A 115343-nucleotide genomic window follows, 5' to 3' on the forward strand; every position below is an offset into this window, starting at 1 on the left:
CCGCAACGCTCCAGCTGGCGTTCCCGCCCGGCAACACGACGTTCGCCGCCGAAGTGCTCAGCAATACGCGCGTCAGCGTGTTGTCTGGAACGATGACGCAGCTCATCACGTCCGACGTCCTCAGTCTCATCCTCAAAGTCACCGCGACACATCCGATTCTGCTCGTCGCTCCCGATACGGCGAAGACGAACACGATCACGACAACGCAGTTCTCCGTGTACAATGCGGGAATTGGATCGCTCGATTGGAGCATCGCGAGCGTCGATACCGCGTTCACGCGCTGTGGCGCGCAATGCACGATCAGTCCGACGTCAGGCTCGGTGGCCGCCGGTGCAACCGGCACCTTGCGTCTCACGGTACCAACGAATTTCCCGAGTCGTGTGTTCGCGTTCGTGATCAAATCCGCCGAGGGGCCGGTGACTGTGAACTGGCAGTACTCGGCGTCTCCGGTCACCGGTGTGGCGCTGCAGCCGACGGCCAGCCTTCACAACTTGGGTCAGGCGTTCACGCTCACGCCGACGATTCAGCCGGCCGGAACGAGTTCGTCGACAGTCGGGTGGGTTTCGTCGAACGCCGCAGTCGCGACCGTGAGCAATGCGGGCGTCGTGACTGGTGTGTCGCGCGGTTTTGCCACGGTTACGGCAACGTCGACCGCTGATACATCCAAACGCGCGACTGCTGACGTTCGAGTGTACGACTCGACCTCGACGAACGCGTCGTGGGCGCTCGTGCAATCGGCCGTGCCCGACACGATTCGTCGCGATGACACGTCGCAAGGTTCGAGGTCGACGTTGGTGCTCACGGCGCAAGCATTGGGCACACTCGCGGCCGGTGGATCGCCGTTTACCGCAGTGGAGTTCTGGGTGCGTGCTGGATCGATCGGGCCGTGGCGCCGCGTCGGGCAAGCAACCGCCGGAACTCAGTCGACCGATCAGGCCGGAGGTGCCGTATGGTCTTGGTCCTACTCGTGGAATCCTGACGCAACCGACGCACCGTTCATCAACCCGTCCACGACCGGCATGAGCGTTCTCGCACTCGGTATTGCGCCATCTGGACAGACGATGGCAACGCCGGTGAATCACGACGTATTCGTGCGAGTGCCGTAGTCCGTAGCTCATAACCGCGGCGCTCGATAATCGGGCGCTCGCGGGCCGAGGCGGGCGCCGGTAACTTCCGCGCATGTCTGCCTCGAAGCTGAACGTCGGCCAGCGCGCCGAACGGAGTTTGACGCTCACCGCGGCGCACGTCGCGACGTTTGCCCAGTTGACGGGCGACTACAATCCGCTGCACTTCGACGAAGCTTTCACCGCCGGGACGAAGTTCGGGCGACTCGTCGTACAGGGCGGACTGACGACCGGCTTGCTTCACGCGCTCGTCGCCATGGACATGCCTGGGCCGGGCACGGTTTTTCTCAGTCAGAACTGGAAGTTCACCGCGCCCGTGTACATCGACGACACGATTACTGCAGCGGCAGAGGTGATGAGCGTGCATGCGACGAAGCCGGTGACACAGCTCGCGATTCGCGTGACGCGTCAGACCGGCGAGGTCGTGCTCGAGGGAGAGGCGTGGTGCTACACCTTTTCGTCTGAGCCGATAGCGACTTGACGACAGTCGCCCGCCGGCGAGGCTGAATTAGACAATGCTCGGCCTCGGATACTTCCGCCGGTGGGCCCATGACGCGCGTGCCGCATCCGCGGTGGCACACGTTCGTCCCGCATACGCCGCTGGCTTTCGCGCCGCGATCGCGACGATCACGCCGTTGATTTTTGCCGCGTGGATTCCTGGCGGCGGCGCGTCGTGGGTGAGTCTCGCCGGTTTCAATGGCGCGTTGCTCGATCGCGTTGGCCCGTATCGAACGCGCACGCGGATGATGGTCGCGCTTGCATTCTCCGGCGCGATCGCCGCAGGGGTCGGGTCACTCGTGTCGGGGCACATCGTACTCAGCGTGATCGCCACGTTCATCATCGCGATGCTGTGCGGTCTGGCCCGGGCGTGGACGGATGTTGGACCCGGCTTTGGCGTGACGATTCTCGTGACGTTCGCGGTCGCCATCGCCGTCCCCGTGACGAGTGTGGAAGCAGCGCTGCTTCGATCGGCGTACGTAGTCGCGGGCGGATTGTGGGCGATGCTCCTCGCGATTCTGCTCTGGCCCATCCGACCATATCGGCCGCTCCGACTCCACGTGGCGGAGTGCTATCGGGCCATTGCGCGCTATCTCGAAGCGGCCATCGAGCTTCTCGAGCGCGATGGCTCAATCGACACCTGGAAGCTCAAGTCGCACATTGTTGCGGTCCGTGCGGCCATCGATGCGGCACGAACGTCGCTGGCGATCACCCGTCGGCCCCGCTCGGGAGAAACCGCTCGCGGCGAGCGTCTGCTCGTGCTACACGAAGTCGCCGATCAGCTGTTCGCACACGTGAACGCACTGCTCGATGAAGCCGACTCGGTGCTTCGTGGTCCGTCGCCGTCGGACGCCACAAAGCGCGCTGTCGATCAAGTGCTGACTGACATCGCGCGGACGTCGCGCGCGATTGCCGTCGCCGTACAATCGGAAATCGATGCACCACGTCCAGCGATCGTCGTGAGCGGCGCTACCCTCGTTACTCACGGTGCAGCACTCGCCGAGGTGCTCGATCGCATCGCCGACTATCTGACGTCGGCAGCGGCGCTCGCTGCATCGCTGAATAGCGGCGACGCAGTCGAGGGCGCTGGCGACAACATCGATGTCGCTGAGCCACCGCCGGAGCCGGTGCTGTTCTCGCTCGACGCGGTGCTTCATCCGCCGCGCGCAATCGTGCACCACGCCCTACGCGTCGCGTTTGCGGCCACGGCAGCCGTATTGATCTCGGCAGCGTTGCACCTCAAGCATTCGTCGTGGGTCATTCTCACGGTGATCGTGATTCTCCAACCGTTCAGCGCCACGACGCGCCAGAAGGCGCTGCAGAGAATCTTTGGGACGATCGTCGGCGGAATCGTCGCGGCTGGGTTGAGTGCACAGCTCGCGCATCCCGTCACGACGCTGTTGCTAATCGGCGCATTCACGGCGCTGTGCGTCGCACTTCTGCCGCTCAACTACGGCGCGTACGCAGTGTTCGGCACGCCCGCGTTTGTACTGCTCGCCGAATCTGGATCCCGCGATCCAAACTTGGCGAGCCTGCGCATCGCCAACACGTTGGTTGGTGGCGCGATTGCTTTGATTGCTGCGCGCCTGTTATGGCCTGGCGACGAGCGAGAGCGGTTGCCCGAGTTAGCGGCCGCAGCGCTTCGCGCCAACGATGACTTTCTGCAGCGCGCCATCGGGCTCGTGGCACAAGAGGGGAAAGTTGACGTCGGAGCGTTGCGCGACGCGCGGCGCAACGTCGGAAGTGCGGCACTTGGCGCGGAAGATTCCTTTCAGCGGCTCCTGAGCGATCATCGCGGTGCGCCAGAGGTTCTCGAGCCGATCATGGCATTCCTCGTCTACACCAGGCGCATCGCGGGCTCGACGACGGCACTCGCGGTCGCGGCCAATTCGCCGACGCGGCCGACGGCCGACGAACTCCGACCATTCGCGGAAGCCGCACACGCGATGTTGGTCGACCTCGCCGACGCCGTGCTACACGGTCGACCGCCGGCACCGGCGCCAGCGATCGGTACCGTTCCGCTTCCCGACGCAGCATCAGGCCCGGTGGTTCGACAACGCCTCACTCGGCTCGCGCGTCAACTCAAGCTGCTGCATGACGCCGTTGCGCGATGGATGGTGCCTGGCGAAACGCCGCACGTCGAGTCGGCGACAAAGCAATGACGGAGTTCTTCGTTCCCGGGCGAATCGAATTCCTCGGCAAGCACACCGACTACGCGGGCGGTCGAAGTCTTCTCTGTCCGATCGACCGCGGCGTTCGCATCGCCGCCTCGGCTCGCAACGACAGCGTCGTTCGCATTCGTGACGCGCGACTGAACGAGACGGTCGAGTGCACGTTCGATCCCAACCTCGCTCGCCCTCGCGGGCATTGGGCGAACTATCCGTTCACCGTGGTTCGCCGTCTCGCCCGCGACTTTCCGGATGCGCGAATCGGCGCCGACCTCGTCTTCGAGTCCGATCTTCCTGTCGCAGCTGGCATGAGCAGCTCGAGCGCTCTGGTCGTCGCGGTGTACATGGCAATCGCCGCGGTGAACACGCTCGAGGAGCGCGCGTCGTATCGTGCGAGCATCCAATCTGTTGAAGATCTGGCCGAGTATGTCGGCTGCATCGAGAATGGCGCGACGTTCAAATCGTTTTCGGGCGACGAAGGTGTGGGCACGCTGAACGGCTGCGAGGATCAGACCGCGATGATTTGCGGTCGCGTGGGCCAACTCGTTCAGTACGCGTTCTGCCCTGTGCGCTTTGAAGGATCCTGCGCACTGCCGACCAATCATCGCCTTGTTGTTGCGGCCAGCGGCGTGGTGGCCGACAAGACAGGCAGCGCGTTAGAGAAATACAATGCTGTGTCGCGCCGCGCGCGGGCTACACTCAATGCGTGGCGCGAGGTGACTGGTGGATCCGCGCGCACACTCGCCGACGCTATCGCAGCTGCAGGCGCCGATTCAGCCCGAGCCGCCATCGCGCGATCGAAGGCCGGAGAATTCACGACACGAGAGATGCTCGATCGCTTCGATCACTTTCACCTGGAAAGCAACGTGCTGATTCCTGGGGTCGCCGCGGCGCTGATTGGCAACGACATGTCCGAGGTCGGTGCGCTCGTCGATCGATCGCAGGACGCAGCGGAGCGATTGCTCGGGAATCAGATTCCAGAGATGATCGAGCTGGCGCGCTCGGCGCGCGCGCTCGGTGCAGTAGCAGCGTCCGCGTTTGGCGCCGGCTTCGGCGGAAGCGTCTGGGCGCTAGTTCACGAGTCAGCGACCGAGCCGTTCACTGAACACTGGCGCGCAAACTATCTGAGTCGCTTTCCAAACCACGCGTCGTCGGCACAATTCCTTGTCACGCGCGCTGGGACGCCAGCGAGACGCGTTGGCTGAGCGAACCCGTGTACGTTTAATTCGTACACGCGTCGCGCCGGCCTCCGACAGACATCACCCGTAGCGCGCCGTAATCTGCTCGCCTCCTAGACCGATTTCGCGAGGAGGAACGAGCATGACCGAAGCAACCGCGGCGGCCGCCAGAGAGCCGCGCGCGCCAGACGATGCGCCACTCGGCGCACGACTCCGCTACTTCCTAAGTCCGTTCGACGCGCGTTACGAAGACTTGAAGCGCGGCAATTGGCGCCTGAACGTGATGCGCGACTTTGCTGCCGGTCTCATTGTGGCCGCCGTAGCGATTCCGTTGGCGATGGGTTTCGCGATGGCGTCAGGCCTTCGCCCCGAACAGGGAATCGTGGGCGGCGCAGTGGCGGGCCTCGTCGGCGCGCTATTCGGCGGATCGAAGTATCAGGTGTACGGACCGACGGCCGCGTTCATCCCCGTAATTGGCGCGCTGATGGCCAAATACAACGACCATCGCATTCTGGTGCTCGCGAGTATTCTCGCCGGCGTCGTGCTGATGGTGCTCGGCATCTCACGACTCGGACGCGTCGTAGCAAAGGTGCCACACTCGATCATCGTCGGATTCACGATTGGTATCGCCATAACGATCGCCCTATCACAGATCGGTGAAGTCCTCGGCATCAAGGCGGCGATGGGCTACGCGTTCATCGATAAGGCGAAGACGATCGCCGCCAATCTGTCGCACATCAACGGCTACGCGATCGCGCTCGGACTCGGTACGTTCGCGCTGACGAAAGTTCTACTCCGGGTGTCGGTGTTCATTCCCGCGCCGTTGATCGCGCTCGGTACAACGTCCGTCATTGCCGCGACCGTGTGGGCGGACAAAGGCTTGTCACGCGTGGTCGATAAGTTCGGAAAGATCCCGACGGACTTCTGGGTGTTCACCACTCCAGCGTCCGTTCCGCTCACTCCGACGATGCTCTTCGACCTCGGCTACTTCGTAGCTGCGATCGTGTTCGTGAGCGCGGTCGAGAGTCTGCTCTGTTCGCGCATGGCCGATCGTTTGGCCGAGAACAAGGGAACGCCGTACAACCCGAACAAAGAGCTGTGGGGTCAGGGGCTGGTGCAGATCATCGTGCCGCTGCTCAATGGCTTTCCGCACACGGGAGCGCTGGCACGAACGGCGACCAACATCAAGGTCGGGGCACTCTCGCCGCTCGCAGGGATCTTCAAGTGCGTGCTCAAGCTCGCGCTCGCTTTGTATCTCGCGAAGTATCTCGAGCTCGTACCCATGGCCTGCATTGGCGGTATTCTGCTCTACGTGGCCACCGTCATGGTGAAGCCGGCCGAAGTACGCGAAGTGCTGGCCCAGAACAAGTTGCAGATCGTGCTCATGGCTTATACGGCCGTCATGGTCGTGCTCACCGACTTCCTGACGGGCGTGCTGACCGCCCTCCTGCTCTGGGCGATTGGCTCCCGACTGTGGAACCGTGGCACGACAGCGCTGTACGCCAATATCGTACACACGTCGCGCCCGGCTCCGACAGACACGTCGAGAGCCGAGTCCTAGCCTTCCGATCGTGAACCATCAACGACGAAACGGGGGGACAGAAGCGACATGAACATTCAACGACTGCTCGACGGGAATCGCGCTTGGGCGCGCGAACGACTACAGCGTGACCCGGAATACTTTCGCCGGCGCGCCGAACGACACGCGCCGAGTTGTCTGTTCATCGGTTGCTCGGACGCACGCGTTCCGGTCGATCTGATCACACAGCCAGACGTCGGCGAGATCTTCGTCCACCGCAACATCGCGAACCAGGTGGTGGCAACAGACAACAACTTGCAAGCGGTGTTGCAGTACGCCGTGGAAGTATTGGGTGTTGCGAGCATCGTGGTGTGCGGACACGATGACTGTGGCGGCGTGAAGGCAGCGCTGGGGCCGCAGGCGCCGACGCACGTAGACCACTGGATTGCGCACGTGCGCAACGTCGCACGCTTGCACGCCGACGAATTGAGAACGTTCGACGATTTGCATTCACGCTGTCGAAGGTTGGTCGAGCTGAACGTTGCTGAGCAGGTCTACAACTTGAGCCGTGTCCCGGTCGTGCAGTCAGCGCGCGACGCGGGACGGCCGCTGGAGTTATACGGATGGGTGTACGGACTGCACGACGGACTGCTGCGGGATCTGGAAGTCAGCGAGCGTTTGCGGAAGAGCGCGTGACGTCGGTCGCTGTTCCCGTTCCCGAACTGACGCGAGGCGTGAATCGCGCGAAAGCGTGGACACGACCGGCGTGGATGCGACAGCTCGCATCCACGCCGCTCCTCGCCAAGCTCGTGATCGCCGATGTGACGATCAATATCGCGGCGTTGTGGGTCGTGGGCCGTTCGCCGCCGGATGCGAACGTCGAGATCATCTTCACGTCGCTGCTCGTTACGCTCGCCCTCAACGCGGGGCTCGTCTACTGGGCGCTGCTGCCGCTGCGCGCGCTCGAGGCGACCACGATACGTGTGTCGCGCGGTGATCTCGGGGCGCGCTTCACGGCGCCCACGCTCGCCGACCGCAACATTGCACGCATCGGCCTCACTTTGAACGAGTTGCTGGACCATCTCACTGCCGATCGCGCGCACGCTCGACAGCTCGCGGCACAGGTGATCAACGCCGGTGACGCCGAGCGAGCGCGAATTGCGCGTGAGCTGCATGACTCCACTGCGCAGTCGTTGAGCGCGTTGGAAATGATGCTCACCGCAGCGCTCAACGAGCCGGCCGGTGCTTCGCGGTCGAGACTGCACACGATGCACGACATCACCAAACAGGCGTTGGCCGAAGTGCGCACGCTGTCGCACACCATGCATCCGCGTGTGCTCGAAGATCTCGGACTCGTCGCGGCGATCGAGCACCTCGCTCGGCGCACGCGCGAGCAGGCGGGGGTGCGCGTCTGGGTGACGTCGACCGAGAAGACACCGGTCCCGCGCGCCGCGGCGAGCGTGTTGTATCGCGTCGCGCAGGAGGCAATCGGCAACGCCGTACGTCACGCGCGATCGTCAGATCTGCATGTCGCGCTCGACGCCAACGAGAACGAAGTCACGTTGCATGTTCGCGACAATGGCTCGGGCTTCGATGTTGCGGCTGCCGAGTCGTCGATTCGCGGACTGGGACTCTTCTCGATGCGGGAACGACTCGGCCTCGTGGACGGAAGCCTGTCGATCACGAGCTCGATCGGCATTGGTACGACTGTGCACGCGGTCGTGCCGCTGCGCGCGCGCCTTACCCCTCAGGATGGAGCATCGGAATGACCGTGGCAGTCGCAACCCCGATTCGAGTGTTGCTTGTCGACGACCACGCTGTGGTGCGCCTTGGCTTGCGAACGCTACTCACGTCGCATGCCGATATGCAGGTCGTTGGTGAGGCAAGCGACGGTCAGGAAGCGCTCGATTTCTGCGCGAAGGATGAACCGGATGTCGTGGTGCTCGATCTCTCAATGACCGGCATGGATGGGCTCACGGCAACGAAGGAGATCGCGCGTCGCCATCCATCGATTCGCGTGCTCGTGCTGACGATGCACGACGAAGAGGATTATCTAATTCCGTTACTCGAGGCCGGCGCCGCCGGCTACATGGTGAAAGACTCGGCGAGCTCGGAGCTCATCGAGGCGATTCGCGCCGCGGCGTCAGGACGTGTGTTTGTGCGCGCGGCTGCGGCGGAGGTGCTCGCTGCGGGATGGACGCGCCGAGCGGCGCAGGATCCGGCGCGTGCGGCGTATGCGACGCTCAGCGATCGGGAGCGCGAAGTGTTTCGGCTGATGGCGCAGGGCTTCACGAGCACCGAGATCGGAGAGCGTCTCTTCATCAGTGCAAAGACCGTCGATACATACCGCCGGCGGATCAACGAGAAGATGGGATTCGCGGCGCGGTCGGACTACATCCGGCTTGCGCTCGACCTCGGACTGCTGGTCAACAATTCAAACCCGGAATGACAATGTTTCGTATACGTCGTCTCACCGCGGCTGCCGCGGTGATGCTCGCCGGAGGTTCGCACGCCCTGTTGGCGTGCGCTAGGCCAGCGGTCGAATCCGCGCCCGATCCGCGAGCGTGGGCGCCGATCGCTTGCGCGAGCTGCGTCAAAGCAGGAGTAACCGTAGAAGTCCGTCGGTCCGTCGACGAAGAGGGGCGTGCGGGACGATATGTCTTCGCGCGGGTCTCGAATCAGAATGCGCACGCCGTAGTGTTCGACTTCAACCTGCTCTCACACCGAGCGGCCATGGGCGATCCGGACTTTCTCATTCCGGGATGGCGCCTGACGCTATCTGCCGCCGGCGACGCATCGGCGGCAGCGACAGTCGTCGTCGACCGCACCGATTTCGCCACTGCGGCAGTCTCCGCCGTCGAGCGCTTTTGAACACAGGCCGCGAGGTTGGCGAAAGCGTAGCTCAACCTCGCGGTTCTTCGCGCTAAGGTCTGACTGGCTGCTTTCCGGCGAGCGTTGGCGGTGCAACCGCAGCCTTCACCTGTCGCGACCAGGGCTTCTTCGCGACCCGCTGATAGGCGCCTGGAATACCTGCGTTCACCAGGTAGTTGAGCTCCACGATCGCTTTCTGACCGTCCTCGATTCCGTAGCCAAGTGCTCTGCGCTGGTCCGCCGTTGGCAGTCCGCTCCAGGCTTCGATCGGCGCTCGCTGTGCATTCACGGCGGTGAATGCACGATCGACATCGGCCGATAGGCGTGCGATCCGCGCGTTGAGCGAATCCGCTTGGGCACGTGCGTCGCTCGCGCCGCCCGCAATGAGGTCGGCAACGATGGAGTCATGTTGAGCGATCAGAGTGCGAGCCGAGACACGTGCCTCGCCGAGCGCTCTGGTCCATTCATAAATTCTCATCAGTACGGCCTGACGCGCTGCACGATCGGCGGGGCTGAACTTCGGCAGTGGGTCGCCGTCGATCACCACGGTGCCGGTGAGTGGCTTTGTTATGCCCGGGACAGTCACGCGGACCGAGTACGTTCCCGGAAGTACCAGAGGACCGAGTGGTGCGCCTCCACGGCCGCCGCCTTCGCCACCTGCCGGGAATCCAACAGGCGTCGCGGCGGGCGGACCACCGCGTCCGCCGCCGCCGCGTCCACCGGCCGATGGCAAGCTCGCCGAATCAACCGGTGGCGCGTAGCGAAGATCCCAAACCACGCGATTCACTCCCTTTGCTCCAGGGCCCTTGAGTGTTCTGATAACCTTGCCAGATTGGTCCGCGATGCTGATCGTCGTTTGTCCGGCTGTTACGTCGCGAAGGTTGTACGTGATCGCAGCGTTCCAATCGGGATTCGGCGCGAAAAACTCGCCATGCCCGTACCAGGCCTGCGGCGTGAAGGTGCTCATCAATCGCGCACGCCCGATCGGAAGGAGCACGGCGTCGGTGGCCAGCGACGCGGGCGTCAGCGCCTCGAGCGGGCCGACGTCATCCAATACCCAGATGCCGCGCCCATGCGTGCCGACAACGAGAGCGTTGTCACGCTCCTGAAACACGGCATCGTCGACGGGCGTGGTCGGCATGTTCGTGGCGAGCGATGTCCACGTGGCGCCGCCGTCATTCGAGTAGTGCACGCCGCGTTCGTGAGCCAAAACAAGAAGGTGCGGGTTCGTTGGGTGTTCGCGAATTCTGTTGATCGACGTTTCGGGCAGTCCTGATGCAATTGAGCGCCAGGTTGCGCCGAAGTCTTCGCTCACGAAGACGTAGGGCTTGTAGTCATCAGAGTAGTGTCCGTCGAACGTCACGTACACACGACCCGCTTTGTACTTCGATGGCAAAACGGTGCTGACGTACGTCTGCGATGGCACACCGGGAATCTTGCTCGTGATGTTGGTCCAGCTCTTTCCGCCGTCCTTGGTGAGTTGTACCTGGCCGTCGTCGGTTCCCGTATAGATGACCATCGCGTTCACCGCCGATTCGCCGATCGACGTGAGCGCGCCGTAGTTCGATTGTCCGTCGTGGCGCGACAGCGCATCGGGTCCGACGACGCTGCCCATCATCTTCAACGTGTCGCGATCGATATCGAGCGAGAGATCGCCGCTGATTTTCTGCCAGCTCGATCCGCGATCGGTGCTCTTGAAGAGAAACTGCGCGCCCATGTACCACGTCTTTGCGTCGTGGTGTGAGACAATGAACGGCGTATTCCAATTCCAGCGGTAAGCGCCGGCGCGACCACCGCCCGCTGGAGCCGCTTCGCCACCCTCGCCCCCAGCCAGAACGACGTTGCCGCCACGCCCTCCGCGTCCACCTGCCGCGGCCGGAGCCGGACGATCGCCCGTTCCTGGTCGAACGCCCTGTCGCTCCAACGTCTCGATGTTCACCCACGCGGCGTTGCCGTTCTGCGACGATTGCAGAACCATCGACGGATTCGCGGGATCGAAAACGGCGTGGAAACCATCGCCGCCGCCGATGTTCCACCCATCACGATCGGCGATGCCATTCCGATTTCGTACCGCGCTCGGCACGCACCACACACCGTTGTCCTGAAGCCCACCGCAGATGCGGAATGGCACGCTGTTGTCGACGTCCACCTCGTAGAACTGGCCAAGCGGCATGTTCCGTCGGAAGTCCCAGGTTTTACCGCGATCCCACGAGATCGACACTCCGCCGTCGCCACCGATCACCAGATGATTGCCGTTGTCCGGATCGAGCCAGAGCGCGTGATCCTCGCCATGGACGTTGCTGAACAGCTCGATGAACGTCTTGCCGCTGTCGTTAGAGATATAGAAACCACGATTCGAGCCGAGTGTGTAGATGTGGCTCACGTCGCGCGGGTCGATGCGGATCTGCGAGAAGTAGTTGGGCCGTGTGTTGAGCGACGACGTCTTTGTCCACGTCGTGCCGCCGTCGAGCGTGCGATAGATCCCAGCATTCGGTGCGCGCGCTTCGATCGTCGCGTAGACCACTTTCGGATCGCTTGCCGACAGCGCGAGCGCGATGCGTCCCTTGTCGCCCGCCGGCAATCCTGCGCTGAGCTTTGTCCACGTCGCGCCGCCGTCGGACGTCTTGTAGATGCCCGAGCCCGGCCCGCCGCCGTTGAAGCCCCAACCGGTGCGCTGTCGCTGATAGGTCGCCGCGTAGAGCACGAGCGGGTTTGCCGGATCGATGACGAGGTCTGTCGCGCCGGTGTTATCGTCGACGAATAGCACCTTCTTCCACGTCCGTCCGCCGTCCGTCGTCTTGAACACGCCACGCTCGGGGTTCGGCCCCCAGAGGTGACCACCGGCGGCGACGTAGACCACGTTCGCGTCGATCGGGTCGATGACGACGCGTCCAACGGACCGCGTCTCCTTGAGTCCCATATTCGCCCACGTCTTTCCGCCATCCGTTGACTTATAGACGCCGTCTCCCCAACTCGAGCTTTGGCGCGTATTTGCCTCGCCCGTCCCGACCCACACGGTGAGTGGGGCCGACGGTGCCACAGCCACGGCCCCGATCGACATCATCGCGTCGACGCCATCGAATACAGGCGACCACGACACGCCATTGTTCGCGCTCTTCCAGAGTCCGCCGCTCGCGGCCGCGACGTAAAGAGCGTCAGCCTCGCCTCGGACTCGTGCCACGGCGATATCGTCGACACGGCCGCTGGTGTTTACCGGGCCGATCGATCGCCATTTGACAAATGACACCGGCGACTGTGCGGCAACGTATGATGGGGAAAGGACGGCAAGCGCCAGCGTGAACGATTGAACGCGGCGAGAAACTGGGCGAAACACGGCTGCTCCTTGGACGGGTAACAGCGAGAACTTACCGCTCAGCGGGGCGAGGCGCCCGCCTTCCGCGACGCGGCATTCGGTGCGAACATCCGCATCCAGGGGGGAGCGTATGAAGAAAGAAGATGCCGTCGAGAGCCTCGAACGGGCTGGCAACACGATCAATGACCTGTACACGCGCGCGTGGGGCACGGCGCTCTACCCAACCCAGAACGGTTGGGGACCGGCCATCGCCTGCGTCGCGGCCATTCCAGTGCTGAGCCTGGCATCGCTTGGCCACACGATCGGCACGGCCGTCGTGAATCAGTTGCCGCCTGAGCTGTTCGACAAGCTACCCGATACGGGGAAGAAGCCCGGCGAGCCGTAACAGACTCCAATCAGCCTTGCGACTCCGGTTGACCCGGCCTGCGTGAGGGGTATTCTATCCGAGGGGGCCAGACGAGCAGGCTTCGTCCCCCTCGCGGTGCCCTTCCTACCTACGCGGCAAAACGGCCCACCAACGGAGCAACGTCATGGCTCGCAAGGACCTTTCCCGACGCGATTTTGTCGCTGACGCCGGCAAACTTGCCCTTGGCGCTGCGGTCGCGCCGGGCTTTCCGACGATCGTTCCGCGTCACGTGCTTGGTGGGCCAGGATATCGCGCGCCGAGCGACGTCGTGAACTTCGCGGTCGTCGGGTTTGGCGGCATGGGTTCCGGCAACGCGCAGGAACTGTCGAAGACCGAACAGCTCGTCGCCGTGTGCGACGTCGACCAGCCATTTGCACAGAGCAACGTCGACGGCAAGCTGCGTCCAAACCGCGACGGTGTGGTGAATCCCGCGGCGATCAAGCTCAAAGAGCAGTTCGACCGCGCGCCGAAGTTCACCGACTTCCGCGAAATGCTGTCCAAGCAGAAGGACATCGACGCAGTCATCGTTGCGACGCCCGATCACAACCACGCTGTCGTAGCCAAAGCCGCGATGGACCTCGGCAAGCACGTCTACGTGCAAAAGCCGCTGACGTGGTCAGTGCACGAGGCGCGGATCCTTCGCGAGACCGCGATGAAGAACCCCAAGCTCATCACGCAGATGGGCAATCAGGGTCACTCGAGCGAAGGCGCGCGACAGATCAATGAGTGGATTCAGGCCGGCGTGATTGGACCGGTGCGTCAGGTGCACGTGTGGACCAACCGCCCGCTGGGATACTGGCCGCAAGGCATTCCGCGTCCGCTGCCGGGCGCTGCGCAGCAGCAGGGAGCGACGTCGTTCGGCACGTCGTGGAATCAGGGTCGCGTCAATCGTACGCTCGCGGAGGGAATGGGTTCAGTGCCGCTCCCGGCGGGTTTGCGATGGGACATGTATCTCGGACCGGTCTCCGAAGACATCGTTTATCACCCGATCTATCACCCGTTCAACTGGCGCGGTTGGATCGAATTTGGCGCCGGCGCACTAGGCGACATGGGCGCGCACCTGATCGACCATCCGTTCTGGGCGTTGGGACTCACGCATCCCACAAGCATCGAAGCGACGTCTACGCCGTGGGGCAGCACGCCGATTCCTGCCGATCCGAATGCGCCCGCAGGATCGCCGGCGTCGCGCAATCGCAGCAAGCCGGTGTCCTTCCCGATGGCGACGACCGTGCATTACGAGTTCGGCGCGCGCGGCTCGATGCCGCCGGTGAAGCTGTCGTGGACCGACGGCGGTCTGTATCCGCCGCGTCCTGACGTGTTGCCCGACGACGTCGTGCTCGAAGCAGAAGGCGGCGTGATCTTCGTGGGCGAGAAGGGAATTCTCATCAACGACACGTATGGTGCGAAGCCGCGCTGCTATCCACAGGGTCTCATGGAAGATGCGGCGCGTGTGCCAAAGTCGATGCCGCGTATCACGTGGAGCCACGAGCTGAATTTCGCGAAGTCGATTCGCGGAGAAGCCAAGGCGAGCTCGCCGTTCGAATACTCGGCGCAGCTGACCGAGACGATGTTGCTCGGCGTCGCAGCGCTGCGCGCCGGCCAGGGCAAGAAGCTCGTCTACGACGCGCAGAAGATGGAGTTCAGCAACGCGCCGGACGCGAACCAATATCTCACGCGCGAGTATCGCGCAGGATGGGCGATTTGACGATGAAGATCACGGCGTCGCTCGCGGCTGTACTTATGGCTGCGAGCGCGTGTCACCGAAACGCGGTCGTCATGCAATCAGGATCAGTCGCCGGTGCGGCGAATGGCCAACAGGCCTGGCGCTCGCTGTCTGATGCAAGCGCATGGCGCGGCTACAAGACCGAGACGATTCCGGCGGCGTGGACGTTCACCGACGGCGTGTTGAGCAAGACGCGTCCGGTCGCCGACATCGTATCGAAGAACGAGTATGCCAACTTCGAGCTCGAGCTCGAGTGGAAAATCGGCGACGCCGGCAACAGCGGAATCTTCTATCGCGGTACGGAGGAGTACGACCACATCTATTGGAGTGGTCCAGAGTACCAGCTGCTCGACAACATCAAAGCGGACGACAACAAGACGCCGCTCACGCGTGCTGGTGCAGCGTACGGTCTCTATCCGGCGCCGGACGGCCACGTGAAGCCGATTGGCGAGTGGAACCAGACGCGCATCATCGTGAACGGCAATCACGTCGAGCATTGGCTGAACGGCTTCAAGCTCGTTGAGTACGATCTCCAAAGCGCTGATTGGAAAACGAAGGTTGCGGCCAGCAAGTTCGGGAAGTGGCCGAATTATGGTCTCGCGAAGAAGGGGCACATCGCGTTGCAGGGTGACCACAACGGCGCCCTCGCGTTCCGCAACATCCGTATTCGGGAGCTGCCATGAACGCTCGCGCCAAGCTGTCGACCATGATGTTCCTCCAGTACTTCATCTGGGGCGTCTGGTTCGTGACGATGGGTACGTATCTCGGTCAAACGCTGCACTTCACCGATACGCAAATCGGAGCGGCGTACGGGGCGACGGCAATCGCTGCGCTCGTGTCGCCGTTCTTCATCGGCATCGTCGCCGATCGATTCTTCGCGAGCGAAAAATTGCTTGCGGTGCTGCATCTCGTCGGCGGCGTGTTGATGTGGGCAGTGTCGATGCAGACGACATTCGCGACGTTCTACCCGCTGCTGATTCTGTACGCGCTGTGCTACATGCCGACGTTGTCGCTCACGAACTCGGTGTCGTTCACGCACGTGAGTGATTCGGCGCGCGACTTCCCGGTCATTCGTGTGCTCGGAACGATCGGCTGGATCGTGGCGGGTGTCATCGTTGGTAAGGTTCTCCATGCCGACGCGCTCGTGTTGCCGATGCAGATTGCCGCAGGCGCGTCGATCGTGATGGCAGTGTATTCGTTGACACTACCCCACACACCGCCGCGCGCCGCTGGCGCCGCGTTCAGTGTGCGCGACGCACTTGGCCTCGATGCGCTTCAACTCTTGAAGAGCTCCGACTTCCTGATCTTCGTCGTCGGATCGTTTCTCCTCTGCATTCCGCTGCAGTTCTACTACTCGTTCGCCAATCCCTTCCTGAACGAGATCAAGGTTCCAGAGCCAGCGTTCATCCAGACCTTCGGACAGATGTCCGAGGTCGGCTTCATGCTGTTGTTGCCGTTCGTGCTGCGCCGCTTTGGCATCAAGATCATCATGCTCGGCGGCATGCTTGCGTGGTCGCTGCGATATCTCGCGTTTGCCAACGGGAACGCTGGTAGCGGCATGTGGCTGATCTACACCGGCATTCTGCTTCACGGCGTATGCTACGACTTCTTCTTTGTGGGTGGCCAGATCTACACCGACCAGCGCGCCGGCTTGAAGGTTCGCGCTGCCGCACAAGGATTCATCAACTTCGTCACCAACGGCCTTGGCTACTTCGTGGGCGCCTTTGTGTCCGGCGCAGTCGTCAATCGGTACGCGACACCGAATTCAGCATGCACCAATGCGGCCGCGGCTGCTCGTGAGTGTTTGCAGGTAACTCACGACTGGCGGCAGATTTGGATGGTCCCGGCCGCGGGTGCCGCGGTGGTGTTCATCCTCTTTGCACTCGCTTTCCGTCCTGGCCGCACCGCCAGTGACGCGACAGCAACGACAGGCGCCGCAGCAATGGCTTGAATCTTGGCGCCTGCTGGCATCGTAACGGATGCCAGTACATTCTCATTATGAATCTCTACGTCTGGAGTCTGTTGCTCGGCGCCGTTGGTCTTGGCGCGATGGCGCTAATGGGCCTCGACGGTAGTGGCCATCACGCCGGTAGCTCGCATGGCCACGGTCATGGTGGCCACGGCCATTCGCACGGGCACGGGCAAACGCACGGACACTCGCACAGCGGTCACTCGCACAACATCGCGAGCCGTTCGTTCTGGACGATCACGTCACCACGGTATCTGTTCAGTCTCGCGCTCGGCTTCGGCACGGCGGGGGAACTACTACGTCCGGTGCTAGGCGGCGGACCGCTACTGATCGCCGCCGCGGTTGCCGGCGCGATCGTGTTCGAGCGGGCCATTGTCTCTCCGCTTTGGAATCTCGCGATGCGCTTTGCATCGGAACCGGCAACCACGCTCGAGAGTTCGGTGACCGACGAGGCGACGGCGGTGACGTCGTTCGACCAGAACGGACAGGGCATCGTCTCGCTCGAGGTCGACGGACAGATCGTCCAGATTCTCGCCACGCTGCGACCGGACGATCGCGTGCTCCCCACGCGCGTGCGCGTCGGTCAGCGCGTTCGTATTGAAGATGTGAACGTCGCAAAGAACAGTTGTACAGTTTCTCTCATCTGATTCGAACACTCCCTCCCTTCAGGAGCGTTGGTATGTCCGGCATGTTTTCGGGTGGCGTTTTGATTGCCCTCGTCGTTGGCTTTGTTCTCGTCGTTGTTCCAATGATCGTCGCAAGCCTGTTGCGAAACGTCGAAGCAGGCACGATTCGGCTCGTGAGCTGGCTCGCCGGCGGCACCGTGATCTATCGCGGTCCGGGCAAGTCGAAGGAGATCCCGTTGCTCACGACGGGCACGACGATCTCGAGCAAAGTCATCAACATCGACCTCGACATCACCGATCAAACGGCCGACATCGACGACAGCGGCACGCCACGCCCGATCAAGGTGCGCGTGCTCGCCAGCGCCATCGTATCGGTTGGTGATTCCGATGCGTTGATCAAGACGGCGGCGAACCGGTTCTTCTCGAAGAGCGACGCCGATCAATTGAGCACGTTGACCGATCTGCTCTCGAGCTCCGGTCGTCGCGCGATGAACTTGCTCACGCACGATCAGCTGTTCTCCGCCAAGGCCACGCCGAGTGCACGTTTGCTCGCCGCCGGCGCATCGGCCGCGAACCTTCCGGTCCGAGTTGGCGCGGCGCCGGTCGCGCTCACGCCCGCTGAAGCAACCGCCCTCGAAGATGAAGACGATCCGCTCGCAGTGATCATCCGCAAAGCTTGCTCACGTGAGCTGACGGACCTCGGATTGATCTTCAATTCGCTCAACATCAAGGTCGTGCAGTCGGAAGTCGCCGAAGCCCGTCGTCGTCAGTCTGCCGCAGAAGCGCAGGCGAACGCCGACATCGTATCGGCGAATCAGTCGCGTCGCGCCAAGGAAGCGCAGCTCGAAGCTGAACGCGCTATTTCAGACAAGCAGCGAGAGCTCGAACAGACTCGCGCGTCGAACGCCGCGCTCGTCGCGCAGGCCGAGGCGAAGCGTCAGGAAGCCACGGGTCTCATGCGCATCGCGGAACTCGATGCGACGCAGATTGCGCAGGCGAAAGCCGACGCCGCGCGCGTCCGTCTCGAAGCCGAAGCGTCTGCCGACGCCGAAGCGATTCGCATTCGCAGAATCGCCGATGCGACCGCCGAGAGCATCCAGAAGGTGAATCAGGCGATCCAGGCCGGTGGCGAGTCGTACTTCCGCTACCGCCAGATCGAAATGCTGCCGCAGATCGCGCCGGCGATTGCCGAAGCACTCGCGCAGTCGAAGCTCGTCACGATCTCGAATGGCGAAACAGGTGCGCCTGAGACGACGACGAACAACATCACGAGCGTCATTCAGACCGTCCTCGCGGCGCAGCTCGTGTCGAAGGGCTTGCTCGACGGCAACGCGCCCGCCGTCTCAGGTGCGCGCGCCGAGCTGCCGTCCACGCTGACGCCGGCGGCGCCGAAGAAATAGGTCACAGGTCTCTGGTCTCAGGTCTCGGGGTTTAACCCAGAGACCTTGGACCAGAGACCTGTGACCTCCTAAGGACCTGTGACCTCCTAGGGTGTCGGGTCGCCCACCTTCGGCAGCACGTACGTCTTCTTGAGCGCCTCGACGTACTCGCCATGCAATCCGCGGATCGTCTCGAACTCGCGTTTCACCACCGCGCGATATTCGGGGCGAGTCGCGAAATCGAAAAGCAGCGCAGACATCGCCTGTGCGTCGACGAGGAAACCAGAGTGGCCGACAGCCGTGAGCGCGTCCTGCTCCATCTCGTAGGTGTGATTCGGTGAGTTCGACGTCTTTGCGCTGAAGCCGATTCCTGGAATTGCACTCGAGACGCTGCCCGTCTCCTCGTATCCCTGCGGCTTGCCAGGTTCAGCAACCGCACCAACGCCGCCGAACTTCTTCATGTAGGCAAAGGCCACTTCATTCAGCGATCCCACGCCGATGCCATCGCGGTCGGCGCCGTAGTGATCGATCTTCACCTTGGTGCCCGTCGCGAGTGCCGCTGCGCGGGCTGCGTCATCGACCATCTGCGACACCTGCTTCAGATACACTTCGTCAGGATAGCGGATGTAAAAGTCGGCCTGCGTGCGATCGGGCACGACGTTCGGCGCGGCCCCGCCTTCGGTGATCACGCCCTGAATGCGCGCCTCGGGGCGGATGTTGCTGCGCATCGCGTCCACGTTGTTGAAGAGATGGATCACCGCGGTGAGCGCGTTGCGCCCGTTCCACGCCGTGAGCTGATGCGCGGGCGCGCCCGTGAACGTGTACTTCACGCCGTCGATGTTCATACAGCACGTGCCGAACCCGGCTGCTGGGCGCGTCGTTGCGCTCGACGAATGACTGCGCACGAGAACATCCATTCCGTCGAACACTTTCGACTCGTGCATCACGGTCTTGGCATTCGGCGGCATCATCTCCTCGCCCGGCGCGCCAAACACCGTGACGGTCCCCGGCGTCTTCGTCTTCGCGAGATACTCGGCTATTGCAACCGCTGCGGCGATTCCGATCGGTCCCTGCGTGCTATGCTGGTCGCCGTGGAACGCGCCCTTGGTCCCACGCAACGCATCGTATTCCACGATGATGCCCAGATTGGGCGCACCGCTGCTCTTTGTATATCGAGCGACGAACGCGGTCGACAGACCGGGCGTCCCCATTTGCACGGTGAAGTCGTGTTTCTTGAGGTACTCGACGAGAAGCTGCACTGATCGCTTCTCTTCGAAACCAATCTCTGGATGCTTGGTGATGTCGTCGCCAATCGCGAGGAGCTCGGTGTCCATCAGCTCCTTGGCGCGCGCCGCCACCTGATCGCGCGCCGCATTCGGAGCAGTGAGCTTGGCAACGAGCGCCGGAAGGTCGAGCGACTTTTGGAGTGAATCGAGTCGGCGGACGACGTCACGCGCCGATTCACGTTCAGTCGGCGTTTCCTGGGCCGCGAGCACGAATGGCACGACGAGCGGAAGAATGCAAAGAGCGCGCATGATGACGTTTGGTGTGGATGGTCAATAATCCACACCAGCGCTGCATGTCGCCAGATACGCCGGTCAGTTGGATCGCAGCGCGGTGAGCGGATCGATGCGCGTAGCGCGGCGCGCCGGCAGATAGCTGGCGACGAAGGCCACCGCGCAGAGCACGAGCGTGACGCCCACGAAGGTGATCGGATCCGATGGCGCGACGCCGTACAACAGGCGACCCATCAGTCGCGTCAGCAGCAGCGCACCCACGAGACCGACGCTGGCTCCAGTTGCCGCGAGCCACATTCCCTGGCCGACAACCAGTCGGCGGACGGCGCCTGGTTCCGCGCCGAGGGCGATGCGGATTCCGATTTCGTGCGTGCGCCGCGAGACCGAGTAGCTCATCACGCCATAGATGCCCACGGCTGCAAGCGCCAAGGCCACGACGGCAAATGCAACGAGCAACAACAGATAGAAGCGCGACTCTGACGTCGCTTGCTCGACGATGCCCGTCATCGTTCGTACCTGTGAGATGGGCATGCTGCCGTCCATCGACCGCAGCAGGTTGACGATCGGCGCGGCGATCACGGTCGCGTCGCATTCGGAGCGACCCGCGCACGATGCGCGCGCCACGAGAGTGAGGTCGGCCAAATGCGTCGACGTGCTCGTCAGGTAGCTGTGCTCCTGAAGGAACGGAACGAACACTTCCTCTTCCGCTGGCCCTGCCCATTCCCCGCGAACGAGGTTCTTCGCCACGCCGACGATCGTGACCCATGATGAATCCGAGAACGCAATGCGTTTGCCAATCGGATCCTCGCCGGGCCAGTACTTCTTCGCCATGAATTCATTGATCACGACGACATCTTGCGCGCCAACACGATCGCTCTGCGCGACATCTCGGCCGCGAAGCATTGGAATTCCCATCGTCTGGAAGTATCCAGGAAATACAACGCGATACGTCGTGTTCGGCGAATCACCGCGCGCCGGCTTCGGACGCCCTTCGATGCGAAAGCCGTAGCCCCATTGATCTCCAGTGATCGGGAGATGATTCACGAAGCTGGCCGACGCGACGCCAGGAATCGCTCGCACACGAGCCAACGCCTCGGCGTAGAAGCTTGCACGCACATTGGGATCGCCTTCTTTCGTACCAGATGTGGAAATGCTGAGCGTGACGACGTTGCGCGGATCGAACCCCGGATCGACACGCCGCAATGCGATCACGCTGCGAATCATCAGCCCAGCGCCAACGAGCAGCATGAGCGCCAGCGAGAACTCGGATGCTACCAGCGTGCTTCGCAAGCGGCTGCGTGCGTGTCCTTCCGTTGATGCACGGTCGCCGTCGCGGAACGTGCCGCTGAGATCGACGCGTGCCGCGCGCAAGGCGGGGAGAAGTCCGAACACGATCGCTGTGAGCGCCGTGATCGCAAGCGTCATGAGCAGCACGCGACCGTCGATCGTCACGGACGAGACGTGTGGGATGATTGCCGGGTCTGCACTCACGAGCGCCGATATACCGAGCCGCGCGATGAGCATACCGACGGCCGCTCCGCCAAGCGCGAGCAATGAACTCTCGACAAAGAGCTGTGTGATCAGGCGCGCGCGAGTTGCGCCAAGCGCGGCGCGTACGGCGAGCTCCTTCTGCCGAGCAGATGCGCGAGCGAGCAGCATGTGCGCGACGTTCGCACACGCGATCAGCAGCACGAACATCACAGCGACGAGCAGGACGAGCAACGGTGTCTGAATGTCGCCAACGACCTTGTCCTTGAGCGGCTGAATAGTGACGACTCGATTCGTGCCGGGATTTTCACGCTCGAGGCGCGCCGCAACCGTCGTGAGATCCGCCCGCGCTTGCGCGAACGTGACGCCCGGCCGCAGGCGAGCAAACACACGCAGGCTGTTGCCGCCGCGCGCGCTGGCGCGAGCGCCGAACGTGAGTGGCGCCCAAAGTTCGGCGCGGGTCGCCCAGAATGGTGCGAAGCGAAATGTCTGCGGCATCACGCCGATTACCGTGTACGGATCGCCATCGAGTGTGATGCTGCGACCAACGATGTTCCGATCACCGGCGAAGCGGCGCTGCCACAGTCCGTATCCAATCACCACTACACGATCGTTGCCTTCGGCGCCCTCGGATCGGCTGAACGCGCGACCGAGAAAGGTCGGAACGCCGAGCAGCTCGAACATTCCTGGCGTGACGTGAAGTGCGAAGAGATGTTCGGGATCGCCGCCGCTGTTGAGATTCGGCGTCCAGTACTCTGCGGCTGCCATGTCCGCAAAGCTCCGAGTCTGGCGGCCCCAGTCGAGAAAGTTCGCCGGCGCGACTGGATTGTGATTGTCGTGGAGAATGACAGCGAGTCGGTCGGCGTTGGCGTACGGCAGAGGACGAAGCAGCACGGCGTTCACCACGCTCAGGATCGCGGTGTTCGCACCTATTCCCAACGCGAGTGCGAGCACAGCCGCGAAGGTGAAACTCGGCGACTTTCGGAGGCTGCGTAGCGCGTACCGACAGTCGCGAAGCAACACGTCGAGCGTTGCGCCGGTCCGCACGTCGCGAACCTGTTCGCTCACCTGGGACACGCCACCGATTTCGATGCGCGCCGCTCGCTCGGCGTTTGCGCGCGTCATTCCCGTGCGCTCCTTCTCGGCCGCAAGGAGTTCGACGTACCCGCTCAGCTCACGATCGAGCTCACGATCGAGGCGAGGACGACCGAACAGATTCCGCGCGAAGGCGGTGAGGCGGGACGCGAGCGACATGGGAGAGCGATCCGGGTAGAGGCGAGGTGCCGACTACCCGTATAGACACTCGATATGAGCAGAGGGTTGGCTCTTCATATCGAATGTCTGTATGTCGCTGCGGTCGGGCGAGTTACGACCGCTCGAGCACCACGTTGCCCGACATGCTGCGCCAGACGGCCTTGTTTTCGGCGCGCTTTTTCGCCGTTCCGATCTTGGCCAGGAGGCGCCAGAACCACATGCCTGGCATCTCGCGCTTGAGCCGACGCGCTTCGTCCATCGAGGCGCGATACTCCTTCTCGCGCCAACCGAATGGCGCGAAGAACTTGGTGCCTTCGGCAGGCCCGAACTGAAAGGGCGCGTTGCCCTCTTCGAGCCGCTTGCCCCATGTGCGCGCGAGAAGCTTGAGCAGGTGCGGGCTCGCAAGATCGAAGAGCCACGTTTGAAAGTGTGGCTCGGCGTGTAGGTCGCGCGCGAGATCTGCCACGTTATCTGGCGTGAGATAGATGAGCAAACCCTCGGTCACGATGAACACGCGCTTCGCTTCGGCGTTGATTTGCGAGAATAGCGCGCGACGCTTAGGACCGTCGCGCAGATCGAGACGCACAGCCTCGTACTGACAGACAGGCTTCTCGTTCTCCAACATCTTCACCTTGTAATCGAGAATTCCCGGCAGGTCGACATCGACCCAGCGTAGCGACGACGGCAGTGGCAGACGCCACGGACGCGCGTCGAGTCCCGCAGCAAGATTCAGCACGAGGTCGACGCCGTTGTTCTTGATCGCGTTGAGAATGATCTCGTCGAACACAGCCGTGCGGACGATCATTGCCCACGCGCTGGCGCGGCCGCGCTTCATCGAGTCGACGATCTCCTGACCCTGCGCTCCGGCTAGCCGCTCGGCAAACGGGTCGCGAAAGATTGCGTCGGGGCGCTTGGTCTCCATCGCGCGATACACCGCCACCCAGCGGGCGGTGTCGGAGACGTTCTCGATTGGCATGGTACAACTCCTCGTGGCGGCGTTCCGTGCTTTCTACTTGAACGCCAATACTAACGCCGCTGTCGTTGACACCGCGGCCACGAGCCAGGGAATCCACGTCGGGATTCGCGACATCGGCGATCTCGACACGACAACTGGCGTCGTGAGCACGCGTGCGATGTCTGCCGCGCTCTGCGGTCGATCTGCCGGATTCTTCGCGAGTGCCTTCATCACAACCCGCGAAAGCTCCACGGGCACATCCTGACGCTTGTTCCCGACGGGCTCGGCGACCTCGCGAGCATGGGCGGCCATGATCGCCTGCGGAGTGCGCCCGTGAAACGGCGGATGCCCCGTGATCATTTCGTAAGCAACGACGCCCAGCGCATAGATGTCGGCGCGATGGTCGAGCGACGGATCGCCGCTGGCCTGCTCGGGCGCGATGTACGTCGGCGTACCCAAGCTCACACCAGCCTGTGTGATTCGTCCTTCGCCCTCGCCGCGCTGCGCGGCCGTGAGCGCCTTGCCGATGCCAAAGTCGAGCACGACAGCGCGGCCGTGGAAGAACATCACGTTCTCCGGCTTCATGTCGCGGTGCACGATCCCTTCGCCATGCGCGTACGCGAGTGCGCTCGAGACTTCCTCGAGGATCCGGCTGACGTTGGTAAACGCCATGGGCCGCTCGCGATCGATTCGTTCGCGCAGCGACTCGCCGTCCACGAGGGGCATGGTGTAGTAGAGCGACGCTCCCGCCTGACCGGCGGCGAGTAGCGGGACGATGTTCGGATGCTGGAGCCTGGCCGCGAGCATGATCTCGCGCTTGAACCGCTCGGCGCTGAGCGACGCGGTGAGCTCGGGCGCCAGAACCTTGATCACCACGTGGCGGTCGAGTGCGCTTTCGAGCGCGACAAACACTCGGGACATGCCGCCCCGAGGCAGCTCACGCTCAATGCGGTACTCGTCGCCCAGCGCCTCTTGCAGGCGCTCACGCAGTTCCTGCATGCCGCTAACGTATCAGTTCTTGGGTTGGACGTCTACGATTTCTTTATACCCTAGCCGAACCGGCTGCCAGGAGCAATTTGTAGGGGACCGCGGCCGTCCCGACCGCTCTGGAGTCCGTGTAACCCCGTCCCCACGTCCGATGTCACGTTACCGCCTGGTCCCGCTGGCCGCGCTGGTCGCGGTCCCCATCGTCGCGAATGCGCAAACTCGAATGCTTCGCTCGCCAACGGTGAGCAAGACGCAGATCGCGTTCGCCTACGCCAACAACATCTGGACGGTCGACAAAGCCGGCGGCTCAGCGCGGCGAGTGACGAGCTTCCAGGGCACCACGGAGAATCCAAAGTTCTCCCCCGACGGCAAGCTGCTCGCGTTCAGCGCGCAGTACGGCGGCAACGTCGACGTATACGTCGTCGCGGCTGACGGCGGTGAGCCCAAACGACTCACCTGGCATCCCGGTGCAGACATCGTGCAGGGTTGGACGCCCGATGGAAAATCGATCGTCTTCAACTCCACGCGCGCGAGCGAAGCGCCGAGTGGCGCGCCGCGCTTCTGGACGGTGCCGGTCGAAGGCGGTGTCGAGACGCCAATGCCGCTACCGCGCGCCTATCAGGGCAAGATCTCGCCCGACGGCAAGCGCGTAGCGTATCGCATGAACAACTCGTGGGACGAAGAGCGTCGTAACTATCGCGGCGGACAGAATCGTCCCATCTGGATCGTCGACCTCAAGACGTTTGATCTCGAGACGACGCCGAACGGAACGACCGATCTCGTCGTCGCCCAGGCCGGCGCACCGCGCGGTTCCTCGCACTTCTCGGCGCCAACGACTCCCGAGTCCAAGAACATGGACCCGGTGTGGGTCAACAGCGACGTCATCGACTTCGTTTCGGATCGTGACGGCGTTGCCAACGTCTGGACCTACGACACCAAGTCCAAGAAGATCTCGCAGGTCACGAGCTTCAGCGACTACGACGTGAAGACGATCGACGCGGCGTTCGATGGAAGCGCCGTGGTGTTCGAACAGGCCGGCAATATTCACCTGCTCGATCCGAAGACAGGCAAGGAGCATGTCGTCAACATCACCGCGGCGGGCGACTTCCCGTGGATGATGCCGACGTGGAAGGACGTCAGCGCCAGCATGACGAACCTCGCGCTGTCGCCCACGGGCAAGCGTGTTGCCGTCGAAGCACGCGGTGACATCTTCACGATCCCCGCCGACAAGGGCGACATTCGCAATCTCTCGAACACGAGTGCGAGCGCGGAGCATGAGCCAGCATGGTCGCCCGACGGAAAGTCGCTGTCGTACTTCAGCGATCGTTCTGGCGAGTACGCGCTCTACATCCAGCAGGCCGACGGCCTAGCCGCGCCGCGCGAGATCAAGATTCCGACGACGGGTCACTTCTATACCGCATCGTGGGCGCCGGACGGCAAGCGCATCCTGTTTCATGATACGAATCTGAGGCTGTGGGTCGTGGACGTCGCCGCCGGAACCGCAAAGGTAATGGGCAGCGATCCGTGGATGGTGCCGACCCGCACGATGAATCCCGTGTGGTCGCCCGACGGAAAGTGGATCGCCTATTCAAAGCATTTGAATTCTCTATATCACGCGATCGAAGTCGTGAACGTGGAGACCGGCGTATCGAAACAGATTACCGACGGACTCGCCGATGCTGTGTCGCCGGCTTGGGATGCGAGCGGCAAGTATCTCTGGTTCCTCGCCTCGACGGACTTCGGTCTCAAGTCGCAGTGGTTGGACATGACCAACTACGACCACACGGAAACCTTCGGTCTGTACGCGGCCATTCTGCGTAAGGCAGATCCGTCGCCCTTCCTTCCAGAGAGCGATGAAGAAGGTGCAGCACCGGCAGCGGGTGGCGGCGGTGGACGTGGACGAGGCGGCGCCGGCACGCCCGCGGATGACGCAGCTGGTGGCGAAGCTCGACCGCAGGCCGCCGCGCGCGCACCGATGCCGACCGTCACGATCGACTTCGACGGTCTCGAACATCGCATCCTGTCTGTGCCAGGTGTTGCTGATCGGCAGTACTCGAACGTGAAGGCCGGCGCAGCCGGTATGGTCTACTACATCGAAGCTGGTGCCGGCGGCGGTGGTCGCGGTGGTGCGGGCGGTGGCGGAACGCTCCACCGGTATTCGCTGCGCGATCGTCGGGACGCGGCATTCGTGACTGGCGTGTCCGACTACGACGTGAGCGCTGACGGACACAAACTCCTCTATCGCGGTGCCGGTGGTGGCGGCGGACGCGGTGGTCGTGGCGGCGGAGCTGCGGCCGGTCCTGCCCTCTTCCTCGTCGATGCGGATCGCAATCCGCCGCAGGCGGGCGCGGGTCGCATCGAGAGCGATCTGCGCGCGTACGTCGATCCGAAGGCCGAGTACAAGCAGATCTTCGACGAAGCGTGGCGCAATCAGCGCGACTATCTGTATGTGCAGAACGAGCACGGCGCCGATTGGCCGAAGGTCAAGCAGCTCTACGGCGCGCTGCTTCCGTACGTCAACCACCGCGCGGATTTGAATTATCTCATCGATCAGATGGGCGCTGAGGTGGCAATCGGTCACTCATACGTGCGCGGTGGCGACATGCCGGATGTTCCGGCGGCGGTACCAGGCGGTTTGCTCGGTGCCGACTTCGTCATCGACGGCGGCCGATACAAGATCACGAAGATCTACGACGACGAGATGTGGAACCCCGATCTTCGCGCGCCGCTTGCGTCGCCAGGTGTCGACGTTCGCGTTGGCGACTACATCATCGCGATCAATGGTCAGGATCTCAAAGCACCGGACAACATCTATCGCTTGCTCGATGGAACGGCGAATAAGCAGGTCAGTTTGACGGTGAACACCACGCCAACGGCCGAGGGTGCGCGCCGCGTCACCGTGGTGCCAGTGGCAAACGAACAGACGCTGCGTACGCGCGCGTGGATCGAGCACGCTCGTCATGTCGTGGATTCGTTGTCACAGGGTCAGCTCGCGTACGTGTACCTGCCGAACACCGGACAGCCGGGATACACGAGCTTCAACCGTTACTACTTTGCTCAACAAGATCGGAAGGGTGCGATCATCGACGAGCGGTACAACGGTGGCGGACAGGCGGCCGACTACATCATCGACGTTCTCCAGCGCAGCTTCGACGGCTACTTCAACAACGTGGCTGGCGATCGCATGCCGTTCACGAGCCCGGCGGCAGGCATCTGGGGTCCGAAGGTGATGATCATCAATGAAATGGCAGGATCTGGCGGCGACCTCATGCCGTACATGTTCCGCTACCGCAAGATCGGCACGCTCGTCGGCAAGCGAACGTGGGGTGGGTTGGTGCACACCGCCGACACACCGCCGTTCGTGGATGGTGGATCGGCCATTGCGCCGCGCGGTGGCTTCGTCGCTCGCGACGGAAAATGGGCGGTCGAGAACGAAGGCACGGCGCCGGATATCGACGTCGAGAACACGCCAAAGGAAGCGATCGCCGGTCACGACTTGCAACTCGAGCGTGCCGTCGCGGAAGCCATGAAGCAGTTGAAGGAGCATCCGGTCGAGCGTGCGACGAAGGAACCGCCCGCGCCGATCTGGGGCAAGCGAGCCAAGCCCCCGCTCTGATCGCGGGCGGGCGTGGAAGCTGGTTGATGTGAAGTGCGCGCACGATCGATGCGAATGGTACGTTCTCATGTTGCTACTCGGTCGTTGGTCGTGCGCGCTCGCGCTCGCCGAAATCGGCGGGCGCCCCGAGTCTGTATCGTGAGTTCCAATGTGGGATGCGAATCAAGTACACCGACTCGCTGAGCTAGACCGTCTTGGCGAAGGCTGGTATATCGCCAAGCGCACCGCCGTGATCACGATGACGGTCGAGAGCGCAGTGATGTTGTGGTCGGTTGGCGAGAGTGTTTCCTTTCTCGCATTCTTCTTCTGCGGCATCGCATCCGTCGTTGCCGGCGCCATCGCGGGAAGCCGCGACGTGGCGAATCTTCGCCAGACGTTCGGAGAAGTCGAAGAAGTCTGACTCTCTCCGCCCCGCTCGCATGGCGCTCACCGCCACGATCTACAACTTCGACATTCGGTTGTCCGACGTCGACCGGAACGTCTACGAAACGCTGTCACTGCGCGTCGCGCAGCAGCCGTCGGAGACCACTGAGTACCTCGTCACGCGCGTGCTCGCCTACTGTCTCGAGTACGCAGAAGGCATTGCGTTCACGAAGGGACTCGCCGAGCCGGATACGCCGGCGATCACTATACGTGATCTCACCGGTACACTGCGCGGATGGATTGAAGTTGGATCGCCCGACGCGGATCGACTACACAAAGCGAGCAAAGCGTCTCCGCGCGTCGCCGTGTACACGTACAAAGACCCGCGTGGGCTGCTCCAATCGCTCGAAGGTCAGCGAATCCATCGAGCCGAGAGTATCGAGATCTACACGATCGATCGCGCGCTGATCGACGGACTCGTTGCAAAGCTGGATCGACGAACCGACATCGATCTCGCGGTCACGGAGCGACATCTGTACGTGACCATCGGCGGTGAAACGCTCGACGGTGTCGTCGAGCGCCACCACATCGGTTAGGATCGATCAGCCGCGATTCACGTCGCTGGCTTGGAGTGAACGGCGAACAATGCGCCCTGTGGATCGATCAGGTTTGCGATTCGATCTCCGCCCGGAACTTCCATCGGAGGCATCAACACCCGAGCACCTGCCTTCGTCGCGCGTTCCGCGGCCGCGTCTGCGCTGTCGACCGTGATGTAGTGCAGCCACATTGATGGATAGCCCATGTCATCTGGCTTCTTCATCACGCCACCGTACGTGAACCGGTCGCGCCCGAACATCTTGTACGCGCCTTTGTTTTCGTCGAGCTGGAACTCACCCTTCGACTCCCAGCCAAAGAGTTTGTCGTAGAACTCGATGGCAGCCGCGGGATCAGTCGTCAGCAACTCGTGCCACGAAAACTCGCGCGGCTGCGGGTCGGTTTCTTCGGCGGGCGGCGTCGCGCTGGTGATGATGGCGAACGTTGCACCCTGCGGATCGGCGAGAATCGCAAACCGGCCCACGCCGGGCGCGCTGTGCGGTCCCACTAGAGCCTTGGCGCCGAGATCCTTCGCGGTGGCGACCGTGGCGTCGGCGTCGGGCACCTCGATATACGCGAGCCAATTGGGAGTCGCACCCATCGCTTTGGCCTCAGCGACAAGCTCCATCACGCCACCGAGCGGGGCGTTGCCATTCATCCACATGGTGTAATCGTGGCCGCCGCCCTCGAACTTGTTCGTTCCCCAGCCAACGACCGCCTTGTAGAACTCCTGGGCCGCTGCGGGATCGGTGGTCGCCAGTTCGTGCCAGACAAATCGCCCGCGCAGTGCATTGGTCGTCAGCATGATTTCCTCGCCGCAGTCGTCGTGTTCAGGGGCGAGCAAATTGAAACGCCTCGTCGGTTCCAGCAATGGCGTTAGCAAAACCGTTGCATTTAGCCACCCGGTCGTCCTTCTTGGCGAGGCCATGCTTGGCGGCCAATCGAAACCTGCCGGGCTCGCCATGCGTCTTTTGTATATAGAACTCACCTCCGGACCGGAGCGGGCGTGCAGCTTTCCATTCTTGCCTTGAACCTGGTGTACGCGGCGCTCGGCGTCGTGCTGATGTACGTGAGCTATCGGATCATCGATCGGCTCACGCCGCAGGTCGATTTTCCGGCCGAGCTCAAGCGCGGCAACGTTGCCGTTGCGATCTTCATCGCCGCACTCTTCCTCTCCATCGCGCTGATCGTCGGCCGCGCAATCGGGTGAGGCCTTTCGTGCGCCGCGTGTTGGGTGTCGCCCTGGCCATCGCCGCGATCGCGCGCGTTTCGAACGCGCAAACGTCGTCGCCGACGGTCAACGCGGTCGAACGCGTCGCACAGGCGCGCGCACAGAAGAAGGTCATCAGCCAATACGACCCGACGTTCCGCAAATACGCCAAGCGCTACTTTGGCCCCGCATTCGACTGGCGGTATTTCAAGGCGCAGGGCTACGCCGAGAGCGGCCTCAAAGCAACGGCGACGAGTTGGGTCGGCGCGCGCGGCATCATGCAGCTCATGCCGTCGACCTATCAGGAAATCGCGTCGCATCGTCCCGAGTTCGGACCGATCGATCAGCCCGAGTGGAACATCGCCGCGGGCATCATGCACGATCGCTATCTCTGGGATCTCTGGCGCAAGGACATCGGTGACGACGAGCGTCACCACTTCATGTTCGCCAGCTACAACGCCGGTGAGGGCACGATCACGCGCGCACTCGCGGCGGCGAAAAACAACGGTGGCGCTCCGGAGTGGGCCAGCGTGGCACTTGTCGCACCGACGGTGCAACGCTGGCGGTACTCCGAGACGCTCGGGTACGTCCGCAGAATCGATTCGACGTACGCCAAGCTGACGGGAATTCCTTAGACTGGCTTTTCGATCGACGGACTCTGCGGCGTGAAGAATTTCGGACCTGACTCCGTGATGTGCAGACAATCCTCGAGGCGAATTCCAAACTCGCCGTAGCTCACGATCGTCGGCTCGTCGCTAAAGCACATGCCTGGCGCAATCTTCGTCATGTTGCCGCGAACGAAGTTCGTCCACTCGTGGCCGTCCATCCCAATACCGTGTCCAGTGCGATGCGGTAGGCCCGGCACCTTGTAGTCGGGACCAAAACCGGCAGCCGTGATCACCTTGCGCGCCGCGTCGTCCACCGAGCCGCACGGCGCACCGATCTTCGCTGCGGCGAAAGCAGCACTCTGCGCCTTCTTCTCGACGTCCCACACGTCGCGCATACGCTGCGTCGGTTTGCCGAACACTGTCGTGCGCGTGATGTCGGAGACGTAGCCTTCCACCGTGCATCCGGCGTCGATCAGCACGACGTCGCCCTGCTGCAGTTTCTGCGGCTGCACGCTCCCGTGCGGGAACGCGGTGTATTTCCCAAAGATCACGAGCGCGCCATCGGCGTTACCGCCGAGTTTCTTCGTCGCCGCTCCGACGATGGAGGACAGCTCCTGATTCGTCATGCCTTCTTTCAAGATCTTGAACGAAGCACCGATCGCCGCGAGCGTGATGTCGTTTGCACGCTGCATCAGCGCAATCTCGGCCGGCGATTTGATCATGCGGCAGCCGGCGGTGACCGGCGTCGCGTTGACGAACGTCGCGTTCGGAAGTTCCTGTCGAACGCCGTCGAAGATGAAGAAGCGCACGCGTTCTTCGAAGCCGATCTTGCCCGTGGCCGCGCCGCGATCCTTGATGATCTGCGCAATGACCTTGTACGGACTCTCGTCTTCCTGCCAGACGCGGACGTCGTTCGAGCCCTTGATCAGCTCACGAGCGCGCGCTTCCTCGAAGCCGGGCGTCACCCATGCGAGTTCGCCCTTGGCAGGAATCACCACGCCGAAGGTTCGTTCGCTATTTCCCCAGCGCACGCCGGTGAAGTAGACCATGCTCGTGCCACCCTCGAGGAAAATCGCGCCAATGCCATTCTCCGACATCAAGCGCTGCGCCTTGGCGACTCGCGCGCGACGTTCATCGTCGGTGATCGGAACGGCTGCGCCGGGCAGCGGCTTGAGCGACGCGATTGCATCGGGCACGCCCTGTTGAAGGTGCGCCTCGATTGCCATGCCCGGCGCGAGAGCTGCTGCACCAACGGTGCCCGCCGATCGCGTCACGAAAGTTCGTCTGTTCATTGATGTCGTTGTCTCGTGGGGAGGAGTTGTACTACCGCTGTCCGCTACGTCCAGCCTGCACCGCACCGGCGGCATTTCTCGCCGGAGGTTCAACATTCAGCAAATGATGCACGAAGAAGTCGTCGCGCTTCCGTTGGCCGTACGGACCGCCGTCAGTGTGGTCAGCACCAGGAATGACGAGCAGATCGAACGCCTTGTTCGCTTTGATCAGTGCGTTCACCACCTGCATTGTCGACGACGGATCCACGTTCGTATCGAGCTCACCGACAACGAGCAGCAAATCGCCCTGCAGTTTCGACGCGTTATCGACATTCGACGACGCAGCGTACTGCGGACCGAGCGGCCAGCCCATCCACTGCTCGTTCCACCAGATCTTGTCCATCCGGTTGTCGTGACACCCAGCGGCGGATACGGCAACCTTGTAGAACTCCGGATGAAAGAGCATTGCGCCGAGTGAGTTCTGGCCGCCCGCTGATGTGCCGTAGACGCCGACGCGTGAAATGTCGTAGTACGGGTACTTCGCCGCGACCGCCTTGTGCCACAGAATGCGATCGGGGAATCCGGCGTCGCCAAGGTTCTGCCACGCAACGTCGTGAAAAGCTTTCGACCGATTCGACGTCCCCATCCCGTCGATCTGCACGACGATGAAGCCCAACTCGGCCAGGTTGCGCATGCCGCTGTTCACGGAGAACGTCTTTGGTACGAACGAGCCTTGAGGTCCGGCATAGATGTACTCGATCACCGGATACTTCTTGCTCGGATCGAAGTTCGTCGGACGAAAAATCACGCCCCAGATATCCGTCGTGCCGTCGCGACCCTTTGAAACGAACACCTCCGGCGCCTGCCAACCGGCGGCACTCAACCCCGTCATATCGGCGCGATCGACGTCCATGAGTGTTTTATGATCGCTGGTGCGTCGAAGCGTCAGCACGGGCGCAAGGTCGACGCGGGACCACGTATCGAGATAGTAGGTGCTGTCACCCGACCAGGTGATCGCATGCGTGCCGTCAGCGTCAGTCAACGGCGTGAGACCAGAGCCGTCAAAGTTGATGCGGTAGTACTGCGTGAAGTACGGGTCCTGCTTGGGATTCACTCCGCCGGCGAGAAACACGATTTGTCGACGCGCCGTGTCGACCCTCTCCACGGCACGCACCACCCACTGGCCTTTCGTGATCTGATTCTTCACTCGGCCGGTGGCGCCGTCATAGAGATAGAGGTGATTCCAGCCATCACGCTCCGACATCCAGATGATCTCGCTGCCATCGCCGATGTCGAAACGAAAGCGCTTTCCTGAATCGGACAGGCCGCCTGTCGCCGTTCGATAGTTGAAGAACGTTTTCGGTTCTTCTGAGATCACCGTGCGCGTCGTCCCGCGCATCGCATCGACCTCGATCACACGATAGATCTGATGACCGCGCTGATTGTATTCGAACGTGAACGCGTGACTGTCGTGTCGCCACGTGAACGGCAACATCTGATACGCGTTCGGGAACGTCGCACGATCCACGCGAACGGTCTGCTTCGTTTCGACATTCACTAGAACCGGCTCGCGAACGTCGAGCACGTCACCTGGCTTTGCGTACGTTCGCTCCATGTACTTCGGCTGCAGTTGATCGGCCGGCGACGACTCGACGTACCGCACGAGTCGCTTGTACCCCGGCGTCACGCGATACACGGCAATCTTCTTCGAGTCGGGCGACCAGGCCACCGACTGCAGGGTGTAGGCGCCGCCCTCCGATCCGTCGGTCGTCAACGCCGTTCCCGCTCGTGAACCAACCGCGCGAACGTACAGGTTGTAGTTCTGGACGTACGCCTCCTGCTGCCCGTCCGGCGCTCGACGCGTCATCGTGTCGGTCGCTTGCTGCGCGCCGCGCTGTTGCTGAGCGCGTTGCGCCAACACCTCGGCGACCAGTCCATCGTCTTCGTCCCACGGACCCTCGTACGGAAGCTGGTCCGCCTGATCGTCGACCGCGGGACCGCCCCCTCGACCACCGCGCCCGCCCGTCGCGGCCGGACCGAGCTTGGCGCACGTGTAGTCGGCTACCTGGCAGCGCCAGTTGAAGTTGGCCGCGGCGAACTGGATCGCCTTTTCGTCCTCGGTGAATGACAGCTCAACAAACGGCAGTGTGACGGCGGTGAACTGCGCGTTCGCCGCCGCGTTGAGCGCCGTAGCCAGCTTGGCGTGGTCGAACGCCAGGCGTTTCTCCTGGGTCGCCGCATCGACGACCATGAATTCGAAGCCGCCCTTTACCGTGCGGCGATACCAGAAGCGCGACGTCCTGCCAATCCAGGTGGCACGGTCGGGGACATTGAGGGCAAGGCCCTGGAAGCGCGTATTGAGCTGCGCCGCGCGCGCGTAGTCGGCCGCGGTGCCCTGCGCTCCGAGCGCGCCGACCAGGCCAAGGGCCAGTGCACCATACACCAGTGAATTCCGCATCCTATTTCCTCGGTCCGCCGAGTTTGGTATGCCAACGATTGGGGCCCTGTCGAACGGCGTCGAACATAGCGCGCCCGCTCGCGACTCACCATGTTAGAGGCTGACGCCCCACTCTCGGAGACATCGGTGATTCGCCAGACCTTCGTCGCGCTTCTCGCCGCCGGATCGCTCGGCGCGCAGCAGCGCCCAATGACCTTCCTCGACGTTCAGAACATGCGGCAGGCCGCAGGTCCAGACCTGAGCCCCGATGGTCGCATGATGCTGTACACCATCAGCACTCCTGATTGGAATCAGGCCAAGCGGCAGTCCGACATTTACCTCGTGTCCACTGACCGAGGTCTGTCGAGCACGCGCCAGCTCACGTTCACCAAGGACAAGAACGAAACGAATCCGCGTTGGTCGAAGGACGGATCGTTCGTCGCGTTCCTCTCCGATCGCGACGCGACCGGTGCAGCGCCAGCTGGTGCTGCTGCCGGTGGACGTGGCGGCGCAGCTGGCGGTGGCGGTGGCGGACGCAATCAGGTTTTCGTCATGCGCCTCGATGGCGGCGAAGCCAAGCGCGTGACCGATGCGCGCGACGGCGTGTCGCAATTCAACTTTACGAAAGACGGCAAGTCGATCGTCTACACCAGCGGACGCAGCGACAACGAGCAGCTCTACGCGCTCAGTGTCGCCGACCTCTGGTCTGGCGACCTTCCACACGCCGCACAGTGGACGCGTCACGCGACCGGCATTGGCACGTGGCAGTGGTCGCCCGACGGCTCCAAAGTCTACTTCGTCACGCCCGACTCGATCGACCGCGACGAACGCGCGCGCAACGACAAGCAGTTCACGGTGAAGCCACGCAATCCCGCGTCGTCTCTGTCCAGCCTCTGGTCATTCGACGTCGCGTCGAAGCAGGAAACGAAGCTGGTCAGCGATCCGGCGTACAGCGTTTCCGATGTCACCATCTCGCCTGACGGCAAGTACATCGGCTACCACGGTATGTCGGCCAGCCGATACGAGCGCGGCATTCTCGAGCAGAACGATTACGCCGATCTCTATCTCCTCGAGATCGCGAGCGGCAAGATCGAACGTCTGACCAAGAACACGGACATCGCCGAGGGCTCGGTGAGCTTCTCGCCGGACAGCAAGATGGTGGCGTTCTCCGCGCCGGACGATTTCAAGTTCATGCATCTCGAGAAGATCTACGTTCGTCCGATCGCCAACCCAACGGCGCCGTGGAAAAAGCTCGGCGGCACGTTCGACTACGACGTACGCATTGGTCGCGGCGGCGGCGACGGCGTTGAAAACGGCTTCTGGTCGGCGAAGGGCGACACGATCTATTTCAACACGGGCTTTCACGCCACGACGCAGCTCTTTGCGGTGTCCGTTGCGAACGGCGACGTGAAGCAACTCACCGATCTCAAGGCTGCCGCGACGATCGGTCGCGACGCTGAGACGGGCAAGATCATCATCAACTACAGCGATCCGAAGACGCCGCCGTCGATGTACACCGTCGGCTCACTCCGCGACGTTGGCGACAAGTCGAAGTGGACTCGCCTCACCGATCCGAATCCGTGGGTCAACGGTGAAGTCGCGCTCGGCGACGAAGAAGAAGTCACTTGGAAGTCGACCGACGGACGCATGGTCAGCGGTGTGCTCGTGAAGCCGGTTGGCTACAAGCCGGGCACGCGTTATCCGCTCATCGTCGCGATCCATGGCGGACCGGCCGCTGCTGACATTCTCAGCTTCAACGGCGGCTACAGCGCGCAGGTCTACGCGGGCGCCGGCTACATGGTGCTGCAGCCGAACTATCGTCAGTCGACGAACTACGGCGAGAAGTTCAAGATCGAAGCGCAGGGCGACTACTTCACGAAGGGCACGCAAGACATCATGACCGGCGTCGATTACCTGATCGCGCAGGGCATGGTCGACAGCACGAAGATGGGCGCGCTCGGCTGGAGCGCTGGCGGTCACTACTCGAATTGGCTCGAGGGACACACGACGCGCTTCAAGGCGATCAGCTCGGGAGCCGGCGTCGCGAACTGGGTGTCGATGTGGAGTCAGAGCGACACGCAGCGCCTGCGTCAGTGGTACCTCGGCGACAAGATGTACTGGGACACGCCGACCGAGTATCAGAACTGGTGGAAGCAGTCACCGATCGCGTACATCAAGAACGCCAAGACGCCGATGTTCATTCACGTCGTCGATGGCGATCCGCGTGTGCCGCGTCCGCAGAGCGAAGAGATGCACATGGCGCTCTCCAAGCTCGGCGTTCCGAATGAATTCTGGGTGTACCCGGGTTCGACGCACGGCATTCCCGACGCCCGCAATCAGTACGTGAAGGCTGTGGCCGAGATGTCGTGGATGGACTTCTACGTGCGCGGCAGCGGCAAGAAGTTCGCGTGGCGCGACGTGCTGACTTCTGTCGGTGGAAACGGTCCGCAGATGGCCGGCGAAGCAACGCCCCAGCCCTGATCGCACTGCAGGAAATTAGGGTTCGACAATTTAGAGCTCGGAGAAGGGAGGTTAACTCCCGACTCCGAGCTCGTTTCTTTCTAAAACCCTAAACCTCTACTTACCGCGCCAGCCAGCTCCCCGAACGACTCGACCTGGTTTGGCACCAGTATGCTTTCCGTCGCGAACGACCTCGACGCCATTTACGAACACCGTTTGCACGCCCGTCGATAACTGGTGCGGCTTCTCGTACGTGCTGAGTTCCTGAACGGTGGCGGGGTCGAACACCACTACGTCGGCGTACATTCCCTCCTGAAGCAGACCGCGATCGGAAATGAGCAGACGCTTGGCGACGGCGCCGCTCATCTTGCGAACCGCGTCTTCCAACGAGATGACATGCTCGTCTCGCACATACTTGCCGAGGATGCGGCTGTATGTGCCGTAGGCGCGCGGGTGTGCTCCGCCTCGTGCGCTGTCGGGATCCATTCCGCCGGCGTCGGTTCCAATGATGATCCAAGGCTGCTTGAGGATCGTTTTCACATCATTCTCATTCATCAGGAAGTAGATGGTGCCGATGTTGCCCTTCTCGGAGAGCAACAGGTCCATCACTGCGTCCAGCCAATCCTTCTTGGTGCCCGCGACCACTGCAGAGAGGCGCTTGTTGGCCCACTGCTGATTCTCCGGGTTGCGCATTCCGGTGAGTAGCACGCCATCTGGCGACGCGTACTCGCACAAGCTCTCCCAGTAGCTCGTTGGGTGGGCCACTTCGGCGCGTATTCGCGCGCGCGCCGCAGGATCGGCGAGGTTCTGCATCAGCTTGCCGTCGGCCGACGCAAAGGGAGGCAGACATGCGGCGAGTCCAGTGCCGCCGGCGGTGTACGGATACATCGTCGCCTGCACATCGAGGCCGGCAGTCCGTGCCGAATCGATCTTTGCGATCATGGCCGGAAGCTTCACCCAATTCTTGATGCCGGCCGCCTTGAGGTGGTAGATGTCCACCGGCACGCCGGCTTCACGGCCGATACGCAACGCTTCATCGATGCCTTCGAGGACCTGATCAGCCTCGGAGCGCATATGCGTGATGTACAGACCGCCGTATGGGGCCATGGCCTTTGCTACTTCGATCAACTCCTCGGTGCTGGCGAAATTGCCCGGCGGATAGATCAAGGCCGAGCCGAGACCGAAGGCACCGTCTTCCATTGCGTTGCGCAGCGCGACGCGCATCGAGTCGAGTGGCGCGCCGCTCGCAGCGCCCATCCGCAGGCCCATTCCGTATTCGCGCAGCGTGCTCGCTCCAACAAACGCACCAACGTTCGGTGACACACCGTGCGCTTCCATGGCGCGGAGCCACGCATCGAAGCCATGCGGTCCCTGAAACCGCTTCGCCGATGCCACGGCCGCAGGTCCCGACGCGGCGAGATCGGCGAGGGATAGGTCGCTGATCGGCGCCGAGGTGTAACCCTCGCCCATGATCTCCGTCGTGACGCCCTGTACGAGTTTACTAACGCTTCGACCGTCGCCGGCGAGGTACGGTCCGCCCGCCTGAACATCGATGAACCCAGGCGCGACGACTTTGCCCGTAGCATCGATGCGGCGACGCGCAGGCGCGTTGCCCAACATGCCCCGGCGTACGACGCGCACGACACGGTCACCGCGAATCGCGACATCGCCGAAGAACCATGGATTTCCGGTTCCATCGACGATCTTGCCGTTTACGATGATGACGTCATACGCCGAATCAGCGTTCGCGGACCGACCCGCCTGCGCGACAACGCTGGGAGCCGGTGCGCCGCCGCAGGCGCTGATGCCACTCAACGCGACGCATAGCGCCGCGCCATTTGAGAGTAGGTGACGACTCAGGACTGCCTTGCCTCGCATGCGATCTCCAGTTTCGGTGGCCCTCCGGCGAACGCGACAGCCAGAGGTCAGTACGCTCGAGCTCCCTCATCCAGTGTACCAGTTTGGTCGACCTGTCGCCAGGATGCCGGGCGCGGCCGCGATCGGCATCCGGTTGACGGACACGATTGGCGCAGACATGCTTAAAGCAGAGCGCTTCTGGGGCGCCTCCTGTCCGCGGCAAGGGAGCTTGCTTCCACCCAGCTGAAGGTTCGTGGTTCGCTCCGAACCTTTCTCCAGCCTGTGTTAAGCGGACTTCAGGCACGCCCTTCGGAGGAAGGTTTCACATGCGTAGGAAACTCACGCCCCAGAGTACCCTCGAGTCGCTCAAGAGGGAGGCGAAGCGGTGGCTGAAAGCGCTTCGCGACAACAACGTCGAAGCGCGCACGCGCTTCGAGGCTGCGTACCCGAAAGCTCCAGTCGAACCAACGCTGCGCGACGTGCAACATGCGCTCGCGCTCGAGCACGAGTTCACGGGCTGGGTCGAGCTGAAGGCTGCGGTCGAATCGAACGCCGCTCCGCCGAGTGAACGCGAGTCGGCGATCGCGTCGCTGCTCGAAGCCGCCGGCAGCGGTGACACTGACCGAGTTGCCGAACTGCTCGAGAAATTTCCGGACATCGTCAGCGAACGTGGGTTGCGGCCCGGGCACTTCGGTCTTCGCACCGCGCTCCACCATGCTGCCGGGTCTGGTCATCTCGCAACGACCAAGCTGTTGCTCGACCGTGGCGCCGATCCGAATATCCGCGATGAAGGCGACAACGCGATGCCGATCCACTTCGTCGCCGAGAATGGTCAGTTAGAGCTTGTGAAGCTGCTTGTCGAGCATGGCTCTGACACGATCGGCGAAGGGGACGATCACGAGCTCGAGGTGCTTGGGTGGGCGACGTGCTTCACAAACGTCCACACCGAGGTTGCCGCGTACCTCCTCGCCCTCGGCGCCCGGCAAACGATCTTCTCCGCCACCGCACTCGGCGACTTGGATGCTATTCGGTCGATTGCCGCAGCGCGGAGCCAGGATCTCGACCGCTCAATGGTCAAACCCAACCTTGGCCGCCGTCCGCTGCATCTCGCAATCCTCAAGAAGCGGCCGGATTCGCTGCGCGTATTGCTGGAACTTGGCGCCGACACCGAGACACTCGACGCCGCCGGTCTAACGCCGCTCGATCAGGCGGCGCTCAATGGCGAAACGGGAATGGTCGTCAGCCTGCTCGAACACGGCGCAAAACTCGGTGTTCCATCAGCGATCGTTCTCGATCGCGACGTCGATCGTGTACTCGCCGAGAATCCAGGCTCGTTGCAACCAGGTGGGCGATGGGGAACGCTGATCATCCGCGCGGCCGAGCAGGCACCGGCGCGCGTAGTCGAGACGCTGATTCAGCACGGCGCGTCAGCCGACGCAACGGACACCGAAGAGACGTCAGTCGATGGTACGATCGGATACACGCCACTTCACGCCGCGGCATTTCGCGGCAACACAGAGGCAGCACGAGTGCTGTTAGCGCACGGTGCGAGCGTTACCGCGCGCGATTCCAGGTACTGCGGCACACCGGCGGGTTGGGCGGACTACGCGCGGCACGCGCAGCTTCGCGATCTGATTCTTCAAGGCCCCATCGACTTTTTCGACGCGATCTCATTCGATCGAGTTGATCGGCTGCGCGGAATTTTCGATCGCGCTCCCGGCGCGATCAATGACACGATGGGTCGCAGTCTGCTCCGCGAGCCCGGCCCGGACGAATGGACCAAGTCGTGGTGGACGCCGCTCGCGTTCGCCGTCGTGAACAACAAGCCGAATGCCGTGCGCGCATTGCTCGAGTTGGGTGCGGACACCCGAGCTCGCGACCCTGAGGGCCGTACGCTCCGCGAGATCGCGGTCGTGCAGGGAACAACCGACATCGTTGCCCTGCTCGACGCGTATGCGCCAACTGAGCCGCCACGTGGAAAGGATCGGGCGACACTCGTTGCGCGCTTCCTCTCGAACGCGTGTCCCGATCACCATGTGCGTGGTCGCCCGGCGCATCAGCTGTCGCTGCACACGGCGGGTCGAATCCTCCAAAAGAACCCCGACATCGCGCACGACAGTATTTATACCGCGGTGGTCTGCGGAGATCTCGCGTACGTCCAGAAGGCGATTGCCGCGCGTCCGGAGCTCGCTCGGCAGAAGGGTGGACCAAAGGGTTCGTATGGCGCCGCGGGGATGACGTATGTCGTCGACGCCACGGGCGCGAGCTTTCCGAAGTGGGAACCGCTGCTGTATCTCTGCTTCACGCGCTTGGAAAACCCGGCATCGAACGACAACGCACTCGCAATGGCGAAGCTGTTGCTCGACAACGGCGCCGATCCGAACTCGTACTTCATGGCGGGCGGAAGCCGTTATTCGCCGCTCACCGGCGTGATCGGTGAAGGCGAGGAGGATCGTCCACCGCATCCGCATCGTGACGAGCTGACGCGACTGCTACTCGAGCGCGGCGCCGATCCGTATGACATGCAGGTGTTCTACAACATTCACTTTCACGGCGAGGTTCTCTGGCTCCTGAAGTTGATTCATGAGCATAGCGTAAAGACTGGCCGACAGGCGGACTGGGACGATCCCTCGTGGTCGATGATCGGCATGGGTGGCTTCGGTGAGGGAGCGCGGTACTTCCTCAAGATCGCCATCGATCACCGCGACCTGGAACTGGCCGAGTGGTGCCTCGCGCACGGCGCCGATCCCAATGCTATGCTCCAGCAACAGAAGCGCGCAAAACGCTCGGCGCAGTCTGGCGACATGCAGCCCTCGAAACCCAAGCCCGTGCCGACACTGCACGAGTTGGCGCTGCGAAGCGGCCAGACGGAGATGGCGGACCTGCTCGTGCGCTTCGGCGCGAAGCCGAGCACGTATCAGGTTTCCGACGAAGATCGGTTTGTCGCAGCCGCACTACGGCTCGATCGGACCGAAGCCCAGCGGCTCGCCGTACAACATCCAGCGTTCATCCGCTCGCCGAGAGCAATGTTCACTGCCGCGTCGCGCGACAACGTCGACGCCATGCGCTTACTGCTCGAGTTGGGAACGTCGATCGAGGTGCAGGACGAATCGGAAGAGCGAGCGATGCACGTTGCCGCGTGGGCCAACTCGCTCAACGCGGTGAAGTTCCTCATCGACCACGGCGCACAGATCGACCCCGTGGAGAAGAATTGGGGCAACTCGCCATTCGATCACGCGCGATGGGGTGGACGTCAGGGCGTCATCGAGCTGCTCGCACCGCACAGTCGTGATGTCTGGAGTCTCACCTTCGCCGGAAAGCTCGACCGCCTTCGCGAGCTGCTCACCGCCGATCCGAGTCTGGCAAGACTGGAGCTGTCCGATGGCGTTACGCCACTCATGCGTCTGCCAGATGATGAAGCAAAGGCATACGAGATCGCGAAACTCTTTCTCGATCGCGGCGCCAATCCGAGTCGTCGCAACAACGAGGGACTGACCGCAATCGAGATGGCGGAAAAGCGAGGTCTCGACGATGTCGCGGCACTACTGCGGTCGAAGTCCGACGCCTGAGCCAAAGAAAGCGCGATCGCGGTCTACTCCACGATCGCGCTTTCAGCCCGTCTCACTGAGCCGGAACGACTCCGCCCGAGACCACCGAACTGACCGTCTTCGGCTTTCGTCCGACGCCAAGCGCCAGCATCGCTGCGGCAAGGCAAAGAAAACCCGACGCCCAGAATGCGTACTGATAGTCGCCGAGCGTCGTGCGAATCCAACCGGCGCCGAACGCAGTGATCGCCGCGCCGAGTTGGTGTCCCGCTGCGATCCAACCGAACATGATTGGCGCGCGCTCTGCGCCGAACGCATTCGTCGCCAGCTTCACCGTTGGCGGAACGGTGGCGATCCAATCGAGTCCGTACCACACGGCAAAAATCAACAGACTCGTCTGCGGACCGCCGAGCGCAAATGGTAGAAAGACCAGACTCAAACCGCGCAGACTGTAGTACCACGCAAGCAGCCAGCGACTATCCCATCGATCCGATAGCCATCCCGATCCCGTCGTGCCGACGAGATCGAAGATTCCCATGAGAGCGAGCAAACTCGCGGCGCGCACCTCGGGAATTCCGTGATCATGCGCCGCGGGAATGAGATGTGTGCCGATCAGCCCATTCGTCGATGCGCCGCAGATGAAGAACGTGGCGAACAGGAGCCAGAAGTCGCGCGACTTCGCGCCGTCCTTGAGCGCGAGTAACGCAACCTTCGCCGGGTTGGCGCGGCTCGCGGAGTTCGCAACGATAGCTTCGGCTCCAAGCGGCGCGAGTCCGACGTCGCGCGGATCATCGCGCATGAACAGCGCGATGATCGGAATCGTCAGCGCTGCCGCGCCCGCAACGATCCATACAGCCCAGCGCCAACCGTGATGCTCGATCACTGACGCGAGCATCGGCAGAAATACCAACTGACCCGTCGCCGTGCTCGCCGTCAGAATTCCCAGCGCCAATCCTCGCCGCTCTGCGAACCAGCGATTCACCACGGTTGCGCCGAGCACGATCGCCGCCATTCCGGTGCCAAGTCCGACGACGATGCCCCAGAGAAGAATGAGCTGCCACGGCTGCGTGACGAACGTCGCAAGCGATACCCCGAGGGCGAGCATCGACATCGCGATCATCGTCGTGCGGCGGACGCCGAGCCGTTGCATCAACGCGCCGGCGAACGGACCCATGAGGCCGTAGAGCAGAATGCTCAGCGAAACCGCCGCCGAGATCGTCGCTCTACTCCAATGGAACTCCTGCTCGAGCGGAATGATCAGAATGCTCGGCGCCGACCGAATTCCGGCCGACGCGAGCAGCGTCAGAAACGTGACGGCGAGAACGATCCACGCGTAGTGCACGCGCGATCGCGTCGCGGTCGTGTTGTTCGGTGCCATACCGTAACATGCGAAGGACTGGGAAGTCCCCCGACATGCGCGACCGATTCGTTGCTAGATGCCCGCTCGCTGCCTTGCCCGCGCGATGATCGCGGCCATGGTGTCGCGATGAGCAGAGAACGTGTCGTCGACGACCTGCAGTGTGGGAATGGCGTTGGGTGATAGCCCGAGCGTCTCCGTATTGAAGCGACCGAAGCCGGACTCGTGCACGCCGCTACTGCCGCGTCCCGGTGCCGGGGCACTCAGGTGCGAGAAGAAGCGGCTGTACTTCCGCCACGCGCCACCGCCGCCAGCGTGATACACCGGGAGGAACTGATGCAGTGCGTCGTACGGCATTTCGCCGACGGCGAGCACGTTCGGGTATTTCGCTTTGAGATTCATCACGAGGCGTTTGGTTCCCTCGTGCATGTCGCCATTAGTGCTGTTGACGTGGCCGCCGGCAATATCGAGGAAATACGCGTCGACCTTGTATCGCTCGATCATGTCGGCGATGCGCCCCTCGAGGTGATTGCGCCACGAGTCGACGCCGAGGTTCATGTAGCCGAGCCAACCGTCCTGGTGCCGATCGTTGTTCCAGTCGACCCAGTTTAGATTGTACTCATCGCCATCGATCTTGTGTGTGAGCGCATCGGCGATCGTCGGCCACATGGGAAGTTTTTTGTTCGCCGAGTTCATGCCGAACATCGGCATGATCTTGAAGCCCATCTTCTGCGCTTCGGTCACCAGCTTCGTGAATCCGGCCGCGCCGCCCATGCGATCGTTCGCGCGGTAGATCGGATAATCCCAGTAGTATCGGCCATCCCACGCCGAGATGAACGCGAGTACGCGCTCGGGCGGAATCTGCGTGGCCATCCAACGCAGTGTCTCGAGCATCTTCGCGTAATCGTTGAACATGTAGCCGGTGTAGTGCTGGCCGTGCAGCGTCGTGACGAGAGCGACGTTTCGCATCCACGCGGGCACGTCGGAGCGCGTCTCCCACGCGGGCAGCGAATACGCGCGCTCGATGTGCGCCATGTGCAGCGCCGTCGCTTCGTCGGCCGACGCCGCGCGCCCGAGTCGCCACGTCGGTATCAGCACGCGCCGATCGTTGCGCCAAGCGGCGTGTTCATAGATCGCCTCGACGCGATAGCTCGTCTCGCCAGGTGCGAGATAGAAGCGCTTGGGCCGCACGAGAGTATCCAACGACGAGATGTAGAACACATCGGTAGGCGACGCCTGGATCATGAGTAGCGGCGTCGTCATCCCCGCGTTGGCGCCCGGTCCGTGCAAATCGCCCGCGCCGAACGTGTAGCCGGCGAGCACTTCACCGTCGCGCATGTCAGTGAATCCACCGCCGCCTGTCGATACCTGGCCGCGTGGCACACCGCGCACAATCGTCGTGACGGTCTTGATGGGCCGCTCCATCTCGACGGCGATGTCCCATTCTATAGTAGAGCCGGTGCGCTTGAGCGTGGCGACGAGCCGACCGGGCGCTTTCTCCTGACCGCCAGCCCAGACGAATCCATCGCAGGTGATGCGCATGGCGTCGCCCGAGCCATCGGCGCGGAGCTTCGTGCGATCGAGTCCGTAGGTGTTCTCTTCGGTGAAGACGAGAAAGCCGAAGCGGTAGTCGCCGAAGACCACGGAGGGTTCAGGAAAGTCGAAACTGAACTTCATGAATGACCGGCCGCGCGGGGGCGTGAAGATCTCGCTGGTCGACGTGAGATCGACGATGTCGCCGGGGGCGGTCCGAGTGAGAATCGAGAGATCGGGCGCGGCGAGTGCGCTAGCGCTGGCGACGCCCATGGTTTTGACCCAGTCGCGGCGGGAGATGTCGGTCATTGGAGGCGGTTGGAGACCCGGGAATTGTACGGCGCGGGCGGGCGGGGCGCAGGGGTCACGGACGCGACGCCTAGCGCGCATAAGGCCGCGATAGAATACTTGCTTCATGTACACTCCACGCTCGTTCGCCGAGAGCGACCTGCCGACGCTCTTCGACTATCTCGACGCACATCCGCTTGGCATTCTCGTCTCGGCGGCGTCCGACGCGCTCTCCGCCACGCACCTACCCCTTCTTCTAAATCGCTCGGCCGGCCCGTTCGGGACACTGTTTGGGCACCTCGCGCGAGCCAATCCGCAAGCGAGAACCGATCCGTCGGCGGCCATCGACGCTCTCGTCATCTTCACCGGTCCCGATGCCTATATCACGCCGCAATGGTATGCGACGAAGCGAGAGACTGGGCGTGTCGTTCCCACGTGGAACTATGTCGCGGTTCACGTCTACGGTACACTGCGTCTTCACGACGATACCGCGTTTCTCCGCGATCATCTCGAACGACTCACGCAGCGGCACGAGGGCGGTCGAGAGAGTCCTTGGCACGTGAGCGATGCGCCTAGCGACTACATCGGGCAGCAATTGAAGGCAATCGTGGGCATCACAGTTCAGATCGAACGACTCGAAGGAAAATGGAAAATGAGTCAGAATCGCGTGGGTGATGACATTGCCGGCGTGATCGACGGTCTCAACGCGGCCGGCACGGCGCGCGAACACGAAGTCGCGTCCATCGTTGCGGCGCGTCGCCCTCAACCCGGCTAGCGACACTGCGTACGCACAGCTTCCTGCGACCTTTCATTGGTTGTTGCAGGCGTGCGTGCCGCTTGCGTTTCAGGCGTGGGTCTGGGATGGCATCGCCTGGCGGGATGGCTCCTCGTCGCGAGCGCTTTAGCGTCTGGGCCGTCGCACAGCGGCGCTTCTCCTCGAAGGCTTCGTTCAGGTGATGGCAGCGGTCTTTAAGTGCCCAGGCTGCGCCGGTTGAGTCGATGGCCTAGCTCGCCACGACGTCTCCCCTTGAGGGGCCAAGTAGTTGACCGCGCCGGCGTTTAGCTTTCTCTGGCTGAATGCGTTCCGCAACGGCTTACGTGCCGTCCGGCCGGAGCGCCTACGTGGTCCTCTGCTCTCTCTCCGTGACCCTACTCTCCGTCTCCAACGTCGGCATCTCGTTCGGCGCCGATGAGCTGTTCAAGAACATCACTTTCACCGTCGCCGAGGGCGAACGGTGGGGGATCATCGGACGCAACGGCGCCGGCAAGACATCGATCTTCAAGGTCATCACAGGAGATCTTCAACCCACGGTGGGCAGCGTCGCGCGAAAGCCGGGACTTCGACACGCCCTGCTCGATCAGCATCGTGCCTTCGAGGGCGCCACCACGGTATGGCAGGCGGGCGCGGCTGCATGGCGCGAAGTCATGACGCTCGAGCAACGCATTGCTGAACAGGCGATCGAGCTCGGCGAATTGGGCGAGCGCGTCACTGACGCCTTCTTGGAGAAGTTCGGGCACGATCAGGAGCGCTTCGCCGACCTTGGCGGCTACATCTATCACGCCCGCGTCGACGCGGTGCTTCAAGGCCTCGGGTTCGACGCCGAAGAATCGAAGACGCGACTCGTATCGTCGCTCTCCGGTGGCGAACGCGGACGCGTTGGTCTGGCGGCGCAGCTCATCGCTCCTGCCGACCTCCTCTTGCTCGACGAGCCCACAAATCACCTCGACCTCGACACCACGACCTGGCTTCAGGAGTGGCTCAAAGAGGCCGATGAGACGGTGATCGTCGTGTCGCACGATCGAGCATTCCTCGATGCCATCTGCACGAACATCCTCCATGTGGAAGCTCGTACGAGCGAGTCGTACAAGGGCAACTACAGCCAGTTCGTTCCGCAGCGTGCCGAGCGTCGGCTCACGCGCGAGCGCGAGATGGAAAAACAACGCGCGTACGTAAAGAAGGAAGAGGAGTACATTCGGCGAAACATCGCGGGTGTGAACTCGTTCCAGGCCAAGGGCAAGCGGAAGCGGCTCGAACGACTACCGCGCCTCGCGCCACCGCCGGGCGATCCTGCCGCAATGACGCTCAACCTCGAAATCGCTGAACGTGGCGGTGACCAGGTAGTCGCCATCGACGATCTCCGGGTGGAAGTCCCAGGTCGCGTACTCGTTGACGACTTCACCGCGGTGCTGCGACGAAACGATTTCGTCGCGCTCGTCGGTCCGAATGGCGCTGGCAAGACGTCGTTCATCTCGACACTGCTTGGCGATCGCGTTCCCGCGAGTGGCACGGCCCGAATCGGCGGCTCGATCACGGCCGCGTGGTTCCGCCAGGACCTCGCCGATCTCCCGCTTCGCCAGTCGTTGTCGGACGCGATCCAGAACCAGCGTCCACTCTGGAACCGAGGGCAACTGCAGGGGCACCTCGGCGCGTTCGGCTTCAGTGGCGATGAGGTGCTGCGCGAGATCGGCACACTCAGTGGTGGCGAACGAGCGCGAGTGGCGCTCGCGCTCATCTCGCTCTCGCGTGCAAACCTTCTGGTGCTCGACGAGCCGACCAATCACCTCGATGTCGAGAACATCGAGGTGCTCGAGGACGCGTTGGACGAGTACGAGGGTACGGTGCTATTGGTGAGTCACGACCGTGCGTTCCTGCGCGAGGTCGCGACGCGTGTTTGGTGGTTCGACGGGACACGCCTGATCGATTTCGACGGCCCATTCACAGAATGGGAAGCGGACAGGGCACGTCGCGCCTAAGGATCCGGACGCTCGGCAAGTGAGGCCACGCGTTAGGTGCAGACGCGCCGAGCGGATCTGTACTAGCGCAATCGAATATCTCGCCAGTGCTCCGGTGCGATCGCGGCTCCAATGACGGCGCCGAGTCCAGCGCCAACTGCCGCGCCTATAGCGAGACCCACACTTCGCTGTGAGCCGTGCGGCTGCGACGACTTCCGATTGGCGTTGCCGATCGCAAAGCCGCCCGCGCCCCCGGCGAACATGCCGATGAAGAAGCCAGCCATCGTCGGATTGTACCGCGCATGCCCAAGGCTCTTCTGCACGGCAACGAGGCTCTGTGTGGGGATCTTGCTATCGTCGTGACCGCGTAGGATTAGCGTTTCATCATTGACGGACCCGAGAGTCCCGAGTTGCCACGATGAGGATGCTGCGTCTCGCACACGCACGCGAAAACCGACTGCCCGCTTCAGCGAGTCGAGTCCGACGTCGCTGACGCCACGCTGCTGCTGCGCGCCCGCGGCGCTCGCTAGCACGGATGACACGAGACACAGTCCGCTGAGCCAGGCTTGAAGGCGCGTCATGAATTCACCGTCCGATCCGATCCGTTGCCAGGAAAGAACTCTCCGGCGACGAACGCAAAATGGGAACCGGACCGGCATTGCGTCGCAACCTCAGGCGCTTGAAATTCACTGGCTCGGTCGATGAAACGGCGCCACGTCTTACTCTGGAGTAGCGATGACCCGCCTTTTGGTTTTCGTTTTTGCCTGCGTATGCGCCGTTGGCACTGTCGCGTGTAAGGAGGGGAATCCCGAGAGTCCGGATCTGCCTGCGGCCGATTCGAGCGGCACCGGTATGATGAGCGCCACTGTCGATGGCGGTACGTTCTCGGCGTCGGGCAAGAGCAACGTCATCGCGACACGGGCCTCCGGAGGGGGAGGCAACTTCAGCATCGCCGCCACAAATAGCAGCGGCGCGCGACTCTCGGTGGTCATGACTGGCGTGACAGCGCCTGGCACCTACAGTCTGGGCTTTGGCGGTGTCGGCGCTGGGCAATATACGAGCGGAGCGTCGGTCTGGCTAAGTTCGCTCAGCGGTGGAACGGGAACAGTCACGTTCACGACACTTACTACGACGCACGCGACGGGAACGTTCTCGTTCACCGGTTCGGCGGTCGTCGGAACGAACGCATCTGGTTCCAAAGCTGTGACATCCGGCTCTTTCGACGTCTCACTCGGGACGTAAGAACGACGGCGGCGTGACGGACTCAATGCCACCAGCTCGCGCGCTGCCGTTCAAGGTTCTCCTGCTCCAGTTCGAGGTGCTGTTCAATGGCTTGAACCACCTCCTGCGGTTCCTTCTCGAGTTGGCCATGCTCGCCGCGCTCGCGTACTGGGGTTGGCACGCCGCCACGGGTAGCATCGTTCGCGTCATCGCCGCGATTGCGACGCCCGCACTAGCTGCCGGTCTTTGGGCAATGTTGCTCTCGCCCAAAGCGCCCGCCAAGATGTCGCCCATCCTTCGACTCGTCCTTTCGCTCGGTCCGTTTCTCATCGCAACGGTCGCTTTGCATTATGCCGGAGCGCAACGCGCCGCGATCGCGTTTGGCGCCATTGCGCTCATCAACACCGCCATACTGATCGTCTTCGAACTTCGGCAACCCGCTGCGCTTCTGTCATCTCTCCTTGGGGGTGAAGGCGGTTCGCCAAAAGCGTAGGCTTGTATTTTCGGTGTTTGTTCGGTAGTGTCCACGGTCGTCGCTGGAGGAAAACGTGGACACGATGTCGCTCGAACAGAAGCTCGCGCTCCTCATGTCGCTCGCCGGCGATGATCGAGAAGCGAATCCGTCGATCCCGGCGTCGCTTCCGCCGCGCCTTCGAAACGCCAATGCCGCGGGCGCTCTGCGGCCACTGAATTTCCGCACGGTCAGTGCGGGTCGAGGCAGGCGTACGACGCTGCTCCGCATTCTCATGACCAATGCGTGCAGCTTCAACTGTCATTACTGCCCAATGCGCCGCGACCGCAACATGCCGCGCGCACTCCTTAAGCCGCCCGAGCTGGTTCGCATCTTTCTCGAGGCACGACGTCGCGGCTGGTGTGACGGGCTCTTCATCACGACGGCGATTCCAGGGCGCGTCGTGAAAGTGATGGACGATCTGATCCAGGTTCTGGATCTACTACGAAATACTCATCGATTTACCGGCTACATCCATGTAAAAATCCTGCCGGGCGCCGAACAGGCGCAGGTGGAGCGCATTACAGATCTTGCAAGCCGAGTGTCGATTAATCTCGAGGCGCCGTGTGGTGATACGCTCAGCGCGATCGCGCCGGAAAAGAACTTCGAGACAACCTTGACCACGCTCACGCGTGCACGGTCGCTCGTCGTCAACGAGCAGCAACTCGAAGCGGACGGTTGGCGGCGCAATCCACTTCGGCCAGGCGGCACCGCCGGAATGACGACGCAATTCGTCGTCGGCGCAACGCTCGATACTGACCGCACGATCGTACAGCGCGTATCGGAGATCTATTCGGGCGGTGGCGTTCATCACGTGCACTTCAGCGCCTTTCGTCCAATCCGCGACACCCCGCTCGAGACGCGCACGGCGGTTCCGGCGTTGCGCGAACATCGGCTATACCAAGCGGACTATCTGCTGCGCTACTACGGTTTCAGGATCTCCGACGTCGTCTACCAGGACGATGGCAACCTTCCGCTCGACCGAGATCCAAAGGTGGCATGGGCACTCGCACACCCGGAGCTCTTTCCCGTCGACGTTGCTACGGCTTCGTATCGATCGATCGTGCGCGTTCCGGGAATCGGTGTCGTCACGGCGCGGCGCATCGTCGCACACCGGCGGAATACGATCATTCGAGATCTCGCAGATCTCGAGAAGCTCGGCGTACAGACCACGCGCGCCGCTGGTTTCCTCGCCCTAAAGGGCCGCGCGCTTGGTGCCGGTAAATGGTCGGAGCAACTCGGTCTCTGGCGCCCTGAAGACGACGTTGGCGCCCACACCGGACTATACGACTTCAGTCCAGGAACATTCCGGTGAGTTCTGGTTCCGTCAGCGCCGCAGCGCAGCCAGTGCGGTCTCGAGGAGCTTTCGTTTTCGTTCCACATCGTAGACGTCGTGCATCTCCAGGCGGCCGAGCATATGTAGCGCGTCGCTGAGCGCATTTCGCGCGGTGGTCGTGTCGCCGGTCCGCAGCGCGAGATCAGAACGCATGCCGTAGCCCTCGAGATCCTCTGGATACGCGGCAATCAATCGGCGGATTGACCGTTCCGCAGCCGCGGCATCTGGCTGGCGGACCCGTATGCGTGCCTCGGTGAGCATCCATCGAAGCGATGGCGCAACGGGGGAACCAATGCGCGTACTCAACGCCGCATAGAACTCGGGAATGGCTTTCTCGGGATCGAGAGTCGCATTCGCTACACTGTCGGCATGCGCCGGCGGCATCTCCCACACGCTCTTGTCTTGCACAAAGCGAATGCCGGGCGGAATCGTCGCGAGCGGCGTATCGGTGTGGCCAAGCCCCGGTCCTTCGACAATAGTCCATCGCCAATTCGGCGGCGCACTGGCGCGAAGAAAGACGCGGAGCCGCTCGACGCCGGCATGAAGCCGCTCTTCGCGCTCACCAGCGGATAGCACGAGCTGCCGCAACGTCGTCGTATTTGCGGCGAACGCCGTGCTGAGGCAGCGCATCACGGGGTCGGCGCCAGTTGAGTCGGCGCCGCCCGCGGCGCTGATCGCGATCACCGCAGGAAAGACCCCCGGTGCTCGACAAAACGTCATCAGTGCAAAGCGACCGCCGAGTGAATGTCCAATGAGAGTGCGGAACCCTGACGTTCGATACGTACGATCGATGAACGGCACTGCTTCCTCGACGAGAAAGCGAGTGAAGAGCTCCTGGTTCCGACCGAGATCCTCACCGCGATCGCGCTGGTCGATACCGACGACGATCTGCGGTGGCATAGTGTAGTCGTGAACGTCGCCGATGACGTCGAACGCGGCCGCTGCCACGGTGAGATCGAAAAACTGCCGCACGTGACCGTCGAGCAGATACACGACCTCGTACCGTTGGCGCGCGAGCGAATAGTTCGGCGGCAGGTTCACATGCACCACACGATCCTCCCCGAGGATCTTGGATGGAATGCGAACAGTGCGCGTTTGAGCGGTGGCGGGACTAGCGAGGATTGCTGCGACTACGAGTGCCGTGAATGGGCGCATGACGAATCATGCGCCCATTGTGGTGAACTTGTCGAGTGTTCTTCGTGGAGCTTATGCGCGACCTTCGAGCTCCGGCAACAGTGCCTCGAGCTGCTCCAGCGTTTCGCGCATACCGCGCTCCATTCCCGAAGCGAGTACGGCATCGAGCACTTCCTTCGACGGATACAACTCGCGCTGCGTGAGCAGAGTCCCGCCCTCGTGTGCTTCGTAGACGGCGGTGATCACGCCTTCGCCAGTGTCGGGCATCGGCTCGAAGATCTGCGTGTATACGACGCGGGAGCCGGACACGACTTCTTTGTACGTACCAGAGAATGCCATGCGCGGCTCTCCGGGCCGTCCGAATACGTATCGATACCGGCCGCCAACGCGAGGGTCCGACTCGACCTCGAACAACTCGACGCCGAGTGACTTTGGGGCCCACCAGCGTCTGAGCAATTCCGGCTTCGTCATCGCGTCGAATACTGTCTGCGGTCGCGCGCTGAACACTCGGCGGATGACGAGCTCGCGTTCCGACGCGCGCTCCATCTGCGTGCGACTTACGGTTGCACCTTCACTTCCGCTTTTTGCTGACATTGGGCGTCTCCTTGTTTTGCTCGAGCTCGACGAGGAGCTCATCCAGTGCGATGAAGCGCACATCCCAAACGGCGCGATAGCGGTCGAGCCAGTCGTGAAGCTGCCGCAACGGTTTGGCCTGCAGCTCGTAGACGCGCTGCCGCGCGCGCGGCTCGACGCGCACGAGTCCCACGTCTCGCAGCACGCGCAGGTGCTTGGACACCTGCGGCTGGTTCAGGTCCAGGCGCACACCGATCTCATTTACGGACCGTCCGCCTGAACGGAGCAGTTCGACGATGCGATAGCGATTGGGTTCCGCGAGGGCGGCAAAGGTCTCGGTCACGGCCAGAATATGTGGTCACGACATATGCCTGTCAAGGCATATGTTAACCCGGCCTACTGTGTTCACGCGTCTTCGTCGCCGTGATGAGGGACCTCAGCGTTGGCGTGGCCTGTGACGTGCCCGAGGTAGCCGATACCAACGCGTCCGGCGCGCGTGTCTTAGCTGGCCGAGTGAGTTAGAAGTCATATATTGAAATACTCAGTGTTGGTTGGGTACGTCCCATGAGCGAACGGAAACCGCCAGTCGCGACGCCGCGACGCCGCATCCTGTAGTCATGCGACTAGCCGATCCCATACGCGAAGGCTTCGTCTTTCGGAGCACCGCCGCCCGCTACGGGTTCGGCGTCGTGGCCGCCTTGTTGGCGATCGCGCTGAGGATGGTGTTCGCGCCATTGATGGGCACGACCGTTCCCTTCGGTCTACCATTCGCCGCGACGCTCGCGACCTGTCTGCTCGCGGGCGCGGGGCCCGCGCTGCTGAGCCTCGGGATCGCGCTTCCGTTCGTCGTCGTCTTGTTCATTCTGCCTGGGGGGAATCCGCCAACGCGGGCCGCGATTCAGGTACTTATCTTCGCCGGCGAGGGGCTCATCGTCGTCTATATGACCTGGCTCATGAACCAGCGACGCCAGATCGCCGAGCAGTCCAACCGAGAGCTGCGCGCCGCGTCCGAAGAGCGCAGGCGCCTGCTAACTGATGAGCAGTTCGACCGCAAACGCGCGGAGTCGGCGAACGCGCAACTGCGTGAATCGGAAGAGCGCTTCCGCCTTACGATCGAGGAGGCGCCAATCGGTATGGCACTCGTCGCTCTCGACGGCCACTTCGTTCGCGTGAACCAGGCGCTTTGCGAGATGACTGGGTACACCACGGACGAACTAGTGCGGCTGACCTTTCAGGACATCACACACCCTGATGACGTCGGCAAGGACGTCGCGCTCGCGCAGAAGCTCTCTCGCGGCGAGCTCACGCGATATCAGTTCGAGAAGCGGTATATCCGGAAGGACAAATCGATCGTGGACGTCATGCTCAGCGTTTCGGTGTTGCGTGCCCCTGACGGAGCAGCGCGCTATTTCATCTCCCAAATCGAAGACATCACCGAACGCAAGCGCGCCGATGAAGCGCTTCGTCTGTCCGAGGCAAAATTCTCAGGCATCGTATCAATCGCCGCCGACGCCATCATCTCGGTCGATGCGAACCAGCGCGTCACGGTGTTCAACGAGGGAGCTGAAAAGATCTTCGGTTATGCCGAGGGCGAAGCGATTGGAATTGCGCTGGAGCAACTCATTCCGGTTCGCTTTCGCGTTCAACACCGCGAACACTTCGCGCGCTTCGCCACGAGCGACGTTCCCGCGAGAGTCATGGGTGAACAGCGAGAGATCTTCGGCCTTCGCAAGAATGGCGAAGAGTTTCCGGCGGAGGGCTCGATCTCGAAAGTCGACGTCGGTGGAGCACGATTCTTCTCGGTCGTACTCCGCGACGTCACATATCGTAAGAAGGTCGAGGCGGCCCTGCAGCACGCGGTGAGCGCGCGCGACGACGTGCTCGGCATCGTGGCGCACGATCTTCGCAATCCGCTCAGCACAATCCTCATGCAGGCGGCGCTACTCGAGCGCGCTGACGCCGAGCCCGAACGGCGTGATCAAAGACCGCGGCTGGTGATCACGCGATCAGCCAAGCGCATGAATCACCTGATCCAAGATCTGCTCGACGTGGCGATGGTCGAAGCGGGACAGATGAAGCTGCATCGAGAGCGGCTCTCTGCGACCGACATCGCGCGGGATGCCGTAGAGGCCCAACGTCCGCATGCAGTTGCGTCCGAGCTCGAGCTGCGCCTCGAGGGGGACGGCGGAACTCACGACGTATGGGGTGATCGAAATCGGTTGCTTCAGGTGTTCGACAACCTGATCGGGAACGCGGTCAAGTTCACGCCGGCAGGCGGACACATCACGGTTCGTACGGCAGCGGAGGGTGAAACGGTCGTGTTCTCCGTTGCCGATTCGGGTCCCGGAATCGCGCCCGAAAGCGTACCACATGTGTTCGACCGATTCTGGCAAGCAGCCACGCGAACGAAGCGCCTCGGCGCTGGTCTTGGTCTTCCCATCACGAAGGGAATCGTCGAAGCACACGGCGGCCGCATCTGGTTGGAGAGCGCTGTCGGGCGCGGTAGCACATTCTTCTTCACAATTCCTTTGTACCGCGACCAGGAACCCGTCCCCGAGCCTAGTAGTACTTGAACGGGAGCAGCTTCGTTGCACTGGTCGTATCGAAGAAGATCATGAGATCAAAGATCTTCGGCAGATACGTCGGGAATGGGGCATTGTGCGACACGTCTGCCACGTGTTGCTCGTCGAAGATGCGGTAGCCAAGCGGGCCTTGAATCCATGCGCCTGGGTCGGACGCTGGAAGTGCCGCGGCCGTTCGTAAATCGACGAGAAAGCCCCACGGGCCAACATGCGCGAACTGGTACTCGTATGATCCGGGCGCGGCGGCACTAATCGCGATTGCACGGACCAAAGGCGTTACCAAAGGATTCGCGAGATCGAACGTGTTGTAGTACCCGAGATTGACCGTGAATCCAAGCGGAACGTAGTCAGCGCCATGTGACTGTCGGAGAAATCCGCCCATCGTGTTCTTGACGGCGTTGATATGCCCGTTGTGCGCCCAGAGAATGATCTTGCCATTCGGACCGACCTGGTTGAGCAGCCAGTCGGCGTTCTCGGCCATGTCGGTGTCGCGATCATTGGGGTTGTTCGTGCAGCAGTTCAGCCGTTCGTTTTGCTGAACGATTCTCGCCGCGTGCAACGCCCGATCGTATGCTGCGCGACCGGACGACGAGACGAACCGTGCTTGGCCGGCGACCATGAGATTGTACACCGAGTCGACGCCCGCCTTACAGATCCCGCCGGCGTTCGTGTACAACGGATGGGGAACGCCGATCGAATCCTGATAGGTCCGATAGCAGGCATACTGCGAACGTTCTATCGCGCGCGCGGCCGGATCGACGCCGGCGAGATAGCTGTCGACGTCGTTCATCGTCACGCGTGAGTACTGCATGTCAAAACCGTAGAAGCTCACGCGCGACGCCGCAGGCCTTGTCGCATTGTACGCGCGCATCCACTCGATCATGTCAAATACTTCCTGTGTGTTCCACGTCCAGAAGTACAGATTGGACAGAAGGACATGCGGGTCACCGGGGCCGCCCTGGACGTAGTCATTGACGCGATTTGCCTCGGCCCACGTTGCTTCAATGGCGAACGTGGTGAACCCCATCTGCTCGACGAGATACCGCACGAGTCGGTGCTTCATGGCAAAGAACTCGTGCGTCCCGTGCGAATCCTCCCCGAGCGCGACGACGTGTGCGTTGCCGATCATTTGTTTGATCGGCGCGAGATCGGAGGCGTCGTCGCTCGGCTCCGCCGTGCGCAGTGTCTTGGCGTTCGCGCGGAGCCATGCCAGGTCGAGAACCGACGCATCTGGAGCGGACGGACCTACAGCGCCTTCGGAGCGACTGGTACACGCTGCAATCAGCGTCGCTGTCATCAGCAACACGACGACGAAGAGCGCTCTCGGAACCAGTCGAACCGCACGAGTGTTTTCGGCTGCTGGTTTCATCTCAATGACTCCGACCGTAAACGATTTTAAGTTCTAGCGCGGCGGCGCCACGAATCGCCGCGACTGTTTTTCATATGAATGCGCGAATGACAGTACTCGCGCGTCGTCGCCCGGCAGCCCCACGACTGAAAGATTCAGCGCGGGCATTCCGTCAGCGCCCATTCCGGCGGGCACTGATACCTCGGGGAGGCCGAGCCAGTTCCCGTAGCCGAGCGCGGTGCGAACGTCAGGCCATGGATCCACGGCGCGCGGAGCGTTGAAGGGCATGGTCGGGTAGACCATCGCGACGACGTTCGCTGCGCGCATTGATGCGCCAAGCGAGGCAACGACCTCGGCGCGTGATCGCGCGAAGGAGCGACCCGCCGGATCGTCGGCCATGGGCTGATCGAGCAGTGGTTCACACTCCTCGAATGTCGCCGGCAGCACGTCGTAGAATTTTCGGAACGCGGGATATCCGCGACGTACTGCGCCGCGTGGGTCGTCGGTTCGACCGGCGAAGTATCGAAGCAATGCGTTCGCGGTTGGTGCCGGGGAGTTGGCGTTGACGGCCACATCGTTGCGGTTGCGCGCGGAGGCGGCAAAAGCATCTCGATAGTTGATGCGCGTTACTGCCACATCAAAGGGCTCGACCGTTGCGCCCGCTTCGCGCAAATCCGCCACTGCGCGATCCCACATCGCCAGCGCTTCGGTACTCATCTGCGTGCGCGGCACGTGCGCGTCGACGATGCCAAGGCGCACGCCGCGCAGTGAATCGTCGCGGAGTGTGGTGAGAGGCGCGCCATTCCACGCAGCAGTCAGTGCGAGCGGATCCGATGCATCTGGGCCACCGATCGCCGAAAGGAGAATGGCGGCGTCAGCCACCGATCGTGCGAGTGGTCCGTGCGTGTCGAGGTATGGCCACGTAGGAATCACGCCGGTGCGTGGAACGAGTCCGAACGTCGGCTTCATTCCTACGACGCCAGTGAACTGTGCCGGGATTCTATTCGAGCCGCCGTCGTCGGTGCCGAGCGCGGCGAAGGCCATTCCGCTTGCGACAGCGACGGCCGAACCTGCACTCGATCCACCGGGAGTACGCGTGCCGGTGCGGTCGTGGGGGTTGAGCACTTGGCCAGTGTGGCTGCTCGTCCCGTTGCCGTGATATGCGAAGTCGTCGGCTGCCGTCTTTCCGAGGACGATTGCGCCCGCGGCGCGCAGACGTGCTATCTCGAGCGCGTCACGTCGAACCGCGTCGGGAAAGAGCTTCGCCCACTCGGCGCTGGAGCCGGTCGTCGGAAGCCCGGACATGTCGTAGATAGCTTTCGCAAATACTGGAACGCCGTCGAGCGGACCACGTGTCTGGTTGGCGCGCAACCGCGCGTCAGCCGCGCGAGCGTCGTCGAGGGCCGTGGCGGAGAGCGCATCGATCGCGTGCCATTGGGCGCCGTTGCTCCGGCATCGCTCGAGCGCGCGAGCGGTCACGTCAGCCGAAGTCCACGCGCCGCGTCGGCGGCCGGCTTGATAGTCGGCGATGGTTCCGTCGAGAGGATCGTCGGCCGCGGCGAAGTTCCAACGCGTGAGCGGGAGTGCAGCAACCGCGGCGAGTTGCGCGAGCGCTTGGCGACGGGAAGGCGACATGGAGGTGAAGATACGGCAAAACCGTCCTGCCGCGAGACTCAGCCGCTGGTCCGATTCGGAATTGCCGTTTGCGGATCACGAATGCGATATTCGAGTCGTCCCCCAGCAAAGCTGGCAGTCGGATGTGAACGTCGGTCTCGGCTGGATCACGCTCACGCCATGGCGAGGCGTCAATTGCAATCGCTCAGCGCGACCGGAGGTAGAGTGGCCGCATCGGTGTTCATTGCTACGAGCCTGGATGGATTCATCGCGCGAACAGACGGCGCACTCGATTGGCTGCCCGAAGGTGGCGGCGAGGATCACGGCTACCACGAGTTCATGGCGACGATCGACGCCCTGGTGATTGGCCGTAAGACATTCGAGACCGTACTGTCGTTTCCCGAGTGGCCATACGGCACGAAGCACGTTGTCGTGCTGACGTCGACTCCGAGCGCCGTGACCGTGCCCGCTGGTGCAAACTGCACGGTGATGTCGGCGACTCCTTCCGAAGTCATCGCGAGGCTCGCGGACTTCGGGCTGCACTCACTGTACATCGATGGCGGCGTGACGATTCAGCGCTTTCTCGAAGCTGGTCTCATTCAACGTCTGATCATCACGCGTATTCCGGTTGTGTTAGGGAGCGGCATTCCGTTGTTCGGCCCCGTGTCGCGCGACATCCGATTCAATCATGTGGCTACGCGCTCATACCAGAGCGGACTGGTGCAGAGCGAATACATGGCCGTGGCAATGGCTGGCGTTACTCCGATCTGAGCGACGTCAGCGGATCGATGCGCGTTGCGCGACGGGCTGGAATCAGACTCGCCGTAGCAGCGACAAGCGTCAGCACCGTACCAACGACGATCAGCACGACTGGATCTCGCGGAGCCACCCCGTATAGAATGGACGACACCACGCCGGTTGTGGCGATCGAGAGCACGAGTCCAACGAACACGCCGGTCCACGCGAGTCTGAGTCCCTGACCGACGACGAGCCGCAGAATTGCGGGCAGCCGCGCTCCGAGTGCGACGCGCACGCCGATCTCGCGGGTCCGCTGCGCCACCGAATACGATACGACGCCATAGACACCGACAGTCGCGAGCACCAATGCAAGCAGGCCGAACACCAGTGCTACCGCGGATCCGAGGCGCGTGAACAGAAGTGCCTGCCCATTTCGCAGATGCTCGTCCATCGTACGCATGTCGAATACTGGGAGTGTTCGATCGACGTTCGTGATCGCCTCATGCAACGCCGGCGCAACCAGCGCCGGATCCGGTGCGGTGTGCACGAGCAACGTCATTTCGGCGCGATACGCCTGTGCGAGCGGTCGAAAGACGTACGGTCGGGGAGACTCGCCGAGTATGATATCCTGCATGTTGGCGACGACGCCGATGATCTCGATGATCGGGCCGTTGGCGTTGCCAGTGTGGTAGCGCTTTCCGACTGCTGTCTCACCAGGCCAGATCGTTTTCGCGAACGCTTCGTTGACGATCGCCGCCGCGGGCGCGCGCGCGTCGTCACGTTCAGTGAACGCACGTCCTTGCAGCAGCGCAATTCCCATTGTTCCGAAGTAGTCACCGGCTACGACGTTGTTGAAATAGCCGAACCCGTTTGCCGGAACGGTCACACCGGATGCGATCGGGATGATTGCCTCCGTCTCACGGTTGTAGCCGAAGGGCAGGAATTGCGCGAGCGCAACCGAGCGCACTCCCGGTACGACCGCTGCGTGACGAAGGATGTCGTCGTATGTCGCGCGACCGCGGACGCTGTCGAAGCTCTGCTTTCGCAGCGACGTCGACATCATTGCCAGATGATCGGTGCGAAATCCAAAACTCATGCTCGCAGCGTTGGCAGAGCTGCGCACGAACAGCCCGGCGCACACGAGTACGACCACCGAGACGGCGATCTGGCCGACGACGAGCGCCGAACGCATGCGTCGATGGCTGGAAGAAGCGGAGTTGCCCGTTCCGGACTTGAGCAGGTCATTGAGGTTCCGCTTTCGCGCGGCGGATGCCGGGGCAATGCTCGTTGCGAGCGCCGTCAACAGCGTGGCTGCCGCTGTGAATGCGACCACTCGCATGTTGAGCCCAACCCCCCAGCGTATGGGAATGTCCGTGGCGAAGTGAATGGACTCGACCGCCTGCAGTGCCGCATAGGCAACCGCGACTGCTCCGATACCACCGAGCAGAGCAAGTAGCGAGCATTCGACGAACACCTGGCGGACCAGCCGCCACTGACTCGCGCCGATTGCCGCACGAATCGCCATGTCTCGTCCGCGCACGACTACCCGGGCGAGCAAGAGGCTAGCAACGTTGGCGCAGGCAACGAGCAGCACCAGCACGACGAGCGTCATGAACACCGTTGCGACCGCTGGCGTGACGTTCGACACCGCAACACTCGGCCGGGCATATCGCTCTGGAAAGAGCACTGCGCCGACGCCTTTGTTCGTCGTGGGGTATGCGCGTTCCAGCTGACGAGCTTTGAGGCGAACCGCTTCTTTCGCCGCGGAGATCGAGACGCCCGAGCGGAGCCGGCCGAACACGCTCGCGGCGATCGCCCCGCGATCCTCTAGCGTCTTCCCGTAGGCGGGCCACACCTGATTGAACACGGCGACGCCATCGATGTCGACGATCGGTCGGACACCGTGAAATTCTGGAGGCATCACGCCGATGACGGTGACCGGGTGATCGTTGATGCGAACAACCCGACCAACAACGGACGAATCGCCAGCGAAGTGCGCTTTCCACGATTTGTACGTGAGCACGAGCGACGGGTGTGCGAGAATACCGTCGTCGTCGCGAGGCGAAAATGTTCGGCCGATCATGGCAGGCAGGCCGAGTACGGAGAAATAGTTCGGCGTGCCATCGTCGACCCACAGACGGTCGGCACCGCGATCTGTATTCAGTTCAACGATGCGGGTCGTGTAGCCGGCCAATGACGCGAAGACGGCAGTGTCCGCGCGAAAATCACGGAAGTCTGGAAAGGAAAGATCGTGCGGTTGTAGAAGATCCGTCTCTGTTCGACCGAGGACGACGAGGTCGCTCGTGTGTACGCCGGGGAGTGGGCGGAAGAGATACGCGTCGACCACGCTATACATTGCGCTCGTCACACCAATGCCGAGCGATAGCGTCAGTGTCACGACGGCAACGAGGCCGGGGCTGCGCCGGAGCGATCGCAGAGCTACGCGTGAGTCGCGCACGAGATCTGTCAACAGATTCGCGCGGCGTTCGTCGGCAGCGTGTCGCTCGTCCATCGCGCGCAGCGTGTGGCGCGCGCGCTCGACGTCGCCGAACTCACGCAACGCCTGTGTGCGTGCCGTAGAGGGTTCGATGCCAGCGTCGCACAGCTCCTGAGTGCGCGCGTCGACGTGGAACGACAGCTCGGCGTCGACGTCAGCGGCGACATTCGCGCGCCAGAAGCGGACATAGCGATGCCACTTTGGTGAATCGGAGTCGGACATCTGTGGCCTCACGACGGTTGGACGGTGGCGTGAATGACCTTGGTGACCGCGCTCGAGTAGCGGTCCCAACTCGTCGCACGTGCGCGGAGTTGCTGCCGGCCCCTAGTGGTGAGCGTGTAGTATTTGGCGCGGCGCTTGTTCTCGGTGAGTCCCCAATCGGCATCGATGAGGCCGCGATGCGCCATGCGGTGGAGCGCCGGGTAGAGCGCGCTGTCTTCGATCTGGAGGACGTCTTCGGTGGTGTGGCGAATCCATTTCGCCACACCAAAGCCGTGCATCGCGCCCCACGAGAGGGCTTTGAGGATCATGACGTCGAGCGTGCCCTGGAGGAGATCGAGGTCGGGCGACGCGTCGGCACGAGCGGGAGATTTTGTCGGCAAGGCAAGTACCCTCAGGAAGTGAGGGTACTATTCGCTTGTTACCCTCAGATGTCAAGGGGAACGTTTTGTTGCCGGATGTTAGTCGTGCTTGGCCTTCGCCTTTGGATACTTGTCGACGATGTGATCGACTGCCTCGCGAAGGTTCTTCTCGTACTTGTCGACGTCGTCCGAGACCGGCACAACCGTTTGACCACGCCAGAGGAGCAGGTGCGTCTTGGGCTGAAGCACGTCGACGACGACCGTTCCTTTGGGGAACTTCGTCTTATCCTTCAGCTTGGGAAGATTCTTCCAATCGTAATCGTGCGTGTAACCGGAGATGTCGAGTTCCGGATCCGAGCTCGCGTACACAGCGACGTCGACGTCTGCGCCGTTCGACTCCATTCGATAGCCGCGATTGCCGAACGATGTGTGTACCTGCTCGATGATCGCATGGCGCGTCGGGGAGTCGGCGCGACGCGGATCATTCGCCGGTGGCGGCGGCGGATCGCCCCACCACGGATACGCTACGTAGCCGAAGGTGGTGTAGGTCGCCGGATACCAGGCCGGGCCGTACACCGTCTCGACCGGACCGACGTAATAGCCGGAGCTGTATCCACCGTGAGAGCAGCCGGTCGCGACTACACCGAGTGTCGCGACCGAGAGCGCAGACACGAGCGCTAGCCGCGAGCGGCGAGCGAAGGTCGTGTTCATTCGAGTTTCCTCCTCATTCCGGATGAGCCGCGCACGGCGCGGCACGAGTGTCATGAGGGGGGCCGACGGCAATCGATGCTCCACACCAAACGTTCCGCGGCGATGGTCGTGCGCCGCGTCAGTTTCTTAGCGGCGCGTCGATGAGGTCGGTGAATCCGACTCGGCGGCGAGCGTCCGCAGGTCTCGCGCGAGTTGATCCATCTCTATCGGCAGCGTCCCAGCGTACACACCGCGAATTCGTCGCTCGCCGTCAATGAGAAGAATCGATTCGGTGTGCGCGATCGTGGACACTCCATACGTCGATCCGTCACCGAGTTGCACGAAGTATGAATCTTTGGCAAGACGCTCGACGTCGGCACGTGCACCAGCCAGGAGATGCCAGCGCCCGTCTTCGATACCCCGACTCGTCGCGTAGGCGCGAAGCGCCGCGACGGAGTCGCGTTCGGGAATGACGTTGTAGCTGAGCACCTGTATTCGATCGTTACCCTTCAGGTCCGCGAGTACTTTGGCGACGTTGCGCGTGGTCGTCGGACAGACGTCGGCACACTTGGTGTAGAAGAAGTGTGCAATGGTCAGTCGCCCGTCGAGCGAACCGACATCGATCGTTTGGCCGCTCTGATCGACCATGCTGAAGTCGCCGACGCGATGCATCTCTGGCGCCCGTGCGACGCTCGGCGACAACCACTCCGGCGTCATGCTAGCGCTTCGGAAATACGGGAGCGACGATGACTGCCCGTGACAGGCACCGATAAGCGCGAGAAGCGCGAGCATTCTCATTTGACGCTCGCGCTATCTCGTCCGGTGCATCCCGTCGAGCCGAGGAGCCCGAAGCGCCGACCATCGCGAACGACGTAATTCGAGCGGATGGTTCCGTCGGCGTTCCACATTTGCTGCGCGCCAATCTCCTGGCCGTGAACGTGATTGAATGACGTTCGCAGCCGACCGTCGCGATACCATTGACGTTGGCTTCCTTCGCTGAATCCTGCGCGGTAGTGGTAGACGAAGAGCGGCTCTCCTGTGTCGTACCAACCGCGGTGCTCGCCGTCTTCGCGGCCGTCGCGATAGCTTCGCGTGTACTCGGGTGCACCGTTCTCGTACCAGCCGCGAGCGATTCCGTCGAGCTTGTCACCGCGATAGTGCGCTTCGCGCTTCAATCGACCGTCGGCGTAGTGCTCCGTCACGACGTGCAGCGGCGTGCGCGTACCGTTGAAGCTCGTTGCGAGGGCAACGCTCGCGAAGGCAACGTTGAGGATGCGACCGAAGGGTATCACCGACTCACCATTCCCGGAGCGCCTGCGAATCCGCTACCGTTGATGTACGGCGCATCACCAGTTGTGTGATAGTGATAGATCCCGGCGGGAAAGTCCTTCGTTGCTGTCGTGTGCCCGTGAGCTGCATCCAGCTCAGAGGTAGCGACTGCTCGGCCGTTCTCCATTGGGCCGTAAACGGGATAGCCATCGAGCAGTACGCCAACCAGCGCTTCCCGTGACGCGCGCGTGAGATAGACCGGTTCGACGTGATAGTGATAGAGTCCGGCGTTCTCGGGATGTCCACTGTATTGATCGAACGAATTGATCTCGCCGGTCAGTGGCTGATTGTTCCCCGCGTACTGGTTGAAGATCGCGACGCCATTGGTGGCTATCCCGATTGGTCCGAGTGGCGTTGGGGATGGCGTCGTCAACTTCGATGGCGTTACCGGAATCCGGAACGTGAGCTGCTGCTCGCGAATCGTATTCGGGTTGATTTGAAACGCGGGGTTCGTCCCGTTGTACTTCTCGTACTTGGCGTTTCCCGCACCGAAGTAAGGACTGTTGTGATCTGGAACGCCCTTGGTCGCGATGACGACATAGTTGCCGTCTCGCGTGATGGTGACGCCATTCCCAAACGCTTTGAAGAGATCGGGAACGCCGGCTCCGATCGTCGTGGGCGTATCGGGCGTCACACTACTCGATGTAGGGGCGGAGCTGCTACAGGACGCGACAAGTGTCGCGAGGACAAATAGAGTCGGAAGCCGCATCGCTGATCCGGATTGCCTGGTCACTGTTGGCCTGCTTCACCGAAATAGACCGGATGTCGACGCGATGCATTCCACGTCCCAAGATCATCCACCGCATCTTCAGGTGGTTCGCGACAACTCCCGTGCTTCGTCCGCGGTCAACATTCGCCAGGCACCCTTCGGCAGGTCGCCGAGGACCAGCGGCCCGACGGCGACGCGCACCAGGCGCAGGACGTCCACGCCGACTTCGGCGAAGATCCGACGCAGCTGTCGATTCCTCCCCTCGTCGAGCACGACCTCGAACCAAGCACCGCTCCGCGATCCTGTCCGCAGCAACGAGATCGCTTTCACTTCGAGCCGTTCTCCCGTTGCCTGTTCGACGACGCCGGCGGCGACTCGCGTCAACACGGTGTCCAGCGCTGTACCGCGCACCTGAACGTGATACACCTTGTCGACGTGCGACGCCGGATCGAGCAAGCGCGCGGACCAACGTGAATCGTTGGTCAGGAGCAGAAGCCCCTCACTCGCCTTGTCGAGTCGCCCAACAGGCGCGACGAACGGCAACGCGGCATCACGCAAGCATTCGTAGATGGTAGGCCGGCCTTGCGGGTCGTCCGCCGTCGTCACGAGGCCGCGCGGCTTGTTCAACATCACGTAGACCTGCTCGACGCGAGTGACCGGAGCGCCGTCGACTTCGATGACGTCGCGCTCCGGCCGAATGCGCAGCGACACGTCACGAACGATGCTGCCGTTGACGCGCACCTTGCCGGCCTCGACGAGTCGCTCGCCTTGCGCACGAGAGCAAAAGCCCAGCTTCGAGAGCGCACGCGGCACGCTCACCAGACCACGTTCTCCAGCGGTCGCTTTCGGAGCGTGTGGGCTGATTGGTCGGCCGTGTTTCTCTGGTCGCTTCATGAGATGCAAGATGACGTGGACGTCCAGTGTCCGTTAGCTTGCCCGCCATGCCGCCGCTCACCCCTCCTGCGCCTCGCCCTCGGCGCGTCGTCGTCATTGGTGCCGGAGCGGCCGGTTCCATGGCCGCGATCTTCGCCGCGAAGGCGGGCGCGAAGACAACCCTCTTGGAGCGGACTCGCGAGGGTGGCCGCAAGATTCTCATCAGTGGCGGCGGTCGGTGCAACGTTCTGCCGATGCGTCTCGACGAATCGCGCTTCGTCACCGATTCGTCGGCGAACGCGCTCCGAAAGATGCTGCGGGCGTGGCCGCTGCGAGAACAGATTCTGTTCTTCGAGGACGAGCTTCGATTGCCGCTCGTCGAGGAAACGGAATCATCGAAGCTGTTTCCTATGTCGAACAGGGCGCGTGACGTGCGCGATGGGCTGCTCGCGTACGCGAAGCGCGCGGGGGCAACGCTGCGCACAGAGACCCTCGTCACCGGCTTCGGTCCGCACGAGAGCGGTTGGCGCGTCGAGTTCGACAACGCGTTGCCGATCGATGCCGACGCGCTGATCGTCGCAACGGGCGGCCTATCGGTTCCAAATACCGGCAGCGACGGGCTCGGGCTACGCGAGCTCGCGCGACTCGGCCACGTCGTGAATCCGGTGTACGCGGCGCTGACTCCCATCACTGCGACTGACTCGCCATTCGCCGAGTTGAGCGGCGTGTCGTTGCGCGTGACGCTTTCGGCGCGCGATACGGCGGCGAAGCGCGAGGCGACGGCGACTGGCGGTTTCCTGTTCACGCATCAGGGCTACAGCGGTCCGTCGGTGCTCGACGTGTCGCACGTCGTCGTGCGTTCGCGCGCCGAGACATCAGCGTCAGCGCGTCTCACCGCCCAGTGGACCGAGCTCGGTGCCGCCGAGTGGGAGGAGGCGCTGCGTCCGCAGGGGAACCGAACTGTCACCGGCGCATTGCGCGCGTTGCCCGATCGCCTGGCAGCGGTACTGCTGACAATCGCGAAGGTGGATCCGGCGCGTCTACTCGCTGAGCTTCGGCGAGATGAGCGTGTTCGCCTGATCGAGACGCTGGTCGCGTGCCCTCTGCCGTGGACGGGCGATGAGGGTTATAAAAAGGCAGAAGTAACGGGCGGCGGTTTGAGTCTGGCCGAAGTGGAGCCGCGCACGATGGAAAGTCGGCGGCACCCAGGGCTGCACATCTGCGGCGAAGTTCTCGACGCGTTCGGGCCAGTGGGTGGCTACAACTTCTTCTGGGCTTGGGCGACCGGGCGAGCCGCCGGACTTGGTGCGGCAGCGCCCGGCGGAGCGTCTATAGTTCTCTAATACGACGGCTCAGGGCCGAGCGGTGTCGCTCTTCCAGAAATCGATACCACCTGCCTGTTGCCCGACTTCAACGCTCGCGACTTTCGTCAGCGTCGTGAGGTCGATGACGTCAACGGTACCTGGCTGCGATCCGGTCCCTTCGACCGAGATGAAGGCGTATCGGTCATCGTCCGAGACCGCGACGCCATGCACGACCTTTCGCGTCGTCTGAATGCGCGCGAGCTCCTTGCCGCTCGCGACGTCGATCACAGACACGGACTGATCGCGCTTGTTGGTGCCGATCAGCTTCTTTCCGTCGTGAGTGAGCCCGAGGTTGTACACGCCGGGACCGGCGGGAATACGGCGCGCGAGCGTCCATGTGTTCGCGTCGATCTCGACGATCTCGCTCGACTTGTTGCACGCGACCCACACTCGTGAGCCGTCGGCCGACGGCTGCGCCCAGGTTGGCGAACAGGAAACGTCGCCGGGCTTCGGTGGTTCCATGCCGTGTCCGCCCATGTCATGTCCAGCCATCGACACGTTTGCGTCGGCGGTTCGGCGCGGCGGTGCGCCGGTCATTCCCATTTCCTTGCCCTTGGTGAGCAGGAAGTGGCGCGACACCGCGACCGTCCGCGCATCGATTTCAACAAGCATCTCGTCCATCATGCACGCTGAGTATTGGTGCGTGCCGTCGCCGCTGAAGCGTGATCCGTGCGGCATTGTGCAGGTGGGAATGCGCGCGATTTCCACCATCTCGTCAGTCGCAACGACGGACACGTCGCTCGTGACCATGTCGCCGTGCAAGTTGAAGTTCACGACGTACACGTAGTAGCCATTCGGCGACACTTGCATTGTCGCCGGAAAATTCCCGAGCATCACAGTTCCTTCGGCCGCGTTCGTCTCCGCGTTGAACTTCAGGAGCCGGCCGAAGGGTGTTCCATGTGCGGTCGATACGAAGTAATGCTTTTTGTCCGGCGTAACAGCGACGCCGTGCGGGCCAGCTAGTTCAGTCGGTGCCCAGCCAACGTATCGCTCGCGCTCGACCACTGCGCCCTTTGGGCCGAAGCGGATGAGCGCGACGCGATCGACCGACTCGCTGGCGACGAAGACGTAGTAGTCGCGCGAAGGACGAGAAACGAGCGACGACTGAGGGACCGCGGCAGGAGCCTGAGCTCGGAGCGTGGCGCCCGTCGTCGTGATAGCAAGGACGCCAACGGCAGCGACCCCTCTCAGAAATCCTGCCATCATGGAACCACCTTTGGCTTCGGCTCGATGCGAACGATGAACAGCCCCGTGTTGAAGTCGTTCACATACGAGAGTCCATTCTTCACGACGACGCCCCATGTCATCGTCGAGTTCGGAATGAATCCCTTGATGTCCGTCGGATTGACGTGCGCGATCTCACGCTGTTGGGCGCGAAGGTCGCCACGCAGTTCGCCAGAGATGTCGAACGCACGAAACCCCGCGTTGTAAGCGCCCATGTACAGGGTGTCGCCAGCAACCCACACGTTGTGCACACCGCCGTACTCGGGCTCATAGAATGCAACCGACTTCGGATGGAAGATGTCGGACACGTCGAGCACCTGAAGTCGGCCGTACGCGCGAGCCGGCTGCTTGGCGAACAGCTTTGCTTCGTCCGAGTTTGCGAACACTTCGTCGGCGATGAACACGTAGTTCTTGTGACGCCACGCCGTGTGTGTGCCGCGAACGTAGCCCGGACCGTCGACGCTCTCGACCTGCTTGTACAGCGCGTTCAGGTCGTACTTGTACTGTGACACGAATTGCGGGTTCGACGGTGAGCCGCCCTTGATTCCACTCCCAATGTCGAGAATCACGAGACCGTCGTTCCACCAGCTGCCGTACAGCAGACCGTCGCGCACGTCGATGTCGTGGAGCATGCGGCCCGCGTCGGAGCGCGGCGTCTTCCACATCGCGACCTGCTTGGGATGCGCGGGATCGTTGATGTCGATGACGTGAAGCGCGCCCGTACCATCGTTCGTGAGATACACGTGCGTGCCGTACTTCGGTTGCGTGTAGATGTACGCCGAGTGCACGCCGGCCGTGACGCCATCAGTGAAGGCACCAACGATCTTTGGGTGCAGCGGATCGTCGAGCGTCGCGACGACGATGCCGTTCTTGCGGTCGTCAGCGCCCTCGCGCGTGATCACCATCACCTTGCCGTCTTCCGACGTCATCACGTCGTTGATCACGCGAGCATTGACGGTGACGGAATCGACGATCGTTGGTGTTGCCGGGTTCGACACGTCGAGCACGTAGACGCGATCGCCACCGAGGTGCGTGCCGAGGTAGGCGACTTTGCCGTTCGGGTGCACCCATACTTCGGATGTGGGGAACGTCGAGCGCACGAGCGAACCGACGACGGTTGCCGGCCGACGCACATCGCGCGGCGTCAGCGTCACCGTTGTCTGCGCCGAGCGTTGGCCGACGAGGGCGGTCACCGTGTAGGTGCCGGCGTCGTAGCCGACGAACGCTCCATCGGCGTCGATCGCGCCTTGGCCCGGCGCTAGCGCCCACGTGGGCGACAGGCCATCGATGGATTTGCCGGCTGCGTCCTTTACGGAAAGTTTGAAACGAATCACGTCGCCGGTGCGCGCGGTTGGCGATGAAGGCGTGAGCGATACTGTGCCGACGTTTGCGGGAAGCACGTCGACCTTCATCGTCTGGCGCACACCACCGCTCGATGCGGTGATCGTTGCCGTGCCCGTGCCCATCGCAACCACTTCACCGGTCGCACCGACGCGAGCGATGGCCGGAGCGGAACTGTTCCAGGTCACCATGTCTGCGCGTGAATCGCCGGCTTTCGAAAGGACCATCGCGCGGAGGGAGTACGACTGTCCGGCGAGCAGCTTTAACGCTTGTGGAGAAACGGTGATCGACGCCGCAGGTCCGGCGACCACCGCGACGTTCACCTTGGTGATTACTGGTTTGTCGCCGCCGACAATTGCCGTCACGACCACGGGAATCGTGCCGACGGAGCCGGCAGAGACGAGCCCCTTGTCGTCGACGGTTCCTTCGAATTGCGCGGCAGTTTGCTGAAACTTGATCACGGCGCCCGATACCGGACGGCCCGTTGCATCGACTGCCTCAGCGCGGAGGCGCATCGAGTCACCAGCGACCACACGTGGTGATGCTGGAATCACGTTCACGCGCACTGCGGATTGCGCGGCGAGAACGGATGGAAGGAACAGAGCGGCGGCGAGTGCGAGGCGCATGTTCGCTGTGGGTTTGGGGGGATCATCGAACATAGGAGTTTGCATACGATCCCGTCAGGCCGACAGGCGCGCTGTCCGGCCAAGATTCAGATGGAAACCATCCGAATTCCCTGGGGTATCCGTCACCGTCTCATTCCGGATTCCATATGCGGCTGCCGGCAAGAATAGTCTCGTTCGGGCTTCTGGCTTCCATTGCGGCGTGTGGCAGCGATGGCGCGACGGCCTGCTGTACGGATCAGGACGGTCGGGTCGCGCTCCGCGTGGTGAACGCCTTTACAACTCCGGTCGATGTGCTGATCGATGGCAATGTTGCCATCGCATCGCTGGCCTCCGGCGCGATTGGTACCGCCGCACCGACCGATGGCGCACACACCCTGTCATTGCGCCCGGCGACGGGCGCTGCCGCCACGCAGTCGATCACGACCACGGCCGGTGGCATCACCACCGTCGCTGCGGTGAAGACATTGAGTGGGGTCGTGTCAAGCATCGCCCTCGACGATACCAATAGCGTCGTTCCTGCTGGTGCCACGAAGGTTCGTGTGCTTCACTTCGCCGCCAATGCGGGAACACTCCAGGTCTTTCGTACGCAGCCCGACTACCAGCAGCCCATCGCCTGGCAGTTTCCCTTCAACTATCAGCCAACGCCCGATCCACTGAGCGCTCCGTTCTATCAGAGCACTGTTGGCACATGGGAAATACGCATCTGGCAGGGGCCGGCCGACGCATCTGGTTGGGCCAATGCCCCGTTGAAGGTCGTGATTCCGCTGACGAGCGGCCAGAAGAAGACTGTGCTCATACTCGATAAGGCGGGCGGCGGCGTTCGCGTCGAAACGATCTAGCGCGTCGCGGCTCGCCCGACGCCGTCGCTCGCCTCGTCGACGGCAATCTCCAGCTCACCGGCCGTGAACGGCTTCTCGAGCAACCGCGCATTCGTCGCGCACAGCTCCGCGATCATCTTCGAGTTGTCGGTATAGCCCGTGATATACAAGACGGGTAGATCTGCGCGCTGACGCCGAAGATTCTCGATCAGCTCAGGCCCGCCCATCTCGGGCATCACAACGTCCGTGACCACGACGTCGATCTCCAGCTCCTCTGCGCGCGTCATCGCGAGCGCCTCGAGGCCGTTACGAGCTGCACTCACACGGTACCCGGCACGAAGCAGCACTTTGAGAACGAAGTCGCGTACGCCATCATCGTCTTCAACGAGTAACACGCTTCGCTCGCGCGATGCGCGTGACTCGCCAGGCCCAGACTGAGCCAGCGGAGTTCTCGGCACTTCGATTGGGCGACGGGAAACCGGCAGCAGGACGGCGAAACTCGAGCCAAAACCCGGAGTGCTCGTCGCCTCGATGTCGCCGAACGACTGTTTCACAATTCCATAAACGGTCGCGAGCCCAAGGCCCGAGCCCTGGCCGTGCGCCTTGGTCGTAAAGAATGGTTCAAACGCGCGCGCGAGCGTCTGGGCGTCCATTCCGCCGCCAGTATCGCGCATTGTCAGGCGCACGTACTCCCCCGGGCGAAGCACAGGTGCGACCGCGTCGTCCGGGCGCGCTTGGATAGTTGTATTCTCGGTCTCGATCGTCAGTACGCCGCCAGTCGGCATCGCGTCTCGCGCGTTGAGCGCCAGATTGACCAGCACCTGACCAAGCTGGCCAGCGTCGGCAAAGACCGGCGATAGCAGCGGATCGAGCCGGGTGACGATTTCGACGTGCTCGCCAATCACCGGTCGCATCAGTTGCAGCACGTCGTCGACCACGCCATTGAGGTCGACAACCGACGGCGTAAGGATCTGCTTACGGCTGAAGGCCAGGAGCTGCTTGGTCAACGATGCGGCGCGGTCGGCTGCGCGCGTAATGCCCCCGAGATGCTTGTCGGTGTGCGCTGAGTGGGCCACGGCCGCGTCGAGCATGAAAACGTGCCCGCCGATCACCGTGAGCAGGTTGTTGAAGTCGTGGGCAACGCCGCCAGCGAGCTGCCCCACGGCTTCCATCTTCTGCGATTGGCGCAGCTGCTCCTCGAGCAGTTGCTCGCTCGTCACGTCGCGAATCGACCCGATGACGCGCTCTGCTGTTCCGTCTGTCGTGCGCTGAACGATCATGCTTGCCGAGACGTGCGCGTAGCTGTCGTCGGCGCGGCGCAGCCGGTATCGCACAGATCCCAGGACGACCGCAGAATCCGCGAGCGTCGATTGAACCGTGCGCTCGAGCAGCTCGCGATCGGCAGGATGGACTCGGTCGAGCCACCAGGCGAGTTGCTTGCCTACTGTATCTGGCGCGAAGCCGAATACATGCTGCAGCGACTCCGTCCACTCGATCGTGCCCGTGGACACATTCCAGTCGTACACCACGTCGCGCATCGCGCTGGCGACCAGCCGATACCGTTCATCACTGCGTTCCAGCGCGTGCTCGATCGCCGTGTGGCGCTCGGTGGCCGAGACGAACAAATGAAGGGTGATCGCGATGACCGTCAGCGCGAGAATCTGGACGAGCGATGTTGCCGAGAACGCGCCGAACCAGAGATCGTCAGGCACGAAGAAGACGGAGGCAACCCGCGCCACGGCGTACGACAGTGGCAGCAGCAGAAGTTCGCGTCGCGATACGTACATCGCCCGGAACTGGATGCCCGCGTAGAACACGCCGATGGCTCGCAGCGGCATTGGCGACACCGAGGTCACCAGCACGATGAGCAGCACGTCGACCAACCATCCGATCGCCGGGAATCCGCCGTTCCGATACCCGATGATCCACCACGCGCCGAGCAGTGCGGCCGCGGCGCCGGCCTCTCCGCGGACGACGGGCGGGAGGTCGGAGTAGAATGCGAACAGCGCAACGTTGAGCAGCGCGACTGCTACCGCGAAGCCAACGGAGAGCAGCCGAAAACGTGCGAGCGGTTCGTTCGGGATTGTCAGGAAACGCGGCATGTCGGCGACACAAATGCGGCGGGCTCAGGAGCTGGGTCGAACGCCTCGCTGTCCTGAAAGCAGCTCTTTGATATAGACCTCTGGCGGGACGTAGAACGCGTTCTTGCGAACCTGACCCTTGAGGACGACGTAGGGATGAGTGGCCATGATGTCGACCACCATCTCGCCGCTCAATCTAGACAGATCGTAGACGCACATGAACGTGCAGTCGAAGGAGGGCAGCAGAAAGTTCATGCGTGCCTCGTATTCGAGTGCGCGAGCCGTGGCCGGCGACTCACGGTGCAGCCAGTCCATCCAGCCGGCGGTGCGGATTCCACGGCCCTTTGCCGCCGCCTCGATCAGGTGGTCGCGTACGAAGCTGATCATCCGGCTCATGTCGAAGTGACCACCGGCGACGTACGTGTCCTCGGAGCTCGATATGAGCACCCGGCCGTCGTTCACCGGCACGCCGCCTGCCTCAAGACGCTCTCGGTGATCGTTCAACCGATCGGCATCAAGCACGTTGAGCACCTGCTCTCCGGCGTCGACGCCGTCCTTCAGGTATGGAAGCAGGGTCTCATACTCTTCCTCGCGCGATGTGAAGAACGCGCAAATGTGGCCCGGCTGATTGATCTCCTGGCCGCAGAGACGAATGGATCGACGAGCTTCCATAGTGCTATTCCCGTTCGAGTTGTTTTCAGGAAACTCTCGGTTGAACCGAGCCCAAGCGTCAAGAACGAACAACGTTTGACAATCACACACTGACAGGACTCATTCAAACCGGCGCAATGGTCGTCAGTCGATGCGCGCCGACCGCACTTCGCGTCGACAATCAATTTTCACGGGAAGACTCGCGTGGCTACGTCGAAAAAACCTAAAGCAAAAACCGCCCCGTCCCCAGCCGCCGCAGTTGCCGCTGCGGCCTCGTTTGACGCGTCGACCACGACGCGTCAACAGCTCATCGACGCGTTGAACCAGGACCTCGCGCGCGAGTATCAGGCGATCATTGCCTACGTGGTGTACTCGCAGGCGATCAAGGGCGCCGAGTACATGAACATCGCCAGCGAGCTCGAAAAACACGCGGGAGAAGAACTCGCCCACGCGCTCAAAATCGCCAAGTTGATCGACTATCTCGGCGGCGAGATCACGGCCGTTCCAAAGGCAGTAAAGACGTCTGACGACGAGCGCACGATGTTGCGCTTCGATCTCGAGAACGAGACGGAGACGATCCTCGAGTACCGCAAACGCATCCAGCAGGCGGAGGCGCTCGGCGAGTACGCGATCAGCGAGCACATTCGGGAAATCCTCGTTGACGAGCAGGATCACCTCACCGATCTCGCGACGGCACTCGGCGAAGACCCGCCGGTGCTGACGTCGCCTGTGCGACGCAAATAGGCTGGTAAGACCGTGGCGAGCTCCAAGCGCTGGACGCTGATCGCCACCATCCTCGCTTCGAGCATGACGTTCATCGACGGCACCGTCGTGAACGTCGCGCTCCCGGCGCTGCAAAAGAGTCTCGACGCTACCATCACCGACGTTCAGTGGGTGGTCGAGGCGTACGCACTCTTTCTCGGAGCGCTGATCCTCGTTGGCGGATCGCTGGGCGATCAGCTCGGACGCAAGCGAGTATTTCTGTTCGGCGTTGTTGCTTTCACTGTCGCGTCGGTCGTCTGCGGCCTCGCGCCGACGTCACTCGTTCTGATCATCGGTCGCGCACTGCAGGGTATCGGAGCGGCGTTTCTCGTTCCGGGCAGTCTGGCGATCATCAGCGCGGCGTTCACGGGTGCCGAGCGAGGTCGGGCAATTGGAACGTGGTCTGGCTTCAGCGCGATCACGACAGCGATTGGACCCGTGATGGGTGGTTGGTTCGTCGAACACGTGAGCTGGCGCGCCGTGTTCTTCATCAACGTGCCGTTTGCCGCGATCGTCGTGTTTCTCTCGCTCCGGTACATCGCCGAGACGAAAGATCCGTCACGCGTCGGCAAGATCGATTGGGCAGGCGCAGTGTGCGCGGTCATCGGTCTGAGCGGGATCGTGCTCGGCCTGCTCGAATGGCCGCCGCTCGGCGCGACGCATCCACTTGTTGTCGGCTCGCTTGTTGTAGGCGTAGCGTCGTTGGTCCTGCTCGTGATCGTCGAGCGTCGCGCCGCCAATCCAATGATCGGCCGGGGCGTCTTCAAATCGCGCGCGTTCACGCTCGCGAACGTATTGACGCTGTTTCTCTACGCGGCTCTCGCCGAAACGTTCTTTCTCGTGCCGATGGATCTGATTCAGGTCAGGCGCGCGACCGCGACCGTCGCCGGGGCAGCGATGTTGCCGTTCTCGATCATCATGTTCGTGTTGTCGCGCTGGTCGGGCGGCCTCGTGGCGAGCGTTGGCAGTAGAATTCCGTTGACGATTGGCCCGCTAGTTACAGCGGTGGGCTTTGCACTCCTGGGATTTTCGACGAGCCTTGGTTCGTTCGCGACGGCGATTCTCCGGCGATGATCATCGCCGGACTGGGAATGGCGATCACCGTAGCGCCGCTAACTACGACGGTGATGAACTCCGTAGAGAGTGAGCACTCGGGCGTCGCGAGCGGAGTGAACAACGCGGTGTCACGCATCGCGGGATTGATCGCGATCGCCGTCTTCGGCGTGATCATCGCTCGAACGTTTGCCGCGCGCGTCGAGCCGCGACTCGAGAGGATCGCGCTATCGGCGGACGCTCGGCAAGCACTTGATCGCGAGCTTCCGAAAATGGCGGGCGCCGATGTTGGCGCGGTCCCCGAGCTAACCGTCGAGCATCGCGCTGCAGCACGTCAAGCGATCGATGCGTCGTTTACGTCAGCGTTTCGGGTGACGATGTTTGGAGCAGCAGCACTAGCCGTGGCGGCAGCGGTTATCGGTTTCCTCATCATATGATCGCCGAGAAGCACCGCTGCGCAAACGCGAAAGGGTGAAGGCGTCAGCCCTCACCCCTCGCTGGCGTAAGCCACGTCGCTTCTAGAACGTCGTGCTGACCGTCAAGAACACCTGCCTCGGCGCGCCGGTGAGCAGCGTCTGAAAGTCAGACGATGGCGTGAAGCCATTGCTGCCGAGCGTTGAGATGTACCGCTTATCGAGCAGGTTGTTGACGTTGAGTTGCAAGTCGAGCGATCGCACCGCCGCGTACGGTCCGAGACGGTAGCGCGCTGAGAAGTCTGCCACGGCGTACGAAGGAACCTTGCCGGCGCCTGGCGACACGCGGCCGGCTGCGTCAACGAGATCGTTGGTATAGGTGAAGAAGCGTTCGCTGACGAATCGACCATTTGCTCCGGCCGACAGACGACCGCTCGTGTAGTTCAGTCCCGCGTTGCCCAGCCAGCGCGGCGCGTCGGGAACGTCCTTGCCGGCCGTGTGCACCGTCGACGCAGGATCGTTTTGGTTCGTGCGATAGTCACCATCGAACGTCGACGAGTTGTACGAACCCGACGCCGTCACCTTGAAGCCGTTGCCGAGGTTCTGTGCGACGACACCTTCGACGCCGGCGCTGCTCACCGAACCGACGTTGCCGAAGCCCGTCGCGCAGGTGACCGTCGCCGGGCAGAGCGCGATTCCGAGAAGGCGATTGCGGTACGCGATCGAGTACACCGTGACGCCTGCCTCGGTGTTCCCGCGGCGAGTGCGACCGCCAAGCTCAACGGTCGTTGCCTTTTCCGGTTTTGCGGTGTTGCGGAAGAAGTCGAAGGTCGACGGCGATGCATTGTACACACCGCCACCAGGACCATACGGGAACTGGTTCACGTTCTGTGAGACATTCGTGAACAGCTCATCCCGATCGTTCGGGCGATAGACAATGCTCGCCTGCGGCAGCACACCACCCTTGGTCGGCGCGGAGAGCGTTGGGCGATCTGGGTCGCCGAACACCGGCGCGACAATGCCGTCGGTCGCTGTATTGCCATTGCTCTTGAAGTCCGCGCTGACGTACAGGTATTTCGCTCCGTACGAGATCGCAAGTTTGTCCTCGAGCAGGCGCGTCGTATTCTGCGCGTACACAACTGTCGTGCCGATATCGCCGGAACGATCGTAGTCGAGACGCAGAACGTTCTGATAGTTCACGTCCGGGCCAGCCGCATAGTTCGTGAGCCGCCAGCGCGGGCGACGATTCTGCGTATCGTTCGACTCGTACCATCCGCCGACTTCCAGCTTGTTGTTGGTGCCGATCGTCGCAGACAGTTTGCTAAGCAGGCCGGCGCGATTGTCGTGGTACTGCGTCTGGCGGAACATGATCGGGTCTGGGCTCCACGACGCGCCATAGCTCGGCGCGTGCCAGTCGCCGCCGCCGCGGTCGAGATGCAGGTACGGCTGAACCTCGAGATGCACACCGTCGGAGAGCGCGAAGTCGCCCTTCAGGTACGCCATGTGATCCTGACGTGCACCCTGCGCCGAATAGAAATAGGCCGCGTCGCTTAGGTCGTTGTAGGTCTTCATGCTCAACTCGGCGAGCGTCTTCGACTGCGACCAACTCGACAGATAGTCGAAGTCCGGGCCGAAGGTGAATCCAGGTACGCTCACCGTCTTGTTGAAGATCGAGAGCGACAGATCCATATAGTCGGCCTCTTTGCGTTCCGCGTAATCATAGAACGCCGTGAACTTGTGCGGCCCGACGAACAGGTTCGCCTTTGCATTCAGCTGATCCTGCCACTGTTCCCCGGAGCCGCCTAGAAATCCATGTTGTCCGAATAGCAGGCTCGTTTCGCCCGGAAAGGTCGAATAGCGTTTGCCGCCAGACTTCCATTTGTCTGTATCGAAGCGCGACAGAGAGACGTAGGCATTCATCCCATTGTCAGCGCCGAGCATGTGCAGGCCAGTGTCATAGCGCAGCGTTGTTCGACGCGCGGCATCTCCGCCGGCCATCTGTTGAAGCAGCAGCTGTCGCTGCGCATTCGGATCTGCCGAGGCATACTGTACGACACCGCCGAGGTTATTTGCGCTCGCGGTATTCAAACCACCGGTGCCTTGCGTAACCTGCGTCGCCGTGAGATTCGACGGATCGATGGCGCGTCCGATGCCGAGTCCATTGAAGTTTCCATACGACATGTCGCCGAGCGGTATGCCGTCCATCGTCTGGCCGATCTGCTGCGTCTGAAAGCCGCGCATCGTGATGCGATTGGACCACTCGTACATTCCGAATCCATCAGCGCCCTGAACGTTTACTCCGGGAAGCTGTTGGATGACGCTCAGCGCGCTGGTGCCAGGAGCTGCGGCCTTCAACATCGTTGCGTCGACCGCCGAAGCGCCGCGAGCAACGCCCCGTCCGGAGATCGATGTGCTGATCGTGACGGTGTTGAGACGTTGAATCGAATCGCGTGTCGACTTCGGTTGGCCTTGCTGCAGTGGATCCTGCGCGGATGCGGCGCACAGCGGTAGAGACGCGAAAGTGCCGGCAGCAAGCACTGTCGCGAGCCGTTGAGAGACTCTCATTTGGAGACACCTCAGGAAGGAGCGAACACCGGGGGACGCCACAACCTTCGTGTGGCGCCGCACACCGGCATGTCAGTCTCGTTCCGGCGATGTCACGGCTCGCCGACAGTCCCGCGAGGACGGGCCTTTAGCGACCGCGCGCTGTCGCGATGAGTACGAGCCCATCCGCTGCGCGCGGTCCATACTGCGCTTTGGACATTGCGTCATCGATGACGTCAATGCGTGAGAGCGTTCGTGTACGAATGCTCAGACGAAATCCGCTCGCCATCGGCACGCCGTCGATTACGAACAAACGACTGTAGTCGCCGAGGGCGGTTACGGGACCGAGACGAAGCAGGCTGGCCGCTGCAGAGGATTCGACCTTGAGCTCGGGCACGCGTGGCGTGATCAGCGTGCGGATGGCCTTGGCGGTGGCGCTGTCGTCGCGTGCGTCGACAGTCGTGGTGCCGGCATCGGTCGAGAGTGTCAGCGTCTCGAGCGAGTCGAATCGTTGCGCCACCTTACGCCCAGCAGCTTGCGTGGTCACGGTGGTCGACGGCGTGACGGAGGCGAGCGAGGTCCGCGTCGGGACTCGATAGCAGGCGGCTACCCACAGAACCATGGACAGGCGAACGATGGGCGAGTGACGTGCGATTCGGCCCCACATAGTCAAATCTCCTCTGCGCAGTGTAACTGAACGTGAGCCGCATTGGTGCGACCCAGTGCGCGCAGCCTAGCAAATTCGACGAGATGAAGTCAAGCGATAATTCATAGTATTATAAAGATACAATCGATGTCCCCTTCCTCGTGCCGCGAGAGTCGTTTGGCCGTTCTCGTGCCAAATGAGAGAGGCGAAGTCGTCTTCAGATGGTAGGGTTCCCGCCCGTTGGTCTCGCTTCCGCGGCTGAGCAGATCGACCACGACCTTCGGCAGCGCGCACGACCATAGCGGGACTTGCGCCAGCCGACGCTCTCGTACTATCCTCGCGGTGGGCGTGCAGGGCGCCTCCCGTCCGCGGACAGGACCGAGTCCACCTGAGTATTCTGTAAAGTAAGGTTAGGTTCGTTCGAACCTCCTTTCGCCCGACGCAAGCGGATCCCGGGCATATCCAAGGAGGCTCGTGATGCCGTTCCGCCATTTACCAGTTTTGCCGGACCTGGATCAGCTCAAGCACCAGGCCAAGGATCTCCTCCGCGCGCTTCACGACGGCGACCCTGCCGCAATCGCGGAGTTGAGAGAGTTCCACCCAAATCCAATTTCGCCGAACGAGGCCAAACTGGCCGACGCGCAGCTCGTGCTTGCGCGCAGCTACTACGCGTCGAGTTGGACGAGGCTCGTTCAAGCTGTACGGCTGGTTGCTGCCATCTGGAGCGACGACATCGATACGGTGCGCGATCTCGTATCGCGGAATCCGCATCTGATCCACGAAGACGCGCTGATTCGAAAGAACAGCAACTGGGGTCCGCCAATGACATACGCGGCGAATGTTGGCCGCGATCGCATCATCCAGATGCTGCACAGCATGGGCGCCACCGATCTCGAGACGGCGATCGATCGCGCCGCGCTTCAGGGCAAGATCGGAACGGCGAGGATGCTGCACGAGATGCTCGGCAAGCCGACGCCTCCGGAGGGCGCGCTGGGCGGACCCGCGTACACCCTCAATGCTCCGGGAACAGAATTGGTCCTCGAGCTTGGTGCCCGCGTGTACAACGACTCTGGAAAGCTCATCGCACCAGTCGATGTCGTTCTCGAAACCGATTCGCGGCGACCGGAAGCCAAGCACGCAATTCTGGAGATGTACGTAGCGCACGGGGTAGTTCTTCCCGACACTGCGCCGATGGCGCTGCACCGCGGCCGCATCGATCTGCTGGAAGAACACTTGCGACGGGATCCCAGGCTACTGAGTCGAACCTTCTCGCACCGCGAGATCTATCCGCCGGAGATGGGAAGTCGTGATCCGATCAATGCGACCGTCGGCACGCCGCTCGGAGGAACCACTCTCCTGCACATGTGCATCGACTATGACGAGCAGGACATCGCACGGTGGCTGCTCGACAAAGGCATGGATCCGAACGTGCGCTCAGCGGTTGGTAACAGCGGCTTCGGTGGATATACGCCACTGTTTTGCACCGTCGTATCGCAGCCGAACTTCTGGATGAACTATCGTCGTCGCGGGCCGTTCACCGCACCCATGACGGAGCTGCTGCTCGAGCGCGGCGCCGATCCGAACATTCGGGCGTCGATCTGGAAGCAGCTGCATCCGGGGCACGGAGCAACAGCACGCCATGAGTACCGTGATGTTACGGCTCTCTCATGGGGACGCAGGTTTCATGATCAGATCTTCGTAAGCCAGCCGGCGATGGAATTGATCGCGCGCGCCGGCGGCGTCGAATGACCCAGCCGTTACGCCGTTCGTGACGATTTGCGAAGCAAACGGTCGATTGGAAGCAGAATGGCTGGACGCCGACGCTGGTCTCTCCGACTACTGCTTCCATGCACCGAATCGCGCCGCTTTCGCTCTCCATTGCCCTGTGCCTCGCTTCCGGCTGCCGCAGCCGCGCACCCGAGGCACAGCCGCCCGGTGAGCGTCCGCTATTGAGTTATCTGGCAATTGGCTCCAAGCGAGTCGCCTTCGGTCCGGACACGCTCGTGGAATCCGGCAAGCGCACCATCCTTATTCCGACCAGCTTCGACGGCGCATCGCGCATCGTCGGACCGTCAGCGGTGGGCAACAAAGGCGACGGCGGCGAGGTGCTGCGCTGGATGTGCTACCGCCTTGCTGGCGAGCCGAGCATGTCGCTCGTACTCAAGGCCGACGAGACGAGCGGTGGCCACATCGGCGGCTTCGAGCTTTTTCCGGCGGATAGTCGCCCGGAATTGGAAAGCGAGTGTATGGGGCTCGCCGTGCCGCCGTCGCAAATCGCCACGAACACAGGCCTTCGACTCGGCATGACCCGCGACGAAGTCAGCGACCGCCTTGGCGTTGAGGGCAGCGACAGTGCTGGCGCCGTGATCTTTCGGCGGGTCGTCGAGCGCCCGTCGAAGCTCTCCAATGGCGAAGCGCAGCAGACAACGCTCACTGCAACCTTCATCGTCTGGTTCCAAGACGATCGCGTCGCGCGCATCAATGGGTGGCGCGTCGACGCGATGTAGTACGGGTCAGTCTGCTTACGACCGAAGAAAGCGCAGCGCCGTCGTTGCCAATTCCGGCGCGGAGAAGATCGTGTAGTGCGTGAGGCCAGGCAGAATCGCGAGCTGCGACTTCGGTTGACCCGAGCCATCCCAACCACCGTCACGCTGTCCGCCGCCGAGCAGGCTGAACATCTCAACCGCGTGCGATGGCGGGAAGATGTCGGCGTCGCCCGCTACGACCAGGGTTTTCGCCGTGATGTTGCTGATTTCGTTAGAGAAGTCGAAATCGAGCTGCATCGCGTCGCCGATCTTCTGGAGCAGTCGCGGCCAATCGTCGACACGCGGCGCGAGCGCGCTGTAGAGTTGGTACATCGGCGTCTGCTTCATCATCTCCGCCATGTCAGCGGTGACGTGTCCCTGCTGGACCAGAATGTCGCGATAGAAGCCGCTGCGACGGAACGGGGCGGATACGATGACCAGGCGGTCGATTACCTCGGGGTGGCGAATCGCTGCCTGAAGCGCGACACCGCCGCCAAGCGAATAGCCCATGATGTCAGCTGGGCCGATGTTCATATGCTTGATGAACGCCGCGATGTCGTCGCCCATGAACGGAACGCTCAGCGGACGGTCGATGTCAGCAGTTCGCCCGTGGCCCTGCAGGTCGATACCGATGACCCGCCGCTCCGTAGCGAGCCCTGCGATGTTCGGGCCGAACATCTCGGTGGCGCCAAGGCCGCCGTGGAGCAGGATCAACGGCCGGCCCTGACCGTGAATCTGGTAGTGAAGCTTGATGCCGTTGACGTCGGCAAATCCGCTCTCGGCAGCCGCGGCGTCATTGCCCCACGGGCCGGCGTTAGTGGCCGTCTGGGAAGTCATAGTCTATCTCCGCTGAAGTCTGAGTTCTCGAGGCTATTGAGCCCCGCTACTGGGCGACGAATAACGGACGTCGAAATCGACACAGGCCAAGGTACAACGACAAAGCCGTGAGCCCGTATCCATGAGTCGTAAGCCAGCTCGCTTGCGGTCAGTGACTCAGTGAGCCTATCCCAAGTTCAGCACTCGAGTCACTTCAGGAGGCCGGAATGTTCAAGTTCGTTCGTACGTTGGCACCGATTGCGGCACTCCTGGTCGTGCAGAGTTGCTCGAGTCCGACCGAGGTCAAACGCGTAACGACGACTGACGTCGACGCGGCTCGAAGCGCCTGGGTAGCATACCGCCCGTACACCTACATTTTCGATGTCGCCATTTCGTCGTCCTGGATTCCCACGACGCCATACTATCGCGTCATCGTGGCAGACGGCCGCGTCGTCTCGGCCACGGACGCCAACGGCGCACCAGTGAGTGGTTTTGCAACGACGATCGATGTGATCTGGGACGGGCTTCTCGCATCTCGCGCCAAGAATCAACTGAATTCGGCGATATTCGATTCGAATGGCGTTCCTGTTGACGTAGACTACGGACCTTGGCCCGTCGACGGCGGCGTGCACTACGCAGTTCGGAACTTCCGCCTTCCAACGCTATAGGTAGCTCAACCACCAGCTTCGTCGCGTTGCCTTCACTGAGGCGAACCAACGACAGAGCGGCCAGAGCACCAGTACGACGCCAATCCAAATCGCGTACACGACAGGCAGCGACGCCGGCCAGCCAGACGGTTGTGTGAACGGGTATTGATCAGGTCGCGACGACTCGAACGCCCAGTGAATCGCGCCGTATCGAAACCACATCGCAACGATGACGAGCAGGTGGATGACCACCACGTGCATCGCAAAGTAGAAGAGCGGTACGCGCCCGAACACGATCGCCGGCCGAAGCCACCGCGGAATCTCCCCATCGATGGCGCGCAGAAAGAGCAGCCCCGGTCCCAACGTCATGAGCAAGAATAGCAACGACGGCGGATACTTCGTGACGTTCAAAAACGAGAACATCGTACGGACGCTGTTGGTCTGCGCGGACCAACGCACTGGATCGCCATAGACGTTGACAGCCCTCAGCGCAATGAACGCGACTATTGCGCCGATGCCGGCACGCAGGAGAAACGACCGTCGGCGCGCGGCGTCCCATTCGAAGACCTGGCCGAGGGCATAGCCGACCGCCGTCACGCCGATCCATGGGATGAGCGGGTACGACACAAACAGGAAATAGCCGTTCTCGACGAACAGCGGTCCTGGCTGGTGCAAAATGAGCCAGAGCGGTCGAAAGGCGCCGAACGAGGCGGCCGAAAATCCGTCGAGCAGATTGTGGCCGGCAATCAGGACGACGCCAAAGATTCCGGCCACCTTTGCCGGCCATCGCACCAGGGCCGAGAGCGTGATCATCGACCAGCCCAGCGCCCAGAGTACGACGAGCAGCGTGACGCGAAAGTCGAAGTTGAACTGCCAGGCGAGGCAGCGGAGAATGACCACGTCGAGCGCGAGCATCCACAGGCCACGCGTGACGAGGAATCTCGAAAGTCCCGAGGCGCCGCGTCGGCGGAGCGACAGAAATGCACCGGTGCCTGTGAGCAGGAAGAACGTCGGCGCGCAGAAGTGCGTGATCCAACGCGTAAAGAACAGCGGGACGGTGGTCGTCGCGGGCGCGGTCGGGTTGACCGCGACGGCGCCGAAGTAGTCGCGGACGTGATCGAGCGCCATGAGAACCATCACGACGCCGCGGAGGACGTCGACGGAATCGAGGCGGCGCGCTGAGCTTGCCGCCGGAGGCGCGAAGGTCGACGGTGTCGCCGACGCCGAATGTGAGATCGCCATATCGTCAGAATACGAGCGAAATCGCTCGAGCGCCCGCGGTTTTGCCAACCTCTGACATTCGGCGGACGGATCTCGAGCGTCGCCGCGTCCGGGGGAAGTAGCGCGCCGAATTCGGATGTTGTCTATTCCGACATGAAGCTTCAATACATCCAGTCGCCGACCGTGCGGCACGTGCTCGCGTTCTGCGTCGCCTACGCGGTGTCGCGCACGCTGTTCGCGGCAGCGAATTTTCACTACGACATGTTTCGTGACCCGTTCGACGCCGGCAAGCTCGCGATCGATTTCGGCGTCTGGGTGATGCTCTATATGGTCGTCTTTCGGGCGCTCAGTCGCGGCGCGAAGAACGCGGCGTCGGGAAAGTGATCGCAGGCAGCGCTAGCGCGGTGCGGTCAATTCAGGGAACTCTCGCCAGCGACCAATCGGCAGCATTCTGCCAATGATCGCGCCGGCGATCGCCCCGGTTACGCCTCCGGTGAGCGTGAACAATCCCTGCGCAGTGACGTGACACTCGCCGATACACGACCGGCTAGTGCTCTGCATCGCCGCCGTCGCAGTTCCGGCAACCAACCCGATGCCGAGTCCGGCGGCCATACCGAGAATCGTTCCGGTCCTGCGGGTTCGCTCGAAGGCTCTCACTGAAACCAATCGCGAACGGTCGAGCGAGTACTGCCGGCCACCGCGCGCGTCCACGTTGAGTACGGAATCGTGGACAGAGAGTAGGCGGCCCTCGTCGACCCACGCGGAATCGCGAAGGCGCCAACGGATGAGCGAGCCGCTCTCCGGGAGTTGCTGCGCCGATACGCTAGTGCCCGACAGCGCGACCGCGAAAAGGGCGGCACGAATACTCGTAGGTCTCATCTCTCCACTGTCAGTTTCACAAGCAACACACGAACTCGCATTCTATTGGCTGGACCAGCGCGGCGCAGCAAAAAAGGGCCGGCGCACCGCGCCGGCCCTTTTTTCACCATCTCTAAACGCCAACCTCAGACCGGGAACAGCATCTCCCGATACTTCGGCAGCGGCCAGCAATCATCGGCCACCGACAGCTCGAGCGCATCGGCGCACTTCCGCACTTCCGCCATCGAGTCGGCGCCTTCCGCCGTGAGCACCTGCGCCTGCTTGGCGAGATCATCGTGCATCCCCTCGGCCTTGTCGATCACTTTGCCGAGCGTCGCGCGATGCTTCTGCAGTTCCGTGATCAGCGCGCCGAGTTTGTTCGCCGCGTCGATCTGCGGAATCGACTTGATTCCCGCATTCTTGGCCTGTGACGCCGCCTCGGCCAGCTTGCCCGAGTACTCGAACGCTGCCGGCAACACGAGCGTATCGACCATCTCACGCAGCGTGTGCATCTCGATGAGCATGTCCTTGATGTAACGCTCGAGGCGCACGTGGTAGCGCGACTCCAATTCGCTTTCCGACAGAATGCCCGTCGCCGCGAACAGCGCGCGCGACTGCTTGGTCACGAGCTGCGCCAATGCTTCTGGCGTGCGACGCAGGTTGAGCAGCTTACGCTTCGCGGCTTCCTTCACCCACTCCTCGGAGTAGTTGTTGCCCTCGAAGCGAACCGGCGCCGTCTCCTTGAAGATCGGACGCACGACCTTGAGTACGGCGTCGTCCACCTTCTTGGTCTTCTTGAGTTCGGCGCGCAGCGCCGTCGTGATCTCGCCGATCGCTTCGGCCACAGCGGCGTTGAGCAGCACGATCGGGAAAGCGATCGACTGCGACGAGCCAACTGCACGGAATTCGAATTTGTTGCCCGTGAATGCAAACGGCGATGTGCGATTGCGATCCGTGTTGTCCTTCTCGATCTCCGGCAGGCGCGCGACGCCCAGCTTGATCAACTCCTGCTCGGCGCTGACCGCGCTCTTTCCGTTCGCGATCGCGTCGATGACCTTCGTGAGCATGGCGCCCATGAACACCGAGATGATCGCCGGCGGCGCTTCATTCGCGCCCAGGCGATGCTCGTTGCCCGACGTACCGATGCCGGAGCGAAGCAGCCCGGCGTGACGATGCACCGCGCGTAGAACGGCGGCGAGGAAAACGAGGAAGCGGATGTTCTGGTGCGGCGTGCGGCCCGGCTTGAGCAGGTTCGAACCGTCGACTTCCGGATCGTCCGACGCGATCGACATCGCCCAATTGCAGTGCTTGCCCGACCCATTGATGCCGGCGAACGGCTTCTCGTGCAGCAACGCCTGCAGGCCGTGACGGAGCGCGACACGACGCAGCGTCGCCATGACGAGCTGGTTGTGATCCGACGCAACGTCTGTCTCTTCGAAGCGCGGAGCCATTTCGAACTGGCAGGGCGCGACTTCATTGTGACGCGTGATGATCGGAACGCCGAGACGATAGAGCTCGTACTCGACTTCAGCGATACACGCCTGAATGCGCTCGGGAATACCACCGAAGTAGTGGTCTTCGAGCTGCTGTCCACGCGGCGGCGGCGCACCGATCAGCGTGCGGCCGGCCATGACGAGGTCGGGGCGCAGCGCGAAGTGCGAACGGTCGATGAGGAAATACTCCTGTTCCGCGCCGAGCGTGGTGTTCACGCGATAGACACCCTTTTCACCAAGGAGCTGGAGCAGTTCGAGCGACTTCGCGGAAAGCGCGTCGGAGCTACGGAGTAGCGGCGTCGTTTCGTCGAGGGCTTCGCCGTTGTAACCGACGAACACCGACGGAATGCACAGCGTCTTCACACCCGCCCACTCGGCGATGAACACCGGGCTCGCCGGATTCCACGCCGTGTAGCCGCGCGCTTCCCACGTTGCGCGGAGACCGCCCGACGGGAAGGACGATGCGTCGGGCTCGCTCTGAATGAGCTGCGATGCGCCGAACGCTTCCATCGGCTGACCGTCGTCGAACGACAAGAATGCGTCGTGCTTCTCGGCCGTCAGTCCGGTCTGCGGCTGGAACCAGTGCGTGAAGTGCGTGGCGCCGTGCGCGATCGCCCATTCCTTGATCGCGAGCGCAACGCGCGGCGCAACGTCCGCATCGAGCTTCTGTCCGTGCTTGATGGCATCAACGAGCTTGGCGTACGTGTCGCGCGGCAACTTGTCGCGCATCTGTCGAACGCCAAAGGTGTTGATACCGAAGTATTCAGACGTGCGCTGGCTCGAGCCGTTTTCGGCGGCGCCATTTGGCGTCCGAGCCTCACGCTCGCTGATTTCCTTGATGACCGCTTTGCGTGCTGACAACGAAGAGGCTGGCATTGAAGGGTGGCCTCGCTTGGTGTGGTGTGGCGACGGGTCCTACGAATTGATGAAATGTACGGCAAATTCTGCAAAAAGTGCAGTTCTGGACCAACATTTTGCACTTTTTGCCGTTCTTTACACGTCTGAACACACGAGTCGATGCGGAACTAGCAGGACCGACAGATCACAACCCATTGCCATAGATGGCCTTACCGCCGGTAGGCGGGCAAGGCGCTGCCGGAATCAGAACGGATCGTAGCAGCCATAGTCGCGCTGATGGCAAATCTTCCCGTCACGGAACTGCATGAAGATCGCCACATGAGCGCGCATCTCGTCGCCCGGCGCGAGTGTCCCAACCGGCACCGCAAGCTCGGCCGCCCAGTCGAGCTGCATCGCGACCATGTTGCCGCCAGCGATTGCCGAGACGATGTCGTAACGCTGGCTTCTCATGATCGCCTTTCCACGTTCGGATCCGGCACGCATCCCGGACAGATCGTAGCGCATGCCGTTCGGAAAAACGCGGTTCGGCATGTCCTCGTGGATGACATCCACCGTCACGAAATCGCAGAGCGCGTCACCCGTCGCGCCGCTCTCGATTGCACGGATCCACTCGATGGCTCTCGCGAGGTTCCGTTCTTCTTCCGCGCTGCTCACCACATTCATCGATTCCTCCCCGACCTGGTCAGTGTGTCTGAGGAAATGAATGACGTCATCCTGGCGCCGAAGGTGTCAGCTCGTCGATTCGTCCCAGACGACGGAGCCGTGGAACGCCCGCGGCGATTCCGCCAACCACTCCGAGCGATGCGAGTCCGCCGAGTACGACCGCGACAACCGGACCAAGCAGGCGCGCTGCAACACCAGACTCGAACGCCCCAAGTTCATTCGACGAGCCCACGAAAATCGCATTGACCGACGACACTCGGCCGAACAGATGCGACGGCGTCAGCACCTGTAGAAGCGTCGATCGCACGAGCACACTCAGGTTGTCGGCCATGCCGCTGATCGCCAGCACGGCAACCGACAGAAGGAAGCTCCGCGACAGCCCGAACGCGACGATGCACAGCGCGAACGTCGCCACTGCATAGAGCATCGTGCGGCCAGCACGCTTGAACGGCGGCCGATGCGCGAGATATACAGAAGCGACGACAGCACCAGCGGCCGGCGCCGCTCGAAGAATCCCGAGACCCTGCGGCCCGACGTGCAGAATCTGATCGGCGAACACGGGAAGCAGCGCCTCGGCGCCGCCGAGCAGCACGGAGAAGAGATCTAGCGTGAGTGCGGCGAGGAGCACTGACTCGCCGAACACGAAGCGCAGTCCCGACGCGAGACTTGCGCCGATGGACTCGTTCGTGGCGACCGGTGCGCGTCGCACATACTCGATCAACCAGAACGTGACGAGCGCGACGGTCATCATGATCGCGTCGGCGACATACGCGACGCGCGGCGACGTGAAGCCGTAAATCAATCCGCCGAGTGCGGGACCGACGACCGCGGCGAACTGCCACGTGGAGCTACGCCACGCCACAGCATTCGCGTACAACGACCGATCGATGAGCTCGGCGCCAAGCGCCTGACGCGACGGTTGGACGAAGCTGCGCGCAATGCCGCTCACGAAGATCACCGCGTAGAACGGCATTGCGCCGTGCGCGTGGAGAAAGCCGGGAATCAGATTGTACGCGAGCAGCGTAAGCGAACAGCAGAGCATCAGCGCGATCGACGCCAATGAAACGACGCGTCGATTCGATCGATCGGCGACGTGTCCCGCGTACAACGACAATCCAATGAAGGGCAGCGCTTCGGCGAGACCCATGAGGCCGAGCGACAGCGGATCGTGCGTGATGTCGTAAATCTGCCACGCGACGACGACGGCCTGGATCTGCGAGGAGATGGTCATCGTCAACAGCGAGACGATGAACCATCGATAGTTCTTTATGCGAAGTGCGGCATAGGAGTCGTGAGCCACGGCTCCTATAAGTTAACCGCTCCGCAACCGGGACTGTGCTAGCGTCGCGTCTCTTGCATCACCAACGCAGAGAGCACGCGACGATTCTCATAGTCCGAACGGATTGTATCAGCGGCGCGAAGGTACGCTTTGCGATTGTCACCGTTGAGCGGCCAACGTCCCGCGACGGCGACGAGTACGCGCGACTTCTCGTAGTCCGATTGCGTTTTCGTGACAGTCTCGAGAATCGGAATGACGTCGTCGACCTCGAGGGCCTTGTTGTCGATCGCGGCGAGCAGCACGCGGCTCCGCTCGTAGTCGGAGGAGAACAGAGCGGCTGTCTTGATCGCGTGCTGGCCTGCGTCACGCGACATGGGCGACTTTGTAACGACGGCTTGAAGCACGCGCGACCGTTCGTAATCTGAGCTCATGCGAGCGACGGCGTCGAAGTATCCCTGGCGCATTGCCGCGTTGTCGAACGACGCCCGGTCGGCAATGGCGCGCAGGATTCGCGAGATCTCGTAGTCGGAGTGCATGTCGCGCGCGGTCACGACCACGACACGCTGATAGTCGCCGTCGCTCAGCTTCGCCGATTCGACGAGGCGTCGGAGGTAGACGCTGCGCGGATAGTCGCTCGGCATCAGCTGCACTTCGTCGATGACGGTGCCAACACCCTTGGCAAGCAGGCCGGGAAAGCGGTAGTCGACGCCGACGGCGGTCATGCGATCGAGCTCGATCAGCAGGCCGGCAAGCCAGCGTCGCGAGTCGTCGGTCCACGCTTCGTCGCGGCCGTTGACGGTCCACGTTCGCTGCATGCGGCCGCCGTCGTCGCGAACCGTCATGCGACGGATGTTGCCAGCCTGCGTCGCGGTGATGTCGAGTGTGCCGCCGTTACTGACGGAGGCAATATCGGTGAAGTCGGCGTTGAACTTCACGTCGCCCGTGGCGCGGAGATCGATGTTGCAATCGTCCCCACTCCAGTGAACCCGCCAGCGGATGTCGCGATCGCTCCGCTGTTCGCGCGAATTCTCCATCGATCCGTTGGAGCGCGCGCACCGAGCAGTCGCAGGCAGAGTGACCGTTTGCGCAACCAGCGCGTTCGTCGCGACCGCCAGGAGAGCAGAAATGAAGGGTGCCGCGAGTTGTCGCGGCACCCTGGGCACGAATAGGCCAAGCATGCGACCTCCCAGGTGTGCTAATTTTACTGCACTATGCTAAATAATTAGCACAGCCTGGGAGTCTGTCAAGCGCGGAGTTGTGCGGCCGGGCTACCTCGCGGCCGCGGCCAACGTCGTCCGGACCTGCTCGGCGTGCGCCAACTCTGCGGCTACCACCGGGCGGAGGCTCACGAGGAGCTGCTTGAGCGTCGTGTTCTTTGCCGCCGGCGTCAGGACGTTGTCGATCGACGCGAGCAACTTCGCGTGATGCGCGACTTCAGTCGCGATGTACGTGCTGTCGAATGCGCGGCCCTTCAGATCGCGCAACTGGTCGCGGTTCATCGCCGACTCATCGCGATAATCCAAGCTCGTCGCGTTTTCGACTGGCGACACCTGAATCTTCGTCATCACGTCGCTCACGAGCTGATTGACGGTCGAGTTGTCGCGCGTCATTCGGTTGGCGAAGTCCTTCACCGCCTGCGACTGCGCCTGCGTGTTCGCGATCTGTGCGTAGCTCAAATCGGAATTGCCCGCGGCGAGCAGCACTGCGGCGACGTTCGCTTCCGTCGGCAGCACGACTTTCTTCGACGCCTTCGTTGGTGCGGCAACCGATGGTGCTTTGGTGAGTGCGACAGACGTCGAAGGAGCGGAGCTTGCTGCTACGTTCGACGAATGACGGAGATGAAAGCAGGCCGCGCCGGGAATGAGCAGCGCGAGTGCCAGATGGCGTGTCAGATGGTTGGGTGTCATCGAGCGAGACTCCGATGATGGAAGGGGATCGAACCGAGCTCGTACCGTCTTCATTGCATACGAGTGGAGTATCGCCCGCGAAACGTGATTCTTTCGTGGCGTGAGCCCCGTCACACTCCGTACATTTCGCTTCACATGAATCCGCACCGCGGGTCTCGACCGTACCACTCAGGACCGGTGAATCCGCCGGTGCCGGCACCTCGCCCAACGCCCACGCCGTCGTCTGTACCAGCGATCGGTCCTGGCGGAGGTGGCGGTGGTGGTGGCGGCGTGACGGCGAGCACTGACGTGGACGTAAAACTCGTTCGGCGAATCAAAGCAGGCGACGAAGTCGCACTCGGCGAGTTCTACGACCGGTGGTTTCCGGTCGTGAACTGCCTTGCGACGCGAATACTCAAGTCGCCAGCAGACGTTGAAGACGTGGTCGAAGAAACGTTTTGGCAGGCGTGGCGACAGGCTGATCGATTCGACGCAGACCGTGGAACGGTGCAAACGTGGCTGTTGACGATGGCGAGAAGTCGAGTGCTCGATCGCCTTCGCACAACGCAACGGCGACGCGAAGATTCGATCGATGACAGTCCAAGCGTGGAGACGAGCGACTTCGCAACGTCGCCCACGGATCCGTCGCTCGCCGTGGAGCATGCCGAGCGAAAGCGTCTCGTGCTCCTCGCGCTGGCGGACCTGCCGCATGAACAGCGAGAGGCGCTCGAGCTCGGATACTTCGGCGGACTCAGTCAATCAGAGATTGCTCAACGAACGGGTTTGCCGTTGGGCACGATCAAAACGCGAACGCGGTTGGGGATGTTGAAGCTGCGAGAGCGCCTTTCGGTGTTGCGTGAGGACGCACCATGACACGTCACATCACTCACGATGAAGCGTTCGCAGCGCTCGGTGCGCTGGCGATCGACTCGCTCGATGCGTCGGAGCGGGTTGCCGTTTTGTCGCACGCCGCTGACTGCCCGATCTGCCGTCCCGAACTCGAGTCGTTGCGCGCCACCGCAGCGAACATTGCTTTCGCTGCACCGCTCGCCGCCGACTCGATCACGCACAGCCGCTCGCGAATTCGTGATCGACTCACCGCACGCGCGACCGCTGAAGGCCAGGCTCGCAGGATGGCCAACCCGCCGCTCGTGTTTCCAAAGGCGTCTGACGAAGTACTGCCGATCGAAGAGCCGACGGCGCCGACGCGATCGCGTTCCTTCCATCCGCAGCCCGTTCGCCGGCACCCCGCCGAGTGGATTGCGATCGCGGCCAGCGTCCTGCTCGTCGTGGCGCTCGGTGCGTTGGCGATGGCGTGGGGCGAGCGCGTCGATCTCCAAGAGAAGCTCGCCAGCCAACCGGTGCGTGATCTCAAGGCGCGCGAGATCGGCGACTCCTTGAGAATTCAGCTCGCAGCGCGCGACAGCCTGATTGCTGGTCTGGCTGGCCGCGACGTGGCGATGATGACGCTCACATCGCGCACGGCCAAGGATCCGTACGCGCGAATGTTCTGGGATCGTTCGCGGAACGCGTGGACGATGTTCGCGCGCAACATGCCCGTCTTGAAGGCAGGTCGCACGTACCAACTCTGGATGGTGACGTCCAAGGGTACAGTGAGCGCCGGAACGTTCGACGCGCCAAACGGCGTTGGCGTCATGCGGGCCACGTTTGCCGTGGTGCCGGAGAATCTTCGCGCCATTGCAGTGACCGAAGAGCCAGCGGGCGGCGTAGCACAGCCCACCGGAGACACGGTGATTGCGGCTAACGCGCGCTGACTACTCGAGCTTCAACGCATCGACCGGGTTGATCGTCAGCGCGCGTCGTCCGGCGAGCAACGCGGCGGCAACGACGACGATCGCTAGCAGCAACACGACGCCGCCGAGCACGAACGGATCGAACGCGCGCACACCGTACACCGCGGCGGCGAGCGCGCGCGAGAGAAACACGGCAGCCATGATGCCGACGAGGGTTCCGAACGCGGCCGGTTTGACGCCGACTTGTCCGACTGTCGCGAGCACCTGCGCCGGAGTCGCGCCAAGCGCCACGCGAACACCGAGCTCACGTCGACGATCGTTGATCATGTGCGCGACCACGGCGAAGATTCCTGTGGCGGCAAGCAGAAGTGCGACGAGTGCGAAGGTCGTGAGGATCTTCGTCTGATAGCTGAGGCGCGCCCACGAGTCGCCGACTAGATCGTCCATCGCCCGCACGTCGAATAGCGCGAGGTCGGGGTCGGCGCGGGATACGGCACTTCGAACGTCGGCGACGGCGGCGGTCGGTTCGCCACGCGTCCGCACGAGCACGGTGCGCGTCGGATAGGTGAATTGCGTGTACGGCGTATAGAAGTCCGGTTGAAACGGATGCTGGTCGAGCGACTGATACGCGACGTCGCCGACGATTCCGACGATCTCGGCGCTCGAGTCAGGGCGATCGAATGTGCTGCCGCCGCCGAACCATACGCGCTTCCCGATCGGATCTTCGTTTGGCCAGAACCGGCGCGCTGCCAGGTCATTGATGATTGCAACGTGGGGTGCGCCAGCTCGATCGCGGCCGTCGAACGCACGTCCGCGCACTAGGGGGACGCCGAGTGTCCGAAAGTGATTCGGACCCACATAGTGTCTGAGCACGCCGGGCGCGTCCATCGGTGCAGGCATCGGGCGCCCAGCGATGTAGAGCGTAGTATTCGCACATCCGGTTCCGACCGGCGCGCATCCGTCGACAGTTGCTGCCTCCACGTCGGGCAGCCGTTCTATTTCGTCGAGAATGCGAGCGATGAGCGCGGGCGCTTTCGGCGCGGGATAGCGAACCTCAGACGGGCGAACGAGGAATGTCAACAGGCGACGGCGATCGAATCCGACGTTTGCGTTCTCCATCTTCCGCCAGCTCGCCGCGAGCAATCCGCCGACAACGAGGAGAATAACGGCGAGCGCCGTCTCCGCGCCGATGATGAGTCTTCTCAGATCGATCCGACGTCCGACCGGCGTTCGGCCGTTTCCGCCGGCGCCATCCTTGAGCGCGCGTGTGAGATCGAGTCGTGTAGCCTGCAGGGCGGGGACGAGCCCAAACGCCGCGGCGGTGAAGGCGCAAACAAAGAGCGTGAAAGTCACCACGCGCGCATCGATATGAGGGGCGGCAAACTCCCCCACGGCGCCGTAGAAGTTGCGCCCTCGCCAGGAAGCGGAGGGAATGCCGAGGACCGCCGTGACCGGAACGGCAATCAACACGCCGAGCAGACCACCGACCGCGGCAAGAATGCTCGACTCGACGAGTAGTTGGGCGATGATACGTGATCGGCTGGCGCCCGTTGCGATTCGAATGGCGATTTCGCGCCGGCGAGAGAGGGCGCGCCCGAGCAAAAGTCCCGCGACGTTGGCGCAGGAAAGCAGTAGCAGACAACCCACCGCGCCGAAGAGTAGGAGCATTGGTGAGCGTGTCGTCGGATCGACGCGTGCTTCGTTCAGCAAAACGGCAGTCGCCGAGCGTCGATCGGAGGACGGGCGCCGGCCTGGAACGGCGCGAAAGATCGCCGGGCCGATGCGATCGAGCTCTAGCTGCGCACGCTCGATCGTGACACCGGGGCGCAGCCGGCCGACGACGCTGATGAAGGTTTGGTCGGTGACGAGATAGTCGGCGTAGCTAATTCGCGGCGCCGCCGAGATGGGCACCATTACCTGCGCGCGTCCGGAAAGACCGACGAAGTCGCGCGGAAGCACACCGACGATATCGAGCGTCACTCCGTTGAGCGCGATCGTCTTCCCGACGACCGACGAATCTCCGGCGTATCGTCGCTGCCAGAGGTCGTAGCCGAGGAGTGCTACGGGCTGCGCACCGGCCGTGTCCTCGTCGTCGGTAAAGGCACGCCCGATTGTCGGGCGAACGCGCAGGACAGAGAGGTACGTCGACGAGACTACTTCGGCGTTGATCGGCTCCGGAACTCCGCTCGTGATCGCTTGCACGCTCGTCGTGAATGTCGCGACTCGCTGGAACGACGTGATCATGCTGCTGAGCGCGCGATAACGAGCCCACGACCATCGCGCGCGTTCTGGTGCACCTTGTCCGACTTGCGCGGTGGTGTAGAGAATCGCGAGTTCGTCGGGACGGTCGAACGGCGGTGGTCGAAACAGCGCGCCATCGACGACGCTGAAGACTGATGTCGTTGCCGCAATGCCGAGTGCGATCGACAACACCGCGGCGATCGTGAAGATCGGCGTACGACGGAGCGAACGCACGCTGAAGCGAAGGTCGCGCCGAAGATTGTCGAGCATGCGTTACTCCGGACGCAGGCGAATGGTGCCCTTGAAGGTGCGAACGGTGAACTGCGCTTCGCCGCGGCCCAGGCTGAGTCGAAGACGATGCGGATCGACGGCGACGGGTTTGACCTGCGTGAACCCGTTCGCGATGTCCCCAGTTACCGACGAGATGTCGAACCTCCCCGAGACTGTGCGCGGCAACAGAAAGTCGATCGTGCCGCCATGGCTGGAGAAATCGCCGAGTGCGCCCGGTGCGGGCGTGGCGGCGTAGCGAATGTCGCCAGTCACGGTTGCGAATCGTCCGCGCAGAATGGTCGACGTCGCGATATCGAGCGCACCGCCAACCGTGGATGCGTCGACATCCTGCGGCGATCCGCGAATCAGCAGACGACCCTGTCCCGTTCGCGCGCGAAGCCACGGCGTGCTTGCCTGAGCGTCGAGATTGCCGCTCATCGTCTCAGCGTCGACGGACGTGACAGAACCGCTGACGCTGATGCTGCCGGACACCGCGTAGTACCGACCGGAGAGGTCACTGGCCGTGATGCTGGCCGTCGCCGTTTTGACGTTCACCGAACCACGTCGCGGGAAATAGATGACGAAGTGGTATGGCTTTGCCGTGTCGCCGGGCGCCGGATCGTTGACGCCCATCTTTCCGCCGGTGGGTGAACCGCCGAACGCAAAGTCCCTTCGACGGCCATTGCCGCGCACCACGATGGAGTCGCGATCCCAGCCGATGAGACGGATTGAGCCCGCCGGGAGGAAGAAGCTGAACGACGCCGTGGGTTCGAGTGCGAGACTGGCCAGTACCGGTAAGTCGGATGAGGGCGCTTGTGCCGCACCGGCGGTGGCGGCGAGTATGAGGAGAGCAATGAGTTTTTTCATATCAGCTGGCTCCGCTCGCTCGCTTCAGCAGTTCAACCTTCTGACGATATGACGAGGCGAGCAATCGCCTGAGCGCCGGGTTGTTCGGATCGCGAACGAGTGCGTCCTTGACCTCGGTGATCGCATCGTCGATGACGCGCAGGTCGTGGTCGACGGACGATCGGGCTTCGGGCGGCAACATGGCACGCTGCAACTCGAGTTGGTTGAGCAACGCATTTGCCTCCGCTTCGTACGCTCCTGTGGAGTCGGCAACGTTCATGAAGCTCGAAGCCGTGTCGATCGATGCCCTCGGCGCCGTGACTTCGCGATTCGCACGCGCTGGCGGCAGCGACACGATGGCCACGGCGAGCGCCGCGGCGACAGCGGCGACCGTCCAGATGACGCTGCGCCGCCGCCGCGGCGGAGGCTCGGCAATCACGGTCGGCGCATCGAGCGGAACGATCTTCGACTCCTCGATTCGCGCCTGAATAGACGGCCAGAGGTCGCCGAGTTCGGCCGAGGCCGATGGGGTGGGGATGCGGCTCATGAGCATTCTCAAACTGGCGACGTCATGGCCACAGGCGTCGCACGACGCGATGTGCTGCTCGGCGATGCGCAATCGCGCGCCGTCGAGCGAACCGTCGGCAGCACCCTGCCGCTCTTCTTCCGTAAGATGGTCGCCGTTCGTCGTCATAGATCCAGCAGCCTCGAGAGAGCGCGACGTGCCCGCCACAGCTGGGCGCGTGCGGTGCCGGCGGCGATGCCGGTCATTTGCGCGATTTCATCGTGCGAGTAGCCGTGAATATCATGAAGTACAAACACCGTTCGTGCGCCGGCGGGGAGCTGCGTGAGGGCCCAGTCCATGTCGATGGTCGCGTCTACGCCCGGCCCCGGTGACCGGGAACCGAAAATCGCGTCGTCTGCGTCGTCGAGCATCCGAAGTCCGTCGCGCTTTTCGGTGCGAAGATGCTGGAGCACGACGTTGACGGCGAGTCGGTGCAACCACGTGGAGAGTGTGCTCTGGCCGCGAAAGGACTCGAGCTTTTCCCATGCGCGAACGAACACGTCCTGCACCAGTTCACGAGCTTCGCGTTCGCTGGCAGCCATGCGTCGGCAGAGCGCATGAATGGCGGGCGCGTGCGTGCGATACACTGCTTCGAACGCGTTCACATCGCCCTGTTGCGCGCGTTGAACGACGACGTCGATCTGACCGTCGTCGCCAAACGTTGGAAGGGTGTCGGTGGGTCCGCCCATCCGTGGTTGCACCATTGCTCGTGGCGCTCGTCGCTATTGTTTGGCCGCGCTGGCCAGCATGGCGTCAATCTCGCGCGCGGTAACCGCGCGAGGAAGCAGCATGGACGATCCCGACGCGGGCGTGGTCGGCACCGTCACTCCGCCGATGTCGCCGGATCGATCGACCGTCACGAGCGCGGACGTGTTGTTGAGCGTGATGCGCAGCAGCCACGTGCCCTCCGACGGCCACTGTTTGGTGACGGCATACACACCGGGGTGCGACGTCGTATCGAGGCGCAGTGGAATCGTCTTGCGGACTCCGCCAACGAGTCCTTCCGCCGTTCCCGCGACGCCGCGCGTCGCCGGACTGTTCTCGAAGGACAGAGCGTGAACGACGAACGCCGCGTTCCGAGTGGTTGGATCGTAGGGATTTGCCGGCGACTCGATCGACACCCAGGGGGGCTGCTTCCGGACCGTCGATGTGGGAGTCGCGACCGCCGCGGTGACGACCGCGAGCGTGAGCGTGATGGCGGGAACGAGTGCGCGTCGAAGCATGACGACCTCCAATCAGGTGGACGAGCTACCTCTCACCTGATTGGATGGTCGTTTTAGGCGATTTGCTTACGCCTGCTTTTGACGAGAAGACGAAGATTGGCGAGAAGAGGACGATTGGCGAGACGAAGCAGATTGGCGTGCCGGGCGGGACTTGTTCGCCGCTGCTCCTGCTGCTCCTGCTGCTCCTGCTGCTGCGGTCTTACGCGGCGGAACCTTCGCGCCGGCCTTACGTGCTTCGGACAGACCGATTGCGATGGCCTGCTCGCGCGTCTTCACCGTACCGCCTTTTCCTGCCGCACCGCTCTTGAGCGTGCCTTTCTTTTCTCGGTGCAGGGCGGACTCGACGCGCTTGCTCGCCGCAGCGCTGTACCTCGGCGTATTCGAGGTGGATGAGGTGGAGGCCTTTCGTGCGCGGGACTTCTTGGTCGTCGTCATGTGCAACTCCGCGTGAAGGGTCGGGCCTCGTCTACGACGATGGCGACGCGCCTCGTGGCGCCGGGCGTTCGTCGACGAGTAAATGCGGCGCATTGAACCGTGCGTAGAGTTGCGCCGCTTCGAGGACCGCCATGCAGAATCCGGCCCACGCCAACCCAATCAGCAGGCCTGCCAGGATATCGGATGGGTAGTGCACGCCAAGATAGACTCGACTCAACGAGATCAACCCGATCACGACAGCAGCGAACACGAACGTGAGAATGCGCGACAGGTATCGCTGCTGCAATCGTGCGGCGAGGTACGTGACCGTTCCATAAACGATCACAGAGCTCATGGCGTGTCCGGATGGGAACGACGAGCTTGCCGCATACGTGCCCCACTCGAAGATCTGTGGTCGCGGGCGATTGAAGCCGATCTTGAGGAGGTTGTCGAGCACCAAGCCGCCGAGTGTCGCGGCGATGAGAAGGATCGACGAATGTCGGTGATGGTTGAGCCAGAGGAACATGCCGGTCACCAGCACGATCATTCCCACCACGGTGCCGGTGCCCAGCGACGTGATCTCGAGCATCACGCGCTGCACTCGCGGATCCTGGTGCGCGCCGATCCAGTGCATGATGGCGTCGTCGAACGGCTGCGTGCTTCCCTTGCGAACCTTCCCGGCGAATTCGGAGAACGCCCATGTGAAGAGCACCGCGATGGTCGTCCCGGCGAGCAGGAAGATGCCGAACACAGCGTAGGCGTTGCCTACGTGTCGCCCGATGAAGCGCAGGAACGTGAAAATGACGTCCCAGACCATGCGAAAGCGCCCGCGGGTGCCGGTTGTGGCGTCGCTGTGTCGTTGGTCGCCGTGCGGATGCTGGGGCTGCGCCTGGGTGGTCACGGCCTCACGCATTTCAAGAGGCGCGCCGGAGCGTCCCGAAATAGGGTAAGGCTTGAGGAAGTTAAAGAGGGGGAATAACTTGACTGACTGTTGGCGCGGTAGCCAAGTGGTAAGGCAGCGGTCTGCAAAACCGCTATTCGCCGGTTCGATTCCGGCCCGCGCCTCTATTGTGAGCCGGAACGACATCGTTTCGCCCAAGCGGCAGGCCTTCGCGGCTTCGCCCTTGGTCGGCGGATGAAGGTGTGAGCGACGACGGAATTCGCCGCGGCAGCGCCGACGCGTTCGAGCGCCTTTTCCGTGCTCATTATGCGGAACTCTGCCGCTTCGCGACCCGATACGTCGACGATAGCGCTGCGGCCGAAGAGCTCGTCCAAGATCTCTTCACCCAACTCTGGATCGAGCGCGCCCGCTGGCCCGAGCCGCGAAACGTACGCGCGTATCTCTTCACCGCCGTCCGAAATCGCGCGCTGAACCTTGGCCAGCGACGACGTGTCGAATCGGACTGGATCGCCGCTGAGTCCCACACGGCGAATGCAGTCTACGAGATCGACGATCGTCCATCGCGGATCGAAAGCGTGGAGTCGCACAGTCTGCTCCAGCGAGCGATGAGTGACCTCCCGGAAAAGTGCGGCGCCGTGATGCATCTGCGGTGGCGCGATCAGATGAGCTACGCCGAGATCGCGCGGATTATGGGCATCTCCGTAAAGGGGGTGGAGGCGCACCTGGGGCGCGGCCTTCGCGCGCTGCGCTCTGCTTTCGGGGTGACTACGCCGCCGGACTGACCCGCGTCAGCGTGCGATGTAGGGTTTTTCGCAGACCGGCTGTCTACACGCCGGTCCCCCACCCCGCACGGAAATGTCCGACGACGTCGATTGGAAGATTCTCGACCGGTATCTCGCAGGTGAGGCAACGCCTGAAGAGGCGGCCCGCGCGCGCACCTGGCTCGCTGCATCGCCTGAGCGACAGCAGCTCGCCGATGCACTGACCGATCGATCGACGCCCCGAGCAGCGATCGACGTCGACGCTGCGTGGCGACGGGTCGCGGCTCGGACAACAGCTGCGCCCGGGCGACGTCCGACTCCGCGTCGCGTGTTCGCTGGGTCGCGTGCAACACCGTGGCTCGCCGCCGCGGCAATCATTGCGACTGCGGTGAGTCTCACCGTTCAGCGGCGTCAGCGTAGCGTGCCGCCTCCGGCAGCGACCGTCGCTCAATCGACGTGGCGCGAGATCGAGGCACCTCGCGGGTCACGCATCGCGATCGATCTGCCCGACGGTTCGACAGTCAAGCTCAACGCCGGAAGTCGGCTTCGCTTCGACAGCACCGGCCGTGAACGCGATGTCTATCTGCACGGCGAAGGCTACTTCGTCGTGAAGCACGATGCGGCGTTGCCATTCGTCGTGCACGCCAACGGCGCAGCGATTCGCGATATCGGAACTCGCTTCGTTGTTCGCGCCTACGAAGGTCAGTCGGGCGCTACGGTCGTAGTGGCCGAGGGCGCGGTGACTCTGCGGCGTGACACATCCAACGCGCGCGATAGCGTTACCGCGAGACAGGGAACGTTGGCGCGCCTGACATCTACTGGAACGCTCACGACCGCCACTGTTGATCCAGCGCGCTACCTGGGATTCACCAACGATAGGCTCGTGCTCGACGGTATTTCGCTGGCCAGCGCGCTGCCAATGATGGAACGCTGGTACGACGTCGACGTTCGACTCGCCGATCCCATGCTCGGCACGCGCGAAGTGACGGCGGAATTTCGCAGCGAAACAGCCGTTGAAGCGATGCAGGCGCTGGCGATCGCGCTCAATCTCGACATTCAGAGCAAGGGCAAGTCGTTCACGGTTCGTTCGCGGCCGGCTCAACGATGAGCGGAACACGCGAACTCCTACGGACGACGCGCGCGATTGGCATCATCGGGATCGTCGTTGTCGCGGCCGTCATGATGCTGGCGCGCGCGGCACTGGGACAGGACACGTCGCGCGTTCCACGCGGAGGGTATTCGGTCGTGGGCGTATCCGCATCGAACGCCGTGCTGTCGACGCGCATCGATATGAGTGTCGACAGCGCGACGCGCAGTGCTGTGTTGCGAGACATCGGTCGGCGCCTCGGGGTTGGAATTGTCTATGACCGGTCACTGCCAGAACTCTCGCGGCGTGTATCGCTGCACGCGTCGGGCTCTGCGTCCGACGTGATTCGCGAGTTGCTCGACGGCACTCGGCTCGACGCGCTGATGTCGTCGACTGGCCAGCATCTGGTGATCGTCACGAAAACGGCACACTCTGCTCAGCTCCGTGGCGTCGTGTTGGACTCAACGGGTGCGGCGATCGCCGCCGCGCGCATCGAGTTGCGCGGAACGCCGTTCGCCGCCACATCGGGGGCCGATGGCTCGTTCGCTTTCGCTCGTTTGACGCCGGGCAACTACGAGCTTCGCGTGCGTCGCGTCGGATACCAGGCTGCCGTGCGCGATGTACGTCTTGCCGACGAGAGCGTCGACGCTGGTCCAATGGTCGTGACACTCGACCCTGCGCCGGTTGCGCTGTCCGCGATGGTCGTGTCGCCCGGCTATTTCGGAATCATGACACAGCAGGTGAGCGCTGCTCAAACACTGGGCCATGAGCAAATTAGAACACGACCTCAATTGGGCGAGGATTTGTTTCGGTCGATCAACCGCTTGCCCGGGTTGGCGTCCGACGATTTCTCCGCGGGCTTTCACGTTCGCGGTGCGGATGTCGACGCCATGTACATCTCGCTCGATGGCGTTCAGCTGATCGAGCCATTCCATCTCAAGGATCTCGAAGGTGCGCTCTCGATCCTCGATGTGGAGACCGTGAGCGGCATCGACCTGACGACGGGTGGCTTCACGTCGGAGTACGGCAATCGTCTAGGTAGCGTGCTCGCGATTCGATCGGTTGAACCAGCGACGACAACGACGAGCACAACGCTGGCTGCGAGTGTCACGAACTTACGCGCACAGTCGCAGGGTGGATTCGCGAACGGTCGCGGCAGCTGGCTCGTTGCCGCGCGTCGCGGCTATCTCGATCTCGCGCTCAAACTCGCGAACACCAGCGATTCGCTGTCGCCCGTGTATTCCGATGTATTCGCCAAGGTCACGTGGTCGCTCAACGAACACAATCGCCTGGCGCTGCACGCGATCGGGGCGAGCGACGCGCTCCGGTACAGCGAGAACAGCGGCTTCATTGAGAGCGCGTATGGTAGCGGCTACGCGTGGCTCAATTGGGACACACAACCCAACGAGCGACTGAGCGGCACGAGCATACTGTCGTTCAGTGGCTTGTCATGGCTGCGCAACGGCACGCCAAAGCCGAGCCGTGCAGCGACAGATGTCGTGCACGACAAACGTGGCTTCGATGACATGGCTCTGCGCCAAGATTGGACGTGGACACTCACGGACCGCGCACTACTACGGTGGGGCGCCGAGTTCCATCGGCAGAGCGCGTCGTATGACTATCGCGGCGTTCATGTGACGTCACGCATCCAGAACGGCACGATCTCGACTGACACGCATGTCGTCACCGCAAACGCAGAACCAGACGGAACGCAACTGGGATTCTATCTGACTCCGCGCATCTCCTTCGCATCATGGTTGACTGGCGAAGTGGGCGCGCGCTTCGATCGCACGAGCTACACAGACGATGCGCTCGTCAGCCCGCGGGCAAATCTCGTTGCCAATCTCGGACCGACGACGTCGCTGCGCGCTGCGGTTGGACGATATGCACAACCTCAACCCATGTACGCGCTGCAGGTGCAGGATGGCGTGTCGAGCTTTGGCACGGCAGACATCGCGGATCAACGCGTGATCGGCGTCGAACAGCGAGTCGGTGAAGCAGGAAGTGTTCGCGTCGAAGCGTACGATCGTGACATCTCGCGCGAGCGCCCGCACTACATCAATCTTCGCGCAGGCACGCAGATTTTTCCGGAATTCATGAATGACCGGCTTCTGCTCGACGCCACCAGTGGCCACGCGCGCGGACTCGAGTTCCTCGCTCGGCGTGCGGCACCCGACGGGATCGAATGGTCGGCAAGCTATGCGCTGTCACGCGTGACGGATCGCGTTTCCGGCATCGACGTGCCGCGTGGGTACGACCAGCGCCACGCCGCGTACATCGATGCGTCTTACAAGCCAGAGGGCGCGAGCTGGCGATTCAGTGTCGCGTGGCAGATTCACTCTGGATGGCCGCAAGCACCTGTTTCGTTCACGCTCGATACCGTGCGAAACGCCAATGGCTCTTCGTCGACGTACGTCACGAGCGTGTACGGTCCGGTGTCAGCCGAAGGCAACAGCAGACTTCCGTGGTATCACCGCGTGGATCTTCGCTTCACGCGCGACATCGCGACGTCGCGCGGTCGCCTGTCGTTCTTTGCGGATTTGTTCAACGTGTTCAACAATCCGAATCCGCAGGACGCCGGCTACTCCTACGGATTCAACAACGGCAAGATCTCACTGACGCCGGCAATCCAATCGCAGATTCCGCGCTTTCCGAGCGCGGGAATTTCCTGGATGTTCTAGAGGGCTGCCGGGCTGACCGCCGGCTTGCGGCGTCGCTGAATCACGAGAACGATCACCGCGGGAACGACCTCGAGAATCGTTCCCCAGATGCGCGCGACGACAACGAGAATCAAACGATCGCCCGGGCTCACGCCCGCTGCTCCGAGCATGACGCCCATCATCGTGTCGCGAACCCCGAGGCCAGCCGGGGCAACGATCGCAATGAGTCCTGCGAGGAAGGGGCCGATCCATGCCGCGATGTACGCGCCGACCGACGATCCTGGCTGATCGAGTAGACCGCGCGCCAGCGCGTAGAGTCCGAGTCCCCAGCCGATCCAGCTCGCGCCAGCCGTCCAGACGAGCGCCCACATCGTTCGGATGGTGATCGCATCGAGCGCGGGCCATTTGCTCACCGCCGCGGCGCGGACGCGTGGTACAAGCCGAAGGAGCTGCGGTGCAGCCAACACACCAATCAGTCCCAGTACAGGAACGATCAGCCAGATCGGCTTCACGCCCATCGCTTCCGCTCCGGTCACCAGGAGCAGCAACGCACCGGTCACCACGCCAATCATTCCCTGTAGCAGTGACGTTCCCGCGAGTGTCGCCGCGGGCCATCCGCCTTCGCTGGCCATCACACCGACGATGCTCATCTGCCACGCCTTACCGCCGGGCAAATACCGACCAAGGTTACTCGCCAGGTACATGCGCAGCGCCTGCCAGAGGGTCAGGTTGACGCCGCAGTCGGCGAGAAAACGTCGCCAGCCGAACGAAAAGAGGACCTGTCCAGACAGCGCGACGGCGCTCGCGAGGAGAATCCAACCCCACCGGATGTGCGCCGACCGCCACGCTGCGAGCGCCGCGGGGCCGTCACGCCGCCCGACGCCAACGAGCGCAATGACCACGGCAAGGGTCAGCACCGTGGCGACGACACGAATGACGAGGGTTCGTTTTGGATTTCCCATTGCTCAGAAGACGATTCTCCGTGGAACAGATCACGAACGCATGCTTGACTGGTCGAGTGTCGCGCCCATCCGCGCGCGGCGTGATCGCAGTAATATTCGGCTCGCCTTCATCTCGAGTGGATTGATGCGTCGCCCAATTGCTCTAGCTCTCATTGCCGCGGCTCTCTGCACGACCGCAGCGGCTGCACAGGAAAAGGAAGATCGCACGTTACTGACGTGGGATCAGATGCGCTCGATTATCATGGAAGCATCGGGCGAACGCGCCATGCACCATGTGCTCGAATTCGTGCCCTATCAGCGCGTCCGCCCAGCGTCGGAGTACACCACGGGACCGTTCCGTGAGAGTGCCGTCACCGCGGCGTTCGCGAAAGACTACGGCTTCTCGTCTGTCGAGATCGAGAAGTTCCCTGGTGGAACGCTCTGGCAGCCGAGCAAAGGACAGCTCTGGGCATCCGAGCGCCTCGGACCCCGCAAGCTCTATGACATCTACGACACGCCCGTCGCACTCGGCGGCAATACACCGACCGGCGACATCTCTGGCGAGTTGATCGACGTCGGCAATGGCAGCCGCGCCGAGGATTACGCCGGAAAGGACGTGAAGGGCAAAGTCGTGCTAGGAAGCGGCGCGCTCAACGCGCTCCAACGCATGGCCGTGTTCGAGCGCGGTGCGGTCGGCGTGCTGTCTTGGAATTCCATGCGGCCGATCGAGCAGACCGACATCATGATCTCGTCGTCGATTGCGGCGGCGAATCCAAACGGCGGCAGTGTTGGCTTTGGTTGGATGGTGACGACGCGAACGGCGCACGATCTCTCGACGCGTCTGGAGAAAGGCGAAAAGATCACGATTCGCTCGGTGGTCGAGGCGCAGAGCTATCCCGGCCGTCAGGAAGTAATTCACGCCACGATCGCCGGCGACGGAAGCACCAATCAGGACGTCATCGTTTCCGGCCATATATATGAAGGGCTGATCAAGCAGGGCGCGAACGACGACAACTCCGGTGCCGCGCACATTCTCGAAATGGGGCGCGCCTACATCCAGCTGGTCAAGGAAGGAAAGCTCCCGAAGCCGAAGCGCACGATCCACTTCCTGTTCGTACAAGAAATCAGCGGCACGAATGCCTGGCTGAATGCGCACCCGGACGTCGCCAAGCGCATCATCGCTGACCTGAACTACGACATGGAAGGCCTCCGCCTGTCGACGGGCGGTGCGCAATGGCTCCTCATGCGGACGCCTGATTCGTTCCCGAGCTTTCTGAACGACATCTGTCAGAATTTCCTCGAGTACGTCGGCGAGATCACGCGCGAACGCGTCCGCTATCGTGCGAACGGATATCAGCCTGCTCTCGACGTCCTTTCAGCCAACGGAAGCCGCGATCCGTTCAACTACAAAGTCGACAAGTACTACGGTTCGAGCGATCACGCGACGTACATGCAGCACGGAATTCCGGCCATCATCTTCAACACGTGGCCTGATCCGTGGTATCACTCGTCGCAAGACACGCCCGATAAGCTCGACCCCACGCAGTTCAAGCGTGCCGCGGTTGTCAGCATTGGTGCGATGACAGTTCTCGCAACAGCCGACGATCCGATGGCGGTTCGTGTGGTCGCCGACGTCGTTGGTCGCGGTGCCGAGCGCATGACGGCGAATCAGCGCAAAGGACTCGGCTACATCGGTGATGTGAAGAGCGGCGCGGAGCTCGCGCAGGCGTACGTCGACGCGAAGGCTGCGGTGCGGCACCAGACGAACATCGAAAAGGCTGTCGTGAAATCGTCCGGTGTGCTCTTCGCCAACCCAGCTGACGCCGAGAAAAAGCTCGCCGCGACGTACGATCCGCTGCTTGAAGCGCGCGCTGCCACGCTGCTCGCCGAATTGAAGGCGACGTATGCGCTCGCTGCTGCGACATGGAAGGTTCCGGCGACTGAGCCGGTGCAATCCGAGCTCGAGAAGACCGCGGCGCGTACCGTTGTCGAACGTGTGGCTCCGGCGGGCGGCGCAGCAGGCGGCGGCCGAGGCGGTGCGGGCGGTGGTGGTGGAGGCGGTGGCGGGCGTGGCGGGCCTGGCGGCGTGCAGTCACGCATTCCAGGGCATATGACTGGTGAGCTCAACGCCGTTCTCGCTCGCGGAATGACAGTTCTCGAAATCCGCGACTTCATCTCCGGCGAGTTCGAGCCAGTGCCGCTCCAGGATGTGTGGGACTATGTGAAGGCGCAGGAAACCGCCGGAACGCTCAAGCTCACGACCAAGCCAGCCGGCAAGTAGTTCAGTCGAACAAACAACGAGGGCCGACACATTCGTGTCGGCCCTCGTCGTAGCTCCTGCATCTATTCAACCGTGCCGCAATCAGGGGAGCGGCTTCTGCCCCACAACAATCGTCGGCGTCGAGTTCACCGCCGTTGCATCCGTCGTTTTGCCGTTGCCCAACTGACCCGTGTCGTTGCGGCCGAAGCAGTACGTCGTGAGACGGTCCGCCGAGATCGTGCAGCTGTGACGCCCAAAGCCTGTGGACACGCCCGCCACGCTGACTTCCGCAGCGAGCAGTGATCCGGCGCCACGCACTGGGCTCGTGGCAACTGCTGGCGCACTCACTCCGAGCTGGCCGTTGTCATTCGAACCCCAGCACCACACCGCCGCATCCGTCGTCACGCCGCAGCTGAATCCGTTGCCGCTCGAGATCGAATTGAACGACAGTCCGCCGTTCACGAGTTGCGGGATCGATGAGTCGGGTCCGTTCCCATTGCCCAACCGGCCGCCGTTGCTGCCCCAGCACATCGCCTGATTGCCCGTCGTCAATGCGCAGGCAAAGTTCGCGGCCGCGTCGATCGTGCGAAGCGCAGACGTCGTGGCGACAGCCAGCGGTGTCGCCGAGAACGTGTTGCCGTACGAGATCTTCGTTCCATCGCCGAGCTGACCGAGACCGCTGCTGCCCCAGCAATAGCCCGCGCCCGTCAGCGTGACGCCGCACGTCGCACCGCTGCCAGCCGTTATCGACGCGAACGTCATCTCGGGCGCCACGGCAACCGGAGTCGTCGACGCCGCCGGCGTGGTGCTCGCGAACTCGCGCCAATCGTTGTGTCCCCAGCAGTACGCGCGGTTGTCGAGCGTGACGCCACAGGTGTGGTCAGCGCCAGTGCTGATCTGACGGAACGTCAGCGTATTCGAAACGGCGACGGGCGTGTTGCTCTGTGATGCGTTGCTTCCGCCACCAAGCGTGCCCCAGCTTCCATTGCCCCAGCAGTACGCGCGATTGTCCGTGGTGATGCCGCAGGTGTGTGTCGCAAAGCTGCTCAACTGCGCGAAGCGAAGCGCGTTCGGTCCAGTATTCGGAACGAGCACAGGCGCGGAGCTCAACGAATTGTCGCCGAGCGTGGCGCTACCAATGCGTCCCTCGCGGCCATTCAAACCCCAGCACCATACGAAGCCACCGCTGGCGATGTCGCAGACGTGCATCGAACCAGCGGCAACCGCGCGATACTTGATCACGATCACGCGCGAAGCCGTTCCGGTCTTCGTTTCGCTCGTCGCCGTGATGGTGACAGTGCCGCGATCAAAGCCCGTCAATACGCCAGTGACCGAGTCGATCGCTGCGATAGTCGGATTGGAGCTCGTCCAGCGCACGACACGACCGGTGAGCACGTTGCTCTTTGCATCGCGAAGGATCGCAGCCATCGCCTTGGGATCGTACGCTTCCACGGTATCGAGCGCGGGTGCAACGGTCACGGTTGCCACCGGAACGTTCACGGTTACCGAGACGCTGCCGACGATTCCGTCAATGGTCGCGGTGATCGTTGCCGAGCCGCCTGCGAGACCCGTCACGATGCCGGCGATTGGATTGACGCTCGCAACGGCAGGATCGCTCGATTCCCACTTTGGCTGGCGATCGGGAAGTACGTCGCCCGCGTCATCGCGAATCGTCGCGGTCAGCGTGATCGTCTCGCCGAGCTTCACCGAGGGCGACGCCGGTCCGACGACGACTGCGGCGACAGCTGCCGGTTTCACGGTGATCGCTGCCGTGGCTGTCTTTCCTTCAGCCGCAACGGAGATTGTCGCCGTTCCGGCTGCCACGCCCTTCACTACACCGTTCGCGTCGACGGTGGCAATGGTGCCAGCGGACGTCGTCCACGTCAGCGTGCGACCCGTGATCGCTGCGCCATTCGCGTCGCGCGGTGTTGCCACGAGGGACTTCGTATGACCGATCACAACGTCAGCCGTCGCCGGCGACAGATCGATGGCATTGATCGCCGCTGGCGGTGGCGGCGGAGGCGGATTGTTTGTTCCCGGCGACGAAACAGTGTCTCCGCCGCACGCGGCGAGCAGGAGAAGGGCGACCGCAGAGGCGGCAAAGCGAAGGCGTGGCATGGCGACAGTTCCCGTGTGTTTGTGGTTGCGCTTGAATTGCGACGGGAACGTACGAGCCAACGCTTACGAGATGATTTCGCCTCCGATTACGAGATTAATGACGCGCTTACAGTCAGACAGAACCCTCTTTCAACTCCTCGTACAACTCCATCATCTCCTCGCTTGGCTCTGCTTCGAGCTCGGTGCGCATCCGCTCGGCGAATTTCTGATAGAAGCGCAGTGCCTGGGCGCGCTCGCCCAGCAGTGCGTGCGACTGCATGAGGGCGAGCGCGGCGTCTTCATGTAGATCGTCACGGGCGAGCACGCGTCGATAGACGTCTGCTGCCTTCGCATGCCGATCTTCGGACGACAGGTGCGTCCCGAGTTCGATCAATGCGTCGACGTACTGTCGCTGCAAACGATCATGATGCTCGAGGTGCCAATCACCGGCTGGCTCGCCATCGAGGAAATCGCCGCGATAGAGTGCCAAAGTCCGTTCCAGCGCGGCGGCAGCTCCATCTTCCTTTCGCTTTAGCGCGCGACGGGCCATCGCGACATCTCGCTCGAAGCTCGCGACGTCGAAGTCGCTCACGACGGCCGGATCGACGCGATACCGATCATGCGACACCGTGATCCAATCTGGATTGCGCAACGCCTTCCGGAGTCGATGTAGCGTGACATGGAAATTGTTACGCAGTTGCGCGCTCGAGGCTTCAGGCCAGAAGATGAGGCCGACCTGTTCTTTCGTGCGCCCATCCGGGTGCATCAAGAGATAAACGAGCAGTTCGCGCGGCCGCGCCGATCCCCAGGCGGCGCTATCGATCGGCTCGTCGTCGACGAATACCTGCAATGGTCCGAGGCCGAGGACGCGCATTGCAGATTTTTTCGGCGCATCCACGACACCAGTGCCTATGCCGACGAGTTGCACCGCTGGGTTGAATACCTGGACGCGATACTCCGCGGTCCGCGTTCCGCCAGCGTCGTTCGCCAGTTGAAAGACCTGATCCATGGAGAGACGCTTTCCTTCGTCGTACACACTGACGTAGGCGTCGCCAAGCTCACGCTTCCCGGTGGAGACCATTCGGTCGCGCTGCGGTTTTTCCGTGGCTGGCATGCCGATAGCCATCCGTTCGCGCAGATTGTCCACAGCGCCAATCAGGCGAATGCCATCGATCGTTCGCCCGCGCATGATCGCGAGGTTCGCGAGCGAATCCAGATCATTCCCCAGGCCCCACGCGTCGCCGATGTCCATATGGATGCGCATCGCATCGCTCAGGCGATTGAACGCCTCGGCCTGATTTCCCTCGAGCAACAGCAGTCGTCCGAGCTGGGAGCTCGAGTGGGCCAAGATTGTGCGATGCGACAGCGTGTGTGCCAACTCGTTGTTGAATTCCCACATTTCGCGCGCGAGCGCGTTGTTGCCGCACACGCTTGCCACCAGACCTCGCCAGTACATGACGAAGGCGTGCACCATCTGCGGCTTGAACGTTTTTGAAAGCTCGTGGGCTTCGTTGCTTACCTGCGTGGCTTTCTCCAGCTGGCCGAGCATGAGATGCGCAGCGCCAAGCTTGGAGAGAATGTGGGCGTTTACCACAGCATCGCCGTGGATCTTGGCGATCTCGTAACTCTTCGTCAGAGCGTCGCACGCGCGTTCGTTCTCGCCCTGTGCCAACCCGATCATTCCCGACGAGAGCAGCGCGCGGGCAACCAGCATTGGGCTCGAGTCGTCGGCGCGAGCAAGGGCGGCATCGGTGTACTGGCGTGCTTCGCGGAACTGGCCCGACTTGAGCCAGTAGCTCATGCTGTACCAGAACCAAAAAAGCGCGTCGGCGAAGCGCAGCGACTCGGCGACACGCTTCGGATCATTCAGAGCCCAATGTGAGGCCGTGCGCAGGTTCTCGTGGTCCTCTCCGACGCGAGCAAGTATTCCGATGTCGTGCTCTCCGCCGACCAGCCGCGGCGCAATGCGCTCGGCGAATTCCAGAAAGTATTCGCCGTGTTTCGCACGAAATTCCGCGAGCTCGGCGCTCTCGTTGAGCAGTTCGATACCGTACTGCTTAACCGTTTCGAGCAGGTGATAGCGCGCGATGCCGTCGCCAGCCTCCATCACGACGAGCGACTTGTCCACGAGTGCGGCAACGCCGTCGAGAATGTCTTCGACCTCGAGTGGCGCGCCGGCGCATACGGCTTCGGCGGCCTCGAGCGAAAAACTTCCGGCGAATACAGCGAGTCGTCGCAATAGCCGCTGCTCACGATGATCGAGTAGACCGTAACTCCAGTCCATCGTGCCGCGCAGCGTGCGATGACGCGGCAGTGCGGTGCGGCTTCCGCTGCTCAGTAAACGGAACGCATCGTCGAGGCGACCAGAAATTTGATCTGGCGACAGTGCACGAATACGCGCGGCCGCGAGCTCGATCGCGAGCGGAATTCCATCCAGCCGCTTACAGATGTCGCCGAGCGTCGAAGCATTGCCGTCGGTTGCGGAGAAGGACGGAAGCGCCGCTTGTGCACGTTCTATGAAGAGCTGCACGGCGTCGCTGCCGGCGAGCGGCGGCACGAGCCACGCCGTTTCACTCGGAACGCCGAGCGCCTCTCGACTCGTGGCGAGCACGGTGAGTCTCGGGCAAGCGCGAAGCAGCGACTCCACGAGCGCGGCGCACGTATCGATCAGATGCTCACAGTTGTCGAGAACGAGCAGCGTGGCTTCGACGCCAATCGATGCGCTCAGCGAATCAACCGCGGACGCAACCGCGCGATCGGGAAGGCGAAGTGCCGTAGCCACTTGTTGAGCCACGCACATCGGTTCGGTGATCGGCGCGAGGTCGGCCCATCCGATATTCGTGAACTCGGGGGCGGCGACCGCCGCGGCTTCGCGTGCGAGTCTCGTCTTGCCGCTGCCGCCTGCTCCCGTGAGCGTGAGCAGCCGCGTGCCGGCGAGCATCCGCGAAATCTCTTGTAGTTCAGTTGTGCGTCCAATGAACCGTGTCAGGTGCACGGGCAAAGGAGTGGTCACCGGCGGACTGGTGGCGACCGCCGGGGCCAAGATAGTCGTACTCATTCTCGTTCCGGGGTGGGTGGGCCCGTTACCGGAGTTACTGATCGTGTCGGTCTGGAACCGGTCGCCCAGGGCGCCGTGTCGTCCGCCGCGATCCTCGGCGGCAACGATACTCCTCGGCTTACCCCCGGGCAACAAACCCGTCGACCAGGTCTACGGCCTTCGCGGCGGCAGTGTCCCGCCGAACCAGCAATACGGAGATCTCTCGAGTTGGTGTCGAAGCGGCGAGAGTTCCCGTCAAACCGGTTTCGTCGGCTCTTCCACCAGGGATGAGAACGAGCCCCTGTAGACGGTCGGGCGCCAATAGAGCGAATTCGACCGCCGGCAAGCAAAACGTGCCCGGCGCTACCAGCGTCGCTGACGATAGGCCGAGTCCGTCGAGAAAGGCGCTAAGGCGAGGAGCGAAACAGCCTTCGGTATCGGGGAGGTCGGGGATGTAGACCCGGCGTCCGACTGCCAGAGCTTCGAACAATTCTGGCCAAATGTTGGCCTCTGAGGTTCCGGGAATGAGGATGATGACCGGCGCTCCGGTTCCCGTCCCAAAGCGCATGTATCTGGTCACGTGATCGGCGGCGCGGACTTCAGACCAACCGCCGAGCAATCGGGTCGCTGACGCGACGACTTCCAATGTGGTTTCCATGGACCGGAAACTGGATCCGCCCACTTACGCGCCGCTTACAGCGGTCTGCGCCGCCGCGAATAAGCCCGCGGTAATCGAGCGCTCGTAACCTTGGCGCCACTTGCTACGAGCGCTCCGCGTGGAGCGCAGTCGTTTTTCAAAAAACCGTTTGACGCCACCACGTTGGCGGAGGATCCAAATGTTCGAGCCTTCATTCAGCCGCGCCAGTCAGCGGCGTTCACGTCTTCGCGCGATGTTCGGCACTGGCCTGGGCATCGTCATGGCGACGACCGGCGCAATGGCCGCCTGCTCCAACGAAACCAGCACCGAGCCAGGCAACGCACGCATCGTATATGGTCCGTCGCAAACACTGGGGCAGGGAACTGCGCGCGCTTGGCTGTCGATCAGCAGCGCGGGCAAGCCGATCGCACTCGGTGTCGCACTAAGCGAGAACGCCATGACGGCGCTTCCTTCCACGCCACTGCCTGGCGGCGGCATGGCAGCCGCGACGTTGATGCTCGCATTGCCGCAGGAAGCGAAGGTCACGGGCTTCGACCACGCCATGGTCGACTGGAACCCGATGGGTCATGAACCCGACATGGTGTACACACTGCCGCACTTCGACTTCCACTTCTATACGGTGACCGAAGCTGCGCAGATGGCGATCATGCCGACCGATCCGCAGTACGAGGCGAAGCTCGAGAAGATGCCGGCCGAAGCGTTCCGTCCAGTCGGAAACATCAAGTTGCCGAGCGGCGTCCCGATGATGGGCGCGCACTGGGTCGATCCGACGTCGCCCGAGCTCCAGCCGCCGCCGAACAACAAGACGTTCACGCGCACGTTCCTGTACGGCTCGTACGATGGTCACTTCATCTTCTACGAACCGATGATCACCAAGGTGCACATCGAGTCCGTAAAGAGCGTTGCGGGAAATCTCATCACGACGCCGATCAAGGTTGCGACCGCGGTCGAGAAGACGGGCTACTACCCGACGCAGTACACCATTCAGTGGGATGCTGTGGCGAAGGAGTATCGCATCGCGTTGGACAGTCTCGTCCAGCGTAACCAGTAGTCATACAGGGAGCGCGAGAGTCATGCGCATGCGTTCGATCGTTCGATGGGGTGTCCGCATTCTCGCGGGCACCCTCGCCCTGGTCCTGATCGTGGCCGCGGGCGCATATGGATATTCTGAAGTTCGCATGGCGCGGCACTTCACAGTCCCGGAGCATCCGATCGCATTGCGCACCGACTCAGCAACGCTGGCGGTGGGGAAGCGGTTGGCGACCGTGCGCGGCTG

At 62.6% G+C, this 115343-nt stretch carries 95 protein-coding genes and 1 tRNA gene (2 of these 96 cut by a window edge); 47 read left to right on the forward strand and 49 right to left on the reverse strand.

The features are described 5' to 3' along the window. The 9 genes from AC6H4Z_RS00535 to AC6H4Z_RS00575 all read left to right on the forward strand — a co-directional run. Positions 1 to 1106: the 3' portion of an Ig-like domain-containing protein gene (locus AC6H4Z_RS00535; protein WP_497544773.1), read on the forward strand. Its footprint begins 244 nt before the window's first position; the window shows 1106 of its 1350 coding nt (coding positions 245-1350); its start codon lies beyond the left edge, outside the window; its stop codon occupies positions 1104 to 1106. Positions 1107 to 1179: 73 nt separating this feature from the next. Further along, complete coding sequence (locus AC6H4Z_RS00540; protein WP_497544774.1) at positions 1180 to 1605, forward strand: MaoC family dehydratase; 426 nt, start codon at positions 1180 to 1182, stop codon at positions 1603 to 1605. A gap of 34 nt (positions 1606 to 1639) precedes the next feature. After that, complete coding sequence (locus AC6H4Z_RS00545) at positions 1640 to 3784, forward strand: FUSC family protein (protein WP_497544775.1); 2145 nt, start codon at positions 1640 to 1642, stop codon at positions 3782 to 3784. Beyond that, a complete protein-coding gene (locus tag AC6H4Z_RS00550) occupies positions 3781 to 4995 on the forward strand; it encodes a GHMP family kinase ATP-binding protein (RefSeq protein WP_497544776.1) in 1215 nt (404 codons plus the stop codon). Before AC6H4Z_RS00545 ends, AC6H4Z_RS00550 begins: the two co-directional genes overlap by 4 nt. Positions 4996 to 5110: 115 nt before the next feature. Further along, positions 5111 to 6529, forward strand: a complete 1419-nt coding sequence (locus AC6H4Z_RS00555) for a SulP family inorganic anion transporter (protein ID WP_497544777.1) — start codon at positions 5111 to 5113, stop codon at positions 6527 to 6529. 48 nt (positions 6530 to 6577) lie between these two features. Next, a complete protein-coding gene (locus AC6H4Z_RS00560; protein ID WP_497544778.1) occupies positions 6578 to 7183 on the forward strand; it encodes a carbonic anhydrase in 606 nt (201 codons plus the stop codon). Further along, positions 7180 to 8256, forward strand: a complete 1077-nt coding sequence (locus tag AC6H4Z_RS00565; RefSeq protein WP_497544779.1) for a sensor histidine kinase — start codon at positions 7180 to 7182, stop codon at positions 8254 to 8256. The genes AC6H4Z_RS00560 and AC6H4Z_RS00565 overlap by 4 nt, the downstream gene beginning before the upstream one ends. Then, positions 8253 to 8936, forward strand: coding sequence for a response regulator (locus tag AC6H4Z_RS00570; RefSeq protein ID WP_497544780.1), 684 nt, complete (start codon positions 8253 to 8255; stop codon positions 8934 to 8936). The genes AC6H4Z_RS00565 and AC6H4Z_RS00570 overlap by 4 nt, the downstream gene beginning before the upstream one ends. Positions 8937 to 8938: 2 nt before the next feature. Then, positions 8939 to 9358, forward strand: coding sequence for a hypothetical protein (locus AC6H4Z_RS00575; protein WP_497544781.1), 420 nt, complete (start codon positions 8939 to 8941; stop codon positions 9356 to 9358). A gap of 52 nt (positions 9359 to 9410) precedes the next feature. Here AC6H4Z_RS00575 and AC6H4Z_RS00580 read toward each other — a convergent pair whose 3' ends face one another. Further along, positions 9411 to 12692, reverse strand: a complete 3282-nt coding sequence (locus AC6H4Z_RS00580; RefSeq protein ID WP_497544782.1) for a WD40/YVTN/BNR-like repeat-containing protein — start codon at positions 12690 to 12692, stop codon at positions 9411 to 9413. 109 nt (positions 12693 to 12801) lie between these two features. Here AC6H4Z_RS00580 and AC6H4Z_RS00585 point away from each other — a divergent pair, with 109 nt between their 5' ends. The 6 genes from AC6H4Z_RS00585 (at position 12802) to AC6H4Z_RS00610 (ending at position 18795) form a co-directional block, all read left to right on the forward strand. Then, positions 12802 to 13056, forward strand: coding sequence for a hypothetical protein (locus tag AC6H4Z_RS00585; RefSeq protein ID WP_497544783.1), 255 nt, complete (start codon positions 12802 to 12804; stop codon positions 13054 to 13056). A 145-nt stretch (positions 13057 to 13201) separates the two neighbouring features. After that, complete coding sequence (locus AC6H4Z_RS00590; protein WP_497544784.1) at positions 13202 to 14782, forward strand: Gfo/Idh/MocA family protein; 1581 nt, start codon at positions 13202 to 13204, stop codon at positions 14780 to 14782. Further along, positions 14770 to 15483 carry a 3-keto-disaccharide hydrolase gene (locus AC6H4Z_RS00595; RefSeq protein WP_497544785.1) on the forward strand — a complete coding sequence of 238 codons (714 nt, stop codon included), beginning with the start codon at positions 14770 to 14772 and terminating at the stop codon, positions 15481 to 15483. The genes AC6H4Z_RS00590 and AC6H4Z_RS00595 overlap by 13 nt, the downstream gene beginning before the upstream one ends. After that, the gene (locus AC6H4Z_RS00600; protein WP_497544786.1) at positions 15480 to 16751 is read left to right on the forward strand and encodes a nucleoside permease; all 1272 of its coding nucleotides are present in this window, start codon (positions 15480 to 15482) and stop codon (positions 16749 to 16751) included. Before AC6H4Z_RS00595 ends, AC6H4Z_RS00600 begins: the two co-directional genes overlap by 4 nt. Positions 16752 to 16798: 47 nt before the next feature. Beyond that, positions 16799 to 17416, forward strand: coding sequence for a hypothetical protein (locus AC6H4Z_RS00605; protein WP_497544787.1), 618 nt, complete (start codon positions 16799 to 16801; stop codon positions 17414 to 17416). A gap of 32 nt (positions 17417 to 17448) precedes the next feature. Then, complete coding sequence (locus AC6H4Z_RS00610; protein WP_497544788.1) at positions 17449 to 18795, forward strand: flotillin family protein; 1347 nt, start codon at positions 17449 to 17451, stop codon at positions 18793 to 18795. Positions 18796 to 18881: 86 nt separating this feature from the next. Here AC6H4Z_RS00610 and AC6H4Z_RS00615 read toward each other — a convergent pair whose 3' ends face one another. The 4 genes from AC6H4Z_RS00615 to AC6H4Z_RS00630 form a co-directional block, all read right to left on the reverse strand. Next, a complete protein-coding gene (locus AC6H4Z_RS00615) occupies positions 18882 to 20309 on the reverse strand; it encodes a peptidase dimerization domain-containing protein (protein ID WP_497544789.1) in 1428 nt (475 codons plus the stop codon). 63 nt (positions 20310 to 20372) lie between these two features. After that, positions 20373 to 23033 (reverse strand): ABC transporter permease, encoded by a 2661-nt coding sequence (locus tag AC6H4Z_RS00620; RefSeq protein ID WP_497544790.1) that lies wholly within the window; start codon positions 23031 to 23033, stop codon positions 20373 to 20375. A 112-nt stretch (positions 23034 to 23145) separates the two neighbouring features. Continuing rightward, the gene (locus AC6H4Z_RS00625) at positions 23146 to 24009 is read right to left on the reverse strand and encodes a class I SAM-dependent methyltransferase (protein ID WP_497544791.1); all 864 of its coding nucleotides are present in this window, start codon (positions 24007 to 24009) and stop codon (positions 23146 to 23148) included. Between the two features lie 33 nt (positions 24010 to 24042). Then, complete coding sequence (locus tag AC6H4Z_RS00630) at positions 24043 to 24987, reverse strand: serine/threonine-protein kinase (protein ID WP_497544792.1); 945 nt, start codon at positions 24985 to 24987, stop codon at positions 24043 to 24045. A gap of 139 nt (positions 24988 to 25126) precedes the next feature. On the opposite strand from AC6H4Z_RS00630, the gene AC6H4Z_RS00635 reads away from it, so the two are divergent. The 3 genes from AC6H4Z_RS00635 (at position 25127) to AC6H4Z_RS00645 (ending at position 29550) form a co-directional block, all read left to right on the forward strand. After that, positions 25127 to 28591: a S41 family peptidase gene (locus AC6H4Z_RS00635; RefSeq protein ID WP_497544793.1), complete on the forward strand. Its 3465-nt coding sequence runs from the start codon at positions 25127 to 25129 to the stop codon at positions 28589 to 28591. A 148-nt stretch (positions 28592 to 28739) separates the two neighbouring features. Continuing rightward, complete coding sequence (locus AC6H4Z_RS00640) at positions 28740 to 28991, forward strand: hypothetical protein (RefSeq protein ID WP_497544794.1); 252 nt, start codon at positions 28740 to 28742, stop codon at positions 28989 to 28991. A gap of 19 nt (positions 28992 to 29010) precedes the next feature. Further along, a complete protein-coding gene (locus AC6H4Z_RS00645; RefSeq protein WP_497544795.1) occupies positions 29011 to 29550 on the forward strand; it encodes a YaeQ family protein in 540 nt (179 codons plus the stop codon). Positions 29551 to 29567: 17 nt separating this feature from the next. On the opposite strand, the gene AC6H4Z_RS00650 is transcribed toward AC6H4Z_RS00645, so the two are convergent. Continuing rightward, entirely contained in the window at positions 29568 to 30353 is a 786-nt protein-coding gene (locus AC6H4Z_RS00650) for a VOC family protein (protein WP_497544796.1), read from the reverse strand. A 201-nt stretch (positions 30354 to 30554) separates the two neighbouring features. Here AC6H4Z_RS00650 and AC6H4Z_RS00655 point away from each other — a divergent pair, with 201 nt between their 5' ends. Together AC6H4Z_RS00655 and AC6H4Z_RS00660 are read left to right on the forward strand one after the other, a co-directional pair. Then, the gene (locus tag AC6H4Z_RS00655; RefSeq protein ID WP_497544797.1) at positions 30555 to 30758 is read left to right on the forward strand and encodes a DUF350 domain-containing protein; all 204 of its coding nucleotides are present in this window, start codon (positions 30555 to 30557) and stop codon (positions 30756 to 30758) included. 8 nt (positions 30759 to 30766) lie between these two features. Continuing rightward, positions 30767 to 31393 (forward strand): transglycosylase SLT domain-containing protein, encoded by a 627-nt coding sequence (locus tag AC6H4Z_RS00660; RefSeq protein ID WP_497544798.1) that lies wholly within the window; start codon positions 30767 to 30769, stop codon positions 31391 to 31393. Here AC6H4Z_RS00660 and AC6H4Z_RS00665 read toward each other — a convergent pair. Both AC6H4Z_RS00665 and AC6H4Z_RS00670 read right to left on the reverse strand, forming a co-directional pair. After that, positions 31390 to 32658 carry a M24 family metallopeptidase gene (locus AC6H4Z_RS00665; RefSeq protein WP_497544799.1) on the reverse strand — a complete coding sequence of 423 codons (1269 nt, stop codon included), beginning with the start codon at positions 32656 to 32658 and terminating at the stop codon, positions 31390 to 31392. The genes AC6H4Z_RS00660 and AC6H4Z_RS00665 overlap by 4 nt on opposite strands. A gap of 31 nt (positions 32659 to 32689) precedes the next feature. After that, positions 32690 to 35095, reverse strand: coding sequence for a S9 family peptidase (locus tag AC6H4Z_RS00670; protein WP_497544800.1), 2406 nt, complete (start codon positions 35093 to 35095; stop codon positions 32690 to 32692). A 126-nt stretch (positions 35096 to 35221) separates the two neighbouring features. Here AC6H4Z_RS00670 and AC6H4Z_RS00675 point away from each other — a divergent pair, with 126 nt between their 5' ends. Continuing rightward, positions 35222 to 37555 carry a S9 family peptidase gene (locus tag AC6H4Z_RS00675; protein WP_497544801.1) on the forward strand — a complete coding sequence of 778 codons (2334 nt, stop codon included), beginning with the start codon at positions 35222 to 35224 and terminating at the stop codon, positions 37553 to 37555. Positions 37556 to 37651: 96 nt separating this feature from the next. Here the strand turns inward: AC6H4Z_RS00675 and AC6H4Z_RS00680 are convergent, their stop codons facing one another. Beyond that, positions 37652 to 39412 carry an N-acyl-D-amino-acid deacylase family protein gene (locus tag AC6H4Z_RS00680; RefSeq protein ID WP_497544802.1) on the reverse strand — a complete coding sequence of 587 codons (1761 nt, stop codon included), beginning with the start codon at positions 39410 to 39412 and terminating at the stop codon, positions 37652 to 37654. 305 nt (positions 39413 to 39717) lie between these two features. Between AC6H4Z_RS00680 and AC6H4Z_RS00685 the strand changes: the two genes are divergently transcribed. Further along, positions 39718 to 42960 (forward strand): ankyrin repeat domain-containing protein, encoded by a 3243-nt coding sequence (locus AC6H4Z_RS00685; protein WP_497544803.1) that lies wholly within the window; start codon positions 39718 to 39720, stop codon positions 42958 to 42960. A 52-nt stretch (positions 42961 to 43012) separates the two neighbouring features. Here AC6H4Z_RS00685 and AC6H4Z_RS00690 read toward each other — a convergent pair whose 3' ends face one another. Together AC6H4Z_RS00690 and AC6H4Z_RS00695 are read right to left on the reverse strand one after the other, a co-directional pair. After that, positions 43013 to 44314: an MFS transporter gene (locus AC6H4Z_RS00690; protein ID WP_497544804.1), complete on the reverse strand. Its 1302-nt coding sequence runs from the start codon at positions 44312 to 44314 to the stop codon at positions 43013 to 43015. 54 nt (positions 44315 to 44368) lie between these two features. Then, complete coding sequence (locus tag AC6H4Z_RS00695) at positions 44369 to 46135, reverse strand: hypothetical protein (RefSeq protein WP_497544805.1); 1767 nt, start codon at positions 46133 to 46135, stop codon at positions 44369 to 44371. A gap of 106 nt (positions 46136 to 46241) precedes the next feature. Here AC6H4Z_RS00695 and AC6H4Z_RS00700 point away from each other — a divergent pair, with 106 nt between their 5' ends. Further along, the gene (locus AC6H4Z_RS00700) at positions 46242 to 46889 is read left to right on the forward strand and encodes an FMN-binding negative transcriptional regulator (RefSeq protein ID WP_497544806.1); all 648 of its coding nucleotides are present in this window, start codon (positions 46242 to 46244) and stop codon (positions 46887 to 46889) included. Positions 46890 to 47257: 368 nt separating this feature from the next. Continuing rightward, the gene (locus tag AC6H4Z_RS00705; RefSeq protein WP_497544807.1) at positions 47258 to 48868 is read left to right on the forward strand and encodes an ABC-F family ATP-binding cassette domain-containing protein; all 1611 of its coding nucleotides are present in this window, start codon (positions 47258 to 47260) and stop codon (positions 48866 to 48868) included. A 62-nt stretch (positions 48869 to 48930) separates the two neighbouring features. Here AC6H4Z_RS00705 and AC6H4Z_RS00710 read toward each other — a convergent pair whose 3' ends face one another. Beyond that, complete coding sequence (locus AC6H4Z_RS00710; RefSeq protein ID WP_497544808.1) at positions 48931 to 49428, reverse strand: hypothetical protein; 498 nt, start codon at positions 49426 to 49428, stop codon at positions 48931 to 48933. A gap of 154 nt (positions 49429 to 49582) precedes the next feature. Here AC6H4Z_RS00710 and AC6H4Z_RS00715 point away from each other — a divergent pair, with 154 nt between their 5' ends. The 3 genes from AC6H4Z_RS00715 to AC6H4Z_RS00725 all read left to right on the forward strand — a co-directional run bounded on the left by AC6H4Z_RS00715 (position 49583) and on the right by AC6H4Z_RS00725 (position 51894). After that, the gene (locus AC6H4Z_RS00715) at positions 49583 to 50089 is read left to right on the forward strand and encodes a hypothetical protein (protein ID WP_497544809.1); all 507 of its coding nucleotides are present in this window, start codon (positions 49583 to 49585) and stop codon (positions 50087 to 50089) included. A gap of 25 nt (positions 50090 to 50114) precedes the next feature. Beyond that, on the forward strand, positions 50115 to 50561 hold the full coding sequence (locus tag AC6H4Z_RS00720) for a YrdB family protein (RefSeq protein ID WP_497544810.1): 447 nt from the start codon (positions 50115 to 50117) through the stop codon (positions 50559 to 50561). Positions 50562 to 50625: 64 nt separating this feature from the next. Next, a complete protein-coding gene (locus tag AC6H4Z_RS00725; protein ID WP_497546996.1) occupies positions 50626 to 51894 on the forward strand; it encodes a radical SAM protein in 1269 nt (422 codons plus the stop codon). Between the two features lie 12 nt (positions 51895 to 51906). Here the strand turns inward: AC6H4Z_RS00725 and AC6H4Z_RS00730 are convergent, their stop codons facing one another. Genes AC6H4Z_RS00730 through AC6H4Z_RS00740 form a run of 3 tightly spaced genes read right to left on the reverse strand, consistent with a single transcriptional unit; the run spans position 51907 to position 53965 of the window. Beyond that, positions 51907 to 53070: an alpha/beta hydrolase-fold protein gene (locus tag AC6H4Z_RS00730; protein WP_497544811.1), complete on the reverse strand. Its 1164-nt coding sequence runs from the start codon at positions 53068 to 53070 to the stop codon at positions 51907 to 51909. Between the two features lie 51 nt (positions 53071 to 53121). Continuing rightward, a complete protein-coding gene (locus tag AC6H4Z_RS00735) occupies positions 53122 to 53643 on the reverse strand; it encodes an SRPBCC family protein (RefSeq protein ID WP_497544812.1) in 522 nt (173 codons plus the stop codon). Beyond that, positions 53621 to 53965 (reverse strand): ArsR/SmtB family transcription factor, encoded by a 345-nt coding sequence (locus AC6H4Z_RS00740; RefSeq protein ID WP_497544813.1) that lies wholly within the window; start codon positions 53963 to 53965, stop codon positions 53621 to 53623. Before AC6H4Z_RS00740 ends, AC6H4Z_RS00735 begins: the two co-directional genes overlap by 23 nt. A 274-nt stretch (positions 53966 to 54239) precedes the next feature. Between AC6H4Z_RS00740 and AC6H4Z_RS00745 the strand changes: the two genes are divergently transcribed. Further along, entirely contained in the window at positions 54240 to 56195 is a 1956-nt protein-coding gene (locus AC6H4Z_RS00745) for a PAS domain S-box protein (protein ID WP_497544814.1), read from the forward strand. Here AC6H4Z_RS00745 and AC6H4Z_RS00750 read toward each other — a convergent pair. Next, positions 56182 to 57573, reverse strand: a complete 1392-nt coding sequence (locus AC6H4Z_RS00750) for an erythromycin esterase family protein (protein WP_497544815.1) — start codon at positions 57571 to 57573, stop codon at positions 56182 to 56184. The genes AC6H4Z_RS00745 and AC6H4Z_RS00750 overlap by 14 nt on opposite strands. 33 nt (positions 57574 to 57606) lie before the next feature. Next, positions 57607 to 59187, reverse strand: coding sequence for an amidase (locus tag AC6H4Z_RS00755; RefSeq protein WP_497544817.1), 1581 nt, complete (start codon positions 59185 to 59187; stop codon positions 57607 to 57609). 204 nt (positions 59188 to 59391) lie between these two features. Here AC6H4Z_RS00755 and AC6H4Z_RS00760 point away from each other — a divergent pair, with 204 nt between their 5' ends. Further along, on the forward strand, positions 59392 to 59937 hold the full coding sequence (locus tag AC6H4Z_RS00760; RefSeq protein WP_497544818.1) for a dihydrofolate reductase family protein: 546 nt from the start codon (positions 59392 to 59394) through the stop codon (positions 59935 to 59937). Here the strand turns inward: AC6H4Z_RS00760 and AC6H4Z_RS00765 are convergent. The 7 genes from AC6H4Z_RS00765 to AC6H4Z_RS00795 form a co-directional block, all read right to left on the reverse strand. Next, the gene (locus tag AC6H4Z_RS00765; protein WP_497544819.1) at positions 59924 to 62623 is read right to left on the reverse strand and encodes an ABC transporter permease; all 2700 of its coding nucleotides are present in this window, start codon (positions 62621 to 62623) and stop codon (positions 59924 to 59926) included. The genes AC6H4Z_RS00760 and AC6H4Z_RS00765 overlap by 14 nt on opposite strands. Positions 62624 to 62631: 8 nt before the next feature. Then, the gene (locus AC6H4Z_RS00770) at positions 62632 to 63003 is read right to left on the reverse strand and encodes a PadR family transcriptional regulator (protein ID WP_497544821.1); all 372 of its coding nucleotides are present in this window, start codon (positions 63001 to 63003) and stop codon (positions 62632 to 62634) included. Between the two features lie 78 nt (positions 63004 to 63081). Then, on the reverse strand, positions 63082 to 63693 hold the full coding sequence (locus AC6H4Z_RS00775; RefSeq protein ID WP_497544822.1) for a DUF4136 domain-containing protein: 612 nt from the start codon (positions 63691 to 63693) through the stop codon (positions 63082 to 63084). Positions 63694 to 63819: 126 nt separating this feature from the next. Continuing rightward, positions 63820 to 64470, reverse strand: coding sequence for an SCO family protein (locus tag AC6H4Z_RS00780; RefSeq protein WP_497544823.1), 651 nt, complete (start codon positions 64468 to 64470; stop codon positions 63820 to 63822). Further along, positions 64467 to 64964 carry a toxin-antitoxin system YwqK family antitoxin gene (locus tag AC6H4Z_RS00785; RefSeq protein WP_497544824.1) on the reverse strand — a complete coding sequence of 166 codons (498 nt, stop codon included), beginning with the start codon at positions 64962 to 64964 and terminating at the stop codon, positions 64467 to 64469. Before AC6H4Z_RS00785 ends, AC6H4Z_RS00780 begins: the two co-directional genes overlap by 4 nt. Continuing rightward, positions 64961 to 65635, reverse strand: a complete 675-nt coding sequence (locus AC6H4Z_RS00790; protein ID WP_497544825.1) for a YHYH protein — start codon at positions 65633 to 65635, stop codon at positions 64961 to 64963. The genes AC6H4Z_RS00785 and AC6H4Z_RS00790 overlap by 4 nt, the downstream gene beginning before the upstream one ends. A gap of 174 nt (positions 65636 to 65809) precedes the next feature. Continuing rightward, the gene (locus tag AC6H4Z_RS00795; protein ID WP_497544826.1) at positions 65810 to 66604 is read right to left on the reverse strand and encodes a pseudouridine synthase; all 795 of its coding nucleotides are present in this window, start codon (positions 66602 to 66604) and stop codon (positions 65810 to 65812) included. A 47-nt stretch (positions 66605 to 66651) separates the two neighbouring features. On the opposite strand from AC6H4Z_RS00795, the gene AC6H4Z_RS00800 reads away from it, so the two are divergent. Continuing rightward, positions 66652 to 67926, forward strand: a complete 1275-nt coding sequence (locus AC6H4Z_RS00800; protein ID WP_497544827.1) for a BaiN/RdsA family NAD(P)/FAD-dependent oxidoreductase — start codon at positions 66652 to 66654, stop codon at positions 67924 to 67926. A gap of 9 nt (positions 67927 to 67935) precedes the next feature. On the opposite strand, the gene AC6H4Z_RS00805 is transcribed toward AC6H4Z_RS00800, so the two are convergent. Together AC6H4Z_RS00805 and AC6H4Z_RS00810 are read right to left on the reverse strand one after the other, a co-directional pair. After that, the gene (locus tag AC6H4Z_RS00805) at positions 67936 to 69150 is read right to left on the reverse strand and encodes a YncE family protein (protein WP_497544828.1); all 1215 of its coding nucleotides are present in this window, start codon (positions 69148 to 69150) and stop codon (positions 67936 to 67938) included. Beyond that, positions 69150 to 71171 (reverse strand): Ig-like domain-containing protein, encoded by a 2022-nt coding sequence (locus tag AC6H4Z_RS00810; RefSeq protein WP_497544829.1) that lies wholly within the window; start codon positions 71169 to 71171, stop codon positions 69150 to 69152. The genes AC6H4Z_RS00805 and AC6H4Z_RS00810 overlap by 1 nt, the downstream gene beginning before the upstream one ends. Positions 71172 to 71284: 113 nt before the next feature. On the opposite strand from AC6H4Z_RS00810, the gene AC6H4Z_RS00815 reads away from it, so the two are divergent. Beyond that, complete coding sequence (locus AC6H4Z_RS00815) at positions 71285 to 71977, forward strand: DUF4397 domain-containing protein (protein WP_497544830.1); 693 nt, start codon at positions 71285 to 71287, stop codon at positions 71975 to 71977. Here AC6H4Z_RS00815 and AC6H4Z_RS00820 read toward each other — a convergent pair. Both AC6H4Z_RS00820 and AC6H4Z_RS00825 read right to left on the reverse strand, forming a co-directional pair. After that, the gene (locus AC6H4Z_RS00820; protein WP_497544831.1) at positions 71974 to 74058 is read right to left on the reverse strand and encodes a PAS domain-containing hybrid sensor histidine kinase/response regulator family protein; all 2085 of its coding nucleotides are present in this window, start codon (positions 74056 to 74058) and stop codon (positions 71974 to 71976) included. The two genes, AC6H4Z_RS00815 and AC6H4Z_RS00820, sit on opposite strands and share 4 nt — an antisense overlap. A 24-nt stretch (positions 74059 to 74082) precedes the next feature. Continuing rightward, the gene (locus AC6H4Z_RS00825; RefSeq protein WP_497544832.1) at positions 74083 to 74709 is read right to left on the reverse strand and encodes an MEDS domain-containing protein; all 627 of its coding nucleotides are present in this window, start codon (positions 74707 to 74709) and stop codon (positions 74083 to 74085) included. A 288-nt stretch (positions 74710 to 74997) separates the two neighbouring features. On the opposite strand from AC6H4Z_RS00825, the gene AC6H4Z_RS00830 reads away from it, so the two are divergent. The 3 genes from AC6H4Z_RS00830 to AC6H4Z_RS00840 are packed head-to-tail and all read left to right on the forward strand — an operon-like array spanning position 74998 to position 76940. After that, positions 74998 to 75432 carry a ferritin-like domain-containing protein gene (locus AC6H4Z_RS00830; protein ID WP_497546997.1) on the forward strand — a complete coding sequence of 145 codons (435 nt, stop codon included), beginning with the start codon at positions 74998 to 75000 and terminating at the stop codon, positions 75430 to 75432. Between the two features lie 12 nt (positions 75433 to 75444). After that, complete coding sequence (locus AC6H4Z_RS00835; protein ID WP_497544833.1) at positions 75445 to 76524, forward strand: DHA2 family efflux MFS transporter permease subunit; 1080 nt, start codon at positions 75445 to 75447, stop codon at positions 76522 to 76524. Then, the gene (locus AC6H4Z_RS00840) at positions 76521 to 76940 is read left to right on the forward strand and encodes a hypothetical protein (protein WP_497544834.1); all 420 of its coding nucleotides are present in this window, start codon (positions 76521 to 76523) and stop codon (positions 76938 to 76940) included. The genes AC6H4Z_RS00835 and AC6H4Z_RS00840 overlap by 4 nt, the downstream gene beginning before the upstream one ends. Before the next feature lie 81 nt (positions 76941 to 77021). On the opposite strand, the gene AC6H4Z_RS00845 is transcribed toward AC6H4Z_RS00840, so the two are convergent. Together AC6H4Z_RS00845 and AC6H4Z_RS00850 are read right to left on the reverse strand one after the other, a co-directional pair. Then, positions 77022 to 79481 carry a TonB-dependent receptor domain-containing protein gene (locus AC6H4Z_RS00845; protein WP_497544835.1) on the reverse strand — a complete coding sequence of 820 codons (2460 nt, stop codon included), beginning with the start codon at positions 79479 to 79481 and terminating at the stop codon, positions 77022 to 77024. Between the two features lie 127 nt (positions 79482 to 79608). Continuing rightward, complete coding sequence (locus AC6H4Z_RS00850; RefSeq protein ID WP_497544836.1) at positions 79609 to 80127, reverse strand: hypothetical protein; 519 nt, start codon at positions 80125 to 80127, stop codon at positions 79609 to 79611. Between the two features lie 456 nt (positions 80128 to 80583). Here AC6H4Z_RS00850 and AC6H4Z_RS00855 point away from each other — a divergent pair, with 456 nt between their 5' ends. Next, positions 80584 to 81855, forward strand: a complete 1272-nt coding sequence (locus tag AC6H4Z_RS00855; RefSeq protein WP_497544837.1) for an ankyrin repeat domain-containing protein — start codon at positions 80584 to 80586, stop codon at positions 81853 to 81855. Positions 81856 to 81953: 98 nt separating this feature from the next. Then, positions 81954 to 82613: a hypothetical protein gene (locus tag AC6H4Z_RS00860; RefSeq protein ID WP_497544838.1), complete on the forward strand. Its 660-nt coding sequence runs from the start codon at positions 81954 to 81956 to the stop codon at positions 82611 to 82613. Positions 82614 to 82628: 15 nt separating this feature from the next. Here AC6H4Z_RS00860 and AC6H4Z_RS00865 read toward each other — a convergent pair whose 3' ends face one another. Then, entirely contained in the window at positions 82629 to 83468 is an 840-nt protein-coding gene (locus AC6H4Z_RS00865) for an alpha/beta fold hydrolase (RefSeq protein WP_497544839.1), read from the reverse strand. Positions 83469 to 83674: 206 nt separating this feature from the next. Between AC6H4Z_RS00865 and AC6H4Z_RS00870 the strand changes: the two genes are divergently transcribed. Further along, on the forward strand, positions 83675 to 84115 hold the full coding sequence (locus AC6H4Z_RS00870; protein WP_497544840.1) for a DUF6174 domain-containing protein: 441 nt from the start codon (positions 83675 to 83677) through the stop codon (positions 84113 to 84115). Here AC6H4Z_RS00870 and AC6H4Z_RS00875 read toward each other — a convergent pair. Further along, positions 84110 to 85336: an acetyltransferase domain-containing protein gene (locus AC6H4Z_RS00875; RefSeq protein WP_497544841.1), complete on the reverse strand. Its 1227-nt coding sequence runs from the start codon at positions 85334 to 85336 to the stop codon at positions 84110 to 84112. The genes AC6H4Z_RS00870 and AC6H4Z_RS00875 overlap by 6 nt on opposite strands. A gap of 132 nt (positions 85337 to 85468) precedes the next feature. Here AC6H4Z_RS00875 and AC6H4Z_RS00880 point away from each other — a divergent pair, with 132 nt between their 5' ends. After that, positions 85469 to 85699 (forward strand): hypothetical protein, encoded by a 231-nt coding sequence (locus tag AC6H4Z_RS00880; RefSeq protein ID WP_497544842.1) that lies wholly within the window; start codon positions 85469 to 85471, stop codon positions 85697 to 85699. Positions 85700 to 85711: 12 nt separating this feature from the next. Here the strand turns inward: AC6H4Z_RS00880 and AC6H4Z_RS00885 are convergent, their stop codons facing one another. The 6 genes from AC6H4Z_RS00885 to AC6H4Z_RS00910 form a co-directional block, all read right to left on the reverse strand. Next, a complete protein-coding gene (locus AC6H4Z_RS00885; protein WP_497544843.1) occupies positions 85712 to 86194 on the reverse strand; it encodes a hypothetical protein in 483 nt (160 codons plus the stop codon). 125 nt (positions 86195 to 86319) lie between these two features. Beyond that, entirely contained in the window at positions 86320 to 88542 is a 2223-nt protein-coding gene (locus AC6H4Z_RS00890; RefSeq protein ID WP_497544844.1) for a glutamine synthetase III family protein, read from the reverse strand. Positions 88543 to 88767: 225 nt separating this feature from the next. Further along, complete coding sequence (locus AC6H4Z_RS00895; protein WP_497544845.1) at positions 88768 to 89187, reverse strand: nuclear transport factor 2 family protein; 420 nt, start codon at positions 89185 to 89187, stop codon at positions 88768 to 88770. A gap of 46 nt (positions 89188 to 89233) precedes the next feature. After that, positions 89234 to 90487 (reverse strand): MFS transporter, encoded by a 1254-nt coding sequence (locus AC6H4Z_RS00900; protein ID WP_497544846.1) that lies wholly within the window; start codon positions 90485 to 90487, stop codon positions 89234 to 89236. A 38-nt stretch (positions 90488 to 90525) separates the two neighbouring features. Further along, positions 90526 to 91644: a hypothetical protein gene (locus AC6H4Z_RS00905; protein ID WP_497544847.1), complete on the reverse strand. Its 1119-nt coding sequence runs from the start codon at positions 91642 to 91644 to the stop codon at positions 90526 to 90528. 90 nt (positions 91645 to 91734) lie between these two features. Next, on the reverse strand, positions 91735 to 92373 hold the full coding sequence (locus AC6H4Z_RS00910; protein WP_497544848.1) for a DUF4142 domain-containing protein: 639 nt from the start codon (positions 92371 to 92373) through the stop codon (positions 91735 to 91737). Positions 92374 to 92508: 135 nt separating this feature from the next. Between AC6H4Z_RS00910 and AC6H4Z_RS00915 the strand changes: the two genes are divergently transcribed. Continuing rightward, positions 92509 to 93225: a sigma-70 family RNA polymerase sigma factor gene (locus AC6H4Z_RS00915; protein ID WP_497544849.1), complete on the forward strand. Its 717-nt coding sequence runs from the start codon at positions 92509 to 92511 to the stop codon at positions 93223 to 93225. Next, positions 93222 to 94127, forward strand: coding sequence for an anti-sigma factor domain-containing protein (locus tag AC6H4Z_RS00920; RefSeq protein ID WP_497544850.1), 906 nt, complete (start codon positions 93222 to 93224; stop codon positions 94125 to 94127). The genes AC6H4Z_RS00915 and AC6H4Z_RS00920 overlap by 4 nt, the downstream gene beginning before the upstream one ends. Here AC6H4Z_RS00920 and AC6H4Z_RS00925 read toward each other — a convergent pair whose 3' ends face one another. The 7 genes from AC6H4Z_RS00925 to AC6H4Z_RS00955 all read right to left on the reverse strand — a co-directional run bounded on the left by AC6H4Z_RS00925 (position 94128) and on the right by AC6H4Z_RS00955 (position 100578). Then, complete coding sequence (locus AC6H4Z_RS00925; RefSeq protein ID WP_497544851.1) at positions 94128 to 96617, reverse strand: ABC transporter permease; 2490 nt, start codon at positions 96615 to 96617, stop codon at positions 94128 to 94130. A 3-nt stretch (positions 96618 to 96620) separates the two neighbouring features. Continuing rightward, positions 96621 to 97484, reverse strand: coding sequence for a DUF4097 family beta strand repeat-containing protein (locus AC6H4Z_RS00930; protein ID WP_497544852.1), 864 nt, complete (start codon positions 97482 to 97484; stop codon positions 96621 to 96623). A gap of 1 nt (position 97485) precedes the next feature. Continuing rightward, the gene (locus tag AC6H4Z_RS00935) at positions 97486 to 98157 is read right to left on the reverse strand and encodes a hypothetical protein (protein WP_497544853.1); all 672 of its coding nucleotides are present in this window, start codon (positions 98155 to 98157) and stop codon (positions 97486 to 97488) included. Continuing rightward, on the reverse strand, positions 98154 to 98732 hold the full coding sequence (locus tag AC6H4Z_RS00940) for an RNA polymerase sigma factor (protein ID WP_497544854.1): 579 nt from the start codon (positions 98730 to 98732) through the stop codon (positions 98154 to 98156). The genes AC6H4Z_RS00935 and AC6H4Z_RS00940 overlap by 4 nt, the downstream gene beginning before the upstream one ends. Positions 98733 to 98750: 18 nt before the next feature. Next, the gene (locus tag AC6H4Z_RS00945) at positions 98751 to 99251 is read right to left on the reverse strand and encodes a hypothetical protein (protein WP_497544855.1); all 501 of its coding nucleotides are present in this window, start codon (positions 99249 to 99251) and stop codon (positions 98751 to 98753) included. 66 nt (positions 99252 to 99317) lie between these two features. Then, entirely contained in the window at positions 99318 to 99686 is a 369-nt protein-coding gene (locus AC6H4Z_RS00950) for a DUF6496 domain-containing protein (protein ID WP_497544856.1), read from the reverse strand. A gap of 31 nt (positions 99687 to 99717) precedes the next feature. Next, the gene (locus AC6H4Z_RS00955; RefSeq protein ID WP_497544857.1) at positions 99718 to 100578 is read right to left on the reverse strand and encodes a phosphatase PAP2 family protein; all 861 of its coding nucleotides are present in this window, start codon (positions 100576 to 100578) and stop codon (positions 99718 to 99720) included. A gap of 80 nt (positions 100579 to 100658) precedes the next feature. On the opposite strand from AC6H4Z_RS00955, the gene AC6H4Z_RS00960 reads away from it, so the two are divergent. The 4 genes from AC6H4Z_RS00960 to AC6H4Z_RS00975 all read left to right on the forward strand — a co-directional run bounded on the left by AC6H4Z_RS00960 (position 100659) and on the right by AC6H4Z_RS00975 (position 105095). Next, positions 100659 to 100730 (forward strand) — tRNA-Cys (locus AC6H4Z_RS00960). A gap of 78 nt (positions 100731 to 100808) precedes the next feature. Further along, the gene (locus AC6H4Z_RS00965) at positions 100809 to 101348 is read left to right on the forward strand and encodes an RNA polymerase sigma-70 factor (RefSeq protein ID WP_497544858.1); all 540 of its coding nucleotides are present in this window, start codon (positions 100809 to 100811) and stop codon (positions 101346 to 101348) included. A 73-nt stretch (positions 101349 to 101421) separates the two neighbouring features. Further along, positions 101422 to 102435, forward strand: a complete 1014-nt coding sequence (locus tag AC6H4Z_RS00970) for a FecR family protein (protein WP_497544859.1) — start codon at positions 101422 to 101424, stop codon at positions 102433 to 102435. Then, the gene (locus AC6H4Z_RS00975; protein ID WP_497544860.1) at positions 102432 to 105095 is read left to right on the forward strand and encodes a TonB-dependent receptor; all 2664 of its coding nucleotides are present in this window, start codon (positions 102432 to 102434) and stop codon (positions 105093 to 105095) included. Before AC6H4Z_RS00970 ends, AC6H4Z_RS00975 begins: the two co-directional genes overlap by 4 nt. Here AC6H4Z_RS00975 and AC6H4Z_RS00980 read toward each other — a convergent pair. Next, on the reverse strand, positions 105092 to 106036 hold the full coding sequence (locus AC6H4Z_RS00980; RefSeq protein ID WP_497544861.1) for a lysylphosphatidylglycerol synthase transmembrane domain-containing protein: 945 nt from the start codon (positions 106034 to 106036) through the stop codon (positions 105092 to 105094). The genes AC6H4Z_RS00975 and AC6H4Z_RS00980 overlap by 4 nt on opposite strands. 124 nt (positions 106037 to 106160) lie before the next feature. On the opposite strand from AC6H4Z_RS00980, the gene AC6H4Z_RS00985 reads away from it, so the two are divergent. Then, positions 106161 to 108296 (forward strand): M28 family peptidase, encoded by a 2136-nt coding sequence (locus tag AC6H4Z_RS00985; RefSeq protein ID WP_497544862.1) that lies wholly within the window; start codon positions 106161 to 106163, stop codon positions 108294 to 108296. 81 nt (positions 108297 to 108377) lie between these two features. Here the strand turns inward: AC6H4Z_RS00985 and AC6H4Z_RS00990 are convergent, their stop codons facing one another. The 3 genes from AC6H4Z_RS00990 to AC6H4Z_RS01000 form a co-directional block, all read right to left on the reverse strand. Further along, complete coding sequence (locus AC6H4Z_RS00990; RefSeq protein ID WP_497544863.1) at positions 108378 to 110393, reverse strand: Ig-like domain-containing protein; 2016 nt, start codon at positions 110391 to 110393, stop codon at positions 108378 to 108380. Positions 110394 to 110505: 112 nt separating this feature from the next. Further along, the gene (locus AC6H4Z_RS00995) at positions 110506 to 113430 is read right to left on the reverse strand and encodes a BTAD domain-containing putative transcriptional regulator (RefSeq protein ID WP_497544864.1); all 2925 of its coding nucleotides are present in this window, start codon (positions 113428 to 113430) and stop codon (positions 110506 to 110508) included. A gap of 118 nt (positions 113431 to 113548) precedes the next feature. Next, complete coding sequence (locus AC6H4Z_RS01000) at positions 113549 to 114067, reverse strand: alpha/beta fold hydrolase (RefSeq protein ID WP_497544865.1); 519 nt, start codon at positions 114065 to 114067, stop codon at positions 113549 to 113551. 178 nt (positions 114068 to 114245) lie between these two features. On the opposite strand from AC6H4Z_RS01000, the gene AC6H4Z_RS01005 reads away from it, so the two are divergent. Further along, complete coding sequence (locus tag AC6H4Z_RS01005) at positions 114246 to 115118, forward strand: DUF5602 domain-containing protein (RefSeq protein WP_497544866.1); 873 nt, start codon at positions 114246 to 114248, stop codon at positions 115116 to 115118. A 28-nt stretch (positions 115119 to 115146) separates the two neighbouring features. Beyond that, positions 115147 to 115343, forward strand: partial view of a c-type cytochrome gene (locus AC6H4Z_RS01010; protein WP_497544867.1) — the 5' end (the start) only. It continues 694 nt past the right edge of the window; 197 of the gene's 891 nt are visible here — the first part of the coding sequence; its start codon is at positions 115147 to 115149; its stop codon lies off the right edge, out of view.

This window comes from Leucogemmata humicola (genome assembly GCF_055379415.1).

Bases quoted from the DNA above. Each gene is read 5' to 3' on its own strand.
- AC6H4Z_RS00665 (WP_497544799.1), bottom strand. From the start codon at position 32,658: ATGAACAGACGAACTTTCGTGACGCGATCGGCGGGCACCGTTGGTGCA.
- AC6H4Z_RS00805 (WP_497544828.1), bottom strand. From the start codon at position 69,150: ATGGCAGGATTTCTGAGAGGGGTCGCTGCCGTTGGCGTCCTTGCTATC.
- AC6H4Z_RS00765 (WP_497544819.1), bottom strand. From the start codon at position 62,623: ATGTCCGACTCCGATTCACCAAAGTGGCATCGCTATGTCCGCTTCTGG.
- AC6H4Z_RS00695 (WP_497544805.1), bottom strand. From the start codon at position 46,135: ATGACCGACATCTCCCGCCGCGACTGGGTCAAAACCATGGGCGTCGCC.
- AC6H4Z_RS00850 (WP_497544836.1), bottom strand. From the start codon at position 80,127: ATGTGGGGCCGAATCGCACGTCACTCGCCCATCGTTCGCCTGTCCATG.
- AC6H4Z_RS00890 (WP_497544844.1), bottom strand. From the start codon at position 88,542: ATGCCAGCCTCTTCGTTGTCAGCACGCAAAGCGGTCATCAAGGAAATC.
- AC6H4Z_RS00645 (WP_497544795.1), top strand. From the start codon at position 29,011: ATGGCGCTCACCGCCACGATCTACAACTTCGACATTCGGTTGTCCGAC.
- AC6H4Z_RS00980 (WP_497544861.1), bottom strand. From the start codon at position 106,036: ATGGGAAATCCAAAACGAACCCTCGTCATTCGTGTCGTCGCCACGGTG.
- AC6H4Z_RS00970 (WP_497544859.1), top strand. From the start codon at position 101,422: ATGTCCGACGACGTCGATTGGAAGATTCTCGACCGGTATCTCGCAGGT.
- AC6H4Z_RS00730 (WP_497544811.1), bottom strand. From the start codon at position 53,070: ATGCGCCCATTCACGGCACTCGTAGTCGCAGCAATCCTCGCTAGTCCC.
- AC6H4Z_RS00755 (WP_497544817.1), bottom strand. From the start codon at position 59,187: ATGTCGCCTTCCCGTCGCCAAGCGCTCGCGCAACTCGCCGCGGTTGCT.
- AC6H4Z_RS00800 (WP_497544827.1), top strand. From the start codon at position 66,652: ATGCCGCCGCTCACCCCTCCTGCGCCTCGCCCTCGGCGCGTCGTCGTC.
- AC6H4Z_RS00625 (WP_497544791.1), bottom strand. From the start codon at position 24,009: ATGCCAATCGAGAACGTCTCCGACACCGCCCGCTGGGTGGCGGTGTAT.
- AC6H4Z_RS00605 (WP_497544787.1), top strand. From the start codon at position 16,799: ATGAATCTCTACGTCTGGAGTCTGTTGCTCGGCGCCGTTGGTCTTGGC.
- AC6H4Z_RS00635 (WP_497544793.1), top strand. From the start codon at position 25,127: ATGTCACGTTACCGCCTGGTCCCGCTGGCCGCGCTGGTCGCGGTCCCC.
- AC6H4Z_RS00555 (WP_497544777.1), top strand. From the start codon at position 5,111: ATGACCGAAGCAACCGCGGCGGCCGCCAGAGAGCCGCGCGCGCCAGAC.
- AC6H4Z_RS00855 (WP_497544837.1), top strand. From the start codon at position 80,584: ATGCCGTTCCGCCATTTACCAGTTTTGCCGGACCTGGATCAGCTCAAG.
- AC6H4Z_RS00690 (WP_497544804.1), bottom strand. From the start codon at position 44,314: ATGGCACCGAACAACACGACCGCGACGCGATCGCGCGTGCACTACGCG.
- AC6H4Z_RS00620 (WP_497544790.1), bottom strand. From the start codon at position 23,033: ATGTCGCTCGCGTCCCGCCTCACCGCCTTCGCGCGGAATCTGTTCGGT.
- AC6H4Z_RS00595 (WP_497544785.1), top strand. From the start codon at position 14,770: ATGGGCGATTTGACGATGAAGATCACGGCGTCGCTCGCGGCTGTACTT.
- AC6H4Z_RS00570 (WP_497544780.1), top strand. From the start codon at position 8,253: ATGACCGTGGCAGTCGCAACCCCGATTCGAGTGTTGCTTGTCGACGAC.
- AC6H4Z_RS00745 (WP_497544814.1), top strand. From the start codon at position 54,240: ATGCGACTAGCCGATCCCATACGCGAAGGCTTCGTCTTTCGGAGCACC.
- AC6H4Z_RS00780 (WP_497544823.1), bottom strand. From the start codon at position 64,470: ATGAGAATGCTCGCGCTTCTCGCGCTTATCGGTGCCTGTCACGGGCAG.
- AC6H4Z_RS00905 (WP_497544847.1), bottom strand. From the start codon at position 91,644: ATGCTTGGCCTATTCGTGCCCAGGGTGCCGCGACAACTCGCGGCACCC.
- AC6H4Z_RS01005 (WP_497544866.1), top strand. From the start codon at position 114,246: ATGTTCGAGCCTTCATTCAGCCGCGCCAGTCAGCGGCGTTCACGTCTT.
- AC6H4Z_RS00950 (WP_497544856.1), bottom strand. From the start codon at position 99,686: ATGACGACGACCAAGAAGTCCCGCGCACGAAAGGCCTCCACCTCATCC.
- AC6H4Z_RS00925 (WP_497544851.1), bottom strand. From the start codon at position 96,617: ATGCTCGACAATCTTCGGCGCGACCTTCGCTTCAGCGTGCGTTCGCTC.
- AC6H4Z_RS00715 (WP_497544809.1), top strand. From the start codon at position 49,583: ATGACCCGCCTTTTGGTTTTCGTTTTTGCCTGCGTATGCGCCGTTGGC.
- AC6H4Z_RS00985 (WP_497544862.1), top strand. From the start codon at position 106,161: ATGCGTCGCCCAATTGCTCTAGCTCTCATTGCCGCGGCTCTCTGCACG.
- AC6H4Z_RS00710 (WP_497544808.1), bottom strand. From the start codon at position 49,428: ATGACGCGCCTTCAAGCCTGGCTCAGCGGACTGTGTCTCGTGTCATCC.
- AC6H4Z_RS00845 (WP_497544835.1), bottom strand. From the start codon at position 79,481: ATGAGAGTCTCTCAACGGCTCGCGACAGTGCTTGCTGCCGGCACTTTC.
- AC6H4Z_RS00810 (WP_497544829.1), bottom strand. From the start codon at position 71,171: ATGTTCGATGATCCCCCCAAACCCACAGCGAACATGCGCCTCGCACTC.
- AC6H4Z_RS00860 (WP_497544838.1), top strand. From the start codon at position 81,954: ATGCACCGAATCGCGCCGCTTTCGCTCTCCATTGCCCTGTGCCTCGCT.
- AC6H4Z_RS00615 (WP_497544789.1), bottom strand. From the start codon at position 20,309: ATGCGCGCTCTTTGCATTCTTCCGCTCGTCGTGCCATTCGTGCTCGCG.
- AC6H4Z_RS00840 (WP_497544834.1), top strand. From the start codon at position 76,521: ATGATCATCGCCGGACTGGGAATGGCGATCACCGTAGCGCCGCTAACT.
- AC6H4Z_RS00975 (WP_497544860.1), top strand. From the start codon at position 102,432: ATGAGCGGAACACGCGAACTCCTACGGACGACGCGCGCGATTGGCATC.
- AC6H4Z_RS00750 (WP_497544815.1), bottom strand. From the start codon at position 57,573: ATGAAACCAGCAGCCGAAAACACTCGTGCGGTTCGACTGGTTCCGAGA.
- AC6H4Z_RS00825 (WP_497544832.1), bottom strand. From the start codon at position 74,709: ATGGAAGCTCGTCGATCCATTCGTCTCTGCGGCCAGGAGATCAATCAG.
- AC6H4Z_RS00795 (WP_497544826.1), bottom strand. From the start codon at position 66,604: ATGAAGCGACCAGAGAAACACGGCCGACCAATCAGCCCACACGCTCCG.
- AC6H4Z_RS00670 (WP_497544800.1), bottom strand. From the start codon at position 35,095: ATGCGGAATTCACTGGTGTATGGTGCACTGGCCCTTGGCCTGGTCGGC.
- AC6H4Z_RS00875 (WP_497544841.1), bottom strand. From the start codon at position 85,336: ATGGCGATCTCACATTCGGCGTCGGCGACACCGTCGACCTTCGCGCCT.
- AC6H4Z_RS00545 (WP_497544775.1), top strand. From the start codon at position 1,640: ATGCTCGGCCTCGGATACTTCCGCCGGTGGGCCCATGACGCGCGTGCC.
- AC6H4Z_RS00630 (WP_497544792.1), bottom strand. From the start codon at position 24,987: ATGCAGGAACTGCGTGAGCGCCTGCAAGAGGCGCTGGGCGACGAGTAC.
- AC6H4Z_RS00870 (WP_497544840.1), top strand. From the start codon at position 83,675: ATGTTCAAGTTCGTTCGTACGTTGGCACCGATTGCGGCACTCCTGGTC.
- AC6H4Z_RS00550 (WP_497544776.1), top strand. From the start codon at position 3,781: ATGACGGAGTTCTTCGTTCCCGGGCGAATCGAATTCCTCGGCAAGCAC.
- AC6H4Z_RS00930 (WP_497544852.1), bottom strand. From the start codon at position 97,484: ATGAAAAAACTCATTGCTCTCCTCATACTCGCCGCCACCGCCGGTGCG.
- AC6H4Z_RS00585 (WP_497544783.1), top strand. From the start codon at position 12,802: ATGAAGAAAGAAGATGCCGTCGAGAGCCTCGAACGGGCTGGCAACACG.
- AC6H4Z_RS00590 (WP_497544784.1), top strand. From the start codon at position 13,202: ATGGCTCGCAAGGACCTTTCCCGACGCGATTTTGTCGCTGACGCCGGC.
- AC6H4Z_RS00920 (WP_497544850.1), top strand. From the start codon at position 93,222: ATGACACGTCACATCACTCACGATGAAGCGTTCGCAGCGCTCGGTGCG.
- AC6H4Z_RS00680 (WP_497544802.1), bottom strand. From the start codon at position 39,412: ATGCGAGGCAAGGCAGTCCTGAGTCGTCACCTACTCTCAAATGGCGCG.
- AC6H4Z_RS00915 (WP_497544849.1), top strand. From the start codon at position 92,509: ATGAATCCGCACCGCGGGTCTCGACCGTACCACTCAGGACCGGTGAAT.
- AC6H4Z_RS00940 (WP_497544854.1), bottom strand. From the start codon at position 98,732: ATGGTGCAACCACGGATGGGCGGACCCACCGACACCCTTCCAACGTTT.
- AC6H4Z_RS01000 (WP_497544865.1), bottom strand. From the start codon at position 114,067: ATGGAAACCACATTGGAAGTCGTCGCGTCAGCGACCCGATTGCTCGGC.
- AC6H4Z_RS00560 (WP_497544778.1), top strand. From the start codon at position 6,578: ATGAACATTCAACGACTGCTCGACGGGAATCGCGCTTGGGCGCGCGAA.
- AC6H4Z_RS00820 (WP_497544831.1), bottom strand. From the start codon at position 74,058: ATGCCGCGTTTCCTGACAATCCCGAACGAACCGCTCGCACGTTTTCGG.
- AC6H4Z_RS00685 (WP_497544803.1), top strand. From the start codon at position 39,718: ATGCGTAGGAAACTCACGCCCCAGAGTACCCTCGAGTCGCTCAAGAGG.
- AC6H4Z_RS00880 (WP_497544842.1), top strand. From the start codon at position 85,469: ATGAAGCTTCAATACATCCAGTCGCCGACCGTGCGGCACGTGCTCGCG.
- AC6H4Z_RS00700 (WP_497544806.1), top strand. From the start codon at position 46,242: ATGTACACTCCACGCTCGTTCGCCGAGAGCGACCTGCCGACGCTCTTC.
- AC6H4Z_RS00775 (WP_497544822.1), bottom strand. From the start codon at position 63,693: ATGAACACGACCTTCGCTCGCCGCTCGCGGCTAGCGCTCGTGTCTGCG.
- AC6H4Z_RS00865 (WP_497544839.1), bottom strand. From the start codon at position 83,468: ATGACTTCCCAGACGGCCACTAACGCCGGCCCGTGGGGCAATGACGCC.
- AC6H4Z_RS00540 (WP_497544774.1), top strand. From the start codon at position 1,180: ATGTCTGCCTCGAAGCTGAACGTCGGCCAGCGCGCCGAACGGAGTTTG.
- AC6H4Z_RS00725 (WP_497546996.1), top strand. From the start codon at position 50,626: ATGTCGCTCGAACAGAAGCTCGCGCTCCTCATGTCGCTCGCCGGCGAT.
- AC6H4Z_RS00910 (WP_497544848.1), bottom strand. From the start codon at position 92,373: ATGACACCCAACCATCTGACACGCCATCTGGCACTCGCGCTGCTCATT.
- AC6H4Z_RS00600 (WP_497544786.1), top strand. From the start codon at position 15,480: ATGAACGCTCGCGCCAAGCTGTCGACCATGATGTTCCTCCAGTACTTC.
- AC6H4Z_RS00815 (WP_497544830.1), top strand. From the start codon at position 71,285: ATGCGGCTGCCGGCAAGAATAGTCTCGTTCGGGCTTCTGGCTTCCATT.
- AC6H4Z_RS00720 (WP_497544810.1), top strand. From the start codon at position 50,115: ATGCCACCAGCTCGCGCGCTGCCGTTCAAGGTTCTCCTGCTCCAGTTC.
- AC6H4Z_RS00955 (WP_497544857.1), bottom strand. From the start codon at position 100,578: ATGCGTGAGGCCGTGACCACCCAGGCGCAGCCCCAGCATCCGCACGGC.
- AC6H4Z_RS00610 (WP_497544788.1), top strand. From the start codon at position 17,449: ATGTCCGGCATGTTTTCGGGTGGCGTTTTGATTGCCCTCGTCGTTGGC.
- AC6H4Z_RS00885 (WP_497544843.1), bottom strand. From the start codon at position 86,194: ATGAGACCTACGAGTATTCGTGCCGCCCTTTTCGCGGTCGCGCTGTCG.
- AC6H4Z_RS00995 (WP_497544864.1), bottom strand. From the start codon at position 113,430: ATGAGTACGACTATCTTGGCCCCGGCGGTCGCCACCAGTCCGCCGGTG.
- AC6H4Z_RS00990 (WP_497544863.1), bottom strand. From the start codon at position 110,393: ATGCCACGCCTTCGCTTTGCCGCCTCTGCGGTCGCCCTTCTCCTGCTC.
- AC6H4Z_RS00575 (WP_497544781.1), top strand. From the start codon at position 8,939: ATGTTTCGTATACGTCGTCTCACCGCGGCTGCCGCGGTGATGCTCGCC.
- AC6H4Z_RS00650 (WP_497544796.1), bottom strand. From the start codon at position 30,353: ATGCTGACGACCAATGCACTGCGCGGGCGATTTGTCTGGCACGAACTG.
- AC6H4Z_RS00735 (WP_497544812.1), bottom strand. From the start codon at position 53,643: ATGTCAGCAAAAAGCGGAAGTGAAGGTGCAACCGTAAGTCGCACGCAG.
- AC6H4Z_RS00640 (WP_497544794.1), top strand. From the start codon at position 28,740: ATGTGGGATGCGAATCAAGTACACCGACTCGCTGAGCTAGACCGTCTT.
- AC6H4Z_RS00895 (WP_497544845.1), bottom strand. From the start codon at position 89,187: ATGAATGTGGTGAGCAGCGCGGAAGAAGAACGGAACCTCGCGAGAGCC.
- AC6H4Z_RS00945 (WP_497544855.1), bottom strand. From the start codon at position 99,251: ATGCTTCGACGCGCACTCGTTCCCGCCATCACGCTCACGCTCGCGGTC.
- AC6H4Z_RS00935 (WP_497544853.1), bottom strand. From the start codon at position 98,157: ATGACGACGAACGGCGACCATCTTACGGAAGAAGAGCGGCAGGGTGCT.